Annotated in this window: 103 protein-coding genes and 1 riboswitch (2 of these 104 cut by a window edge); of the genes, 21 read left to right on the forward strand and 82 right to left on the reverse strand. The window is 49.7% G+C overall.

Features of this window, described 5'->3' with window-relative positions; all coding sequences use genetic code 11:
* The 9 genes from JOD01_RS09095 to JOD01_RS09135 form a co-directional block, all read right to left on the reverse strand.
* Positions 1-281, reverse strand: the 5' portion of a protein-coding gene (locus tag JOD01_RS09095; protein WP_204518008.1) for a tripartite tricarboxylate transporter TctB family protein. The gene continues 223 nt to the left of window position 1, outside the view; the window shows 281 of its 504 coding nt (coding positions 1-281); the start codon lies at positions 279-281; its stop codon lies beyond the left edge, outside the window.
* 8 nt (positions 282-289) lie between these two features.
* Complete coding sequence (locus JOD01_RS09100; RefSeq protein WP_204518009.1) at positions 290-1348, reverse strand: Bug family tripartite tricarboxylate transporter substrate binding protein; 1059 nt, start codon at positions 1346-1348, stop codon at positions 290-292.
* A 122-nt stretch (positions 1349-1470) separates the two neighbouring features.
* Positions 1471-1911 carry a type II 3-dehydroquinate dehydratase gene (aroQ, locus tag JOD01_RS09105; RefSeq protein ID WP_204518010.1) on the reverse strand — a complete coding sequence of 147 codons (441 nt, stop codon included), beginning with the start codon at positions 1909-1911 and terminating at the stop codon, positions 1471-1473.
* A gap of 24 nt (positions 1912-1935) precedes the next feature.
* Positions 1936-2787 carry a TIM barrel protein gene (locus tag JOD01_RS09110; protein ID WP_204518011.1) on the reverse strand — a complete coding sequence of 284 codons (852 nt, stop codon included), beginning with the start codon at positions 2785-2787 and terminating at the stop codon, positions 1936-1938.
* A 39-nt stretch (positions 2788-2826) separates the two neighbouring features.
* Entirely contained in the window at positions 2827-4257 is a 1431-nt protein-coding gene (locus tag JOD01_RS09115) for an aldehyde dehydrogenase family protein (protein ID WP_204518012.1), read from the reverse strand.
* Between the two features lie 19 nt (positions 4258-4276).
* Positions 4277-6040, reverse strand: coding sequence for a thiamine pyrophosphate-binding protein (locus JOD01_RS09120; RefSeq protein ID WP_204518013.1), 1764 nt, complete (start codon positions 6038-6040; stop codon positions 4277-4279).
* 1 nt (position 6041) lies between these two features.
* Positions 6042-7091, reverse strand: a complete 1050-nt coding sequence (locus JOD01_RS09125; protein ID WP_239565340.1) for a zinc-dependent alcohol dehydrogenase — start codon at positions 7089-7091, stop codon at positions 6042-6044.
* The gene (locus JOD01_RS09130; protein ID WP_204518014.1) at positions 7088-7924 is read right to left on the reverse strand and encodes a citryl-CoA lyase; all 837 of its coding nucleotides are present in this window, start codon (positions 7922-7924) and stop codon (positions 7088-7090) included. Before JOD01_RS09130 ends, JOD01_RS09125 begins: the two co-directional genes overlap by 4 nt.
* Before the next feature lie 103 nt (positions 7925-8027).
* Complete coding sequence (locus JOD01_RS09135) at positions 8028-8918, reverse strand: LysR family transcriptional regulator (protein WP_204518015.1); 891 nt, start codon at positions 8916-8918, stop codon at positions 8028-8030.
* Positions 8919-9046: 128 nt separating this feature from the next.
* On the opposite strand from JOD01_RS09135, the gene JOD01_RS09140 reads away from it, so the two are divergent.
* On the forward strand, positions 9047-9613 hold the full coding sequence (locus tag JOD01_RS09140) for a shikimate kinase (protein ID WP_204518016.1): 567 nt from the start codon (positions 9047-9049) through the stop codon (positions 9611-9613).
* A 167-nt stretch (positions 9614-9780) separates the two neighbouring features.
* Here the strand turns inward: JOD01_RS09140 and JOD01_RS09145 are convergent, their stop codons facing one another.
* From JOD01_RS09145 to JOD01_RS09160, 4 genes are all read right to left on the reverse strand, one after another.
* Complete coding sequence (locus JOD01_RS09145; RefSeq protein ID WP_204518017.1) at positions 9781-11058, reverse strand: TRAP transporter large permease; 1278 nt, start codon at positions 11056-11058, stop codon at positions 9781-9783.
* Positions 11049-11630 carry a TRAP transporter small permease gene (locus JOD01_RS09150; RefSeq protein ID WP_239565341.1) on the reverse strand — a complete coding sequence of 194 codons (582 nt, stop codon included), beginning with the start codon at positions 11628-11630 and terminating at the stop codon, positions 11049-11051. Before JOD01_RS09150 ends, JOD01_RS09145 begins: the two co-directional genes overlap by 10 nt.
* 112 nt (positions 11631-11742) lie before the next feature.
* On the reverse strand, positions 11743-12825 hold the full coding sequence (locus JOD01_RS09155) for a TRAP transporter substrate-binding protein (RefSeq protein WP_239565342.1): 1083 nt from the start codon (positions 12823-12825) through the stop codon (positions 11743-11745).
* Positions 12826-12830: 5 nt separating this feature from the next.
* The gene (locus tag JOD01_RS09160; RefSeq protein ID WP_204518018.1) at positions 12831-13823 is read right to left on the reverse strand and encodes an alcohol dehydrogenase catalytic domain-containing protein; all 993 of its coding nucleotides are present in this window, start codon (positions 13821-13823) and stop codon (positions 12831-12833) included.
* A gap of 236 nt (positions 13824-14059) precedes the next feature.
* Here JOD01_RS09160 and JOD01_RS09165 point away from each other — a divergent pair, with 236 nt between their 5' ends.
* Positions 14060-15412, forward strand: a complete 1353-nt coding sequence (locus JOD01_RS09165) for a hypothetical protein (RefSeq protein WP_204518019.1) — start codon at positions 14060-14062, stop codon at positions 15410-15412.
* Between the two features lie 74 nt (positions 15413-15486).
* Here JOD01_RS09165 and JOD01_RS09170 read toward each other — a convergent pair whose 3' ends face one another.
* The 22 genes from JOD01_RS09170 to galT form a co-directional block, all read right to left on the reverse strand.
* Positions 15487-16209 (reverse strand): glycerophosphodiester phosphodiesterase, encoded by a 723-nt coding sequence (locus tag JOD01_RS09170; protein ID WP_204518020.1) that lies wholly within the window; start codon positions 16207-16209, stop codon positions 15487-15489.
* Positions 16210-16227: 18 nt separating this feature from the next.
* The gene (locus tag JOD01_RS09175) at positions 16228-17529 is read right to left on the reverse strand and encodes an ABC transporter substrate-binding protein (RefSeq protein WP_204518149.1); all 1302 of its coding nucleotides are present in this window, start codon (positions 17527-17529) and stop codon (positions 16228-16230) included.
* 75 nt (positions 17530-17604) lie between these two features.
* Positions 17605-18432: a carbohydrate ABC transporter permease gene (locus JOD01_RS09180; RefSeq protein ID WP_204518021.1), complete on the reverse strand. Its 828-nt coding sequence runs from the start codon at positions 18430-18432 to the stop codon at positions 17605-17607.
* 18 nt (positions 18433-18450) lie between these two features.
* A complete protein-coding gene (locus JOD01_RS09185) occupies positions 18451-19392 on the reverse strand; it encodes a carbohydrate ABC transporter permease (protein ID WP_204518022.1) in 942 nt (313 codons plus the stop codon).
* Positions 19392-20447 (reverse strand): ABC transporter ATP-binding protein, encoded by a 1056-nt coding sequence (locus JOD01_RS09190; RefSeq protein ID WP_204518023.1) that lies wholly within the window; start codon positions 20445-20447, stop codon positions 19392-19394. The genes JOD01_RS09185 and JOD01_RS09190 overlap by 1 nt, the downstream gene beginning before the upstream one ends.
* Positions 20448-20453: 6 nt before the next feature.
* Positions 20454-21125 carry an HAD family hydrolase gene (locus JOD01_RS09195; protein ID WP_204518024.1) on the reverse strand — a complete coding sequence of 224 codons (672 nt, stop codon included), beginning with the start codon at positions 21123-21125 and terminating at the stop codon, positions 20454-20456.
* Positions 21097-21702: a glycerol-3-phosphate responsive antiterminator gene (locus JOD01_RS09200; protein ID WP_204518025.1), complete on the reverse strand. Its 606-nt coding sequence runs from the start codon at positions 21700-21702 to the stop codon at positions 21097-21099. The genes JOD01_RS09195 and JOD01_RS09200 overlap by 29 nt, the downstream gene beginning before the upstream one ends.
* 303 nt (positions 21703-22005) lie before the next feature.
* A complete protein-coding gene (ptsP, locus tag JOD01_RS09205; protein ID WP_204518026.1) occupies positions 22006-23733 on the reverse strand; it encodes a phosphoenolpyruvate--protein phosphotransferase in 1728 nt (575 codons plus the stop codon).
* A gap of 17 nt (positions 23734-23750) precedes the next feature.
* Positions 23751-24011, reverse strand: a complete 261-nt coding sequence (locus tag JOD01_RS09210; protein WP_204518027.1) for an HPr family phosphocarrier protein — start codon at positions 24009-24011, stop codon at positions 23751-23753.
* A gap of 46 nt (positions 24012-24057) precedes the next feature.
* Positions 24058-25971, reverse strand: a complete 1914-nt coding sequence (locus tag JOD01_RS09215; protein ID WP_204518028.1) for a PTS fructose transporter subunit IIABC — start codon at positions 25969-25971, stop codon at positions 24058-24060.
* Between the two features lie 14 nt (positions 25972-25985).
* A complete protein-coding gene (gene pfkB, locus JOD01_RS09220) occupies positions 25986-26891 on the reverse strand; it encodes a 1-phosphofructokinase (protein ID WP_204518029.1) in 906 nt (301 codons plus the stop codon).
* The gene (locus tag JOD01_RS09225; protein ID WP_204518030.1) at positions 26888-27643 is read right to left on the reverse strand and encodes a DeoR/GlpR family DNA-binding transcription regulator; all 756 of its coding nucleotides are present in this window, start codon (positions 27641-27643) and stop codon (positions 26888-26890) included. Before JOD01_RS09225 ends, pfkB begins: the two co-directional genes overlap by 4 nt.
* 168 nt (positions 27644-27811) lie before the next feature.
* Positions 27812-28747 (reverse strand): ATP-grasp domain-containing protein, encoded by a 936-nt coding sequence (locus JOD01_RS09230; protein WP_204518031.1) that lies wholly within the window; start codon positions 28745-28747, stop codon positions 27812-27814.
* A gap of 51 nt (positions 28748-28798) precedes the next feature.
* Entirely contained in the window at positions 28799-29842 is a 1044-nt protein-coding gene (locus tag JOD01_RS09235) for an LLM class flavin-dependent oxidoreductase (RefSeq protein WP_204518032.1), read from the reverse strand.
* A gap of 105 nt (positions 29843-29947) precedes the next feature.
* A riboswitch (SAM riboswitch) is annotated at positions 29948-30056 on the reverse strand.
* Positions 30057-30179: 123 nt separating this feature from the next.
* Entirely contained in the window at positions 30180-31193 is a 1014-nt protein-coding gene (gene mglC / locus JOD01_RS09240) for a galactose/methyl galactoside ABC transporter permease MglC (RefSeq protein WP_204518033.1), read from the reverse strand.
* Between the two features lie 15 nt (positions 31194-31208).
* Positions 31209-32723 carry a sugar ABC transporter ATP-binding protein gene (locus JOD01_RS09245; RefSeq protein ID WP_204518034.1) on the reverse strand — a complete coding sequence of 505 codons (1515 nt, stop codon included), beginning with the start codon at positions 32721-32723 and terminating at the stop codon, positions 31209-31211.
* Between the two features lie 193 nt (positions 32724-32916).
* Positions 32917-33981 (reverse strand): galactose ABC transporter substrate-binding protein, encoded by a 1065-nt coding sequence (locus tag JOD01_RS09250; RefSeq protein ID WP_204518035.1) that lies wholly within the window; start codon positions 33979-33981, stop codon positions 32917-32919.
* A gap of 318 nt (positions 33982-34299) precedes the next feature.
* On the reverse strand, positions 34300-35517 hold the full coding sequence (locus JOD01_RS09255) for an ROK family transcriptional regulator (protein WP_204518036.1): 1218 nt from the start codon (positions 35515-35517) through the stop codon (positions 34300-34302).
* A gap of 31 nt (positions 35518-35548) precedes the next feature.
* On the reverse strand, positions 35549-36631 hold the full coding sequence (locus JOD01_RS09260) for a M24 family metallopeptidase (RefSeq protein WP_204518037.1): 1083 nt from the start codon (positions 36629-36631) through the stop codon (positions 35549-35551).
* A gap of 23 nt (positions 36632-36654) precedes the next feature.
* Positions 36655-37641: a UDP-glucose 4-epimerase GalE gene (gene galE / locus JOD01_RS09265; protein ID WP_204518038.1), complete on the reverse strand. Its 987-nt coding sequence runs from the start codon at positions 37639-37641 to the stop codon at positions 36655-36657.
* Complete coding sequence (locus JOD01_RS09270) at positions 37629-38828, reverse strand: galactokinase (RefSeq protein ID WP_204518039.1); 1200 nt, start codon at positions 38826-38828, stop codon at positions 37629-37631. The genes galE and JOD01_RS09270 overlap by 13 nt, the downstream gene beginning before the upstream one ends.
* Before the next feature lies 1 nt (position 38829).
* A complete protein-coding gene (gene galT / locus JOD01_RS09275) occupies positions 38830-39807 on the reverse strand; it encodes a galactose-1-phosphate uridylyltransferase (RefSeq protein WP_204518040.1) in 978 nt (325 codons plus the stop codon).
* A 252-nt stretch (positions 39808-40059) separates the two neighbouring features.
* Here galT and JOD01_RS09280 point away from each other — a divergent pair, with 252 nt between their 5' ends.
* Entirely contained in the window at positions 40060-41796 is a 1737-nt protein-coding gene (locus JOD01_RS09280; protein ID WP_204518041.1) for a methyl-accepting chemotaxis protein, read from the forward strand.
* A gap of 43 nt (positions 41797-41839) precedes the next feature.
* Here JOD01_RS09280 and JOD01_RS09285 read toward each other — a convergent pair whose 3' ends face one another.
* From JOD01_RS09285 to JOD01_RS09295, 3 genes are read right to left on the reverse strand one after another with little or no spacing between them, the layout of a single operon-like run.
* Positions 41840-42820, reverse strand: coding sequence for a phosphatidylglycerol lysyltransferase domain-containing protein (locus JOD01_RS09285; RefSeq protein WP_204518042.1), 981 nt, complete (start codon positions 42818-42820; stop codon positions 41840-41842).
* On the reverse strand, positions 42817-44211 hold the full coding sequence (locus tag JOD01_RS09290; protein WP_204518043.1) for a UDP-N-acetylmuramoyl-tripeptide--D-alanyl-D-alanine ligase: 1395 nt from the start codon (positions 44209-44211) through the stop codon (positions 42817-42819). Before JOD01_RS09290 ends, JOD01_RS09285 begins: the two co-directional genes overlap by 4 nt.
* Positions 44208-45557, reverse strand: a complete 1350-nt coding sequence (locus JOD01_RS09295; protein ID WP_204518044.1) for a YheC/YheD family endospore coat-associated protein — start codon at positions 45555-45557, stop codon at positions 44208-44210. The genes JOD01_RS09290 and JOD01_RS09295 overlap by 4 nt, the downstream gene beginning before the upstream one ends.
* 203 nt (positions 45558-45760) lie before the next feature.
* Between JOD01_RS09295 and JOD01_RS09300 the strand changes: the two genes are divergently transcribed.
* Positions 45761-47119 (forward strand): YheC/YheD family endospore coat-associated protein, encoded by a 1359-nt coding sequence (locus JOD01_RS09300; RefSeq protein ID WP_204518045.1) that lies wholly within the window; start codon positions 45761-45763, stop codon positions 47117-47119.
* A 155-nt stretch (positions 47120-47274) separates the two neighbouring features.
* Positions 47275-47964 carry a class I SAM-dependent methyltransferase gene (locus JOD01_RS09305; RefSeq protein ID WP_204518046.1) on the forward strand — a complete coding sequence of 230 codons (690 nt, stop codon included), beginning with the start codon at positions 47275-47277 and terminating at the stop codon, positions 47962-47964.
* Between the two features lie 46 nt (positions 47965-48010).
* On the opposite strand, the gene JOD01_RS09310 is transcribed toward JOD01_RS09305, so the two are convergent.
* From JOD01_RS09310 to JOD01_RS19985, 3 genes are read right to left on the reverse strand one after another with little or no spacing between them, the layout of a single operon-like run.
* Entirely contained in the window at positions 48011-49402 is a 1392-nt protein-coding gene (locus JOD01_RS09310) for a UDP-N-acetylmuramoyl-tripeptide--D-alanyl-D-alanine ligase (RefSeq protein WP_204518047.1), read from the reverse strand.
* A complete protein-coding gene (gene cuyB / locus JOD01_RS09315) occupies positions 49399-50127 on the reverse strand; it encodes a cysteate racemase (RefSeq protein ID WP_239565343.1) in 729 nt (242 codons plus the stop codon). Before cuyB ends, JOD01_RS09310 begins: the two co-directional genes overlap by 4 nt.
* Positions 50124-51476, reverse strand: coding sequence for a YheC/YheD family protein (locus JOD01_RS19985; protein WP_204518048.1), 1353 nt, complete (start codon positions 51474-51476; stop codon positions 50124-50126). The genes cuyB and JOD01_RS19985 overlap by 4 nt, the downstream gene beginning before the upstream one ends.
* Positions 51477-51722: 246 nt before the next feature.
* Between JOD01_RS19985 and JOD01_RS09325 the strand changes: the two genes are divergently transcribed.
* The 8 genes from JOD01_RS09325 to JOD01_RS09360 all read left to right on the forward strand — a co-directional run bounded on the left by JOD01_RS09325 (position 51723) and on the right by JOD01_RS09360 (position 61810).
* The gene (locus JOD01_RS09325) at positions 51723-53123 is read left to right on the forward strand and encodes a sensor histidine kinase (protein ID WP_204518049.1); all 1401 of its coding nucleotides are present in this window, start codon (positions 51723-51725) and stop codon (positions 53121-53123) included.
* Positions 53120-53758, forward strand: a complete 639-nt coding sequence (locus JOD01_RS09330) for a response regulator (RefSeq protein ID WP_204518050.1) — start codon at positions 53120-53122, stop codon at positions 53756-53758. The genes JOD01_RS09325 and JOD01_RS09330 overlap by 4 nt, the downstream gene beginning before the upstream one ends.
* A 128-nt stretch (positions 53759-53886) precedes the next feature.
* Positions 53887-55998 (forward strand): AMP-binding protein, encoded by a 2112-nt coding sequence (locus tag JOD01_RS09335; protein ID WP_204518051.1) that lies wholly within the window; start codon positions 53887-53889, stop codon positions 55996-55998.
* Positions 55998-57209 carry a lysophospholipid transporter LplT gene (gene lplT, locus JOD01_RS09340; RefSeq protein WP_204518052.1) on the forward strand — a complete coding sequence of 404 codons (1212 nt, stop codon included), beginning with the start codon at positions 55998-56000 and terminating at the stop codon, positions 57207-57209. Before JOD01_RS09335 ends, lplT begins: the two co-directional genes overlap by 1 nt.
* A 65-nt stretch (positions 57210-57274) precedes the next feature.
* On the forward strand, positions 57275-57463 hold the full coding sequence (locus JOD01_RS09345) for a hypothetical protein (protein WP_204518053.1): 189 nt from the start codon (positions 57275-57277) through the stop codon (positions 57461-57463).
* Between the two features lie 18 nt (positions 57464-57481).
* Entirely contained in the window at positions 57482-57784 is a 303-nt protein-coding gene (locus JOD01_RS09350; protein WP_204518054.1) for a spore coat protein, read from the forward strand.
* 213 nt (positions 57785-57997) lie between these two features.
* Entirely contained in the window at positions 57998-60343 is a 2346-nt protein-coding gene (helD, locus tag JOD01_RS09355; RefSeq protein WP_204518055.1) for an RNA polymerase recycling motor HelD, read from the forward strand.
* A 231-nt stretch (positions 60344-60574) separates the two neighbouring features.
* Positions 60575-61810 (forward strand): MFS transporter, encoded by a 1236-nt coding sequence (locus JOD01_RS09360; RefSeq protein ID WP_239565344.1) that lies wholly within the window; start codon positions 60575-60577, stop codon positions 61808-61810.
* Between the two features lie 94 nt (positions 61811-61904).
* On the opposite strand, the gene JOD01_RS09365 is transcribed toward JOD01_RS09360, so the two are convergent.
* Entirely contained in the window at positions 61905-63101 is a 1197-nt protein-coding gene (locus tag JOD01_RS09365; protein WP_204518056.1) for an MFS transporter, read from the reverse strand.
* Between the two features lie 184 nt (positions 63102-63285).
* Here JOD01_RS09365 and JOD01_RS09370 point away from each other — a divergent pair, with 184 nt between their 5' ends.
* On the forward strand, positions 63286-63834 hold the full coding sequence (locus tag JOD01_RS09370) for a PadR family transcriptional regulator (protein WP_204518057.1): 549 nt from the start codon (positions 63286-63288) through the stop codon (positions 63832-63834).
* A gap of 37 nt (positions 63835-63871) precedes the next feature.
* Here the strand turns inward: JOD01_RS09370 and tatA are convergent, their stop codons facing one another.
* The 13 genes from tatA to JOD01_RS09435 all read right to left on the reverse strand — a co-directional run bounded on the left by tatA (position 63872) and on the right by JOD01_RS09435 (position 78670).
* The gene (tatA, locus tag JOD01_RS09375) at positions 63872-64084 is read right to left on the reverse strand and encodes a twin-arginine translocase TatA/TatE family subunit (RefSeq protein ID WP_204518058.1); all 213 of its coding nucleotides are present in this window, start codon (positions 64082-64084) and stop codon (positions 63872-63874) included.
* A 24-nt stretch (positions 64085-64108) separates the two neighbouring features.
* A complete protein-coding gene (locus tag JOD01_RS09380) occupies positions 64109-65773 on the reverse strand; it encodes a PhoX family protein (protein WP_204518059.1) in 1665 nt (554 codons plus the stop codon).
* A gap of 206 nt (positions 65774-65979) precedes the next feature.
* Positions 65980-67245 carry a PTS ascorbate transporter subunit IIC gene (locus tag JOD01_RS09385; protein ID WP_204518060.1) on the reverse strand — a complete coding sequence of 422 codons (1266 nt, stop codon included), beginning with the start codon at positions 67243-67245 and terminating at the stop codon, positions 65980-65982.
* Between the two features lie 24 nt (positions 67246-67269).
* Entirely contained in the window at positions 67270-67536 is a 267-nt protein-coding gene (locus JOD01_RS09390) for a PTS sugar transporter subunit IIB (protein ID WP_204518061.1), read from the reverse strand.
* A 23-nt stretch (positions 67537-67559) separates the two neighbouring features.
* Positions 67560-69650, reverse strand: a complete 2091-nt coding sequence (locus JOD01_RS09395; protein WP_204518062.1) for a BglG family transcription antiterminator — start codon at positions 69648-69650, stop codon at positions 67560-67562.
* 260 nt (positions 69651-69910) lie between these two features.
* Entirely contained in the window at positions 69911-71266 is a 1356-nt protein-coding gene (locus JOD01_RS09400; protein ID WP_204518063.1) for an MATE family efflux transporter, read from the reverse strand.
* Positions 71267-71418: 152 nt separating this feature from the next.
* Positions 71419-73131 (reverse strand): adenine deaminase, encoded by a 1713-nt coding sequence (locus tag JOD01_RS09405; protein ID WP_204518064.1) that lies wholly within the window; start codon positions 73129-73131, stop codon positions 71419-71421.
* A gap of 15 nt (positions 73132-73146) precedes the next feature.
* Complete coding sequence (locus JOD01_RS09410; protein WP_204518065.1) at positions 73147-74208, reverse strand: ABC transporter ATP-binding protein; 1062 nt, start codon at positions 74206-74208, stop codon at positions 73147-73149.
* A gap of 15 nt (positions 74209-74223) precedes the next feature.
* The gene (locus JOD01_RS09415; RefSeq protein ID WP_204518066.1) at positions 74224-75012 is read right to left on the reverse strand and encodes an ABC transporter permease; all 789 of its coding nucleotides are present in this window, start codon (positions 75010-75012) and stop codon (positions 74224-74226) included.
* A gap of 4 nt (positions 75013-75016) precedes the next feature.
* Entirely contained in the window at positions 75017-75838 is an 822-nt protein-coding gene (locus JOD01_RS09420; RefSeq protein ID WP_204518067.1) for an ABC transporter permease, read from the reverse strand.
* A 24-nt stretch (positions 75839-75862) separates the two neighbouring features.
* Positions 75863-76792, reverse strand: coding sequence for a nucleoside hydrolase (locus JOD01_RS09425; protein WP_204518068.1), 930 nt, complete (start codon positions 76790-76792; stop codon positions 75863-75865).
* A 117-nt stretch (positions 76793-76909) separates the two neighbouring features.
* Positions 76910-77980 carry an ABC transporter substrate-binding protein gene (locus JOD01_RS09430; RefSeq protein ID WP_204518069.1) on the reverse strand — a complete coding sequence of 357 codons (1071 nt, stop codon included), beginning with the start codon at positions 77978-77980 and terminating at the stop codon, positions 76910-76912.
* A gap of 345 nt (positions 77981-78325) precedes the next feature.
* A complete protein-coding gene (locus JOD01_RS09435) occupies positions 78326-78670 on the reverse strand; it encodes a DUF2294 domain-containing protein (protein ID WP_204518152.1) in 345 nt (114 codons plus the stop codon).
* Between the two features lie 230 nt (positions 78671-78900).
* On the opposite strand from JOD01_RS09435, the gene ptsG reads away from it, so the two are divergent.
* Positions 78901-80850, forward strand: coding sequence for a glucose-specific PTS transporter subunit IIBC (gene ptsG, locus JOD01_RS09440; protein WP_204518070.1), 1950 nt, complete (start codon positions 78901-78903; stop codon positions 80848-80850).
* Between the two features lie 193 nt (positions 80851-81043).
* Here the strand turns inward: ptsG and cyoD are convergent, their stop codons facing one another.
* The 5 genes from cyoD to JOD01_RS09465 all read right to left on the reverse strand — a co-directional run bounded on the left by cyoD (position 81044) and on the right by JOD01_RS09465 (position 85510).
* A complete protein-coding gene (cyoD, locus tag JOD01_RS09445) occupies positions 81044-81340 on the reverse strand; it encodes a cytochrome o ubiquinol oxidase subunit IV (protein ID WP_204518071.1) in 297 nt (98 codons plus the stop codon).
* Position 81341: 1 nt separating this feature from the next.
* Complete coding sequence (gene cyoC / locus JOD01_RS09450; RefSeq protein WP_204518072.1) at positions 81342-81950, reverse strand: cytochrome o ubiquinol oxidase subunit III; 609 nt, start codon at positions 81948-81950, stop codon at positions 81342-81344.
* Entirely contained in the window at positions 81950-83917 is a 1968-nt protein-coding gene (locus JOD01_RS09455) for a cbb3-type cytochrome c oxidase subunit I (protein WP_204518073.1), read from the reverse strand. The genes cyoC and JOD01_RS09455 overlap by 1 nt, the downstream gene beginning before the upstream one ends.
* 26 nt (positions 83918-83943) lie before the next feature.
* Positions 83944-84918 (reverse strand): ubiquinol oxidase subunit II, encoded by a 975-nt coding sequence (locus tag JOD01_RS09460; RefSeq protein WP_204518074.1) that lies wholly within the window; start codon positions 84916-84918, stop codon positions 83944-83946.
* 328 nt (positions 84919-85246) lie between these two features.
* Positions 85247-85510: a hypothetical protein gene (locus JOD01_RS09465; RefSeq protein ID WP_204518075.1), complete on the reverse strand. Its 264-nt coding sequence runs from the start codon at positions 85508-85510 to the stop codon at positions 85247-85249.
* 257 nt (positions 85511-85767) lie between these two features.
* Between JOD01_RS09465 and JOD01_RS09470 the strand changes: the two genes are divergently transcribed.
* Positions 85768-86853: a PrsW family glutamic-type intramembrane protease gene (locus JOD01_RS09470; protein WP_204518076.1), complete on the forward strand. Its 1086-nt coding sequence runs from the start codon at positions 85768-85770 to the stop codon at positions 86851-86853.
* A 231-nt stretch (positions 86854-87084) separates the two neighbouring features.
* Positions 87085-88293, forward strand: a complete 1209-nt coding sequence (gene hmpA / locus JOD01_RS09475) for an NO-inducible flavohemoprotein (RefSeq protein WP_204518077.1) — start codon at positions 87085-87087, stop codon at positions 88291-88293.
* Between the two features lie 45 nt (positions 88294-88338).
* Here hmpA and JOD01_RS09480 read toward each other — a convergent pair whose 3' ends face one another.
* Positions 88339-89034 (reverse strand): Crp/Fnr family transcriptional regulator, encoded by a 696-nt coding sequence (locus JOD01_RS09480; protein WP_204518078.1) that lies wholly within the window; start codon positions 89032-89034, stop codon positions 88339-88341.
* A 221-nt stretch (positions 89035-89255) separates the two neighbouring features.
* Between JOD01_RS09480 and JOD01_RS09485 the strand changes: the two genes are divergently transcribed.
* Positions 89256-90218 (forward strand): S8 family peptidase, encoded by a 963-nt coding sequence (locus tag JOD01_RS09485; RefSeq protein ID WP_204518079.1) that lies wholly within the window; start codon positions 89256-89258, stop codon positions 90216-90218.
* A gap of 99 nt (positions 90219-90317) precedes the next feature.
* Here JOD01_RS09485 and ggt read toward each other — a convergent pair whose 3' ends face one another.
* The 9 genes from ggt to JOD01_RS09530 form a co-directional block, all read right to left on the reverse strand.
* Positions 90318-91928: a gamma-glutamyltransferase gene (gene ggt, locus JOD01_RS09490; protein ID WP_204518153.1), complete on the reverse strand. Its 1611-nt coding sequence runs from the start codon at positions 91926-91928 to the stop codon at positions 90318-90320.
* A gap of 28 nt (positions 91929-91956) precedes the next feature.
* Positions 91957-92487 carry a chromate transporter gene (locus JOD01_RS09495; RefSeq protein WP_204518080.1) on the reverse strand — a complete coding sequence of 177 codons (531 nt, stop codon included), beginning with the start codon at positions 92485-92487 and terminating at the stop codon, positions 91957-91959.
* The gene (locus JOD01_RS09500) at positions 92484-93071 is read right to left on the reverse strand and encodes a chromate transporter (RefSeq protein ID WP_204518081.1); all 588 of its coding nucleotides are present in this window, start codon (positions 93069-93071) and stop codon (positions 92484-92486) included. Before JOD01_RS09500 ends, JOD01_RS09495 begins: the two co-directional genes overlap by 4 nt.
* Positions 93072-93096: 25 nt before the next feature.
* On the reverse strand, positions 93097-94086 hold the full coding sequence (locus JOD01_RS09505; protein ID WP_338028547.1) for an ABC transporter ATP-binding protein: 990 nt from the start codon (positions 94084-94086) through the stop codon (positions 93097-93099).
* Positions 94083-95051 carry an ABC transporter ATP-binding protein gene (locus JOD01_RS09510; RefSeq protein ID WP_204518083.1) on the reverse strand — a complete coding sequence of 323 codons (969 nt, stop codon included), beginning with the start codon at positions 95049-95051 and terminating at the stop codon, positions 94083-94085. Before JOD01_RS09510 ends, JOD01_RS09505 begins: the two co-directional genes overlap by 4 nt.
* Before the next feature lie 20 nt (positions 95052-95071).
* Positions 95072-95902, reverse strand: a complete 831-nt coding sequence (locus JOD01_RS09515; RefSeq protein WP_204518084.1) for an ABC transporter permease — start codon at positions 95900-95902, stop codon at positions 95072-95074.
* 2 nt (positions 95903-95904) lie between these two features.
* Entirely contained in the window at positions 95905-96858 is a 954-nt protein-coding gene (locus JOD01_RS09520; RefSeq protein WP_204518085.1) for an ABC transporter permease, read from the reverse strand.
* 33 nt (positions 96859-96891) lie between these two features.
* The gene (locus JOD01_RS09525) at positions 96892-98466 is read right to left on the reverse strand and encodes an ABC transporter substrate-binding protein (protein WP_204518086.1); all 1575 of its coding nucleotides are present in this window, start codon (positions 98464-98466) and stop codon (positions 96892-96894) included.
* Positions 98467-98546: 80 nt separating this feature from the next.
* Positions 98547-99023 (reverse strand): Lrp/AsnC family transcriptional regulator, encoded by a 477-nt coding sequence (locus JOD01_RS09530; protein WP_204518087.1) that lies wholly within the window; start codon positions 99021-99023, stop codon positions 98547-98549.
* A 360-nt stretch (positions 99024-99383) separates the two neighbouring features.
* Here JOD01_RS09530 and JOD01_RS09535 point away from each other — a divergent pair, with 360 nt between their 5' ends.
* On the forward strand, positions 99384-100607 hold the full coding sequence (locus JOD01_RS09535; protein WP_204518088.1) for a multidrug effflux MFS transporter: 1224 nt from the start codon (positions 99384-99386) through the stop codon (positions 100605-100607).
* A 65-nt stretch (positions 100608-100672) separates the two neighbouring features.
* On the opposite strand, the gene fumC is transcribed toward JOD01_RS09535, so the two are convergent.
* Positions 100673-102061, reverse strand: a complete 1389-nt coding sequence (gene fumC, locus JOD01_RS09540) for a class II fumarate hydratase (RefSeq protein ID WP_204518089.1) — start codon at positions 102059-102061, stop codon at positions 100673-100675.
* Between the two features lie 87 nt (positions 102062-102148).
* Positions 102149-103132, reverse strand: coding sequence for a lipoate--protein ligase (locus tag JOD01_RS09545; RefSeq protein WP_204518154.1), 984 nt, complete (start codon positions 103130-103132; stop codon positions 102149-102151).
* 347 nt (positions 103133-103479) lie between these two features.
* On the opposite strand from JOD01_RS09545, the gene JOD01_RS09550 reads away from it, so the two are divergent.
* On the forward strand, positions 103480-104073 hold the full coding sequence (locus JOD01_RS09550; RefSeq protein ID WP_204518090.1) for an ANTAR domain-containing response regulator: 594 nt from the start codon (positions 103480-103482) through the stop codon (positions 104071-104073).
* Positions 104074-104130: 57 nt separating this feature from the next.
* Here the strand turns inward: JOD01_RS09550 and JOD01_RS09555 are convergent, their stop codons facing one another.
* From JOD01_RS09555 to JOD01_RS09595, 9 genes are all read right to left on the reverse strand, one after another.
* Positions 104131-105006, reverse strand: a complete 876-nt coding sequence (locus JOD01_RS09555) for a 5'-nucleotidase, lipoprotein e(P4) family (RefSeq protein ID WP_204518091.1) — start codon at positions 105004-105006, stop codon at positions 104131-104133.
* Positions 105007-105180: 174 nt separating this feature from the next.
* Positions 105181-106494, reverse strand: coding sequence for a 6-phospho-beta-glucosidase (locus JOD01_RS09560; protein ID WP_204518092.1), 1314 nt, complete (start codon positions 106492-106494; stop codon positions 105181-105183).
* On the reverse strand, positions 106482-106817 hold the full coding sequence (locus JOD01_RS09565) for a PTS lactose/cellobiose transporter subunit IIA (protein WP_204518093.1): 336 nt from the start codon (positions 106815-106817) through the stop codon (positions 106482-106484). The genes JOD01_RS09560 and JOD01_RS09565 overlap by 13 nt, the downstream gene beginning before the upstream one ends.
* Positions 106818-106847: 30 nt before the next feature.
* Entirely contained in the window at positions 106848-108149 is a 1302-nt protein-coding gene (celB, locus tag JOD01_RS09570; protein WP_239565361.1) for a PTS cellobiose transporter subunit IIC, read from the reverse strand.
* Between the two features lie 48 nt (positions 108150-108197).
* Positions 108198-108503, reverse strand: coding sequence for a PTS sugar transporter subunit IIB (locus tag JOD01_RS09575; RefSeq protein WP_204518095.1), 306 nt, complete (start codon positions 108501-108503; stop codon positions 108198-108200).
* Positions 108504-108706: 203 nt separating this feature from the next.
* Positions 108707-110647 carry a BglG family transcription antiterminator gene (locus tag JOD01_RS09580; RefSeq protein ID WP_204518096.1) on the reverse strand — a complete coding sequence of 647 codons (1941 nt, stop codon included), beginning with the start codon at positions 110645-110647 and terminating at the stop codon, positions 108707-108709.
* Positions 110648-110829: 182 nt separating this feature from the next.
* Positions 110830-111489: a nitroreductase gene (locus JOD01_RS09585; RefSeq protein ID WP_204518097.1), complete on the reverse strand. Its 660-nt coding sequence runs from the start codon at positions 111487-111489 to the stop codon at positions 110830-110832.
* A 43-nt stretch (positions 111490-111532) separates the two neighbouring features.
* The gene (locus JOD01_RS09590) at positions 111533-112207 is read right to left on the reverse strand and encodes an NAD(P)H-dependent oxidoreductase (protein WP_204518098.1); all 675 of its coding nucleotides are present in this window, start codon (positions 112205-112207) and stop codon (positions 111533-111535) included.
* A gap of 14 nt (positions 112208-112221) precedes the next feature.
* Positions 112222-112515 (reverse strand): antibiotic biosynthesis monooxygenase, encoded by a 294-nt coding sequence (locus JOD01_RS09595; RefSeq protein WP_204518099.1) that lies wholly within the window; start codon positions 112513-112515, stop codon positions 112222-112224.
* A 305-nt stretch (positions 112516-112820) separates the two neighbouring features.
* Between JOD01_RS09595 and JOD01_RS09600 the strand changes: the two genes are divergently transcribed.
* Positions 112821-114857: a methyl-accepting chemotaxis protein gene (locus tag JOD01_RS09600; protein WP_204518100.1), complete on the forward strand. Its 2037-nt coding sequence runs from the start codon at positions 112821-112823 to the stop codon at positions 114855-114857.
* Between the two features lie 94 nt (positions 114858-114951).
* Here JOD01_RS09600 and JOD01_RS09605 read toward each other — a convergent pair whose 3' ends face one another.
* Positions 114952-115343, reverse strand: partial view of an iron-containing alcohol dehydrogenase gene (locus tag JOD01_RS09605; RefSeq protein ID WP_204518101.1) — the 3' portion only. Its footprint extends 793 nt past the window's final position; 392 of the gene's 1185 nt are visible here — the last part of the coding sequence; the start codon falls outside the window, past its right edge; it ends in the stop codon at positions 114952-114954.

Here is a 115343-nt window from a genome sequence, read left to right on the forward strand (position 1 = left end):
TTTTGGGTGATCGCTTCTTTTTCATACAAATCTTCCACTTCTTCATCTGCTTTTTCCCCCGACCTCTCTGCTTTGGGCGCTTCAGGCACCGGAGAGGGCGACTGTCTCCCCCTCCAGGCAATCAGCAATGCGCTGATCAACATGATGGCACCAACTAGGCCAGGAAAAAAGGAAGCAGACGACGGGTCAAACATATTCTGATCTTCGATGTTGTAAGCCAGCACCACGACAGCAAGGCTAAGCGCGATTAGGAGAACGGAAACTGTTTTACCCGCTTTCATCTCATCACCTAGTTCTTTCTCTCAATTTTCAAATCGGCCGGATTTACTTTGGCCGCTCCCGCATCCTGCAACAGCCAGGCCGTAGTCGACTGCCAATCTTTCCAATACTTCACAGCCTCGTCTCCGGTCAGATTCACGGAAAGAGAGCTGGACAGTTTCAAAAACTCCTGGAAATCAGGATCTTGTTGGGCTTGGGCGAACTTCTCCGCCAACACTTTCTTGATTTCGTCAGGTGTGTCTTTTTTCACCCAAACGCCATAGAACGGTCCCCACGGCAGGAACTTTTCCATTTCCGGCAGCGATTCGGTTACAGCCGGAACGTCTTTCAATTCTTCTACTCTTTCCTTATTAATGACGGACAGGACACGGACCTTTCCAGCTTTGGCATTTTCAATCGCGGCCGGCAGACCTAAAACGGAAGCGTCGAGATGCCCGCCGAGCAACGCGGTCAAGGCTGGACCGTCACCGTCAAAAGGAACCATGTTGTACTTGGTGTTCGTCACAGTACCGAGCATGGTCGTTACCGTAAACGGAAGCCCCCCCGGTCCGGTTGAACCCATCTTTACTTTGCCAGGGTTGGCGGTGGCATCCTTGATCAAATCATCCAGTGTTTGATAGGGCGAATCTCCCGGCACGACGACGGTAGCTACCCCTCGCGCCATGATGTTGATCGGGTAAAAATCTTGAAAACCGATGTCAGAAATATCGAGGACGCCGTAAAGAGCGGGATTCTCTGCGGCAAACAGCAACGTATATCCATCGGACTTTTTATCGTTGACATACTGCATCGCAATCGCTCCGGTTGCCCCGGGCTTGTTGGTCAGAACAAGAGATTGGCCGAGATACTTTTCAACGAGCGGACCAATTTTGCGAGACATTGTGTCCAACGCTCCGCCGGCGCCCCACTGAATCACTCCGGTAATCGCACTTTCAGGGTAGCTGCCGCCTTCTGTTGCTGCCTGGCCCTGCGCATTGCCGGAGGGAGAAGCGCTCTGTGAACTGCAACCTGCCAGCAAGAGCATCACCACACTGAAAGCGGTTGCAAAATAAAATATCTTACGCCTCATGTAACATTCCCCTTCGGTTCATATTTTTTTAATTTTTAAAATTATTGAATAATAGTATAAACGATCACTAGCGGATTTTCACCCCATTTTTTGCGATTCCTTTGGGGAATCCCGAACTTTTTCTATGATTTCAGCGATGCCACAGCAGCCCTCAGCCCCAAGAGATAACTATCGATACCAAATCCGCAAATTTGTCCCTTGGCGATCTCGGCAAACACAGAATGGTGGCGGAAGGCTTCTCGGGCGTGAATGTTGGACATGTGAATTTCAATGATCGGCACGGTTAAAATCGCGAGGGCGTCCCGCAGGCCGTAGCTGTAATGCGTCCAAGCCCCCGCGTTAATCATTACGGCCGCCACTTCCTCCTGAAAAGCCCGATGGATGCGTTCGCACATCTCTCCCTCATGGTTAGTTTGGAAGCATTCCACTTCAACGCCCAACTCTGCTGCCAGCTCGGCCAAACGCCCGTTGATCTCTTCCAAGGTGACGGTCCCGTATTGTTGGGGGTCCCTTTTTCCAAACATATTGTGATTGATTCCGTGCAGCATCAATATCTTTTTCATCTGCCTTCTTCTCCTCTGCCAAATTTATTTCGGAGTCGCCGAGTGTAAAAACACTTGTTCAACGCGCGGCTGTTTTGCAAAATACGCCTTGGCCGATTCCAAACAGCGGCGGGCAAACTCCGCATAGCCCAATTCTTGTGAACGTTTCGTATTCGGCAGCTCAATCGAACAAGGGATCTCCGGAAGCCGATTTACAATCCCAGCGATATCAATGCCGCCTTCTCCGATGTATAATCGAGCCTCGCGAAGAATCCGTGTCATCTCTTCTGCGGATGCGGGGATTTCCGCCGGCGCGTCGCAAAGATGGAGAAACCGGAACCAATCGCGAGGTACTTGATCCAGATCCTCGACCTTGTCGCCAGAGCGGTGGAAATGATGCATATCAAGCATCACACCGGCGTTTTCCCGCTTGACGGCGTTCAGGATGTCAAGCACGCCGTGAAGGTTGCGGACACTGGCAATCGGGACGAACTCCAGCTCTACAGTCAGTCCAAGCGGTTTGGCCAAGTCGCACAATTCTGCAAAGCGCTCAATGGCAAGATTGCGATCGTCCGTCCAGATACTGCTCAGAACATGTCGCCCGCCGAGTTCGGCTGCCGCTTCCAGCGAGGGCAGGTACCGCTTCGGCTCTACGCCGTCATAAATACGTGCCAATTCGATATCAAGCAGCTTGACTCCCGTTTCGGCCAGCGCCCGTTTTGTCTTTTTCATCAAATCGCGGTTATCGGCCAAAGAGTAATTCGGTTCGCCAGGCAGCCCCATATAAATGGGGCGCAAGCTGACGAAATCATACCCGGCTCGCGCGGCGATCTCAATCATTTCATCCGGGGGACAGCCCAACACAGTGAGATAGGCAAGCGAATATTGTTTGGCCACTTCTGATCTCCTCCTATCGTCTGGATGCAGCGAGTCGGCTCATTGTTCCAACGCTGGATCGTAAAATGGGCCGAATAACTCCTCATCGGAAGGTCTGTCTTCCGGGATCGGGCGAGAAACCCAAGTCGTATTCATATAATGTTTGAGATGCACATTTTCCGAGATGATGTTTCCGCCCCAAGTTCCGCAGCCGAGACTGGATGTCATCGGCATTCCGTTGTTGAATGCACCGGCATTCGCTTTCGATTGCGGCTGGCGCACCATAATCCGGCTGACCGGTGCCGCCAGGGCAAGGCGATGAATATGGTCATCGTTAAACGAATAAATCCCGCAGGAATGGCCCTTTCCGCCGACTTCATAAATCGCGCGCATCATGTCGAGCGCATTCTCAAACTCCCCCTCGTACTTGTACACAGCCAACAGAGTGGTCAGTTTTTCGCCGGAAAAGGGATACTGCTTGCCGATGCCATCGCCACGGACGATGATGAACTTGCGGTCCTTAGGAATGGAAAACCCGGCGATTTCCGCCAGCTTTTGCGGTGCGAGGGCGACAGTCGTCGGCAGGCGGCGCCCCTGATCATCCCACATGACAGCGCGCAGCTTGGCTTTCTCTTCCTCGCTCGCCAAATATCCGCCTACTTTGACCAGTTGTTCCAGCATTTCATCAAAAATCTGTGCGCTAATGATCAAGTTGCCGTCAGCCGAACAGCCCGAACCAAAATCGGACGTTTTGCTCAACATGGTGTTATAAGCGGCTTCCGCCGTGTCCGCCGTCTCGTCAATAATCATCGTGGCGTTGCCCGCCCCTACGCCATACGCCGGCGTACCCGAACTGTAGGCGCTTTTCACCATGTCTTTCCCGCCGGTGGCAAGAACGAGATCGGCCCGTTCCATCAAAGCTTTGGTCATCGGAATGTTCACATTGGTCAGGCATTGCAAAATATCTGCCGGCGCGCCTTCCCGCTCCAGCGCTTCTCTCATCAGGCGGACGGTCTCAAATGATGTTTTCCTGGAACGCGGATGCGGGGAGTAGATCACGACATCGCGCGCCTTGATCGCATAAATCGCCGTGCCGGCTGGTGTCAGATCAGGGTTGGTCGTCGGGACGATCGAGGCGATAATACCGACCGGTTTGGCGTATTTGACAATTCCCTTTTCAGGATTTTCCTCAATGATCCCCACGCTCTTTTGCCGCAGCGCATCGCGCAAGACACCGCGAATTTTAAACCGTTTGCCCATCCTGCTGACCGGATCGCCCAGTCCGCTTTCTTCAATACCCATCTCGACCAGACGGGAAAAAGTTTTTTTGTTGGCGACAGCCCAGGCCACAGCCTGACATAAGCGATCGACGCGCGCCTGATCATAAGTCTCGATGATGGCCAATGCTTTTCTGGCGCGCTCAAACGCCTGATCCAGCTCAAGCTTTTGCTCCTCCGTCAACTCGGTTGCTCTCACTTTTACTTCTCCCATACGGCATTGCCTCCTTGATTTACGCGTCTACCGCGACGTGATGAACTTTATGGCCAGGTGAATAAATATCGACGATGTTCCAATGCCCTTCGGTCGGAGTCGGAATATTCTGCATATGAACATCGATAACGAACGGTTTGTTGGCGGCAATCGCTTGTGTCAACACTTCCTTGAACGCTGCTGCTGACTCTACCTTCACGCCATCAATGCCGTAAGCGCGGGCAATTGCGGCGTAATCAGGCGAATACGGTTGCCCGTTCCGCTTGAACAACGTGCCCAGTGTTGTGCCAAAATGCGCCTTTTGCAGCCCGGCGATTGTTCCGTAAGCGCAATTGTTCATGATTACCCAGACAACGGGGATGTTTTCCTCTGCCGCTGTCGCCAGCACCGCCGGATTTTGCCCGAAACCGCCGTCCCCGACCAATGACAATACGACACGCTCCGGTCTGGCCAATTTTGCTCCAAGTGCGGCCGGTGCGCCAAACCCCATCGTTGCCAGACCGCCCGGCGTGAGTACAGTACCCGGTTCATAAATCGGAAATTGCTGTCCGACGCCGTTTTTGTTCCAGCCGACATCAGTGGTGATGATGGCATCGCGCGGCAGCACTTCGCGAACCTCCTGCAAAATTCGCTGCGGTGTCATCGGGAAGGCGTCCGATTGGATATGCACTTGGTTCTTTGCCTGAAACTCCGCGCGATTGGCCGCGATTTTCTGTTTCAGTTCCTCGTTTTTCTTGCCCTGCGGCAGCAGTTCTTTGGCTACGCGATTCAAGACAGTCAAGGCTTGCTTCAAGTCGGCAACCGCGCCGATTTCCGCCGGATAGTTACGGCCAATTTCGCTCGGATCGATGTCAATATGGATGAGCCTGGTCTTGGGAATGTCGAAGGTGTAGTCATTTTCCCATGAGCTTGCGTCGGCTTCCGCAAAACGGGTGCCCAGCGCCAGAATCAAGTCGGCGTTGCGGGTAGTGTCATTGATAAATTTCGTTCCCCAAAAACCGGTCATGCCCAATGTCAAAGGATGGTCATCCGGAAGCGCTCCTTTGCCCATCAAACTGTGGGCCACCGGGATACTCAAATGGTCGACCAATTCCCGTAATTCTGCAGCAGCATCGGCAATCAAAATTCCTCCCCCTGCGTACAGCACCGGGTTACGGGCTTCAATCAGTTGCTGCACGATCCGTTTGGCAACTTCCTCATCGAGCGACGGTTTGTGCAATTTGCGGGTATGCTTCTTTACCTTCTCAAACAGCTCAACATCGATTTCCATTGAGAAAATATCCATCGGGACAGATACAAGGACAGGACCTGGCCGCCCGCTTTCCGCCAGTTGAAATGCCTTTTCCAGTATTTGCGGGAACAAGTCGGGACGATCAACCCGCCAGGCGCGTTTGACAAAGGGCCGGTAAATCTCGTATTGCGAGGCATCGGCGTGCAGGTTTACCTCCTGGTGGGGATGTTTCCCGTAATAGTGACTCGGCACGTCGCCGGCGATTACAACCATCGGAATTGAATCAAGGGCGGCGTTGGCTACGCCGGTCGTCGCATTGGTCAGGCCTGGCCCCAGGTGGCTCAGCAATACTGCCGTCTGTTTTTTCGCCCGGGCATAGCCGTCAGCGATATGGGCAGCAACTTGCTCGTGCCGGGTGCTGACAAATTTGATCCGGCTATTCTCCAGTGCGGTAAGAACGGCAATGTTGGTATGACCGCACAGACCAAACAAATATTCGACTCCCCGTTGTTCCAAATATTTAACCAACTGATGTGAGATCAGTTCTTTCATCCTAAGCCCCCCTAAAATCAAGAATAATTTTCCCAAAACTTCCAGAGGAAGCGTTTTCAAAAGCTTGCCTGAATTCAGAAACTGGCATAACCTTGGAGACTACCGGTTCAACCTGAAATTGGTCGTTGCTTAAATACTGCATCGTTTCCAAAAAGTCATCGGGAAACGTGTAAATGATCGAGCCATAGAGGGTAAGCTCGTTACGCACGACATGCGCTACCGGGAAACGGGTTTCCTGCGTAATCCCGATCAGCACCATGGAACCGCCGGGTGTAACCAGCTTCATGCCCGTTTCAATCGAGTCCTTCGCTCCCGCTGCCTCGATCACGACGTCAAACGATTGTCCAGCGCACTGCTCAGTGTGAAGCGTACGCACATGTGGAGCCATCCCTTTGACCATGTCCAGTTTGGCTGGATTGATGTCAATTGCGGTCACTTCCGCTCCCAGATGACTAGCCAGCAGAACAGCCAATGTTCCTTCCGTGCCGCACCCGATAACGGCGACGGATGTGTCTTTGTTCACGTTTACTTTTTGAAAAGCGTGTACGACCACCGCAAACGGTTCAATCAGGATCGCTTTTTCGTCCGGCAGTTCAGCCGGAACTGGCAGCACAAAACGGGAGGAGATGACAAATTCTTGAGAAAAACCGCCGTCTGTATTGATCCCGAGCGATTTTTTGTGGCGGCATATATTGGTTTTGCCTATTCGGCACTTGTCGCATTGTCCGCAAAAGGTGTTGGGCAGAACAACCACCCGTGTGCCAACCGGATACCGCGCTTTTTCTCCCGCTTCCACGATCGTGCCCAGCAATTCATGGCCCGGCCGTACCGGATACGTGGCATAATGGATCGTCCCTTTGAACACGCTTAAGTCGGTACCGCAGATACCGCCGTAAATCAGTCTGATTTTTACCTCGTCACCGCTTGGCCGAGGCAAAACGGTTGACTCCCGCAGCTCCATTTCATATGGTTTTTTTAAAATCAGTTCCAACACGCGGTTTCGTTCACCTCCCGGCTGTTCTTTGTCTTTTCTCTCCTTCGTTCCTTTCATGTTTCGAGATGCCGCAGCGCTGGTCCGGAGTAGCGAACCAGGTCTTCCCGGTTGGGGCAAGGCCCTTTGATCAACACTCGATTTTGCAATTCCTCATAAGCGTGAGCGACGATCCCCATCCCCCGCGACAAGGCGAAGATTCCTTTTGCCGCTTCAGCCGGAATGCCCAGTTCACACTGGATGGCGGCGGCCGCTCCATCCACATTCATCGTCATTTTCCGCTTTTTGCGCAGCTCCAGTTGGTGACGGAATTGTTCTGCCATCTGCAAATAAATGCCGGAGATTTCTCCCTCTTCGACAAGCGGCCGGGCCAATGCGTACAATCTGCTAATCCGCGGGTCAGCGTCGTGGAGCTGATGTCCGAGTCCGGGCAGCTTTTCCCCCTGCTTCTCCATCTGATCCAGCTGTTCCGCCACCACTTGGGCAAGATCGCGGGACGGGTCAGCGTCGGCCAACAGCTTTGTCTGATAGAACAGTTGCATCGCCTTTTCGGCAGCGCCCCCGTGAATGTCGCCCAACACGTTAATGCCGGTTGCCACGCAGGAATTAAAAGAGATCCCGCAAGTCGCCGCCATTCTTGCCGCCGCAATTGATGGCGCTCGCGGACCGTGATCGGCGCCGGCAACTAAAACGCTTTCAAGCAGACGCGCTTTTTTCACACTAGGCACTTCCCCGCAAAGCAGCAAATAGAGCATCTGACCGTAAGAGAGCGTTCCAATCAACTCTTCGATCGGATAGCCTCTGATGATAATTTCGTTTTTCTTGATGTCGCTGATGGCCGTATCCCACCAGGCGGCCCCGTTGGCGTAAGCATCTAAGGCGCTCCTGCTCATCGTGCATCTCCACCTCTCTTTGCCTTTTGCTCACAGTATAGCGGGAGATTATGTATTTATAAAATGAATAAAACTCATGTTTTCCATGAGTTTTAGGAATTGGCTATTCTGTTTCGGACAAGTTTTGCTGAATGAATCGTTGAAATCGTTCCACAGCTGGCGACTTGTAGCGGTCGGACCGCCAGACCATCTGAATTACCCTTCTGCAACGCGGTTTGCTGACAGGCAAAACGGCTATTTTCTCCAGATCAAGCCCCGGGATGAACGGAATTAAAGCTACGCCAAAATTGGCTGCCACAAAGCCGGCAATCGTCGCATCGCCTACTCCCTCAAAGGAAACTTTCGGCTGGAACCCCGCCTCCTGGCACAGCTTGTCAATCACTTCGCGGATTCCGCTCTCATGCTTGTACAGAACAAACGGTTCTTCCGCGACCTCACGCAGTTCCACTTGCTGCTGATCGGCCAGTCGGTGATGTTTGGGAACGATCAAATACAACGGCTCATCGATTGCCGGCAAAGATTCGATATTTTTATGTTTCATCTGCTCGTTCGGGGTGCAAAAACCGAGGTCGATTTGCCCCGTTTCCAGCAGATTCATAATCGTCCGTGTTGTATCTTGCGTCAACTGAAACTGGATGCCGGGGTACTGCTCCCGAAATTTGCTGATAAAGTCCGGCACAAAGCTGGAGCCAAGCGTATGAATGAAGGCAAGCGAAATGGTCCCGTTGAAAGGATCATCCAGTTCCTTAATCTCCTGAATAGCCATGTTGATCTCCTGAATCGCCCGGTTCACATACGGCAAAAGAATTTGCCCATACTGATTCAAGGTCACCCCCCGTACTTTGCGGTCAAACAAAGGAACGCCCAATTCTTCCTCCAGCTTGGCGATCGAACGGCTCAACGCCGACTGGGTAAGCGCCAGTTCATCTGCCGCTTTTGTAAAGTTTTGATACTTGGCCAAAGATTGAAAATACTCAAGCTGTTGCCATTCCATCGCAAAAATCTCCCCTTTCACCCGAGACAAATAGCATTGACACAAGCTAATTGCGCCAATCATAATATACGCATACAGGAAGTGGAAACGGCGCAACAAAACATAAATCGATAGGAAGAGAGTTAAAGATGACTGAACATACGGAAATACCGATTCGCGAACGGAATATTGTTTTCATCGGTTTCATGGGGGCGGGCAAAACGACAATTGGAAAGCTCGTTGCCAAAAAGCTCTACCGCGATTTTATCGATATTGACCAGGAACTGGAGAAACGCCACAATAGGCCGGTACCGCAAATATTCCAAGAGTTGGGGGAGCCGGTATTTCGCCAGATGGAACGGGACCTGATCGTCTCGCTTTGCACAAATACGCGCCTGAAGATCATTTCTCTGGGCGGCGGGGCTTATTTGAACGAGGATGTGCGCAAAGTGTGTCTGTCGCACTGCATCGTCTACTTTATTGATTTGTCCTGGGAGTCGTGGAAGGAACGCATTCCCCTGATCATTGACAGCAGGCCCATCTTGCAGAACAAAACACTCGATCAAATCGAGGAATTGTTCTTGAGCAGAAAATCGGCCTATGCCATTCATCATTCCAAAATCTCCACCAACCAAATCGATGCTGAAACGGCCGCCGAGCAAATCGTCGAATCGATCAAATTGGCCTGGGATTTATACCAGCCCAATCGCGACTAGATTCGGTTGACACCGTCTCCCTCTTCAAAACGGATCGAAATACGTTCCGCCTTTGCCAGAGGGAGATTTTCTTTTTACTGCCGCGAACGATTAAGGAAGCCGTCGCATCCTGCCATTATTCCCGACGAGTCTTTGTTTATGGCACACCGCGCTCCGTTCCGTTCATCTTACGTCAACCATTCAAGCGGTACCAAAACAAGCGAGGGGAATAGTGTAAGCAGGAGCAGGATAATGACTTCCAGCAATAAAAACGGCCAGATCCCTTTCATGATCTCTTCCAGACCGATCTTGCCAACTCCGCAGGCGACGTTCAGGACGGTTCCGACAGGCGGTGTGAGCAAACCGATACAGTTGTTCAACACAAACAGCACACCGAAATACACCGGATCAATTCCAGCCATTTTGATAATCGGCATCAATACCGGGGTAAGAATGAGAATAGTCGGAGTCGAATCCATTGCCGTTCCTACCAATAGCACCAGCGCATTGATGACAAGCAGGAGAAGCAACGGGTTGTCAATCAGCGGTTCAAGCAATTCTCCCATCGCTGCCGGAACATTCGCGACGGTTATCAGCCAGGCGGTTACCATTGCAGCAGCGACGAGAAACATCACGACACTGGAGGTTTTTGCCGCTGCCACCAACACGTTGTACAAACTTCTCCAGTTCAATTCCCGATAGATCAGCAATCCGACCAACAGCGCATAAAAAGCGGCGACGACAGCAGCTTCCGTAGGCGTGAAGATTCCGCCGCGCAGCCCAGCGATAATAATGACAGGCAGAAGCAGCGCCCAGATGGCTTGACGAGCCGCTTGCCAAATATCCCTCCACGATTTGCGCGGATACACTTCCACCTTGTCTTTGCGCATGAGCAACCACCAGATCAACATAAGCCCAAGCCCAATCATCAGCCCGGGCACGATTCCGGCGATAAACAATTTTGTGATCGAGACACCGCTCGAGACGCCAAAAATGATGAACGGAATACTGGGCGGAATCAACGGCGCGATGATGCCGCCAGCGGCAAGCAGGCCGGTGGAACGATTGCGGTTGTACCCCGCCTTGACCATCATCGGGATCAGAATCGCGCCAAGCGCCGCCGTATCCGCGACAGCCGAGCCGGATAAACCTGCGAACAGCACGCTGGCAACGATCGCTACATAGCCGAGACCGCCGCGGATATGGCCAAAGATAGACATCGCAAAATTGATGATTCGCTTGGAGATTCCGCCTTCGTTCATCAGCTCGCCGGCCAAAATGAAAAAGGGCACGGCCAACATCGGAAAGCTGTTTGCGCCATTGATCAAATTTTGCGCAATGATCTGACTGTCGAAAATGTCCAGGTAAATCATTAAGGCCACGCCGCTGACCAGCAAGGCCATGGCAATCGGAATGCCCAGCGCCATCACGCCAACCAGAGAACTGACAAACACAACTAATGACATGAGCCGCTCCCCCCAACTGATGCCTGTTTTTGCTGCGTTTCCCAGTCCAACTGACTGGACTGCAGCAATTCCTCTTCCGATCCGTTTACGGTTTGAAACGGAACAAATTCTCTTTGAAATAACACGCGGTACAGGTTTAGCAAAATAATAAGAGCCATGGCAACGCTCATTACAATTCCGATGCCATAAATGTACGACATCGGCAGTCCGGTCGCGGGAGAGAGGGCATTCGTACTGACCAGTGCCGTTTTCCAACTGCCGTCGAACACAAGCCAGAGCACGTAAAGAATAATCAAGTTACCGATGAAAAAGATGATCCGTTTTGCCGGCAGCGGCAATTTTCTCACAAACATGTCCACCCCGAGATGCTGATTATCTTTTAATGCGCCAATCGCTCCGAGAAACGTAAGCCACACGAACAAAATGCGGGACATTTCCTCTGACCAGGCGATCCCCGAATGGAAAGCGTAGCGCAGCACCACATTGAAAAATACGAGAATCGCCATGGCGGCCAAGCAGACCGCCATCAACAAGTCCGCCAGCTTGGATATAAGGCCAAAAACTTTTCCCAAGGATGCTCCCTCCCAACCGATCGGTCTGCCGCCACGGACGACAGCCTTGTGCAAATATCGTAAGGAGGGCCCTCCTGCTGACACCTCCTTACGTTTTTTCTCCCTTGCCGCCTTACTGATTGGCTTGCTTCAACTTCTTGACAAAATCTTCGCCCAGTTCGCTGGCGTATTTGTCGTAGACAGGTTGAACCTTCTCAACGAACCGCTTCCTTTCTTCGTCGCTCAGTTCCGTAACCACCATGCCGTTTTTGGCGAGAAACTCCTCGGCTTGTCGTGTCTCTTCCTGATTTAATTGGCGCTGATACACTTTCGCCTCTTCGGCCGCCTTGGTTACCCATTCTTTTTCTTGATCCGACAGGGAATCCCAAAACTTCTTGCTGATCAAGAACGGGCTGGCATTGTATACGTGCCCTGTCTTCGTATAGTATTTTTGCACCTCGTAAAATTTGGAGGTTGTGACGTTGCCCGCCGGATTTTCCTGACCGTCAACGACGCCTTGTTCCAGCGCGGTAAACAGCTCGGTAAACGCCATCGGCGTCGGAATCGCCCCCAGTTGCTTCCACATGTCAAGATGCAAATCGTTTTCCAGCGTCCTGATTTTCAGGCCTGCAATATCTTCCACCCTCTTTACTTCTCTCTTGCCGTTGGTCAAATTGCGGAATCCGTTTTCCCAGTAGTTCAAACCGATTACGCCCACCGCCGGAAGATCGTCAAGCAGTTCCTTGCCGATGGGTCCATCCAAAATTTCATAGGCAGTTTGCTCATCCTTGAACAGGAAAGGCAAATCCAATGCGTTGAAACGTTTGGCATCGACGGCGATCGGCCCGCTTGACATGGTAGAGCCTTGGATCGTGCCCACTTTCATCGCGTCAAACACGGCACGGTCACCACCCAGTTGTCCGTCCGGGTACACCTCAACCTTGATAGAGCCGCCTGACTCTTTCTCCAAAATCTCGCCGAACTTTTCCAGCCCCTTGGTCAGCGACCTGTCTTTTGCGGTAACGACAGCCAGCTTCATCACTCTTGCTTCCGTCGGGCTGGCCGTGTTTTGGCCGGCGGTGTTCTGTGCCCCGCTTTGAACGGACGGATTGGCCGTTTGCGTAGAACAGCCCGTTAAGGCAAGCATGGAAGATAACAAAGAGACAATTATAATTTTTGGCATCCGGTTCCAGTTCATTTTCATTACTCGTTTCATTTTGTTCAAACCCCCTTAAAGTCCAGTATAATTTTTCCATGATCGCCAGTTAAAGCGCTTTCAAATGCTTGCCGATAAGCAGTAATCGGCAGCGTCAAAGATATGATGGCATCAGCGCGAAAGGAGGGGTCGAGCAGATAGTCGATCGCCCGTAAATAATCGTCGGGAAAATTGTAAATAATCGTTCCGAACAAAGTTAATTCATTGCGAACCATATGTGCCACCGGCAAAATCGCTTCCTGCGCAAGTCCGATCACAACCATCTCCCCACCCGGACGAACAAGCTGAATTCCCTGCTCAACGGCGCCTTTGGTTCCCCCCGCCTCAATGACCACATCAAAAGTTGCCTGTTGTACCGCCTGTGGCAAAACTGCCTGAATACCCTCGCCGAGTTTGCTTACCAAATCCAGTTTCCGCGGGTTAATGTCAATTGCCGTCACCTTTGCCCCCAAATGGCTGGCCAGCGCCGCCGCCAACATCCCCTCGTTGCCGCAACCAACGACGCAAACCGTACAGTCTTTGCCAAGGCGGACTTTTTGCAGAGCATGCACAACCACAGCGAAAGGCTCGATCAATACCGCTTTTTGATCGGACAGGTCATCAGGAATCGGCAAAACATAACGGGAAGAAATAAGAAACTCCTGGGCAAACCCGCCGTCTGCATTGACACCAAGCGACTGTTTATTCTCACAAATATTGGTTTTGCCGCGGCGACAGTAACTGCACTTGCCGCAAAACGTATTCGGCAAGACGACAACCCGCGTTCCAACCGGAATGGAAGCCGCGCTGCCCGCCTTGATCACTCTTCCCACCAGTTCATGGCCTGGCCTTAGCGGATAGATGGCATGCCGCAGTTTTCCTTGAAACACCCCCAAATCAGATCCACAGATACCTCCATAGATCACTTTGATTTTCACTTCATCGCCCGTTGGAGACGGTGCAGGCCCCGCTTCTCTCAATTGCAGCTCGTATGGCTTCTGTAAAAATAACTCCAACACCTTTATCCCACCACCATGTTGTCTTAGTTAATTTCCCCATTTCACTTGCCCCGTTTCCTGACAAAATATATTGTTGCGAAATTGATGGATCGATCTACTTTAAACAAACAAAAATATTGCAAAAAGATTTTTTACAGTAGATCGATCTACATGGATTATAGTATCCTTATGAAAATGTTGTCAATCCAATTTTCCGAATAGTGGCAATGTTCAGCTTGCAGAAGGGGTGTTTTCACATGCGACTTGTCCTGTATACGCTTCTGATCCTCTTGTATATCATCAATCAATTTTTGTTTCAGCCCACGCTTGATTATGCCACAGGGGTGATAGCGGTGTTGGCGCTTGGCATATCCGCTGTTTATGCCAGAGGGTTGTACCGGGTTTCCGGCTTCGTCTTTCTTCTCCTTGGCCTGCTTCTGTTTTTCTGGAACGGGCTCGTTTGGCACTCGATTTTCCTGCACTTTCAAACCATGTTGGGGCTGCTCTCCTTTTTTCTCGTGCTGCCTTTTATTCATTCGCTGATCCGGGTGGGGCGTTACGACAAGAATCTCAGCCAGTTTTTGCAAGATCGCGTGACTGCAATGCCTGCGTTATATAAGCGCAGTTCGCTCGTTTGCCACTTTCTCGGCATCTTTTTGAACATCGCCGCAATTCCGTTGTTGACCCGCTCCCTGGAGCCTTCGCTGCAGATGTTGCCCAAGCGGGATACTGACAAGTTTTTCAGCAATAGTTTGCTTCGTTCCTATGCTTTGTGTCTGATGTGGAGTCCAATGGAGGTTCTCGTCAGCTTGACGGTTGACTTTACGCAAACTCCTTATTACTGGCTGCTTCCGATCATCGTCTTCAACGTCCTGGCCGTCCTGCTGATCGATTGGGCGCTCTCGGGGTTCCGTTACAAAAATATCTCCATTCCGTTGGCCAAAGAAAGCCGGAGCAAGTCCGCGCATGTGTCCAAAAAAATGCTGCATTTGCTCGGCATGCTGCTGGTCTTTGTCCTGCTCGTCAGTCTTGTTCAGCATATTGTCGAGCGCGGTTTCCTGTTTTCCGTCGTTCTGCTGCTTATTCCCTTTTCCTTTCTGTGGGCAGCGGCAAGCAGAAAAGCAAAAAGTTATCTGGCGCTGGCCGCTCCTTACTGGAAACAGCGAACAAACGGGTTGGCCGATTTCTTTTTCATGTTTTTGAGCGCTGGGCTGTTTGTTGATATGCTCTCCCTGTCCGGTCTGCTGTCTTTTCTGGAACCAGTGTTTCTCGCAGCAGCCCAAACGCCTTTTGTCTTGTACTTGCTGATCGCAGGATACTTTCTGCTGACTTCATTCATCGGGCTCCATTCGTTGGTGTCGCTGACCTTCTTGCTGCAGTTTTTGCTCCCGGTTTTGCCCGAGGTTGCCGGTATGCCGCTTGCGATTGTGATCATTACCTGTGCGCTGTCCCCGGTCATGTACAGTCCGTTCAATCTGTCGGTTTCAATGCTGACGAGTGAGTTGCGGATCAGTCCATACCGAATCGCGGGCTGGAATGTCGGGTTTGCCATCCTGTGCATGCTCTTTGGCATCCTTGTTTCCGCCCTGCTTGAGCAAACCATCTACTAATACGGTGAAAAACCTCCCGTTCGGCTCCATCTGCCGACAAGGAGGTTTTTCGTTTTTCGTTTCCCGTCTTGCCCTTATGCCAATAAAGAAATCATTCGATCCGGATGGTTGGTACAAATCAGCAGTTCAGGATGCCAGCTCATCAGTTTGGCTATCTCCTGCTGGTCATCAACCGTCCAGGCGATCACCGTTTGTCCTTTGGCGATGCTTTGCTGAACGAACTCTTTGGTCAGATACGGATAGCCCATCGACAGGATCGTTGCGCCTGTCGCCCGCAGCTGTTCATCGAGCAGCACCGGTTGCCCCAAAATAATCAGTCCGGTTGTCAAGGATGGGTCCAATTCCCCGACTTGCTTGATCGTTTCGTGGTCAAAAGACGTGATCATGACCTGTTCCTTCATTTCATATTTCTCTACCAGTTGCACCACTTTTGGCGCAATGTCGGGGTACAAACCGCCTGCTGTCTTTAGCTCGATATTGAGGCGGCATTTCCCTTTGACGGCTTGCAGTACTTGTTCCAATGCGGGAATGCGTTCTCCGCTGTACGCTTCGCCAAACCAGCTTCCTGCATCGAGGGCAGACAATTGCTCATACGTAAAATCTTTCAGCAAGCCTTGGCCATTGGTCGTCCGCTCCAGCGTAAAATCGTGCATCAAAACCGGAATGCCGTCTTTTGTAATCTGCACGTCGATCTCGATCGCGCCGATTGCCGGTTCGGACAAAGCCAGGTTGATCGCTGCCAACGTATTTTCCGGGGCTTTGCCCGACCAGCCGCGATGGGCCATGCATCTGTTCATGCTTCTCACCTCATCCGTTTATTTCAGCAGTTTGTTGCTCTTGTCCACAGCATTTTGCAAAGCCTCATCCGCAGTTGCCTGGTTCAGCACAGCGCGTTGCAGCTCGGTCATGATGATTTCCTGCACTTCTTTGTAAGCGGGCACCATCGGACGCGCTTTGGCGTATTCCAATTGTTTTACTGCCACTTCAAAGTTTGGCGCCGTTTCGTAGTATTTTTTCATTTCCTCGGACTCGACGGCTTCTTTGGTCACAGGCATATAGCCGGTTTGCGTCGACCATTTGATCGATTGCGGCGTGTCGGTCATCCATTTGACAAACTCCCAGGCAGCTTTTTTCTCTGCATCCGGAGACTTGGCCAAAATGACCAGGTTGGCTCCGCCGGTAGGCGCGCCATATTCTTTGTTCGCCGGCATGAAGGCTGCCCCTACGTCAAATTTGGCGCTTTCGCTCAACCCTTTCAAATCACCCGTGGAGGTAAAGATCATCCCCACCTTTTGGTTGACGAAATCTTGTTTGGCCACATCCCAGGCGTTGTACTTCTCCCCTGGCGGAGCCTTCATGACTCCTTCTTTGATCATATTGGTCCAGAATTCAAGCGGCGCTTTGCCTGCTTCACTGTTGATCGCCAATTGTTTGCCGTCTTCGCTCAGAATCGATCCGCCGCTTTCAATCACCAAAGCTTCATAGAACCAGATGTCGATCGGAGTGGAGAAACCGTATACGGATGTTTTGCCGCCTTCCGACTTGGTTAATTTTTGCGCATATTCGTGCAGCTCCTCCCAAGATTTCGGACCGTTTGGATCAAGTCCTGCCGCCTTGAGCATGTCACGGTTCAAATACAGCAATGGAGTGGAACGGTTAAATGGAATCGCGTACAGTTTGTCTTTCCAATAAGAGTTCCCCAACAGGCCTGGAATATATCGATCAATGGTGTCGGCCGCGTAGGGCTGCAGGTCTTCCAGCGCTTTGGCCTCGGCGAACGCCCCGATCGAACCGACCTCGACCATTGTCACATCAGGCTGGTTGCCGGCGGAGATTGCCGCCAGCACTTTGGCATGGTTTTGATAGTAATCGCCTTGGTAAGCCGGTTTTACAACAATATCCTTATGCGTATCGTTAAACTCTTTGACCATACTCTCGATCAATTCGCCATTTTTTCCTCCCAGCGCATACCAGAAATCAATCTGCACAGGCTGCGCCTGTTCGGTTCCGCTCTGTTGCCCGCTTCCCGCCGCTGCATTACCGCCTGTTGCTGCTTTGTCTGAACCGCATCCGGTTAGCAGGGCAGTCAAGCCCACTACACAAGCTAGTGCCGACATATTCCACTTTTTCACCAAAAAAACCTCCCAATATTACTCTCAGTTTTTTATGATCATGGAAAACTCCATAAACACCTATTTGGATTGATAGACAAATGCTTTCATGATATGGCGCTGGGCAAAGAAGAAGATCGCCAGGATCGGCAGAACGAGCATCATGTTGCCGGCCATAATCACATTCCACTGCTTTCCGCCTTCCGCTGCCTTCAGCATCGTAATGCCTACCGGCAAAGTTCGCACTTCGTCGCTGTTGGTCATAATCAGCGGCCAAAAGTAATCGTTCCAGTGATAAATAAAGCTGAACAACCCAAAGGTAACCAACACCGGTTTTGCCATCGGCACCATGACGCGCCACATGATTTTCCATTCCGAAGCGCTATCCAGCCGGGCTGCTTCAATCACTTCGTCCGGCACCTGCATAAAGGCTTGACGCAACAAGAAGATCCCGAACGCACTGGCGCCATAAGGCAAAACCAGCGACCACAGCGTATTGATCAGCCCCATATGGCTTAATTCCACATAGATAGGCAAAAAGATCACTTGCGGCGGGATCATCAAAGCGATCAATGCCAGGCCAAACAGGAAGTTGCGACCGCGAAACCGGTAGCGGGCAAAGGCGTATGCCGCCGGGACAGCCGTCAGCAATTGAATAATCAATACGCCGATCGCGACGAGAACGCTGTTGATGACATAGCGTAAAAACGGTCCCGAGCTCCATGCCGTCTCAAAGTTGGCAAATTGCCACGTTTCCGGCAACCAGGTAGGCGGAAACTGATACACCTCAGGCATTGTCTTAAATGCAGTTAAAAACATCCAAAGAAACGGAAAGACAAAGACAAGCGCGACAGCGACCAACAAGACCGCTTCGATCCATCTCGCTGCAACTCGTGTCGATTGGTGCATGGTGATCCTCCTTCCTGTTCATCGATAGTGAACCCGTTTGCGCATCGTCCAGAAATGGAATACAGTCAATAGCCCGACCAGCCCGAGCAGGATGACAGATGCCGCCGAGGCCAGACCGCCGTTGTAATAGTCCATTCCTTGTTCGTAAATGTAGTAGACCAGCATGTTTGTACTGTTGACAGGACCCCCTTGCGTCATAATCGAGATCGTGTCAAACACTTGAAAGGAGGAGATGGTATTGGTAATCAACAAGAAAAACAAAGTCGGCGAAAGCATCGGGATGGTGATGCGTCTTAGCGTTTGCCACCGTGTAGATCGGTCAAGCGCCGCCGCTTCGTACAAATCCTTGGGGATGCTTTGCAATCCGGCGATAAACACGATGGTATTGTAGCCGACGACCTTCCAAACGCTGACCAAAACCAATGAAAGCAGCGCGCTTTTCGTATCAGCCAGCCACGTGTAAGCCGGCAGTCCGATAAACTCAAGCAGGGCGTTGAGCAATCCGTATTGCGGGTCCATCAGCCACATCCACAGCATCGATACCGAAACAAGCGAGATGATGTGCGGGCTAAACACAGAAGCCTGCACGACTGCGACCAGCTTTCGCTTCTGATTGAGCCAAAGCGCCAGCAAGAAGGAAAGGCCAATCCCCAATACCACTGTAGCGACCGTGAATAGCATCGTATTCAGCAAAACCTGATGAAAGTCGGCGTCGCTGAGCAGGTCGGCATAATTTTGCCAGCCGACCCATTCCATTTCCTCCAAATTGAGCAATGACCAGTCGAACACGCTCAAGTAAATGATGTAAAGAATCGGTATGAAGAAAAAGGCGGAGAAAAACAGCAGAGCGGGCAGCACGTACAGATACGGCCGCACTTTCGTAAGCCGTCCCGCTTTCACTGCTACTTCTTGCTGAAGCAGCGGTGCATTTGCCGAGTTGGCCACAACTGCTTTTTGCATCAGCCCAACCCTCCCGACGGCAAACTTTCCTGCTTGATCGCGGCGACAGACAGTGCCCGTCCTGTCTCCTGATCAAAGCGGTACAAATGCTCGGCGGCAACGGAAACAGTCACTTCCGTCCCTTCCGCCAGCAATTCATCGGCCGCTTTTCGAGCAATGATTTTGCCTGCTCTTCCACTGACATAATAAAGTACATCGGAACCGAGAATTTCGCGGGCGACGATTCGTCCATGGTCGACAAACCCTGCGGCCGGCTGGATTGTTCTGGCCGAACCGGCGGTCAGCATTGCTTTTTCCGGACGGAATCCGATTGATTCTTTGTCTGTCGGGAGAATATTCATTGCTGGTGAACCGATGAACTGGGCGACAAACAAATTCGCTGGTTGCTGATACAGTTCAAACGGTGAGGCCTTCTGCATGATTTCGCCCTCATTCATTACGACGATCTGGTCGCCCATCGTCATCGCCTCCACTTGATCGTGGGTGACATAAATGAAAGTCGTTCCCAACTGCTTATGCAGCGAGGTCAGTTCCACACGCATCTGATTGCGCAGTTTGGCATCCAGATTCGACAGCGGTTCATCCATCAAAAAGACGCGCGGTTTTTTGACCATGGCGCGGGCCAAGGCAACGCGTTGTCGCTGACCGCCGGACAATTCGGCGGGCTTTCGCTGCAAATAGGAAGAAAGCCCGACGATTTCGGCAATTTCCTCAACCATTCGTTTGCAATCCTTCTTGGAAAATCCGCGGTTAAGCAAACCAAACGCGATATTGTCAAACACGTTCATCGTTGGATACAACGCATAGTTCTGGAACACCATGGCGACATCGCGTTTGCCTGGAGCAAGATCATTGACCCGCTGGCCATCGATCAGCAGATCTCCTGCGGTTATCTCCTCCAAGCCCGCGATCATGCGCAATGTCGTTGACTTTCCGCAACCGGACGGTCCGACCAGCACGGTAAACGACCCGTCTGGAATGACCAAATCCAATCCTTTTACAACCGTTTGATTATTGTATTTTTTTACTACCTGCTGCAATCTCACCTCAGCCAAATCCGCTCACGCCCTTTCGTTCATTATTGGTGTCAACAGCCTGTCAACAAACTTTCGGAAATTCGGAAAACAATCATCAGCATCGGGCACTTTTTGCCTCGCATCGCCATACCAGTCCAGCAGGACACTTTCCACTCCTGCCGCTTTGGCTGCTTGCCAATCATAAATGCTGTCGCCGACCATCAAGCTCGCCTGCGGCTCGGCTTGCAGCAAATAGAGCGCTTTTCGCAGCGGTTCGGGCGATGGTTTGCCCTCCGCGACATCATCCAACGTGACGACCGCTTCAAACAGATGTAACAGACCAGCCAGCTCCAATCCTTTCAGCGCAAACTCCCGTTGTTTATTGGTAACGACAGCCATGCGGAATCCTTGGGATTTTAGTGAGTATAAACCTTCTTCAACATAAGGAAACAACTTGACTTGTTGATCGTGGTGCTCCCGCAAAAATTGCACATAGTCTTCATAGACCCGCACGCGATCGACCGGCGCCGCCGCTCGCTGCTCGAGATCATTCAGAAAATCATCAAACGTCTCGCCAAAGCGTCCTCGCAATTCCTCTTCCAGATAACAGCCAGGTGCGTATTTGCAAGCGGCATACATAACCGCCTCCACGATTGCCTCGCGGTTGTCCAGCAAAGTCCCATCCAGGTCAAATAGCAGATATTTGTGTCGATTCATCGGTGAGGCACTCCTTCCAAAGCTGATGGGTTCCGACTGAAACCGCGACCGCTCCCTTATCCAGCGCCGCGAGCATTTGTGCCCGCTCGCGAATCAAACCCCCGGCAATAATCGGCTGATTCAACTCAGAAGAGAACCGGCCAATATATTCCGGCAGCAATGCCGGCATGATCTCCACGGCATCGGGCTGCGTTTCCTGAACTGATTGCAAGCCGGAGACGATCGAATCGCTGTCGATCAAAAACAATCGCTGAATTGTCAGCATTCCTTCTTTTTTGGCCAGTTTGATCAAAGTATTGCGTGTGGTCACGATTCCTGTCGGCTTTACATATTGGGCCAGAAACGCGATCCCCTCACGGTCGAAGCTGATCCCGCCGATGCGCTCCAAATGGACAAAAACTGGCATCTGGCAATTTTTGAACAAATTGACATAATGCTTGATCACACCGATATTGCCAATCGACAATACGGCCGCGCTTACGTTAGCGGCAAGCGCCCTTTCCAGCGTATTTGGTTTTTTGACGGAAGCAATCATCCGGTAATGTTGCAATCGTTCGTAAAAGGCTGCTTGATCCATTGCGATGACCTCCTCCTCTTTACGAGAAAAACCTAAACAGAATTGCCATAAATTCATAGGAAGAATCATGGAATTTCTACTTAGGTTTCTCCAAGGGCTCCAACCGAGTGATTTGCCGTATGTACTTGTTACTTCTAAATTAGTCTTGTTTTTTTAAGCTTGTTTATCATTCATGTAAATGATTTGCTTGCTTATTGTTAAGTCCGCTTTTTGGCGCACATAAAAAAGTCCGATGAGCATCATGCTCATCGGACTCACCATTACAAACGATGCCCGATGAACAAATGCTCATCAGGCAAGCGGTTACGCAAGGCGGTTCAACACTTCTTGCTGAATATAGTCGCGGATTTCCTCTGCAGTCCCCAACGTTAATACATATTTGGAAACCGCTTCCATTTTGTTGTATTCAAGTTGTTTTAACAAGCTTCTCGCACGGAGAATAGAGGAAGCGCTCATACTGAATTCATCCAGTCCCAACCCCAGCAATATCGGGATCGCCAGTTCTTCACCAGCCATTTCGCCGCACATTCCGACCCATTTTCCTTCTTTATGCGCTGCCTCGATCACTTGGTGAATCAGTCGCAGCACAGCCGGATTAAAAGGCTGATACAGATACGATACCTGTTCATTCATTCGGTCCGCAGCCATCGTATATTGGATCAGGTCGTTTGTACCGATACTGAAAAAGTCCACTTCCTTGGCCAACAGGTCTGCCACCATAGCCGCAGCGGGAATCTCGATCATAATTCCCACTTCCAGCTTTTCATTGAACGCGATATTTTGATCGCGCAGCTCTGCCTTGACCTCTTCGAGTATACTGTTGGCTTTTCGCAATTCGGCAAGCGTGGCAATCATCGGATACATAATCTTAATGTTGCCAAACGCACTGGCCCTGAGCAAAGCACGAAGCTGTGTTTTGAACAAGTCCGTTTGATCAAGGCACAAGCGGATGGCACGATAGCCGAGGAACGGATTCAACTCCTTGGGCAGTTCCAAATAAGGCAGCTCTTTGTCCCCGCCGATGTCAAGCGTCCGGATGACGACACCGCGTTCTCCCATGGTGACGGCAACCGCCTTATACGCTTCAAACTGTTCTTCTTCACTCGGGAAGTTGTTTCTCCCCATGTAAAGAAACTCGGTACGAAACAACCCGATGCCTTCTGCTCCGCTTTCCAGCGCCTGAACCGCGTCCTGTGGATTGCCGATATTGGCAGCCAATTCAACTTGCCGACCATCAGCGGTAACCGACGGCTCATGCAGCAGTTTGGCCCATTCCGCCTTTTGTTTTTGATAGGCTTTCTGTTTTTCCTCGTATTCGGCGATCAATGCGTCATCAGGGCGAATATGCACCACTCCGCTTAGTCCGTCCACAATGACCAAATCGCCGGTTTGCACATGTTCGGTAATATCGGAAAGACCGACGACCGCCGGAATCTCCATGCTGCGGGCCATGATCGCCGAGTGGGAGGTGCGTCCGCCGATGTTGGTGGCAAACCCTTTCACCTTGTCTCGATCCAACGACGCCGTGTCCGATGGCGTCAAATCATGCACAACGAGAACTACCGGTCCTTCTACACCTGTATCGAGCTCATCGCTGATGCCCAGCAATTTTTTCATGATTCTTTGGCTCACATCGCGCAAGTCCGCAGCCCGCTCACGCATATATTCGTTGTCCATGCTTTCAAAAATGCTGACGAAGCTGTCGCGCACTTCTTCCAGTGCTGCTTCCGCATTGATTTGTTCCGACTCAATTTTTTGCTCGATCGCGCCGACAAATTCCGGGTCCTGCAAAAACATCTGATGAGCTTCGAAGATTTGCGCTTCTTCAGCTCCCATCTCCAGCTTCGCCTTTTGCTTGATCGCATCCAGCTCGGCATTTGCCGTCTGAATGCTGTCCCGGAAGCGTTGCAGTTCTGATGCTACTTCATCGGGAGCAATCGTTTTTCGGATATAACTGATCGTTTCTGCTTTTTTAACTACTGCACGCCCCAAGACAATCCCAGGAGCTGCCGCTATCCCTTTTTGCAGCATAACTATCGCTCCTTGCTTTATTCGTATACGGTTTCCAGCATGGCGGCCAATTCTGCCAAAGCTTCATTCTCTTGCTGCCCGTCTACTTCGAGCAACACTTCATCACCTTTGGCCAAGCCGAGAGTCATTAAGCCCATAATGCTTTTTCCGTTTGCCCGTTTTGTGCCTTTGGTCAAAAATACTTCCGCCGGAAAAGAGGTTGCTTTTTGCACAAACAAAGTCGCTGGACGTGCGTGCAACCCGGTTGGATTTTGAATGACGCATGTTTTGGATACCATGAAAATTCAACTCCTTACTAATTTTAAGAGAGGAAAGTTCCCCAGTTTATTCCACTGTTTCTTTCTTTAATAAGTTTAACATAAAAGCGGTAACAGCGGTTCCAACTAAAATAGAAACAATGTACAATCCTGCACTTCCGACAACGGGGAGTACGAATATTCCTCCGTGCGGCGCGGGCAGCGTGCAGCCAAAAAACATCGACAGACCGCCGGCTACCGCTGAACCAACCATCGTAGAAGGGATCACCCGGGCCGGATCGGCAGCGGCAAACGGGATGGCCGCTTCGGTAATAAAGGTGGCACCGAGGATGTAGGCCGTTTTGCCGGCTTGACGTTCTTCCGCCGTAAATTTTTTGCGAAACAGCGTCGTGGCCAAGGCCAGCCCCAACGGCGGAGTCATTCCGGCAGCCATAATGGCCGCATGCGGCAAATAGTTGCCATTGGAGATCATCATAATTCCGAAGGTGAACGCCGCTTTGTTGACGGGTCCTCCCATGTCGAAAGCCATCATCGCCCCTAGGATAATACCCAGAATCACAGCGTTTCCTTGTCCCATATTCTCCAGCCAATTGCCCAGCGCCGTATTTGCCAGCGCCACCGGTTCCGCGACGACGTAAAGCATGATAAAGCCGGTGATAAAAATTCCCAACAACGGGTAAAGCAAGGTTGGCTTAATTCCTTCCAAGGACGTCGGCAAACCCGCAAACAATTTTTTCAATCCAACTACAGTATAACCTGCCAGAAAGCCGGCAATGAGTCCACCCAAAAATCCGGCGCCCGATTGAGCAGCGATCAAGCCGCCGACCATTCCCGGAGCAAATCCCGGCCGATCCGCGATACTGCTGGCGATAAACCCGGCCAAAACCGGTATCATCAGGGCAAACGCCGCCCCGCTGCCAATATCTGAGAGCAGCTTGGCGATTGGGTTAAACGTCGGATCGTTGGGATCGGAAGCGTGGATTCCAAACATAAAACTGATCGCAATAATGATTCCGCCGCCCACGACAAACGGAAGCATGTTGGATACGCCGTTCATCAAATGCTTGTAAAAGGCGGGTTGCTTGCTTTTGTTCTCCGATTTGGCCGAATGCAGCTTGTCTTGAGAAGAGGTTCCTCCGCCTTGGTAAACAGGGGCATTTTGACTCGCCGCTTGCTGCAGCAAACCTTCCGCATTGCGAATCCCTTCCGCAACCGGCACCTCGATCAATATTTTTCCGGCAAATCGCTCCATCTCCACCTGCTTGTCGGCGGCTACAATTACCGCGGTCGCTTCCGCAATCTCTTCCGGTGTCAACTTGTTCTTGACACCGCCTGATCCGTTTGTTTCTACCTTAATCTGAAAACCTAACTCCGCTGCCTTCTTTTTAAGGGAATCGGCTGCCATGTATGTGTGCGCGATCCCGGTTGGGCAAGCGGTCACCGCCACGATCTTGACTGCTTGAGTTCCGGTTTTCTCAGATGTACCGGAAACGCTTTCATCTCCGCCATGAATTTCTTGTTCCTTTTTCGCTATCAGTTCCAAAAACTCTTCCTTGCTCTTGACCTCGGTCAAACTGCGGCGAAAATCATCATCCATCAACATTTGGGATAACAAAGCCAGCGTTTCCAGATGGGCCTGATTCGCATCTTCTGTCGCGGCAATCATAAAGAACAAGTGCGCTTTCTGCTTATCCAAAGAATCAAAATCAATACCTTCCGGCGAATACCCAAAAGCAATGCTCGGAGTAATCACTGCCGCTGTTTTGGCATGAGGGATCGCTATCCCTTCGCCAATACCGGTCGAACCGAGCGCTTCCCGGGCAAGAATCTGTTTTTTCATCTCCGCTTTGTCACGCAGACGGCCAGCTTCAGCCAGCTTCTCAATCAACTCATCCAGCACTTCCTCCTTGCTGGTTGCCGACAAGCGCATAATGATGGTATCTGCTTTCAACAGATCGATGACACGAATCTCCTGACCCATACTGAACATCCCCCTTATAAAATGGTTATCTGAGGCAATAACTCCGCGATTTTTTCGGGAGTGCAAAAACCTTCCGATAAAGCTGTTGCGCTGCCGGCAGCCACCGCAAACGAAAACGCGTCCTTCACGACCGAGCCAGTATTGTAGGCGTACAAGAAACCGGCCACCACGGAATCGCCAGCGCCAATGGAGTTGACCAACTTGCCGGTCGGAATCCGGGCAATGTACGTTTCTTGTCGATTAACAAACACTGCTCCTTGTTCCGCTAATGAAACAATGACATTTTGCGCCCCCAGTTCCACTGCTTTTCGTCCGTATGCAACCGCTTCCTGCGGCGTTCTGATCTCCACTTCAAACAGTTCACCCAATTCATGATGATTCGGCTTGATCAGAAACGGACGCTCGGACAATCCGCTGCGCAACGCTTTCCCCTTGGCGTCGAGCACGAGGTGTACTCCTTTTGGACCCAGTTTATTCATAATCGTTTGATAAATATCGCTTGGCAGACTTTCCGGCACACTGCCGGCCAGCACCAGATAATCGCCGGCTTGCAAACGGTCAAGCTGTGCCCAAAGTTGTTCAACGGCCTCAGCAGGAATGGCTGGCGACACACCGCTAATATCGGTTTCCCGCTCCGCTTTAATCTTGACGTTGATTCGAGATTCCCCGGAAATTGGGATCAATTGGTGGACAACCCCGGTTTGCTCCAATTCCTGCTGTATAAATTCACCTGTAAAACCGCCGACATACCCGAGAACCGTACTGTCCATCCCCAATATTTGCAACACTTTGGAGACGTTGATTCCTTTCCCTCCGGCAGCTTTCCATTCTTTTTGGGCGCGATTGATCTGACCTTCCTGAAAGGGCGCGACCCAAATATGGTAATCAATCGATGGATTCAACGTTAGTGTGTAGATCATGGTTTCACCACTTTTAATGTTGTTAGTCGTGCGTACTCTTGCTGTTCAGTCTGATCCAAACCATCATCTGTTATCACGGTTACTTGGTCCAAGTCTCCTACCTTTGCAAAAGTGACGCGTGAAAACTTGCGGGAATCGCCAAGTACATAGGCTTGATCGGAATATTGCAAAGCAAGCTGCTTCACATAAGCTTCTTCAGGGTCCGGGGTGGTCAAGCCGTGAAGCTTGTCGATGCCGTTCATCCCGAGAAAGCACTTGTCAAAGCGGAATTGGCTCAATGTCTTGATCGCTTCCCGTCCAACCATCGATAATGTAGCCGCTTTCAATTCGCCGCCAATCAGATAAGTCTTGGTGAAGCGTCGAACCAACTGCAAAGCAATGTCGACCCCGTTTGTCACGACAACGATATTGCCGTCAGGCAGATAGGGCAGCATTTGAAAAGTCGTCGTTCCGGCATCGATAAAGATCGAGTCTTTCTCTTTGACCAGACTGGCCGCATAACGGGCAATCGCTATCTTTTCCGCCTTATGCTTGACCGCCTTTTCCGTAATCGTCGGCTCCTCAATCTTGTTTTGCACGGAGGCCGCACCGCCATGCACCCGCCTTAACTGCATCTGTTCCTCTAATTCGCTTAAATCGCGACGAATCGTAGACTCGGAAGCACCGGTAGCTTCGACAAGCTCCTGAATGTGGACAACCTCTTTCTCTTTCAAAAGCGATAAAATCAGTTGATGACGTTCCGGTGTCAACATGCTGTTCAGGTCTCCTCCCCAAAATAGTGAGTGTGACTTGCCTTCATTATATGACGACAATCCACCAAAAACAATCACAATTATTCAAAATCGACCAATAACAGTCACAATCCATCAATTTACTACAAAAAAAACCGGCTCCCGACGGAACCGGCTCTCCAGCAAACTTTACAGTTTTTCCAATTCTCTGCCCAAAAACTTGGCCACTTCCAGCATCCCGTACTTTCCGGCTGCTGCTTCTGCTTCTGAATTATAGTTTGTGTTCGTGTTAATATCGTATGTGTATATTTCTCCCGCTTCGTTGCGAATAAATTCAATGCCGGCCACTTTGATCTGATGATCGGCCAAAAACCGCTCGTATTTTTCGATAATCGGATCAGCGAACCCGTCGACGATCTGGAATTTCGGTTTGGTTGGCACCTCTTCCCCAACCGGGCAGAACAGATCGCCGATTTGACAAGCATCGGCCGGGCAAAGTTCAAACCCTTCCGAGGTATCGACCTGCACAGCATAGAAGAAACGGCCGCCAATAAATTCACAACGGGTGATGTACGGCTCCGGTGCTTTGATATATTCCTGAATCAAAGTGACCCCGTCAACCGGTTCTTCAAAAGCCGGACTGTTGACGTATTGACGCAAGCCTTCAACCGAGTGGAACAACTGGACCCCCAGTCCCTTGCCAGCCCGATTGTGCTTGGTGATGAAAGATTCGCCGCCCATCTTTTCTGCCGCTTGAATAATCTGTTCTTTTCCCACCGCCGCGATCGTTTTCGGCGTCCGGATGCCATGGCTATTCAGCGCCAAATATTGCGCGACTTTGCTTACTTCCAATTGAAGCGCTCGGCTCCCGTTGAATACCGTACGGCCATTCCGCTCCAGCCAGGCGATCACCGCTGCTGTATATTCCGGTGCAAACCGGTGATCCCGCGTATGCGAAGAAGCGCTCATTCGGCTGTAGAAAATCCCTTCCGGCGGCACAGCGGTCAAATCAACATGTCCCTGATCCAAAAACCACTCTTCATAGGGAAGTCCCAATTCTTCCAATCTTCTCGTTAAATGAACCGTCCACTCGCTATTTTCATGGATTACATAGATTTTTTTCAATTGCTCCCTCTCCATTCGCTTGATGGTTGCTCTCATTCTTACAAAACCGGGTTATACCTTTGCGCGCAGCCTGTCAACGAGCGGCATCACTTGCTGGGAAAACCGCTCCATCTCTTCCAGCTGTGGCGAAAATTGCAGCAAGAGCAAGTCGAGACCTGCCTCTTCATATTGCACAATCCGTTCGGCGATTTGCTCCGGAGTACCGATCAGATTGGGGCGCAATCCGCGATTGGAAACCGAGTAATCACGCAGCTGAATCTGTTGTTCCAATTGGGATTTGCTGGTGAAATCTTTAAATCCGGCATAACCGTCATTTTCTTTGACATCGGTTATCCGCTCCAATTCGGCGAACGCTTCAGCCTCTGTATCCCGACAGATGACATAAGCCGCCATGCCAAAAGAAGCGAACGGCGGTTTACCCGCAGTTTCCCTGCGCTGTTTCATGTCGGCGATTTTGGCTTGCACTTCCTCCACTGTACCGCCATGCATCACATAAGCATCACAGGAAGAGACAATCGTCTGTTTTCCCCGCTCGCTCTCTCCGCCGGCGTACAGGATTGGATTGGGCCGCTGCACCGGCTTTGGCTCCAGCTTCGCTTCCTGAATCTCGTAATATTTTCCTTTATATGTGAATGTTTCTTCTGTCCACATTCCTTTTAAGACATCAACAAATTCTTTCGTCCGTTCATATCGTTCATCATGTTCCGTAAAAATGCCGCCATACTGTCTTGCTTCCTCTTCCCACCAGGCCGAAACAACATTGAGGGTGAACCGTCCCTTGCTGATCTGGTCAATATTGGCTGCCATTTTCGCTGTGACTGCCGGATTGTGAAAACCCGGACGAACCGCAGTCATAATCTCGATTTTTTCTGTTACTGCCGCCAGAGCCGCCGCTGTCGACCACGCTTCCAGCGAATCGGCATCCGGTCCTTTAATATCATTCAGATACAACTCTGCGATCAAGGTCGTATCATATCCCCATGTTTCCGCTGACTGAATCACTTTTTTGGCGTAATCAAAAGTTGGCGGCATTTGCTCGTCTTCCACATTCCGCAACCAGCCGCCAAAAATCGGCAACCAAAAGCCAAATCTCATCCTGTCTCTCCCCCAACCTGTCAAAAATAGGTGTTTTCATCGCCCTGACCAGGCAGATGATAATAAAAAAACTTCTTCGACAAGAAGAAGTGTGCACATGCTTCTGTCTTATCTCTCAGAACCCGCGGCTCTGCTGGAATTGGCACCATCTACTAGACAAGCTAGCGGTTGCCGGGCTTCATCGGGCCAGTCCCTCCACCTCTCTTGATAAGGTCTGTTCAATTGTATAGTAATCCTACTACATAAGTATGTTTTAGTCAATCGTTTATTCCAAAAATTCAAAAGGCTCAATCATGCGGCCATCATCGCCGGTCTGATTGAGCCCATGTTTGGTCAATTATTTTTTTGCCAGGTACTTTCTAATATCGAATGCAACCGCAGCAACGATAATCAACCCTTTAATAATCAATTGCCAGTATGGATTTACCCCGATAAAAGTTAGACCGTAGTTGATGACACCAAAAATCAACACGCCAGCAAGCACCCCTGGCACGGTACCAATTCCCCCGGAAGTAGACACGCCACCAACGACGCAGGCGGCAATCGCATCCAGCTCATACATATTTCCATAGTTGTTTGTGGCACCGCCGGTTCTCGCTGATTCCAACACGCCAGCCAATCCGTACAAGGCTCCCGCGATGGCATAGATGTAGATCAGGTTGCGCGCCACGTTGATCCCTGACACGGTGGCAGCTTGAATGTTACCCCCGATGGCGTACATATTTTTCCCAATGCGGGTCTTGTTAAAGATGACCCAGACGATCAAGGCGATAACAATCGCAATGATGACGATATAAGGTATCGAATAAGGACCTGAACCAATTGAACCGGAACCTAAAGTCGTAAAATCAGAACGCAGACCGCCGATTGGCTGGGATTCGTTCGGCTTCATATCGAAATAGATCGAGTTGGCCCCTAATACCGCAACCATCGTACCCAAAGTCGCAATAAACGGCGGTACACTAAACTTCGCCACAATAATTCCGTTGATCAGGCCGACGATCAAACCTGCCAAAATGGCCAAAACAATTGGCACCCACAGCGGAAGTTCCGGGAGGTCCGGGAAGAATCGGCGTGGATAGTCTTGTACTTGCAGCATGGAAGCCGAAATAACAGCGGTCAAACCGACCACACGACCGGCTGAAAGGTCTGTCCCCCCGGTAATGAGGACGAACGCTGCGCCCAGTGCGATGATTGCCCGGGTAGAAGATTGCAGCAAAATGTCCCGAATGGTCGTGACGGACAAGAAGCGTGGATCATAAATGGCGATGATAACGATTAAGGCAATCAACACGATATAAATGGCATTGCGGGAAAAAAAACTTTGTACTTTTTTCGCTTGTGTATCCATATTTACCCTCCTTCATTAGGCCATTTGAGCGGCTAAGCGCATGACTTTTTCTTCTGTGGCACTTTTTCCATCCAAAATTCCGGTTAGCCTTCCCTCCGACATAACCATGATCCGGTCGGACATCCCTAACAGCTCGGGCATCTCCGAAGAGATCATGATAATGCTTTTCCCTTGTTTGGCCAGGTCGGCAATGATGGTATAGATTTCGTATTTGGCGCCAACATCGATTCCGCGCGTAGGCTCATCCAGCATCAATATATCCGGCTCTGTCAGAAGCCATCTGGCCAGCAACACTTTTTGCTGATTACCGCCGGACAAGTTTCGGATCAAAGCCTTGTAAGAAGGAGTTTTCACCCGGAACATTTCAATGCTTTTGATCGCATCTTCTCTGCGTTTCTTCTCATCAAGGAGAAGATATGGTTTTTCATAGTTGGAGATATTGGCGATCGCCGTATTTTCCAACACAGACAATACCGGAAAAATCCCCGTGACCCGACGTTCCTCTGTAAGCAGCGCCATCTTGTGCTTCTTCGCATCTTCCGGCGACTTGATCTTTACCGGTTTTCCATTGATCGAGATCGTGCCGGATTGAATCGCCCGCAATCCAAACAACGCTTCAATCAATTCGGTGCGCTGCGCCCCAACCAAACCGCCGATGCCAAGTATTTCACCTTTGCGCAATTCAAAGGAGATGTCTTTAAACGACTTGGAGATGGGAGAGGTGAGTCCCTCCACTTTCAAAATGACATCACCAGGAACATTGGTCCGTTCCGGATATCTTTGGGTCAGATCGCGGCCAACCATTCGCGAAATGATCAAATCGGTTGTCAATTCCGACGCAGGCCACGTACCGATGTATTTGCCGTCCCTCATAATGGTTACATCATCGGAAATCCGCAAAATTTCTTCCATCTTGTGGGAGATATAAATAATCGAAACCCCTTGTTTTTTCAAACTGTCGATAATTTTGAACAAATGCTCTACTTCATTTCCGGTCAAAGATGATGTTGGCTCATCCATGACGATAATCTTGGAATTGTAGGAAACCGCTTTGGCAATCTCAATCGACTGAATTTTCGATACCGACAGACTGCCGACGATGGTATCCGGTTTACAGTCGATCTCCAGACGTTTTAACAGCGCTTCCGTGTCCCGATACATCTTTTTGTGATCGACAAAACGGAATGGCCCAATCCCTTTCAGCGGAAATCTCCCTAACCAGACGTTTTCCATTACACTGCGGTGCGGAACCGGATGCAACTCCTGGTGGATCATCGAGATTCCATGGCCAAGGGCTGCTTTCGAATTGTTGATCTCGACTTTTTGCCCGTTAATAAAAATTTCCCCGGCGTCCGGCTTATAGATTCCGAACAGGCATTTCATCAGCGTCGACTTTCCGGCGCCATTTTCGCCCATCAACGCATGGACAGTGCCCGGGCGAACTTTCAAGGTAACATCGTCCAGCGCTTTGACTCCCGGAAACTCCTTGGAAATGTTGTTCATTTCAAGCAAATATGGATGCTCAGCCATGGTACTCCCTCCCATGATTTGAATGCTGAACTGCTTCAGTGTTTCCATACCAATACAGTTAATGAGTCAGCTTCTACTCGTCGGTTGTTCACTCCGGGCTGCTGACTGCAAGCGAAGGAGCAAGGTCGCAACGAAAGTTCTCTCATCACTCCCCTGCTCCCGCTCTTATATCTGTGTGAAACCGTTGTAATGATTATTGCGCGTCGGCAATGTTGTCTTTGGTGATCTTTTTGTAGGCGATCCAGACATATTTGCCGTCAGTGAGCTCGTAACCAATGTTGTCTTTGCTTGGAGTTTGTCCTTGAGCCAGTACGTTTGCCAGATTAAAGGTAGCGATCCCTTGGTTTTTGGCATCGTTCAGCACGGTTCCCAGCATCGTACCTTCTTGCAACGCTTGCAATGCTGGCGCGGTGGCATCAACCCCAACTACCGGCATGTATTTTCCATCTTTGAAATAGCCTTTTGCTTTCAAAGCTTCAATTGCTCCCAACGCCATATCGTCATTGTTGGCGAGCACCGCTTCAATGTTATCCCCATGGGAAGCAAGGAAAGCAGCCATTTTCTCCTGACCTTTTACCCGATCCCACATTGCGGTATCTTCAGCCAGTTTTTCCACTTTGATTCCTGCTTTTTCAATCGCTTCGACCGAATATTTGGTACGAAGCTCAGCGTCTTGGTGGCCCGGTTCACCTTTCAGCATGACATATTGCAGTACGCCGTCCTTGTTTTTGTCCGCTTCCGGATGGGACTTGAAGTAATCGGCAATCAATTCGCCGGACATGGTGCCGGATTCTTCCGCTTTCGCTCCTACATAGTAAACTTTATCCCATTTTTGCATATCTTCCGGCAAAGGTTCGCGATTCAGGAACACAACCGGAATGTTTGCGTTTTTCGCCTTGTCGATGATCACGCCGGCCGCTGTGCGGTCAACCGGGTTGATTGCCATTGCATTAACCTGCTTGGTAATGAACAAGTCAACCTTGTCATTTTGCGTCGGTTGGGAGTTCTGGCTGTCAACGATCTCAACATCAGCCTTGTCTCCAGCGGCATCGGAAATCGCGTTTCTCACACCGGTCATAAACGTATCGTCGAATTTGTAGATCGCGACACCGATCGATGGTTTCGCCGGAGCCGCCGCACTGCCGCCACCGCCGCCATTGTTGGAACCGCTTTCATTTGTGCTGGCAGTATTTGCCCCCGAGCAGCCTGCGAGCGCTACCATTGCACTGGCAATCACAATTGGAATCAACTTTTTCATAAAAAGACCCCCTGGTTTATTTATTGAAATTCTGTAAAACAATGGGTTGTAAACGTTTTCTAAAAAGGAGAAAAAATCAATCGACTTTTTTGTCTCTCAAACATCCCCCTTATCAGACTTAATTAAATTAATTTACTATATCGTACAACTAGACCCAACTTTCTGTCAACTGCTTTTTTCCTAGGCATGCACACTCGGGAAAAGCGGAAAAGACCCGCTTTTTTCCCAACTTCCCCAGTTCTTTTGGCTTAATTGCAGGACTTTATTTTAGCCGATTTGGCAGCGCTTGCCCACGCTCAAATCTTGGCTAAAAATACGTCAGCTGAATTCAGGCGCAAACAAATTCCTGAGAATCAGCGTGGCCGCCCCGATTGCAGTAGCGTGCCCGCCCAGCTTCGCCGTTTCGATCGTGACCGCCTGGCACGGCGTTTCCAGTGACCGACGCTGAACCTGCTCCCGCAGCGCTTCGAGAATAAACTCGCCGGATTTGGATACGCCACCGCCGATAATGACTTTTTGCGGATTCAAGGTATTGATAATGTTGGCAATGCCAATCCCTAAATACCGTCCCGTGTCGCGCAAAATTTCCAAAGCGAGCGGATCTGCCTGAAGCGCAGCCTGATAGACGATTTCACCGCTGATTTTGTCAAAATCTCCTTCTGCCAGCTGCAAAATGATGCTCTCCCGTCCCTCCCGCAAAGCTGTTTGCGTTCGGGCGACAATCGCCGGTCCTGCCACCAACGCTTCCAGACAGCCATAATTGCCGCAGCTGCACTTCGGTCCATTGGCATCTACCGTTGTATGTCCCATCTCTCCAGCGGTATGACTGGCTCCGCGATACAGCTTGTGGTTCAAAATAATCCCGGCGCCAACCCCCATTCCGACATAGATGGACACGGAATTTTCCACACCTTGCCCATTGCCAAACCAGCTTTCCCCCAAAGCCATCGCTCTCGCGTCGTTCTCCACTTCCACAGGAATTTGAAACGCTTCCTCAAGCGCCTGCCGGATCGGGATTTGCCGCAAATGCAAGTTAGGGGCGTATATGGAAACACCTTCATCAGGATTGACCAGACCGTGCATTCCGACGCCGATCCCGATAATGTTTTGCTGCTGCAAATCAGCCTTTTGGATAATCTGGTTCACGGCATCAATCAAAAGATCGAGCAATATTTCATTGGTCAGGTTTGACGGCAATTTGATCTTCAACGATTGGATAATTTGGGCATCCAACGTAATAGCGATCACTCGAATATGGCTGATGGCCACATCGATACCGATTACTTGAAAGGCCGTTGAGTTAATCCGCAGCATAATCGGCTTGCGGCCGCCTGTGGAATTGCCCAAATCGCTTTCCACCACGAGATTGGATTCTAACAGCTCGCCTACTATGTTGGTAACAGTGGGAGGGGTCAGGTTTGTTTTCTTGGCAATCTCCGCTCGCGAAATAGGGCCTTCAGTGCGAATCACGTTCAAAATTAACGATTTGTTGAGTGATTTCATCAACTGAAAGCTGCCTACCATCCCGTTTACCATATTTCCCCTCCTCTCTCTTGTTGTAGTGGACTTAACGTACCAAAATATCCGGACGTCGATATCTCGCACCGTTTTGTTCTACTTCAATATAAACCCATTCACCAGTCTCGGTCAAAAATTGGTTCCCCTCTTCGCCTACCAACAAAGTATCTTCCGACTTCACGCCGCGAATCGCCGGATTCCAGGCAAACGCCTGATGAAGCTGCACGACGCCTTCCACATCCGGCACGGCCAAAAACTCGCGGGAAGCATAACCGGTTGGCCCTCCCTGGTGAAGAAAACGCCAATCTTCCGGATAACCGACTTCAGCGTACATTTCCAGTCCGCGAGCGAATACGTCCTTAATCAACACGCCCGGCCTTGTCGCCGCATTCATCGCGGCGTCAATTTGCGCCAGTTTGAGGCGGTTTTGCGCCAATTCGGCAGGCAGCGGTCCAAAATGGACAAAGCGCGTCACATTGGCCACCAGCCCCCCTTTTTCACCGCACAAGACGAGCATCGCATACTTCTCCAGCTTTTTCTCTGTCGGAATCGGATGCCTGTATTTGAAGACGCGGTCGTCCGTCGATACGAGAATCACTTGTGGCTGAATGCCTTGTTTCAGCACCTTGGCCGCCATGTGCGCGGCGATCTCGTGCTCGCTCCAGCCCGGTTCGATTTCCCGGCAGGTCGATTCCACCGCCCTTGCCGTCGCCTGACATAACCATTGATAATTGACCTGTTCCTCACGGGTCAATGTATATCGTAACTGTGCCAGTGCTTGCCCCATTTCCCGCAGTCCGTCAAACGGCACATCGCTGGCAATTCTTTTTCCGTTGCATAACCGCCGGATTGCCTCATCTTGCCCTTCGTACCATTCCGGCGTCACAAACTCGTAGCCCAGACCGGCCAATTCCTCTTCCTGTATTCGCGCTGCCTCCATTTTGGTGGCAATACATATCTTTTTTTCCTGCAAAATCAGCAAATCGACAGCACCCAGTTCGGTGGAAAGCACAATATGGTTATCCTTGCCGCCTGTCACCCAGGAAAAATTGCTGCGTTTGCGAAACAACACGCCGTCAAGATTGTGTTCGGACAAAAATACGCGTAACTTCTCAAGCGGTTGACTGACCATTGTCTAACCTAACCTCCTTCTCCTTAGCTTTGAAACCCGTTTGGATGAGCCTGATGCCAACTCCAGGCCGATTTGATAATCGTCTCGAGATCGGAATACTGCGGCGTCCAGCCTAACTCTCTCCGCGCCTTTTCCGCTGAGGCGATCAGCACGGCCGGGTCCCCTGCTCGTCTCGGATGAATTTGCGCCGGGATCGGATGGCCGGTTATGCGTCTGGCCTCTTCGATCACCTGCTTGACGGAAAAGCCTTTGCCGTTGCCAAGATTGAAAATGTTGCTCTGGTTTTGCTTGCGCAGATGTTCCAGTGCCAGCCAATGCGCTTTGGCCAAGTCCATCACATGAATATAATCGCGGACACAAGTGCCGTCTTCTGTCGGGTAATCATCCCCGAAGATGGCGATATGTTCCCGCTGGCCCAGCGCCACTTGCAAAATAATCGGAATCAAATGGCTTTCCGGTTGGTGGTCCTCACCGATCTTGCCGGACAGATGAGCACCGGCGGCATTGAAATAGCGCAGGGAGATCGATTTCAGTCCATAAGCCTGATCGCACCAATGAAACATTCTTTCCATCGCCAATTTCGTCTCGCCGTACGGACTGGTGGGAGCGGTCGGATCATCTTCATAAATAGGCACGCGGTTTGGTTCCCCGTAAGTGGCGGCCGTAGAAGAGAAGACTATTTTCTTCACACCATGCTCCAGCATTACCGACACCAGCGTATGGGAACCGATCAGGTTATTCTCATAATAATCCAGCGGAATCTGCACGCTTTCGCCCACCAGCGAGTTCGCCGCAAAGTGAATAACCGCTTCAATCTGGTGCTGTTTGAAAACTTGCTGCAAAAAGGCGCGGTCGCGCAAATCGCCGTGGTAAAAAGTCCCGCCGGCAACAGCGGCCTGGTGACCTGTCCGCAGGTTGTCTGCGACAATCACTTCCTCGCCTTGTTCCAGCAATTCCATTACCGTATGGCTGCCAATATATCCGCTGCCGCCGGTCACTAAAATAGCCATCCTTCTGCCTCCTCCGTGATCTCCTTCGCTCCATCGCTGCTGTCGCACACGTAAAATGTCGGAACCAACCCTGTCTTCGCAGTGTATTGGCCGGCCACCACCTCTTGAAAATGCGACACTTCTTTCTCTTCGACCAGGCTTACGCTGCATCCGCCAAAACCGGCTCCTGTCATCCTTGTGCCGATGCAGCCCGGTGCATCGACGGCGGCGTCAAAGAGAGCATCCAGCTCAGCTCCCGTAACCTCATACAGCTCCCGCAAAGACATATGAGACTGTTTCATCAGCTGGCCAAACAGCTCCAGATCGCCTTGTTCCAATGCTTGACCGGCGCGGACGACCCGCTCGTTTTCGCTGATCACGTGCTCGACCCGTCGCCGGACGATTTCATCCGGAACGGTATCCCGCTGCTGCTCCCACTGGGCCATGCTCACCTCGCCGAGCGAGCGAATCTCTGGCCAAATTGCCTGCAAATAACCAAGCCCCTGCTCGCACTCTTGTCTGCGTTCATTATATTTGGAGTCAGCCAAGCCCCGCGGTTTGTTCGTATTGGTGATCACCAGTTTGTACCCGTCAATTTTCAATGGATAGTAGTTATAGTCGAGGGTGTCGCATTTCAGCATAACGGCATGCCCTCGTTTGCCCATGCCAATCGCAAACTGGTCCATAATGCCGCAATTGACGCCGACAAAGCGATTTTCGGCACGCTGCGTCAGTTTCACCAGCTCCAGCATCGGCAAGTCGCTGTCTGCCAGTCGAGCCAAAGCCAATGCGGTAGCCAATTCAATCGATGCCGACGAAGAAAGACCGGTTCCGATCGGAATGTTGCCGTGGAACAAAAAATCCGCCCCGGTCAAACGCTGGGCGAGTTCGCTGTCCAGTTCCAGCAATTCCTTTAAAACGCCCTTTGGATAATTGGTCCAGCCGTCTTCCTTTTTATATCGCAAATCGCTCAACAAACAATCTGCCTTCTGCGGAAAATTGGTGGAACGAAACCGATACACTCCATCCTGTCGCGGTCTGACCAATGCCCACGTCCCGTAGGTCAATGCGGCCGGAAACACATATCCACCGTTATAGTCAGTATGTTCGCCGATCAAGTTGACGCGGCCCGGAGCGAAAAACACGCGGATGCCTTCCGTCTGCGTAAACTCATCGGCAAACTGTTTGCGCATTTGTGCATAATCCATTTCATTTCACCTGCTTTTGTAGGTAACGTTGATAAGCCGCCCGGAGTTTGGGGGCTGTTTCCTCTACCGCTGACGGATTGGCGGCGGCCCAAGCTCCCATTTCGGAGGAAGCGTAATATTTTAACCGGTCCTTTTCGCGAAGCGGTGTGTAAAACTCGATATGGAAATGGTAGTACGGTTCCACGTCTTCCCCGTTTACCGGCCGTTGGTGAATAACCATCATGTATGGGAAGAGACGTTCAAACAGCTCATCCATCGCACCTGTCGTATGTTTGAGGATTTCGGCCAAACTGACCCGTTCCTCGACAGTAAAATCGGTAATGGCCGTTTTATGGCCTTTGCTGACGATAAAAACACCGTACGGATAGTCGGTAAAGTACGGAATATAAGCGATAAAATGCTCGTTTTCCATAATGACCCGCTGCCCAAACTCCTGCTCATCACGGTTCATATCGCACAGCAGACAGGTGCCCGCTGTCTCATGGTGAATTTTGCAGCTCTCCAATTCACGCTGGATCTTCAACGGCATTTGCGAGTAGGCGTAAATTTGCCCATGCGGATGCGGCATGGTCACGCCGCACTCTTCTCCGCGATTCTCAAAAATCAGGATATACTGATGCCGCGGGTCTTTCGACAGTTCTTGAAAGCGCTCACACCAAAGGTCAACAAGTTCCCCGATGTGCTCAACGGAAAGCTCCGGCAATGTTTTATGATGATCCGGCGAATACAGAATGACTTCGCATTTCCCATAAGACTTCGCCGCCTTGTACAAGGATGTCTCAACCGGGTCGGGTTCAGGCGGGTCGGGCCGGAGAACCGGGAAATCGTTATCATATTTGTAAACCGTATAGTCATCCGGCACTTTGCCCGAGCCGGGACAAAACGGACAAAAATCTTTTGGCATATGCGGCCGATGCTGTCTGTTCGATGCCACCATTGTCCAATCCCGAAGCAAGGGGTTAAAGCGTAACTCTGCCATATCGAACGGCCTCCTTTAGCTGCTGAGGATGAAAAAGCAAAATATATACTTTATTAAATTAATTAATTATATTATAACAATAATAGAACGATTCGCAGAAATTTTCAATATTTTTTTACCAGAGAACGCTTGGAACCGCAACTTTTTAAGCGCTTACAAAATTTATGGAATTGTTTTATGTATTTGGTATTATAAGGGAAAAGGTTAGACTGAATGGACTACTACTTTCACCGGATGAAGGGGGCATTAACGATGAAACCTTTTAAACAGAAGCAAACCCAAATCAAGGAAAACTCGCTTGCCTTTTCGCTTAGCCGCAAAATCATCGGCACATTTTTGATCGTCTCCCTGCTGGTCGGCTTTACCTGTAGTCTTTCTTACACCTTTCTGAAAAAAATCGATTCCTCTTACAGCGGGCTTTTGCAATCCAATTCGGCCGTTTTGCAACAGGCTTCCAGCATCCAATATTATACGCAATTGCAAAGCAGCCTGCTGTTCCGCTATCTGGTCGACCCTTCTGCGGAAAGGGAAACCCAGCTGAAAACAACCAATCAGGAATTGTCCCGCCTGATCAGCGAGATGGACAAGCTGACCGAGAATAGCGAGACGCAGAAGCTGATTAGCCAAATGGCAGATTCCAATGAGACGTTCGCCCGGCTTGTGGCCAAAGTCGCCGATTATTTGCAGCGGAACGAAGCGGAACTGGCCAAATCGGAAGCGCTCCTCTGGGCGATTCCTTCGACAGATACGTTGTCGCAGGCGGCTGCCAAGATGCAGCAGTTGGAAAAAGACGTGATGGCGGCTGAGACTGCCCGCAATCAACTGCTGGTTGCGACAACTACCCAAACATTGGCCGGCGTTGGCGTAATTGCCCTTTTGCTCGCCCTGACGATCGGAGCGATCCTGTCCAGAATGATCGTCAAACCGATCCGCTTGATGGTGGACACCGCGAAGAAAATTGCCGCCGGCGACCTGTCCATCGCTGACATCTCATTGAAAAACCGCGACGAGTTTCGCCATTTGGCGATTGCTTTTAATCAAATGAAAGAAAATCTGCATCACATTATCAGTCAGGTCGGCGACAATGCCGCACAGGTGGCCGGAGCTGCTGAACAGCTCAATCGCAACGCCAACCAGGTCAATGCATCCTCGGAACAAATTACCCAAATTGTGCAGTTGATTTCTGCCGGGAGCCAGACGCAACTGTCCAGTGTTCAGCAAGGCTTGGCCATGATTGAAGAAATGGCGCGATCGGTTGAGCAGATTGGCGAATTGACTGAAACCGCCACTGATCAATCAACGGTTGCGCTCCAGGCTGCTGGTGACGGAAAGCAAAGCATCGAAGTAGCCAGCCGGCAAATGGGTTTTATTCAGCAAAAAATGAAAGGGCTTTCAGAATCTGTTCACCAGCTTGGCTCTCGTTCCGAGGAAATCGGTTCTGTCGCAGCTGCCATTACAACCATTGCCAAACAGACCAACCTGTTGGCGCTGAACGCTTCCATCGAGGCTGCCAGAGCCGGGGACGCCGGAAAAGGATTTGCTGTGGTAGCCGAAGAAGTCCGCAAACTGTCGCTGCTAACTTCCGGGGCAGCGGACGAGATTACGGCATTGATCGCCAGCATTCGCAAGGAAACGTCCGATGTCGCAGAATCGGCAGAAGCCGGCAGCAGAGAGGTGCAGACCGGGATAGAGGTTGTTTCGCAAGCTGGAGAAGCTTTTCGGCGCATTCAAACTTCCGTTGAAGAATTGGCGCAACAAATCGCCGAGGTGTCGGCCAAGACAAAACAGATTGTCAGACAGACCCAAGACAGCGTTGCCGCCATTCGTTCTATCGATCAAGTTGCGCAACAGGCTGCCGCCGCTACCCAGGATGTCTCCGAGAATGTCAGCGGGCAGCACGTCAGCCTCGAGCAGATCGTCGCTGCCACCAGCCATTTGCAACGGATGGCCTATGATTTGCAAACTGTCCTCAGCCGTTTCCAGGTCTGATGATAAGCCCCACTCGCATGTGGGGCTTTTTTCTGTGGCACTGTTATTTCAACCGTACCCGGTAACGCTCCAGGCTTAAAACCGGACGGAATTTTTCCTTAAAGGCAACCAATCCCGGCACGCCCAAATCGCTGCCAACGTTTAACAGCTCGGCGGACGGATCAACCCGGTTAATCTCTCTCGCAAATTCCACCATCATGAATTCATTGATGCCGTTATAACCTTCCAACCTTTTGGTCAGGCAACCCCAAGCATTGCCCGCAGGCGTCAGCCCTCCTGTCACCATCCCGACGATCTTTTCGTCTATTTCCACAACCAGAATGATATGCTCCAATTCTTTGTGCCTTTTTAAAATTTGCTCAAAATAGACGCCGTCAAAAATCAGGGAGTATTTTTTTCCGGCGGTTTTGCGCCAGTTTTCATTGACCCGCAGCAATTTGCGAAAATCTTCATCGGTATAGCGCCGCACAGTCAACGTCGGATGTTCCCGTTTAAACTTATTGATCGCCTCGCGAATGCGGGCAAAATCTTTGCCCGCCAACTTGACCAGATTTTGAATGCCAAAATGTCTTTCCTTGCCGCGAATTTGCATCACGTCAAAATATTTGCCCATCTTGTCGGATTGCTGCAAAAATTCCAGCTGTGCAGCGTTTACGGTGCGAATCGTTGCCATCGAGAATCCGTTGCCGCGGTTCCAACGATTGCAAAATCTCAAACAGCGGTAAACGGTCTGCAACACTTGTTCAGCCGTGCCTTTTCCAAATGGCAGACAAACCAGGTGCAACCCGCCTTTTCTCATCAAGACGAAGGGGACCAGCATACCGTCGACGATTCTCCACATGACCTTCTTTTCTCGCGATTGCGAGTCGGCCCATAAATAATCGAAGTTGGCCGACCACAAATTAAGCGGATAATCGCACTGTTTTTGAAACTCGATAAACATCTCCCGATCCCGCAATCTGATCTTCCGAAAGGCCCAATCGCGCAAAACAACCCGTCTCGGCTGGTTTTGAAGCAGTTTCATCTCCTTTTTCGCTCCTTTAACAAAACTCGTTTAATCAGCTTGGTACGACTATCCAGCATCGAGGTTTTGATCAGGACGATGGTCTGCTGATTTAGCTGTTGTTTTAAAATGTTGAAAATTTTCCGCGGAGATTTGCAGCGATAAATTCTCTCCAGCGGCATGCCCAATTCAAAGGCGCGCTTGCCGATATGAGCGGCTGTTTCGTCAATGGTAATGAGCGTGTCGATCCCGTAACGCGCCACCTTTTCCCCTACCAGCGCATGCTGCTGCTCCGTCTGCTCTCCCAACAGCTCCATCCGTCCGAAAACAGCCACGGTTTTTTTGCCATCGGCTATTTCCTTCAGCACTTTGAGAGCCGCTCCGGCTGAGGTAGGATTGGAACTCCACGTGTCATCAATAACCGTGCATCCGTTTAATCCTATATGCAATTCGAGATGGCTCTCCACATGATGGAACGATTTTAACCGATCAATCGCCTCCTCCAGATCCATCCCGACTTCCTGCACGGCGGCCAAAGAAGCCATTGCATTGTAGACATTGTGCTCGCCATATCCGGGAACGAACGCGGTATACTTTTCCTCATAGGCGATCAAAATAAAGGTCATTCCGCCCTCGGTATAACGGATATCCATCGCTCGATAGTCTGCGTCCTCGCTTTGGCCAAACCGAATGATCTCCCCCTCAAACTTGCTTAAGTCAATTTTTTTGATGTTTTCATCATCGCCATTGATAATCAGCGTTCCTTTGTTATCCAGTCCTTTGAGGAGTTTGGCCTTTTCCAGGATATAATTCTCCTGTGTCTTGCAATGTTCCAGATGGTCGGTGCCAATAGTGGTGATAATGCCAATCTGCGGTTTGAAATACCGGCAACTTTTTAACAAATCGTTTGGCCGGGCTACTCCCATTTCCATTACCGCTGCGTCCGTGCGCTCGTCAAATCCGAGCAAATATTGCAGATTGCGGTCAAGGGCGTTTTTGCTCTTGTAGGTGGATTGGACGCGATACGATTTGGACAGGATATGGGCGATCATTTCTTTGACGGTCGTTTTGCCGCAGGTTCCCGTTACACCGATCACCGGTATCTCCCAGAGAGAGCGGTAATAATCGATGAATTTCCAATAAGCCCGGTGGCTGTGCTCCACCTCGATGATCGACCAAGAGGGGTTTTTGCCCAGAAAGTAGGCTGGCCGATCCGTAACGATGACCAAATCGCTCAACTGCTTCCATTTGCTTTCATTGATCTTGCTTCTTCGCGCCATATCAAAATACAAACTTCGCCTGCGCAAAAGATGCGGATAGACCACAACGTGGCGAATCGGCTGCTCCTCGCGATTCGTAAGCAAAGTCCCGCCGATGTTCTCCACAATCTCCTTTACATACAAAGTCTTCAACAAGGCTTCCCTCCTTCAGAAAAACCAGAAAGTCTTTTCATGTAGAGCATATTGTTCAGCAGAATTCGGCGGTACATCTCCTGCTGGTTGGCATCCAGGGCAATGCTATGTGCAGGGCTGTAATGTTGAATTTCAATAATCCAGATTCGCCCGTTCGGTTCGACCCCCAGATCGATGCCCATATTTCCGCAATGCAAACCGGTCGCGTCCAAATAGTCCGCGATGCGAATCGCCAGATCAGCCATTTTTTCGGCCTGTGCTTTGGTTTCTTCTTCTGTCAGGAAAAGTGCTTTTTGCAGGGCATCTTCGCCTTTTTCCGCATATCCGCCCGCAGAAATATTGCTGACAACGCTGTTTTGCGCGCCGTATCGGGCAATCATCCCCATATACTCCCACTTGCCTGAGCCGTTTTTGACGACAATCAAGCGAAAGTCAATCAATTTTTTGTGGTAGGTAATCAGCGGAATCGCTTGCTGGATGATATATTTTTGTGACTGCAAAGAGCGCTGCAAAAATTTGGTCGCCATCGGAAATCTGACGAAAACATGCTTTTTGTTCTGATCATCCTTCCGGTAGCGGATCGTAAAGCCACTCTTGGTTAAGGCCCCTTTCATCACGGAAATTCCCATCGTTCCGTCAACCGGCTTCAAGTAGGCTTCTGTGTGCTTTTTCAGAAAGCGGCGTATGCTGGCGGGGGTTTTGTAAATTGCGGTCGTCGGCAAATAAGAACGCAGTTCCTCGTTGTGGGACAACAGGTTGTACATCTCCCACTTATCCAGGTAAAAATCATTGAAGATGGCCCGTTTCCCCAACATTCTCTTGAAGTAGTCAATCCATTTTTGGCTGGATACGTAACCCCGGATAAAGATGACGCTGGGAAACGGATACGTGCCGTGCTGCCATTCTTGCGTTTGCGGATTGTACAAATACCCGTCGATGGTCATTGTTCGTTGATTAACGCCCTCAAGCGCAAAGGCAAGAACAGCTCCCCCAATCTGGTCATAGTGGGACAAATAATCTCGCAGCTGATGAATGTAACGTTGGTTTGTTTTGTTTTTAGGGGAGGTCAAAAAGCTGATAAACGGGCCGATCGCCAGGACATCGTTGAGCATTTTCAACTGATAGCGGCAGCAAAGCGGAATCCGCAGCAGGTTGACGATATCCTCGGACAGTACAATCGCACGTTCATTCACCTCCTTGTCAGCCTCTATTTGCACAAGGGCTGATCGCAGGCCGAAACGCACTTCCTTGTGGGCACCGGACCGCAACCCCAATTCCTCCAGTTGCTTCGGATGTAAGGTTACATGCCTGATCCGCTCGGTGTTGACCAACAGTTTAAGGTACATAGATGAGCCATCCTTTCCGAATCGGATAACCTGCCTCTCCTCAAACTATTCTATAAGCCAAACAGGAAATCTGATTGGGGCATATGCTTTGGGTCAAACATCTATTTTCACAGATTCCACAGGTGTCCAAGCGACTCCACCATTCGCTCATATATTAAGTAGTGGGTTATCAACGAGAGGTAATTGTTGAGAGGAGATTTACCATGGGGATGCGCTATGCAGTTCGTCTTGACTCAAACAGCACGGGCCGTTTCACGATCCATCCGAGCCATGCGATTGAACTGGGGATACATGGCCAAGAACAAGTTGCACTTCGGTTTGGGACGAAAGTTGAGCATGTACGACTTTGCACGAACGATGATGTCAACCCCTTCGACATTTGGTTATCCAAAGATACCTGCAGTTTTCTGCGTCTTCCGCGCTTTCCGGCATATGAACTGCGCTGGCAGGAACCGGAATTGATCATTGGTCCATATATGGGCATTCTGGCTGCTACCACGCACCGCCAGCTTTATCAACGGGTTCGAAAACTGCACAGTTTTGTCAGCAAGTACAAACAGATCGGCGGGGCTGTCCTTGTCTTTTCGCTGGAGGGAGTAAACCGTCAGCATCAAACGATTCGCGGCTTTCTCTATCATCCCTATCAGAAAAGGTGGGTCGAAGGCGTATACGGGTATCCTTCAGCCATGTTTTCCATTTTGGAAGCGAGCATGACGAAAGATTGGGAGAAATTTACGGAGATCGTCAACCATTTGCATCAAGAACTAGGCGATCGGCTGTTCAACTTTCCCGTCTTTGACAAGTGGGAAATGCACAGTTGGCTGTCAAAATACCCGCAAATCGCCAAACATTTGCCAATGACGATTCTTTATCAGCATCCGCAACAAATCTACGATGCGCTGCTCCGCTATAATCGGGTCTATATCAAGCCGATTCTTGGGCGGCTCGGTATGGGCGTGCTGAAAGCGGAGTGGGAAAATGGCGGGGTGCGTGTCAAACTGCGCAACCGGCAACGAAACCGCAAGTTTTTCTTGCGCAACTACGAAGAGTTTGTCACTTTTTTTCGCGACCGCCTGACAGTTGGCCAATATATTATTCAAAATGCGGTAAGGTTGACCGTTCGCGACGGGCGAATCATTGATTTTCGGCTCATCCTCGTCAAAGACCAGGCAGGTGAATGGCAAAATGCAGGTTTGTTTGGCCGCTATGGAGCCAAACAAAGCATTGTCAGCAATATCACCGCCGGCGGCTTTGCCGAAAATGGCGTAAAAACCTTGAGAAAAACGCTTCGTCTTAGCAACGACGAGGCGAATGACTGCCTGCAATCGATGACCGATCTGGCCATTGATGCGGCAAAGGCAATGGAGGACTATGGCATTCACTGCGGAAATTTAGGTTTGGATTTGGCTCTCGATCGATCCGACAAACTATGGATTCTGGAAATCAACAACCAAAATCCCGACCATTATATTGCTTTGCTCGCCGGCGACAAGGCCACCTACCACCAAGCGCGTTTATACAATATGCAATATTGCAAACGTTTGGCCGGCTTTCCGCTGTAACCGTGAAGAAGCCCGGGGCAAGATCCAAGACGCCCACGGGCTTTTTGGCATAGGCAAAATCTATATCAATGATAATTACTATATATTTGAGTAATAGAAAAACTGAATTACAATGAAAGAGAAGGAATCGATTTCCCAATAGGAGCGTGCGGACCATGACGACAGAACAAAATATAATCAAATCGTTTGATCGAGTCGCCGATCAGTACGACAAGCAGCGCAGAAAATTAATCCCCTGTTTCGATGATTTTTACCAAATCGCCGTCTCGTTGGCTGATACCCCGAAACAACAGCCGCGGATACTCGATCTGGGAGCCGGAACCGGCTTATTGTCCGCGTTCTTGTTGGAACGGTATCCTCAGGCTGCTGTCACCCTCGTCGATTTATCGGAAAAAATGCTGGATGTCGCCCGCGAACGCTTCCGTCAGCGCCCTCAAATCACTTTTCTGCACGCCGATTATCTGACCTATGAATTTTCATCGTCCTATGACTTGATCGTCTCCGGTCTGTCGATTCACCATCTGCCCGATCCAGATAAGCAACGGCTCTATCAAAAGGTTTTTGCCTTGCTTGATCCTGGCGGTATTTTTATCAACGCTGATCAAGTCCTGGGGCATACCGCGTACTTGGAATTCCTGTACAAAAATGATTGGCGGCACAAAGTGGAGAGCAGCGGCTTGTCCCAGGAAGAGATCGCTGCTGCATACGAACGAACCAAGCTGGATCAAATGGCCACGCTTGAGGAGCAATTGCGCTGGTTGAATCATTGCGGTTTTTCCGACGTTGATTGCGTTTACAAGTATTACAATTTCGCGGTCATGTTTGCACGAAAAAACAAAGGATAGATGACCGATATGTTCGGTCTCTATCCTTTTGCGCGGACAACCTTGATTATCCGATCAGCCACTTTCTCAGCTTGCGGAAAGAGGGATATTTATAAAGGCGATACTTGTAAGGGAATTTGCAGAGAACAAGCGAATGGCGGCCCAACACCGGCTGCAGCGCCCGATACACATCATCCCCGGTTTTGCAATATCGAATGCGGCGGGGGTTCATCCCTAACTGGATAGCCTTCCGACCAATCCGCTCCGCTTCGCCGATGACGATCAGATGATCTACGCCAGTCTCCATGACCACTTTTGCCATTCGGTCATATTCGCCTTTCGCTTGCTCACCCAACTGCGGCATGTAGCCCAGGATGGCCACCTTGCGCTTCTCGCCCGCTTTTGCCTTCAGCACCTGTAAAGCCGCTGTCATGGAAAGAGGCGTGCAATTCCATGTGTCGTCGATTACAGTCGTATTTTTCGGCCCTCTCACAAATTCCATGTGCTGGCGCACTTGTTTGAAAGTAGCGAGGGATTCAGCCGCATCTTTCAGATCAACGCCTATTGCATGCACGGACGCCAATGCCGCCATCGCATTGTAGACATTGTGCTCACCGAAACCGTTGACCTGTACCTCCAGACTTTGGTCCTCATGGCGCAGGACAAAGCTCATCCCCTTTTTCGTAAACTGAATCGCCTCTGCCTGATAATCAGCCTCATTTTTGATGCCGAAGCGTACGAGCCGTCCGGTAAAATGACTGACATCGATTTTGGCGATATTCTCGTCATCGGCATTTAAAATCAGCGTCCCGTCCGGAGCGACACCGTCAACCATCTCTGCCTTGGCCCGCAAATAGTTGTCAAACGTTTTGCAGCCCAACAAATGGTAAACCCCGATATTCAAAATGACGCCAACCTGCGGCCGAAAATGGCGGCAGCTGTTCGTGATACAGCCCGGATGGGAAACGCCCATCTCGAAAACCGCAGCTTCCGTCCGTTCATCGATTCCGAGCAAATACGGCAAGTTGTTGTTCAAATTGTTCTTCCCGTCATAAGTTGCCTGTACGCGTCCGTGACGTGACAAAATATGTTTCACCATTTCGGTTGTTGTGGTCTTCCCGCTTGTTCCCGTAATCCCGATGATCGGAATATCAAACAGGCTGCGGTAATACCGGACGAAATCCCAGTAGGCCCGGTCCACATCTTTTACCCGGACGATCGTAATTTTCTTCCCAACCGCTTTCAAGATACGCAGCGGGTCAGTTGTGATAACGATCAGCGACGAAGGCACGGCAATCTTCCGCCAATTGACGGGACTGCTCGGATATTCAAAAAACAGCGTATTTTTGCGAATTTCATCCACATTGAGCGTGGCATGGGTTATCGGTTCTTCTCCGGTTCCGCGGGTGAGCGTACCATTAATGCGACGCAGAACATTTCGTAAGGTTAAACGGATCATAAGCACCCTCCTGTAGGCAAATCTTCCTGTCGTGCGAGCTGGACCGCTTTTTGCGCCAACATTAGCGTTGGATCAAGCTTTTGCAGCTGTTCAGGCAAATACGGGAAAAGCAGCGGGATTTCCGTGCAGCCGCCAAGAACAGCCGTCACTCCTGAAGAATAATACTGGTTCAATCGTTGTTTCAGTGCTGGCAAGTAGGGGTTGTCGGCGATGCGTGATGCTTTGACTTCTTCAATCACGGCAGTAACCAGATCTTGCTCCGTTTCCGATGGTACTTGCAGTCGCCAGCCGCTTCTTGCAAAAGCATCCTGATACAAACGCTGCTGCAGCGTTGCCTTTGTGCCGAGCAGCAAAATCCGGTGATTGAGTGTCGGATAATTTTTTATGACCGCATCAACGGTGATCTCCACCATACTGTAAAAGGGAATGGCGATCGCTTTTTGCACCGGTTCAAACCAAACATGCGCGGTATGGCAAGGCATGATCAGGAAATCGGCACCAGCCTGCTCCAAGCATCTGGCCGTGCGAATCAATTCCCTTTCCGGACTTTCCGTTCCGTGCAAAATGGAACTGACACGCGAGGGGATTTGCGGATTATTATAAATAAGGATGGGGATGTGTTCCTGGTCGACGGACGCGGAGGTATTCTGTACGATTTTGGCGAACAGGTCGACCGTGGCCATCGGTCCCATTCCACCCAAAATACCGACCGTTTTTGGCATCATTCATCCTCTCCCTCTTTTGTTTCAAAACCGGCCAGATACTTCAAATAGAGCAGGTGGTTTAATAGGATTTTGATGTAAACACCGGTTTCCTGCGCATCGAGCGCCAGCGTCGGATCGGGATTGTTATGCTGGATCTCCAAAATCCACAGATGGCCATTGGCATCAACGCCGATATCGACGCCCATATTTCCACAGTTGACGCCGACTTCGTCCAGACAGCGGGCCACTCGGAACGACAAGCGCGAGATACGCTCGCGGAAATGCTGCAATTCGTCCGGCGTCAGGCGAAACATCCGGCGGAGCGTATCCTCTCCCCTTTCCGCCGAACCTCCGGCGGAAATGTTGCTGACGACACTGTTCGGAGCGCCGAACCTTGCGATTAAGGCGACTTCTTCCCACTGCCGCCGACCGTTTTTGACCATGATGTTGCGAAAATCGATGATCCGTTTCCGGTAGGAAAGCAAGGGAATGGCTTTTTGAATGATGTATTGGCTAGGCGTAAGCAACCTCCCCAGAAAATCGCCCAATTTCCGGTAACTGGTGAAAAGAACTGTTTGATTCTGGTTATTTTTGCGATATTTGACCAAAAGCTGCCGCGATCTGCGGCTCACCCTGATCACCGATCTTCCTCTCGATCCCCATATCGGTTTGATGTACAAACTGCCATATCGGCGCAGCAAAACGCCAACTTGCTCGGGATTTCTGTAAAGTTGACTCGGCGGCAGATTCCTGCGCAAACCGCCGGTCAGCAAAATCTGCTGCATCCTCCATTTGTCAAACGTAAAGTTGTTAAAAAACGCCTTGCCTAATACCCGTTGGAAGTGAATCTTGTAATCTCTCGGGATCATTTTGCTGCGAATGAAAAAGGAGGAGGGATAACCGTATACACCTCTTACCCAGCGCTTGGTCCGCGGGTTATAGACGGCTCCCCTGATTGTGCGTCGTTTGCGGTTGACATTTTCCAGACAAAACGCCATAATCGTTCCGCCGATCTGGTCGTACAGTCTGACGTAATCATTGAGTATCCGCAAATTTTTGCTGAAATCACGGGCGGAATGCGTGATCAAAAAACCGATCACCGGGCCGATGCGAATCTTGCCGTTTTTGTAGATCACATCAAACTGGTTGCTCAATGGGATGCGCAGACGATTGACCATTTCCGCGGAGAGCAGGATTTCATTTCTCTCCACCTTCGACGAAAAGCCTACCTTGACGGGCAAAGAGGCCAGCCCATACCTCAGCGTCATTCGTCCGGCAGCTTCGATGCCCCAATTCGCCGCTGTTTCCGGGTGCACCACCATTGCGTTCGACCTTCGTCTTGACGGAATAATCTTATATCTTGTTTCCACCTCATTCACTCCTAATTCGTTAGCCATCTTCCGGGAAGACTTCAACCTCACACACTCAATCTTCTCTATGTATCATATGGTTTGGCTGCTGGCTTGTTTGGACGAATAGCTCGGAAGGATGCATTTGGGTACTCAACCTTGGGAAAGGCTGATAGGTTTTTGCATCAACCGGGTGTTTGGCAAGCTGGCAACCCCCCATTCTGCGGTATAATAGACTTACAATAAAAAGGGAGAAAATACGGAAAAATGATGCTAGTTGTCTTGCTCATTATCTGGGCATTGGGAACGCTGGTTTTCTTTATCGATCCGAAAAAGACGTTTATTCGCTGGGCCAGCGTAACCGCATTTGTCGGCAGCGGCGGTTTTTTGGCAACGGTGATTGAAGAAACGCTGCTGCCTTTCCTTTGGCAGCACCAGCTGGTACTACCGGGGACGGAACAGCTCCTTTACAGAATCAGCACAGGCTCTTCGTTTCTTTGTCAGGTTGGCCTTCCCTATGCCTTTCTCATGTTTGCTGTCCATTCCGGAGAACTGTTCCGCGCGAAAACGAAAACTTTCTTGAGCTGCCTCACCCTGCTTCCGCCACTGCTCATGCTGCTTGTTACCCCGATCTATCCGGTCTTGCAGTTGAACTATTGGCTGCTGGCCGCATGGGTATTTCCCTATTTTTTTGCCGCCAGCTGGATTTTGCTGACTTTGTATCGCAGAGAAAAAGAGCCGCACCTCCGCAAGAGCCGTTTCTATACCAACATTTTGATTATTGTGCCGCTTCTGCTTATGTTTATCCTGTTGTATGCAATGCGAATCCAGCACAATTATGAAGCTTGGCGCTATAATGCCATCGTGGTGGGAATCCAATTTGTGTTCATTTTGTTGATCAGTGTGAAGTACGGCTTTTTGGGCGTTCGCTTTCGCATCGAGCGGCGGCGGTTGGACAGCACCCTGCGGGCGATCACGTCCGGCACGCAAATTCTGAACCATACGATTAAAAATGAAGCGGGCAAGCTGTCGCTCTACGCCGAACGGATTCACAGCTATGCCCGGAAAACCAATCAGCCGGACTTGCAAAAAGACGCGCTCATCTTGGCAGAGTCATCCCGCCAGATTTTGGAGATGATGAACCGGATTCAAGGACAGCTGCAGGATATTGTACTGCGGGAACAATGGATCGACCCCGGAAGCCTGATCGAACAGGTGGCCGACCATTTGCAGCCGGATGCCGCCGCTCATCAAGTGGAAATCAAGGCGGCGCTGCAGGCCAATCCGCTGCTGAACTGCGATCCCATTCAACTGCGGGAGATATTGACCAATCTTTGCCGAAACGCCCTGGAGGCGATGCCATCCGGTGGCACGCTGTCGCTTAAAGCCACCCTGCTGAAAAGACATTATCTGGTGACGGTTTCCGATACCGGAACGGGGATTGACAAAGACAATTTGCGACATGTCTTCGATCCGTTTTTCTCCACGAAAAAAGGCGGCAATAACTTTGGACTCGGGTTGTCCTACTGTTACAGCGCGATGCAAAAACATCAAGGCAAACTGGAAATATACAGTGTTTTAAACGAAGGGACAACCGTATCGCTCTACTTTCCGCGCAAGCGAGTGCTGTTGCCAAAAGAGGAATTGAACAAGGAGGTCAACGCGTGAACGAGATTACCGTAATTCTGGTGGAGGATGATATCGACTGGCGGAACGGCTTGGCTGATTTCCTCAACGCCGAAGAAGATTTGACTGTGATCGGAACGGCCGGAACCAAACAGGAGGCACTTGCCGTATGCCGGCAAATGACGGCAGATATCATCCTGCTGGATATTAATCTGACCGCAAATCAACTGGACGGAATTGAGGTTGCCATGACGTTGCAAGAGCAGGGGACAACCAGCCAGATCATTATGTTAACCTCCCTGCAAGCCTCCGAGATCATTGTCGATTCCTTCTCTGCCGGCGCCATCAATTACATCAGCAAGAGCAACTTTCGCGAGATCCCGGAAGCCATCCGCTCGGCCCATCGCCAGCAATCGGCGATCCATCCCACAGCCGCAGCCGCATTGCGCGAGGAGCTGCAGCGACTGAAAAACCAGGAGGCTAAGCGCCTGCTCTCACCGGCGGAAAAGGAAATTTTGAAACTGGTCCATCAGGGACAGACCCAGTCGCAAATCGAACAAACCTTGCATATTACCCAACGCACGATCAAAAACCACATAAACCGGATTCTTAAAAAGCTGGGGGTCAAGTCCAGCAAGGAAGCAGCGGCAAAAGCAAAGCAAAAAAGGCTGTTTTAGCAGGTTCAGCTTTGACGGTTTTGCGCCAAATCAGACAGGTACCAAGAAAAGTTGGTACTTTTTTTATCGCGATCGCACTCTACAATGAAAAGCAAGCAATCATTTTTTTACAAAGGTGTGGATCGAAGATGACCTTTATGCGCATCATCCTGAAGTGGCTGTTCACCTTGTGCTTTCGCCTGCGAATCGAAGGTTTGCGCAAACTTGATTTCTCCCGGCCGCATATTTTGATTCCCAATCATGTCTCCTTGCTGGATGCGGTTCTGCTTGCTCTGTATCTGCCCAAAAACGTGACATTTGTCGTCAACACGGAAATTGCCCAACGGTTCTCCTTCGTCATCCGCTTGTGCAAACATATTACCGTTGACCCCTTCAATCCTTACTCCGTCCGGCAGATGATCCGGGTCATCAACAAAGGCGAATCGCTGGTCATTTTCCCCGAGGGACGCATCACGACAACCGGCGGCCTGATGAAAATTTACAGCGGTGTTGCCTACCTGGCGATGCGGACAGGGGTTGTCCTCTATCCCGTCATCCTGCAAGGACTGGAACGGTCGAAACTCTCCTATTTGCGAGGCAAAATCAGAACGGTCTGGTTTCCGCAAGTGACGATTACGGTCGGTGATCCCTTTCCTTTGCCCAAACAGCCAGGCATCTCCATGAAAGTTCAAAAAGCGGCGGCCAGCGACTTCATTTTGCGCACCTTGCAGAAAGAATGGTTTGCCAGCCGGGCGAAAAACGAGGTCAATCTGTTTAATGAGGTACTGCACGCTGCCGCCATCCATGGCAGCCGGGTCGCAATCGCCAAAGATCCAACCGGCTCACTGACCTATCGCCGTTTGTTGCTTGGCAGTTATTTGCTCGCCGATTTGTTGAACAGAAAATGTCCGGACCAACAGACAGTCGGGCTGTTTCTTCCCAGCTCCAACGGCCATCTTGTCGCTTTGCTGGCGCTGTTTCGCCTCAACGTGACACCGGCAATCCTCAATTTTTCCCTGGGCGTCCAAACGCTGCTCGATTGCTGCAAAACTGCCGGAATCAAGACGATCTTGACTTCGCGGACGTTTATTGCCAAAGGGAAGCTGGAGCCGATGTTGGCGGCCTTTATTGAACAGAAAATTCAGATCATTTATTTGGAAGATGTGAAGGCATCCGCTGGATTCGGGGACGCGGTGCGGGCTTATTTCCGCTATCTGCGCAAACAGCGCGCTTCCGTCAGCGATAAAGAGCTGGTTTTGTTCACATCCGGCAGCGAAAGCAAACCGAAAGGCGTTGTCCTGAGCCACGCCAACTTATTTTGTAATGTGCAGCAAGCGCGCAGTGTGATCGACCTGACCGCCAAGGATAAAATATTGAATGCTCTTCCGCTGTTTCACAGCTTTGGCTTGACCGCAGGGACGTTCCTGCCCGTCATCCTGGGCGTTCCGGTCTATTTTTATCCGAGTCCGCTGCATTATAAAGTGATCGCTGAACTTTGTTATGACCGAAATGCGACGATCATTTTCGGGACTTCCACCTTTCTCGCCGGTTACGGGAAGGCGGCACATCCATTCAGTTTTTATTCGATGCGCTATGTGTTTGCCGGCGCCGAAAAGCTGCGCCCCGAGGTTCGGCAACTCTGGATGGAGAAATTCGGCATCCGGATTCTGGAGGGATATGGAACAACGGAAACCGCGCCTATCTTATCCCTTAATACACCGCTGCAAAATAAAGCAGGCAGTGTCGGACGCCTGTTGCCGGGCATTGATTATCGCTTGAAACCGGTTGAGGGCATCGCCGAAGGGGGCGAACTGCTGGTAAAGGGGCCAAATGTGATGAAAGGATATTTGCTGCATAACCAAGACTTTCAGCCAGTTGGCGAATGGTATGCCACAGGCGATCTGGTGGAAGTCGATCAAGACGGGTTTATCACGATCAAATCCCGCCTGAAGCGCTTTGCCAAAATCGGCGGGGAGATGGTCTCCCTGAATCTCGTCGAAGAATTGGCCAGCCAATGTTTTGATCACCCCGGCTTCGCGGCGGTCAGCATTGCGCACGCGCGAAAAGGAGAACAAATCCTGCTGTTTACGAACGACGCAACCGTCAGCCTCGGGGCGATACGCGACCGATTCCGCGAGAAGCAAGTTTCTCCGCTGCTCATCCCGTCGGCCCTACACTTTATGCCCGAGTTTCCTCTGTTGGGCACAGGGAAAACAGACTATGTTACACTACAGCAAATCGCGGAAAGGCGGGAAGGTTAATGAAATTACGGATGAAACCGTTGCCCTCCCTCTATCTGGCGCAATTTCTCTCTGCCTTTGCCGATAATATGATCTTGTTTGTGATCGCCAATTTGTTGAGCAAAAATGGCTTTTCTCAGGCAGCGCTCGCGCTCGTCTCGATTTTTTTCTTCCTTCCTTATCTTGTTCTTGCTCCGCTTGTCGGCGCTTTGGCCGACAAGCATCCCAAGACGCTCGTCCTCATCGTCGGCAATCTGGTGAAAGCTTTGGGGCTGCTGCTATTGATCGCGCTCGATCACAGCCAGATTGTTGTGCTCATACTCAGCTATTTTACCGTGGGAGTAGGAGCCGTCATCTATTCTCCGGCAAAATACGGAATTTTGCCGGAGCTGACTGCTACGGAAGACGAACTGTTTCGGGCAAACGCCAAAATGGAAGCATACACGATTGTAGCCATCTTGGCCGGAATTGGCCTCGGTGGGGCGATCGCCGCGACCGCGCCTGTGAACCACTCAACTTTGCTCTGCCTGCTGCTCTATCTTTTGTCCCCCGCACTGACGATGTTCATCCCCCGTCAAGGCGGAGATGCGTCGATTCGGTATCGGACAGAGGCACGGCAGTTTGTTGCCACCGTCCGCTTGCTTTTCCACAAACGGCAAACCCGCTTTTCCCTGGTGGGAACAGGGGCTTTCTGGATGAGCTCGGCTGTCTTGCGCATCGCAGTATTGGCCTGGATTCCGGCTGCCTTGCATATTGATCCGGACAGTATTGCGGTTTCCTTGATCCTGGCAACAACCTCAATCGGAATCGTAGCAGGCGCATTTCTCGCCCCGCGGCTGGTGCCGCTGCGCAAGTTGGAACGCGTGCTGCGGTTTGGCTTTTTGCTGTTCGCGCTGATCCTGCTGTTTCCCTGGTTCCCGCTTGCCCCTTTGACCATTGCCTTACTGCTCCTTGTCGGATTTATGGGTGGATTGTTCATCGTCCCGATGAACACCATCCTGCAAGAAGAAGGAAAAACACTTGTGGGAACGGGAAAGACGATCGCCGTACAAAATTTTGTGGAAAATCTGCTGATGATGATTGGTTCCGCCGTTTATTACCTTTTTGTTTACACAGGCGGAGCCGTTTCGGGAGCCATTGTCCTGCAAGCCTGTTTGCTGTTGTTGTTCCTGCTCTACTTGTCCAGACATAAACCGCGCGCTGCGGTCAGTACCAAGTCCAAACAATTGTAACGGCCGCCCCTCCTGATTGGATATTTGTCTTCATTCAGGACAATCTAAAACGGGAGGTGAACAGGATGGCCAAACAACTCGCTTTTCACGAGACGATGGAACTGACGGAAATCATGAATTTCAAAAGCGTATGCTTAACCAAATCGACGGTTTCCCAGGCTTTGGTGACCGATGAAGCATTGCGAAGCCTGTTACAGCAAGATGTGCAAACAACGCAACGGCAGATTGGAGAATTGCAAGGTTTCTTATCCTGACAGCTGGAGGTGAACGCGATGAATAGCGTAATGGAAAACATGACCGGTATGAATGTGATGACCGACCAAGTCGTCGCCGGCGATTTGTTAAACGCAGCGAAGACGGGGATCAAGAACTACGCAGTGGCGATTTCCGAAGCGGCCACCCCTGAACTGCGCGCCGTGTTGCGCAAACAGATGGACGAGGAGATAGCCTTTCACGAAAAAATCAGCAGCTATATGATGCAAAAAGGCTGGTATAAGCCTTACGATATGAACGAGCAAATCAACGTTGTGTTACAAGCAGGCAAAGCCGCCGTCAATGCGGCGCAAAACAAGTAAGTAACAGGAAGCATGAAAAAACCCTCTATATTTATAGAGGGTTTTTTATCCATTTCCGCAAAAAAGTTTTGAATTTCAAGCGTACGGCATGTTATAATGAAGAAGTCGTCTCTTCTAATTAATTTTGGTTATAACTCTCTAATAATAATCTTACCACAAAATCGACGGCGTGTCAAAGGCTATTTGCACTAAATTTTTTTAGGGGTGGTCATCATGGAAAATTCCAACCAGGAATGGCACAGCGAACAATTGCGAGTCAACCGAGTGGTTGCAGAAATTGACCGACAACTGACTGCCTTGCAGCAGCAGGTCGGCAATCTGCGCGGTGAGATCATCGATATCCGCAAAAATTTTTGGGAAGATGTCACCGTGAACTTCGATGATCCCCACGAAGCGGCGGAGACGTATGCCAGCTTGAAGCAACAGGCCGAAGTCTTGTCTGAGCGCGAACGCAGTCACCGCCATGCGTTGCTTCGCCATCAAGCGCTGCTTCGCTTGCGGCAATCCCCGTATTTCGGCAGAATTGATTTCCGCGAAGAAGGAAGCAACCATTCCGAGCAAATTTATCTCGGCATTTCTTCGCTGCTCGATCAGGACGAACTCAATTTTCTCGTTTACGACTGGCGGGCGCCGGTTTCCAGCCTGTATTATGATTATCCGCCCGGCCCTGCACAATATGAGACACCCGGCGGTACCATTTACGGAACATTGGATCTGAAACGTCAATTCATCATTCGCGATGGGAAGATCCAAAGTATGTTCGACACCGGCATAACGATTGGCGACGAGCTTCTTCAGGCCGTATTGGGCAAACAGGCTGACACCCAGATGAAAAGCATCGTGGCGACCATCCAGAAAGAGCAGAATCAGATTATCCGCAACGAACGCAGTCAGCTGCTGATTGTCCAGGGAGCGGCCGGCAGCGGCAAGACATCGGCTGCCCTTCAGCGGGTTGCCTATTTGTTATACCGTTATCGCCAGACATTGCAGGCTGAGCAGATCGTCCTGTTTTCACCCAATCCCATGTTCAACAGCTACATATCGACTGTGCTGCCGGAACTGGGGGAAGAAAACATGCAACAGACCACTTTCCAGGACTATCTGGAGCGGCGTTTGGGCGATCATTTCCATGTGGAAGATCCCTACACCCTATTGGAATTCGCACTAACCGCGGCAGACAAACCGGGCTATGCGGCGCGGATGGAAAGCGCTCGTTTTAAAGCAAGTCCCGACTTTATGCAACTGATTGAGCAATATGCCGCTTCCTTGGGGAATACGGGAATGGTCTTTCACGATCTGCGTCATCGCGATGAAGTGTTGATTTCCGCCTCGGAAATCAGCGAGCTGTTTTATCGGCAAGATCCCGCTCTCAATCTGCCCAATCGGATGAGACTACTCGCCGAACAATTGCTCCGGCGTTTGCAAGAACGGGAACAGGCGGAACAAGAAAAAAGCTGGGTTGAGGATGAAATCGAGCTGCTCGACAAGGATGCCTACACCAGAGCTTATCAGCAGCTCCGTCGGGAAAGACGGGGGACACAGGACAGCTTTGACGATTACGCACGGGAACAGGAAATTTTGTCACGCTATGTCGTGCGCCAGACGTTCAAGCCGATTCAACAACAAATCAAACAGCTCGCTTTTATTAACATGCCAGCGATCTACCGCAAGTTGTTTGCCGATCCGTCAGCAATTCGGCACCATGCCGGTTTAATCGAACAGCTTCACTATTGGCCGGACATCTGCGCGCAAACGATAGCCAGGCTGGACAATGGCGAACTGCCGTATGAAGATGCAACGCCTTACTTGTACTTGCAGGAGTTGATCGAAGGCTTCCGGCGAAATACGACTGTCCGGCACGTCTTTATTGACGAAGCTCAGGATTATTCCGCCTTTCAGTTTGCCTTTTTGCGGCATCTGTTCCCCCGCAGCCGTTTCACCGTCTTGGGCGATCTCAACCAGGCGATTCAACCGTTTGTCCCTGGGGAATTTGCCCCGCTTATGGAACGGTTCAAACCGGAGCAAATCGAGATGCTGCGTTTGTCCCGCAGTTACCGGTCCACTCGCCCGATCGTGGAATTTACCAAGGGATTGATTCCCGGCGGAGAAGCGATTGAGCCGTTCAATCGCGACGGAAACAAACCGACGCTCATTTCCTGTCGCAACCAGAGCGACTTAATCCAGAAAATTTGTCAACTGATCACTCGCCTGCAAACAGAGCCGTACCAGACGATCGCTGTCATTTGCAAGACAGCCGATGAAAGCAAGCTGGCGTATGAAGCTTTGCGGGAGCAGCTTCCTGTGCAGCTGGTGGAAAAAAACGCGACTACATTTAAACCGGGAGTATTGATTATCCCTTCTTATTTGGCCAAAGGGATTGAGTTTGATGTCGTCATTTTGTTCAATGCATCTGCTGAGCAATACGGGGATGAGATGGTGCGAAAACTGTTTTACACCGCTTGTACGCGCGCGATGCACGAGCTGTATCTTTGTTACCGCGGGGAATTGAGCCCTTTCGTCAAAGCGTTGCCCCCCGACACATATGTGCGGATGCCATAACCAGACGTACCGCAAACTGTATCTTTTTACAGTTTTTTAAAACAAAAAAATAACAGCTGCGTTTATAATGGGTTTACCGTTCTGTTCTTCCCGAACCCCACATATGCTCAGATCCATGAAGCTGTCACAAAACCGCACACCCGATAACCGTTAACCACAAATGAAGGGTTCAGCCGATTCCGGCAAAAGTTTCATCCGCAACCACTAAGTCCAGATTGAAGGAGATGTCAGATGTCAGTTAAAAGCAATAGCAATGTACCGTTGTATATTTTGATGGTTAACATGTTTATCGCCATGCTGGGGATCGGCTTGATTATTCCCGTCTTGCCGCAATACATGCTTGAGTTTGGCGCAAGCGGAAGTACGCTGGGCTATCTCGTGGCAGCCTTTGGATTGACCCAGTTTATCTTCTCGCCGCTTGCCGGCGAACTATCCGACAAATACGGACGAAAAATCATGATCGTAAGCGGACTGGTTTTGTTCACCGTCTCGCAATGGATCTTCGGGATCGCAGATGAAATTGGCATGCTCTACTTGTCGCGGCTGCTGGGGGGAATCGGCGCTTCCTTGATGATCCCGTCGATGATGGCCTATGTTGCCGATATTACGAACGAGCAAAATCGCGGAAAAGGAATGGGCTGGTTAGGGGCGGCAATGTCGTTGGGCTTTGTGATCGGCCCCGGCCTCGGCGGATTCCTGGCGGGTTACGGCCTGCGGGTACCTTTTTATACGTCAGCCGGCGTCGCGGCATTAGCGACGATCGCTTCGCTGCTGATCTTGCCGGAAACCCTCTCCAAGCAAAGCCAGCTGGAAGCACGGCAATCGAAAAATAAGCGGGAAAGTATGTTTCGCCAGCTCGTCCAGTCCGTCAAGGCTCCTTATTTTATCTTGCTGATTCTCGTTTTTTCTTTAACGTTTGGTCTGGCCAACTTTGAGGCTATTTTCGGACTGTATGTCGATATCAAGTATCAATATACCGCACAGGATATTTCCATTTTGATCACAGTTGGTGCCTTGATGGGGGTCATTATCCAGGCATTGGTGATCAACCGGCTGCTTCAGCGCTACGGGGAAAAATTGCTGATCAACCTTTGCTTTTTGTTGTCAGCCCTTTGCCTGATTTTGATGTTGTTCTCCGGCAACTTCTGGTACGTCATGATCATAACGTTGATCTTCTTTGCCGTTACCTCGATCCTGCGGCCGGCCATCAACACAATGCTGTCGAAAATGGCCGGAGACGAGCAAGGATTTGTCGCCGGGATGAACAATGCCTATATGAGTCTGGGGAATATTATTGGTCCTTCCCTGGCCGGCATCCTGTTTGACGTTCATATCAATCTGCCGTACACATTTGGCGCACTGATCCTTCTGTTCAGTCTGTTCCTCTCACTCGCCTGGGAGCGCAGCAGCCAAAAGCGCAAACTGCAAAGTACCGTGCAAAAAAACAGGCCGCTGGGCGAAGGCTAAGCGCCGCATGCAAAAACAGAAAAGACGCTTCTCGGACAGATCAGCCGGTTTGCTGATCGCCGAGGCGTCTTTTTTGCATGAATGCCGACAATTTTTAGTTCGAGGCAACAGGAGCGGACCCTTTCCCCGCTTTCCGGCCATGCAGGAAGTAATACAGGAACAAGGAAAGAAATACGAGCACCGCCATTGCAATATAGAGACCGCGATAGCCGAGCACAGGAATGAGCAATCCAAGCACAAACGGCCCAATCCCAATGCCGCCGTCCAAGAAAATAAAGAAGGTCGACGTAGCCAGCCCCATGCGATCTTTCGGCGAGACTTTAATGGAAATCGCCTGCGCACTGGAAGAAAATGTCCCGTAGCCAAGTCCGACCAAAGCGCCGGCAGCCAAAATCGCGAATCCTTGATGTGCCTGACTCAGCACAACCAAAGCGATCGCAAACAAGATAAAGGACGGGTACATGACCAGGTTCTCGCCTTTTTGGTCAAACCAGCGGCCCGTAAACGGTCTGGAGACCAAAATAAACAGCGCGTAAACAATAAAGAAAAAGCTGCTGACATCGACCAGGTCAATTTCTTTGGCATAAGACGTCAGGAAAGTCAAAATACTGGAGTAGCCAAGAGCAATCAAGGCAGCGATGATAGAAATCGGGATCGCTTTAACCTCAAAGAAGCTGCGAATGGAGAGACCTTTCATCTTTGCGAAGTGGTCTTTGCTAAACTCCATTTTTGGCACGTTGACAAAAAAGACAGCAAAGAAGCTAAGTACCAACAAGATATTGCAGACGGTAAAATTCATCGAAAACCCGGCATGTTGACTCAAATACATCCCCAAAAACGGCCCGATTGCCGCCGCCAGCGTAACACTCAGCGCATAATATCCCGTGCCTTCCCCCCGCCGTTCATTCGGAATGATTCGCGCGACGATGGTCCCTGTCGCCGTAGAAGCAACCCCCAGGGCGGCGCCGTTCAAGAACCGGTTAATGAACAGGAAAGTTAAGCTGTTGACGAAATAATACAGACAGGTCGTCAGCAAAAACAAAATAAAGCCAATGTACAAAGTCTTTTTCCACCCGATGCGATCGATCGTTCTCCCGATGATCAGACGAGCCAGCAGTGTACCGATTACAAAAATACCGGAAGCCAGCCCAGCCTCACTCGGCGTGGCCTGAAATTGTTCTGTGGCAAACACGGTGATCGTTACCATCAGCAAATAAAAAGTAAAGTACAGAAAAAAGTTGGCAAGCGAAACAATCAAAAAATCTTTGGTCCATAACTTTGCTTTACCCATATGACACTCCTTCTATAATTCCGGATGACCCAATCGGCAGGTCCGTCCTTTTGTTATGTCAAAATTTATATATCAACCTGATCAAGTATAGTACCACTCAATGTTATATGTCAATATTTATATATATAAATTTTTACACAACTTGTCTCCTATGCTATACTACTAGGTAGTTGGGAGGTTGGACATGAATTCTCTTGCCTATGCACTCTTAAGCATGCTGGTCCGGAAACCGTGTTCCGGATACGAGTTGAAACAACTGCTGGAAGTCTTCTGGCAAGCCAAACACAGTCAGATTTATCCCCTGCTGCAGAAGCTTGAACAGGACGGTTTGCTGACTTACGAACTGGTAGGGCAATCCGGAAAACCGGATAAAAAAATATACACATTGACTGATAAGGGCTTGTCCATCTTGAAGGAGTGGATTGCCCAATCTCCTGCGGTACCCGTTATCCGTGACGAATTCTTGGTGAAGGTGTATGCGATTTGGTTGACGGACATCGCCACAGCGAAAAAGCTGTTTGATGAACGCATGAGAGCGATCAATGAGAAAATCGCCTATCGCGAGGAAGAATTACGCAAAATGCGCGATACATTTGGCGACAGCATTGAAGATATTGCTTGCACCCATTTTGGCCGCTACATTCTGTACCAGCGCCGGCTTCGGCAAGAGCGCGAAGAAATCGAATGGTGCAAATGGGTGATGAACCTGCTGGAGAAAAGCGCTTTCTCATAAATAAAGAGGCCGCGCATACGCATGGCCTCTTTGTTTTTTAATTGGCTGGTTTGGTTGTTCCTTCCGCCTTGGCTGCCGACTCTTTTGGCGCTTCCTCATCATCTGCTGTCAAATCGCAAGCCGCGGCCTTAAATTCGGTTAGCGTCCGACCGAACGCCCGGCCAATTTCCGGCAATTTGCTCGGTCCAAAAATGACCAAGGCGATGATCAAAATGAGAATGAGCCCGGGAATCCCGATACTGGATAACATAGTCACACTCCCTTTGCTGTTCGTTTAAAATCCTCTGATGGCCACCACCCCTGGCAGAGGCATTTGCTTGCCGCCTTTTGGCCAATGACTGGTCGGCTGGTCGTAAACGGTCAAATTTTCTCCTGGATGCTGAACGGACAGAAACAGCGTCTTTTCATCCGGAGTAAACCAAGGCCCGGTCATTTCCGCCCCGACCGGCGCGGAAGCAAATTGAGCGACATGGCCTTTATCCTGACCGCTGGTAGGCAAAAAGAAAACGCCGTTGTTGCCAAACGATTCGTAGATCCCGCTGTTCATGCTGCCGGAGGAAATATCGGTCACAACCCAAAGATTCCCGGCGCTGTCAAAAGCCAAATTGTCGGGAGCGGCAAAACCGCTTTGCGGCCCGCCGGTTGCAAAGATTTCAAAGGTGAACTCCTCCCCGGCATGATCGTTGCCCTTTTCCAACAGCCGGACAATCTGCCCATAAAAATTGCCGTGTTTTGCGTTGTTGGTCATCGAAATGAAAATGGTTCGGTCGATTGGATGGACCTCCACATCTTCCGGCCGATCCATCGGCGTTCCGCCCAGCGCTTTCGACGCTTCACGGCAGTTGACCAGCACATCTGCCTGGGACGTGAACAACGGTTGGCCATTCTCGTCTTTTGCCGTCTGCAGTTTTTCGCTGCGCTCATAATCCAGCGCAAGCCATTTGCCTTTGCTAAAGTCAGCTACATATAAAGTACCGTCCTCCAGCAAGCGCGAATTATTCTTTCCTGCATTTGGATTATATTTCCCTTTTGACACGTATTTATACACATATTGGTCGTTGGCGTCATCCCCCATGTAAATGACCAGCTGCCCGGAATCGGCCAACACCATGGCGGTATTCTCATGGGAGAAGCGTCCCAAAGCGGTATGTTTTTTCGGCGTCGACTTTGGATCAAACGGGTCGACTTCCACGATCCAGCCATAGTGACTGGCATCGGGCAATTTGCAATCATCGACGACATCCTGGTAGTTCTCTTCACAGGAAAGAATCGTATTCCACAGCGTAATGCCGCCGGAACAGTTGGCAAATGTACCAACCACCTGTTTCGCGCCGCTCATCGCCGAACTGCCAGCCGCCGGTCCGGTCAAGGAGATGCGGGTCAATCCGGTTACGCGACGGCCATACTGAGAATCGGCAACCAATGTCCATTTTCCGTTTACTTTTTTGATTTCCGTGACGGAGCCGCCCAGCGCATATAAATATTTCTCAATCTGTGCCGGTGTGCGTCGGTTGTTCGCCGGATCTGCGTTTAGTGTATCGTAACCGTTCACATAATATTCCAGTTCGCCGCAGTATTCGTGATTGGTCCAGAGCAAGCCATGCTCACTGCTGCCGTCAATGGGCAAAAAAGCGTTGAAGTCGGCATTGAAACCAAACGTATCGCCATTTTCGTTGATTTTGTCTCCATAGACAGCAATCACATCATATGTGAATCCTTCCGGCAGAACGATATCATCTTTGGTGCTGGGTTGTATCGGTTTAAAGACAGGCTTGAATGTTCGCGGAGAATTTTCCAAACCAAACAGGTGATCGGCCGTTTTTCCGCTCAGCGACTCTCCAGCGGCAAGTGCCGGAATACCGGTAGCCAACGAAGCCAGCGCAGCGGTCCCCGCCCCCAAATACCTTAAAAACTGCCGACGATTCATCTCTTCCATCATACGATCGCTCCTTCTTCCCATTTTTTCTTGAACAAGCAGGATACGGTCATTGTACTATCGTTCTTTGTAGGCCAAATCAGCGGCAGTTTAAAATAATGTTAATTTTCTGTATAAGGACTTCGCAAAAAAAAAAAATCGCCCTGCTCCTTGCAGACAAACCACAAGGGACAAGACGATTTTTAGGCACATCGGCGTGCTTGTTCGACTCAACCGATAAACAGTTTTACGATGTTGCCGAGCAAAATTCCGACGATACCAAAGTCGGCATCTCCGAAAGTCGTTCCTTCAAAGCCGAGCCCGCCGAGAACCGGCAGCAGCATCGCCGGCAGGAAACTGATCAACAAACCGTTGGCAAAAGAACCAAGCATTGCACCGCGTCGGCCGCCGGTTGCATTTCCGAACACCCCGGCTGCTGCACCTGTGAAGAAGTGCGGTACCAGCCCCGGCACAATAATTTTCAAGCCGACCAGCGGCAGAAGAAACATGCTGATTACTCCTGCGATGAAGCTAAAGAGAAACCCGACAATAACGGCGTTGGCCGCGAATGGAAATACCGCTGGGCAATCCAGAGCCGGAATGGCATTCGGCACAATTTTGTCGGCAATCCCTTTGAACGCAGGAACGATTTCCGCCAACAGCATCCGCACCCCGGCCAAGACGATATAGACACCTGCTGCAAAAGTAATCGCTTGCGTCAACGAGAAGATCAAGAAGTTGGAACCGCCGCTCAGTTCTTGCTCAATGTACTCCTTGCCGGCAAAGAACGCAACGATAAAATACATGATTGCCATTGTCAATGAGACCGACACGGATGTGTCGCGCAAAAAGCCGAGCGATTTCGGTACTTTAATATCTTCCGTCGATTTGCTCTTGTCACCCAGCCATTTCCCGATCAAAGCCGAAACGAGATAGCCGATCGAGCCAAAGTGTCCGACCGCGATTGTGTCCGAACCGGTTACTTTTCTCGTAAACGGTTGGAGCAAGGCTGGCATGAGGACCATCAAAATACCCAAAATAATCGAACCAATAATGACCGTAGAAACACCGGATAATCCGCCTGTGGACAAAATCACGCCAATCATGCAAGCCATGAACATCGTGTGGTGACCCGTCAAGAAAATGTACTTGAAGCGAGTGAATCTGGCGAGGATGATATTGACAATCATCCCGAACAGCATAATCATTGCTGTTTCCATCCCAAACGTCTTTTGCGCTACGGCGACAATCGCTTCGTTGTTGGGAATGACGCCTTGAATTTGAAAGCCTTTTTCAAACATCTGTCCGAAATAGCCCAAAGCTTTTGTGATCACATCGGCCCCGGCAGACAGGATCATAAAGCCCATGATCGTTTTCAAAGTTCCAGAGACGACGTCGGCAGCGCTCTTGCGTTGTAACAGCAGTCCCAGCAGGGCAAACAGCCCTACCAGTATCGCCGGCGTACCAAGAATATCCTTCATTATCAGCGTAAGCATCACGATTCCCCCAAGCTTGAGTTATTAAGATAGATTTGCTTGCAATGCTTCTTTTAGTTCATTCATATCAAACAAATTCAGCAATGAGATCGTTTTTCTTGTACCGTCGTTCAACTGATCCATGATTTCCCGCGATCCGATATAATAATCGGCTGGTTCTGTCTTGCTTGTTGCCAGATCGGTGTGGGAAACATCCGCTTCGATTCCCAGCTCCTGCAACGCTTTTTTCACATTCATTTCCACGATAAAGCTGCTGCCCAAACCATTTCCGCATACAACCAAAATTTTCATCTTTATTTCCTCCAGTTCGTTTGTTATTCAGATTGTGAATACCGTTGAATCAATTCGACAATCGGTTCCGTTGTTGTTGCACCCAAGATCGTCTCGAGATTTTCGCCTTCCGAGAGCATCGAAGACAATTGGGCGAGTGCACGGAGATGTGTTTCATTATCGACCGCAGCCAGAACGATCAGCACATTGACATCACGACTGCCATCTTCGGCAAAGCTGACACCTCGCTCCAGACGAAGCATGCTCATCCCCAATCGCTTCACGCCTTGTTCCGGTCTGGCGTGCGGGATGGCGATTTTCGGTGCGATGACGATATACGGCCCCATCTCTTGCACGCTTTCAATCATGGCCTCGATATAGGACTGTTCGATAAACTGCTGCTGGAGTAAAGGAGCAGCCGCCAACCGAATGGCTTCCCGCCAATCCGATACTTCCGATTTCAGTTGAATCATCTCTTCCGTTAATAGCTCTGCTAACATCGGTTTCCTAATCTCCTTTATCAATTGAGGTCCGCCCTGAAAATACTGGGTAAGTTCCTCTTGTAAGCTTTTTTCGTCCAGAATCTGGGCATGCCGCTTGATAATGTCCAATATGGTTTTCACTGAGTGATTGCTTTTGTTCTGTTCGGAAAACAGCGCGTTGACCTGACTCAACAATTTTTCTTTTTCCGAATCGCTTAAAATCGGGCTAACGACAAATACAGGCAGCCCCCGTTTGGGCAAAGGTGTCGTGGATACGACAAAGTCGACTTCATATGAATGGGTTTCATACTCCCGCAAGGAAATCGCGGCTACGACATCTACGGCAGAAAAGAGCGACTCAAGCTGAGACTGCAGGATGCGCGACGTGGAAATACCGTTGCCGCAGACAACCAGCGCCCGTTTTCGCTGAATTGGTTTTGAGCCTTGCTCTTTCATCCAACCGCCAAAGTAAATGGCCAGATAAGCAATCTCATGTTCGCTGGCCTTCCTGCCAGTGTAGCTCTCCAGGTGGGCTGCGACCTTCCGGGTGATCTTGAAAATCTCGGGATAGGTTTGTTTGATCGTCTCCGTCAGCGGATTTTCAATCTCCAGTCCATACTTGATCCGATAGTAGGCCGGCTTGATGTGGATCAGCATCTGCTCCTCAATGGCCGTCCGATTTTGAAAAAAAACATAGGCCTGTTTCTCAAAATCGCTGACCATCAGCCGGATGATCCTTCTTAGATGATGAATCTCAATCGAGCTGTTCCCTTCATCATTGACATCGTTCCGCTTGGCGCCCAACAAGTTGATCGTAAGATAACAACATTCATCGTCCGTCAGGCGAATCGCAAACATATCGCTTAACGCTTCGCCAATCGCCCGGGCAGCTTCATATTCCGCCGCGTTTCGCAGCACTGCCTTCTTGTCTTCATCCACTTTGACGCAGCAATCATGCCGTAACCGGTTGCAGATAATGACCAGACTAAGCGCAAAATGGTCAATCATCTCATCGGTAAACTGAATCCCCAGCTGCTGTTCACAACTTTCGATTTGTTCGTAAATCTTTGTTGCTTGTTCGACGGTGATCTGCAGAAAATCGCTCCGCTCCATCAGACGGCAGAGAACGGACACTTTTTGCGCAGAATCGGCTGCTTTCCATTCCATCGACAAGATGCGCGACCAGTACTGGAGCAGCATTTTCCGTTTATCCAACTCATTGCCGACGACCGTGTAGCCCTGCTTGTTGTTGAATTGGACGATCAATTGAGCTGAACGCAATTCTTGTTTGACCACATTTAGCTCCGTGTTTGTGGTCCCCCGGCTGACGCCGATTTTGTCCATCAGATCCTGCAGAAACAAGGGCTGAGTTGCGCTTAACAGGCAGATGCCGAGCCAGGCTCTTCTCTCTTTGGCGGAAAAATAATACTGCCCCTTGTCGACCTCGCTGAGCATCGCCGGCAGAGCTCTTTTGGTTTTATCGGTTACATAGAAACCGACCGTTCTGACATACTGGACGGGGTCCAGCTGATTTTGCGTCAGCCAATAATTGATTTTTTCCAGATCGTAGTAAACGGTTCGCCTGGAAATTTGCAGCTTCTCGGTCAAGTCTCGCAAGCGTACATAACCGTCCGTCTGCACCAACTGAGACAAGATTAGGGTACATCTTTCGTCTAAAACCAAGCGAATCCCCTTCCGTTAAAAAAATGTGCAATTATTATACGTGATTGGCGGGCGCTTGATTCGCAATTCGGGAGAAACGGGATAAATTCGCTTTTGCTTATGTTTATTATATCGTTTACATAGAACAAGTGGCGTTCAAATCCCGAACGAGAGTTTGTGCAATTATTGTACGGATTCACAAACAACAAGCGCCCGACCCCAGAGGATCGAGCGCACATCTGAAAGGGATGCTATTGTTCCGCCATGATGCTTCTCCGTTGAATCAACCATAAGCGGCCAAACAGGAAAACGGCTCCCGCGGCCAGCCCGGCAATCAGTCCGATCCAATAGCCAAACGCCTGAAAAGAGGTATAGTTCGCCAGCAAGAAACCAAGCGGCAAACCGATGACCCAATAGGAAAACAAGGCGACCACAAAGGTCACGGTCACATCTTTATAGCCGCGGAGAATGCCTTGTACGGGAGCTGCCACGGCATCAGATACCATAAACAGAATCGAATACAACAGGAAATGCTGGGTCAAGGCGAGCACATCCGGATCGGTTGTATACAAAGAAGCGACTTGGCGCGTGAACAGAAACAACAATACCGCAAAGATCAAGGCGAGCGACACGGCAATGCCGATGCCGAGATAGCTGTACTGCCGGGCATCGCGGTATCTTTTCGCTCCCACCTCAAAGCCAACGACGATCGTCAGGGCCATCGCTATGCTCAAGGGCACCGTATAGATGAAAGAAGCAAAATTGATCGCCGATTGATGGGCGGCAATGGTGATCGTTTCAAATTTGCTCATTAACAGCGTGACGGCAGCAAAGATGCTGACCTCAAAGAAAATGGAGAAGCCGATCGGCAGACCCAATTTCAGCAGTTCCTTCCACGTCTGCAAGGAAAAGCGATGCCACTTGGAGAAAATCCCATACTGGGCAAACGCTTCGCCGCGCAGTACGACGAAAATGCTGATCAAAGTAATGCACCAATAGGTGATGCCCGAAGCATACCCGGCGCCAACTCCCCCCAACCGCGGAAATCCCAGGTTGCCGAAAATCAGCCCGTAGTTCAGGACAATATTAATTGGCAAAGAGAGCAGCGTAATCAACATGGTGATCCGCGTCCAGCCCAACGCTTCGATAAAACAGCGAAGCACGGTATACATAAACATCGGAACGATGCCGATCGACAAACCGATCAGAAAATGACGGGCGATATACTGCACATCAGCTTCCAGATTCATCATACCGAGAATCGGGTCGAGCAGAAAAAAGCCGACGACAATGACCGCCAAACCAATTATCACGGCCAAATACAAAGCTTGCAAAACCGTAAAGGGCACCTGTTCCTTCTGCTTGGCTCCGACCATTTGCGCAACGATCGGCGTCACAGACAACAAAATTCCGCTCAAGCCTTGTTGTATCGGAACCCACAAGCTGGAGCCGATCGCTGCTCCCGCCAAATCGGTAGGGCTGGCGTGGCCAGACATGATCGTGTCAAAGAAGGTCATCGCAAACAAAGCCAGTTGAGAAACGAGAATGGGAAACAGGACAAGCAGAAACTGACGTACTTTCTCTTGAATGGTATATGTCTGATTCATATGATTCCTTTCCGTACATTTTGTTACAGAATTGCCGTATCCCGCCATGGCAGTCTACTTAAGTGAGTATAACAAAAAACATGTCGGCGAGGTGAAAAAACTCTCCTGCCGGCATGTTTCCGTTCGATTCTGCCCTTCTTTTTTCGCAGCGGTCAAGCCCGTGTTAAAAAAGGGACGACTTTCCCCTGATTGACATCGATCAAGCCCAAGTCGGTAATCTTCAGCGCGGGACTTACCGGCAGAGAAAGCGTGCTGACAGACATAATCGGGTTGTAATGACGATACCCCAAGTCCTCCATCGCCTGTCTCAGCGCTTCCACATCCTTGGCCGTCTCAGCCAACGGTTCCTCTGTCAAAATGCCTCCGACCGGCAATCGCAGATTGGCCAACACCTTGCCATTTTCCACGGCGCAAAAGCCGCCTTGCTGGGAAATGACTTGATTGGCTGCCAGCGCCATATCCTGCGGATTGTAGCCAATGACCAACAAATTGTGATTGTCGTGCGAATAAGTTGTGGCGATCGCCCCGCGTTTGAGGATGTCGCCGCCGATCAGTCCATAGGCGCGATTGCCGTTTTTTCCATACCGCTCAAATGTGGCGATCAGCGCATACGGGCTTTCCTGCCAGCGCACTTCCCCGTCTTGGACCATCACCTCTGTCCATGCTTCGCTAGTGAACGTGGACCCATCCTTGACCATCATCACACGCGCTTGATACGGTTGATCGTCTCCTTCGCTTTTTACCGTAAAATCTGCTTCCGCCAGCAACGGCAACTGAACGCTTTGGTAAAAATGAGCCGGAAATGTGCCGCGCTCAACGATCTGTTCGTCAACCGCCGTCTGTTCATAGACCAGCCGCCCCGCTTTATAAACCCGCTCAATGCTCAGATTCTCGAGGTCGGACAACAACAGGAAGTCGGCAATTTTGTTGGGAGCAATGGCCCCGCGGTCGTACAGACGCATTCTTCTGGCTGGAGCAAAAGTGGCCGCATAAATCGCCCTCTCCGGTGACATGCCCATCCCGATCGCCTTCGCCACCAAATAATTCAAATGCCCGCGGCGATAAAGCGAATCCGTCATCACATCATCGGTGACGAAGCAGAAATGTTCGGAAACATCGTGTTCCCGCAAAAATTGCATAACCTCATCGGTCATCGATTTTTCCTGAATCTCAATAAACATACCGGCGGCAATCCGCTGCTTCATTCCCTCTACAGTTTGATGGGTATGATCGGAGTCGACTCCGGCATAAATAAATTGCTGCAGTTCCAAATCCAACAGTTTGGGACAGTGTCCCTCGATGATCAGTTCGGGATATTGTTGGCGAATGTGCCGCAAGATCCGGTTTGTCTTGCAATCCGGATCGGTAATGACATCCACGTAATTCATGATTTCACCGAGGCAAATGATCCGTTCGCTCGCCAGCAGCTCGTCAATCTCCTCCAGATCGATCGCACCGCCGGTTGTTTCCATCCCCGTCGCAGGAACCGAACTGGGAATCGCATAAAACATATCGACCACACAATCCTGACTGGCGCGAATCATCTCCTTGATGCCGGATAAACCAAACACATTGGCCATTTCGTGCGGCTCCGGAACAATCGTTGTGACACCGTTTCGGATCAAACCGTACGAGAACGTTTGCGGGGTGACCATCGTGCTTTCAATATGCAGATGAATATCAATCAGCCCGGGAATCATATACCGCCCTTTTCCCTCGATAATTTCCCCCGCTTCGAAAGTCTCCGTTCCCCGTTGGCCGATATAGTAGAAACGTCCATCGAGAATCGCCGCGTTTCCGGGCACAAACTGTTTAAAATAACTGTTGTATACTTGCACATCGCGAATCAACAGATCAACTTGCATGAAGGTTCCTCCTAATCAATCGACGAGTACGAGTTTTTCGCGCGGGAATACAAGGCTGACCTGCTGACCATTTTGATAAGGCGTGTCCATTTCCTGATTCACCGTAAAATTCCCCAATGCCGTTTCTACCACATACTGATAACTTCTGCCCAAATACGTGCTGATTTTCACGATTCCATTCAAACGGTTCGGTTCCCCGGTCGAGCCGTGACCTGCTTCAACTTGCAAATCATCCGGGCGAATCGCGCATTTCTTGCCGGTGCGCCCTTCGTTCCCGGCCTGACTGGCGATCAGGAACGAATGTCCTGCTACCTTCAATTCCACTTGGCCGTCCCGCTCCTGCCGCTCGCTTCCGTTTAAAAAGTTGGTAAATCCAATAAACCTGGCGACAAATTCCGTTTTCGGATACTTAAAGATAGCGGCAGGGCTGCCTAGCTGTTCAATCACACCTTTGTTCATGATCGCCACTTTATCGGAAATCGAGAAACACTCCTCCTGATCGTGCGATACATACACCGTGGTAATCCCCAGTTCTTGCTGAATTCTGCGGATTTCGACCCGCATGTTTACCCGCAGGTTGGCATCGAGATTGCTCAACGGTTCATCAAACAACAACAGGTCGGGTTCAATCACGAGCGCCCGCGCGATTGCCACCCGTTGTCTTTGCCCGCCGGACAGCTCCTTCGGAAAGCGCTTCTCGAAGCCGGACAGATTGACGACCTCCAGCATCTGACCGACCCGCTTGACGATGTCCGCTTCCTTCACTTTGCGCAAGCGCAGTCCAAACGCAACGTTGTCAAATACGGACAAGTGCGGAAACAACGCGTAACTTTGGAACACAAAGCCAAAATTGCGTTTATTGACCGGCACGCGGGTATAATCTTTATCTTGAAACAAAAACGCACCTTGTTTCGCTTCCAAAAAACCGGCAATCAGCCGCAACGTCGTGGTCTTGCCACAGCCGCTGGGGCCAAGCAATGAAATCAACTCGCCTTTTTCCACCTGCAAGTTGAAATCTTTGAGAATCAGTTGGTTTTCGTAGGCAACCGATACGTTTTCGAGCGATAGCAATGCCATGGATAAATGCCTCCGTTATCGTTTTGTAAAATAAGAGAGCCCCAAGAGCCGCTCAATCAAAAACATCAGAACTGCCGTAATGATCATCAGCACAACCGATAATGCGGCAATCGTCGGATCAAAATTGTTTTCCACATAGGTCAGCATCTGAATCGGCAAAGTGCTGACCCCCGGTCCGGTCATAAAAACCGATATATCCACATTGTTGAACGATTCCAAAAACGCAATCAAAATGGCCGCGATAATCCCCGAGCGGATATTTGGCAAAACAACTTTGAAAAAGGTAGCCAGTTTTCCCGAACCAAGGCTATAAGCAGCTTCTTCAATGGCAAAATCAAAATTGGCCAAACTGGAGGCGATCACCCGGATAATAAACGGCAGCATAACTACCGTATGTCCGACCAGCAGTCCGGCGTAAATCGGCAGGTCGTAAATGACAATGACGTATTTCAACATGGCAAACCCGAGTACAATCCCCGGAATCAAAACCGGCGAGAGGAACACGGCATTGAAAAACCCTTTCCCTTTGAACTGGTAGCGGCTCAACGCGTAGGCGGCCGGAATGCCCAAAGCCAATGCCAGCAGGTTGCCAATCACCGAGACAAAAATGGACGTTTTGAACGTCTCCAGAAACATCTCAACATCGAGAATATTTTCGTACCAGCGCAAGGAAAACCCTTTGGGCGGAAAACGCAAGACGGTGCTTGGCTCAAACGATGTTAAGGAAATAATCACCAACGGGCCTAACAAAAAGAGAAAGACCAAAAATGTAAAAACAGCTAATCCGCGATTCTTTTCCTGCATACCCTTACCCCTTCGGATTTAGTTTCATCGCCAGCTTGTTCATGACGCCAATCACAATAAAGGTAATGGCAATCATAATCGTGGCAACCACTGACGCGTAATACCAGTCATTCAGGGTCATCGCATTCTGATAAAGGAAGGTTGAAATGACCCGCTGTTTGCCTCCCAGCAAGGCAGGGGTTGTGTACGCCGTCAAACTGCCGACAAAGACGAGAATGCTGCCGATAATCAATCCCGGCACACTCAGCGGCAGAATCACTTTGCGAAAAGCGGTAAAGCGGGATGCTCCCAGACTCTCCGCCGCCTTCAACAGATCGGGATCAATATTTTCCATGACTCCGACCAAGGTGATGATAATGAGCGGCAAAAACAGATGAACCAAGCCGATCATCATCGCTGTCGGGGTATACAAAATATCGAGCGGTTCATCGGTCAAGCCAATGGCGACCAAAAGAGTGTTGATCAACCCCTTTTTCCCGAGGATGACCATCCAGCTGAACGAACGCACAACCGAACTGGTCAGCAAAGGGAAAATCGCCAACGCCAACAAGATGCCTTTTTTCCGTGGTCCCAGCTTGGACAGATAATAGGCCGCAGGAAAGCCGATCAAAATGCAAACAAGCGTCGTTACCAGGCTGACGCGCAACGTGGTCCACAAAATTTTGAGAAAATAGCTGTCGGTCAAAAAATGCAAATAGCCGGCAAGCGTAAAGCTCCCCTGTTGAAAAAACGTGGACCCGATCGTCAACAGGATCGGGACAATCATGAACAGCAGCAGAAACAACATACCGGGCAATAGCAGCATATATACATATCGTTTTTTCATCGCTATACTCCTGTTCCTGTGAAACTAGGATTGCAGAACCTCCGTAAACATTTGCAAAAATTTACGGCTGTCAACTTCCAGGCAAACGTCGACATTCGCCGGATTGCCCAGCCGATTTTGGAAATCGCAAATCGTTTTGCCGTCACACAGCTCGCTCTTTGTCTCCACATCGACATAAAACTTTTTCGTAGACACCAACGAACTGTTCAGCGCAACTCCCACCGCCAGCGGATCATGCAGCGCGCACGCCTGAACACCGTTGCGCTCATAGTAGCGTCTCATATAAAGCGCCGTGCTTTCACGAACATAGCGGGCAATCGGCGTGTTGCCCAACATTTGGATATGTTTGTCGGTCAGTAAAGCCTGACGGGTTACGTCCAGGCCGACCATGGTCAAAGACGGGAATCCGGCATGTACGACGATTTTCATCGCTTCGGGATCGGCATAAGCATTGAACTCGGCAGTCGGCGTGACATTCCCCATATTGCGCACGACGCCGCCCATGAAGATGACCCGCTTGACTTCCGAGACCAGCCCGGGATGTTTCATCACGGCAAGCGCCAGATTGGTCAGCGGGCCCGTCATGACCAGCGTAACCTCGCCTTTGAACCTGGCTGCCTGTTCAATGATAAAATCGGGAGCGAACCCTTCCGCCGGTCTCGTTTGGGCCGTCACATCGCGCAATGCCCCGCCCAAGCCATCTTCGCCATGAACGCGGTGTTCATAATGTGGTCGGCGCATCAGCGGCTTGGATGCCCCCCGTACGACCGGGATGTGCTCCGTACCAAGCAAATCGAGAATCTTGCACGTATTTTCCGTTGCCGCTTCCAGCGACACATTTCCACAGACCGTTGTAATCCCCAGGATGTCAAAATGCCCGCTTTTTACGGCAAGCATAATGCCAAGAGCATCATCAATTCCGGTATCCACATCGAGGATCAATTTTTCTTGCATGGCTCATAACCTCCATTGCGGTTTTGGCAGTCTTATTGAACAAAAGAAACCCCGCTGGCAATGGCAACTGCCGGCGCCAATCGGGGCCTCTTCCCTCATTTCAATGAGCAGAATGGGTTACTGCGTCAACTCTTTGTTCCAACGGTCAACCCATTGCTTTTGTTGCTCGTTGACCATTTTCATATCCAGCTTTTTCAGATTGTTGATTTCGTCACCGAACGTTACGCCTTCCGCTTCTTCCGGTGTCAGTTGAACTTCCTTGTTTACAGGAGAATCAACTTTCGCTTTCGCTGTTTTTTCTTGTACTTCCTTGCTCAATTGATAGTTGATAAATTCCTCCGCTAACTCCTTATGCTTGCTGCCTTTGACAATATTAACGGTATTCATGACCGCGTAGCCGCCTTCTTCCGGTGTAACGAATTTCGCTTCCGGTACAGCTGCTTTAATATCTTTAAAGTACATCTCCATAATCGGACCAGCCGCAATCTCTTCCTGCCCAAACATATTCACATATTCGGAGGTTTTATCGTAATACTTCACAACATTGGGGGCAAGCTCTTTCAATTTGGCAAACGCTTGATCCTCGTTAAACTCGGCGCTGCCGGCTACTTGAGAAGCCGCATCCAAGATCATCGGTCCAGTGGTAGAAGTGATGTTCGGCAAAGTCAATTTACCGGCCAGTTCCGGACTCCAAAGATCTTTCCAGGACTTGATTTCTGTTTTAATGAGATTTGGATTGTAGGCGATGCCGAACTGACCAACCGTATAGGCCGGGCCATAATCTTCGCCCAACGGAGCTTTGGCAATATCATAAATTTGATCAAGATTAGGAATTTTGCTGCGGTCGATCTTTTCAAACAACCCGTCGTTAATGCCTTGTTGCGCGTAATAGTCGGACAAATAAACCAAATCGACCTCGGAGCTGCCTTGGCGGATTTTATTCAATCTCTCGCCGTTGTTGCCAATTTCCATCACGATCTCGACATTGTGTTCCTTTTCGAAAGGTTCATAGATTTCTTTACGGAAAAAATCTTCTGAAAAGCCCCAGGTGGAGATGACCAGTTTTTGTTTTTCTCCGCTGTTTGTGCTGCTATTCGCTTGGTCTTGCGCAGCATTTTGCGAACCACAGCCCGCCAATGCAAGACCTACGCATGAAATCGTCAGTAAAGTACCGATTATTTTTTTCATTGTTTCTCCCCCATCTTGGATCTCTTTCAATAATATCGAACATTGTATAGTATCATAACAATTATCATTCGTGTTTTTCAAGTTCTTCTTGTAAAAAAAAAGCGATTTCCTTCACTTTCCAACAGCTGTGCTCCATAATCGAATCTTGTTTAGCGCTTCTCCCCCCTTATCTCGTACATCCAGACCGCTTCAACTGCTTGTCCCGCGGCTGTTTGAATAAAAAAAGGCGCTCCTGCAGAATTCCTCCCAGCAAGAGCACCTTTCTTCGTAAACAAAGGAAAGTGACATCCAACTACAACAATGGCCTGGCTCCTAAGATAAATCAAAAGAGCTGTGCCCGTCTCGTTAGCGATCCATCAGAATGATATTGGTGTATGCCCATTGCGTCGGCGAATCAAAATCTCGCAGCACGGCTTCAATAGATAGACCCATATCCTCTTCCAATTTCTCTTTCAGTCTTTTTTTATACAACAGCGACATATGAAAATCTACTTCTTGTTTCAAAGCGGGAACTTGTCCTTCCAAGGCGCTTGAACGCGGAGATTTTCGATGTTTGGCGGAAAAAGTTATGACATTTTTGTCAATGGAAACTCTCAACAGAGTTGTGCCAAATCCGAATAGTTCCTTGGCAATCTCGTTATAGATATGACACAATTGCTTCCTCGTTTCATTAGAGTCGATCAGTGTCATCATATCACCTAAAGAATACTGAATCGTATTTATTTTGTTATAATACCATATGCTTTTTCAGTCTCGCAAGTAATCTATTGGTTTCGATACGCATTCGGGTAACATAACAGTGGCATGTCTTCCGGACCTGCTCAGGCATGAGTAGATTTTTGCAAATATGGTATAGTAAGCTTGTACCCGTTTACTTATTTGTGCTCTTTTCTGTTTCATCTTGAACAAGAGGTGGTTCGATGTTTAAAAAATTATTTCAGCTCTTGCAACAAATCGGGCGGGCCTTGATGACGCCGGTTGCCGTTTTGCCAGCAGCCGGGCTGTTGCTGCGCTTCGGCGACAAAGATTTGCTGAATATGCCGTTTATTAAAGATGCGGGCGGCATCATTTTTGATAACTTGCCTTTAATTTTCGCCGTTGGAGTAGCGATTGGACTAACCGGCGGAGATGGGGTAGCTGCGCTTGCAGCGGTCATCGGCTACTTTGTCTTGACCAAGACTCTCGATGACTTCGGTGCGTATCTCGGCTTGCAGCCTCCTTATCAGGGCGCGGAGCACCTGATCAACATGGGGGTGTTCGCCGGAATCCTGATCGGGATTGTTTCCGCAATTGCCTTCAACCGGTTTTACAACATCAAGCTTCATCCGGTTTTGGGCTTTTTTGCCGGAAAACGGTTTGTGCCGATTATCACAGCCTTGGCCTCGCTGTTGCTGGGAATTGTCTTTTCCTTTATCTGGCCGCCGATTCAACAAGTAATTGACGCTGCCAGCAACTGGGTGATGAATTCCGCTGCCGGTCCGTTTTTCTTTGGTTTGATCCAGCGTTTGCTGATTCCGTTCGGTCTGCATCATATTTTCCAAACGCCGTTTTACTTTACGATGGGCCAATACATCGATCCGGCAACCGGACAAGTGGTTACCGGCGACATGGCCCGCTTCTTCGCTGGCGACCCGACGGCAGGCCGCTTTATGGCAGGGCTGTTCCCGTATATGATCTTTGGCTTGCCGGCCGCTGCACTGGCGATGATCCATGAAGCCCGACCGGAAAAAAGAAAAGCGGTATCCGGCGTGCTGATTTCCGCAGGATTGACTTCAATGCTGACCGGTATTACCGAGCCGATTGAATTTTCCTTTCTGTTCGTCGCTCCTGCCCTGTTTTTCATTCATGCTCTCTTGGCTGGTCTCTCTTTTACGGCCATGGATTGGTTTGGCGTGAAGCATGGCTATACCTTTTCCGGCGGGGGCATCGATTATATTCTCAACTACGGGCTATCGACAAACGGTTGGATCGTCATTCCCGTCGGACTGGTGTTGGCGGTTATTTATTACGCGCTGTTCCGCTTTGCGATTCGCATCTGGGATCTGAAAACCCCTGGACGGGAAGCTGAAGATGAGGCGGTGGAAGGCAAGCAGACGCAGCCGGCGAGTACGGGCAGTCTTGCCGCCGACGTATTGCGGGCTTTTGGCGGAAAGGAAAACCTCGACGTTCTTGACGCTTGCATTACCCGTCTGCGCGTCACGGTCAACGATCCCAAGCAAGTCGATACGGGTGAGCTGAAACGGCTGGGAGCGGCTGGTGTACTGGAAATGGGCAACAATATCCAGGCTATTTTCGGCACGCAATCCGATTCGCTGAAAGAGCAAATGAAAGCAATCATGGCCGGCAAAGAACCGGCAGAAGCAGCCAGAGACGTCCATGCCGCCGAGGATAAGCCCGGGACTGTCTTCGTTGGACAGGAAGAGATTCTCGCTCCGCTTACGGGAGAAGTCGTCGACATCACGGAAGTACCCGATCAAGTATTTGCCGGGAAGATGATGGGAGACGGTTTTGCCGTCAAACCTGCTGACGGACTGGTCGTATCACCGGTCAACGGCAAAGTGACCACACTGTTCCCGACCAAACACGCCGTTGGCTTGCAATCGGACACCGGCCTGGAAGTCCTCGTTCATGTCGGAATCGATACGGTCAAATTGGAGGGGAAAGGTTTCGAGGTTCTCTGCAAGGACGGACAGCTGGTCGAGGCGGGCACTCCGCTGCTGAAAGTCGATCTGGCTTATTTGCAAGCGCAAGAAAAACCGACGATTACCCCGATTGTTTTCACCAATCTGCAAGCGAACCAAACGCTGAAAATCAATCACGGCTTGTGCGAGGCAGGGAAAACAACAGTCGCAGCCGTTACCTCCAAGTGATCCGGTTTCCGCCACAAATCCAACAAAAAGAACGCTCCGCGGCAAGCGAAGCGTTCTTTTTTTGCAGAGAAACTGTGTTGGAAAAGAGCCGTTTCTTCCAGCCGAGCCACTCGCGCAACCCAAACGTGCGAGCGGACAATTTTCTCGTCCTGGTGGCAAGAACGTTGCCGCGGCGGGGAGAACGGCTCAAGTTTTATCCGTTAAACGACATAATCCACATCGAACCAGCGACAATTGTAAAGACGATGACGATCCCCAAAATCAGGGCCATTACATTATATTTCGGGCCTTCGCCTTCCCGGATATGCATGAAGAAAACCAGCTGAATGATAAATTGCAACACAGCCATCAGCATAATCGCAAAGACCAGCCAGCCTTTGCTCAGCATATGGTTCAGCACGAGCAAAAGCGGAATAATCGTCAGCACAATCGACAGGAGAAAACCAATCACATAAGCCTTGACGGAACCGTGCGCCTCATGTTGCGACATCTTACATCACCCCCATCAAATATACGACGGTGAACAGGAAGATCCAGACAACGTCCAGGAAGTGCCAATACAAGCTGATCGTCGTGATTTTCCGCTTGGTCACCGTGGTGATCCCATAGCGTCCCAACTGAACCATCAAACCAATCATCCACAGCAAACCAACAGAGACGTGAAGTCCGTGAGTTCCTACCAAGGTAAAGAAGGCGGACAAAAAGGCACTGCGCGAGATTGTCGCACCTTCTTGCACCATATTGGCAAACTCGCTAATTTCCAAACCGATAAAACCTAAGCCCAAAGCAGCGGTCACAATCAACCAGCCGATTAAACCTTTGACATTGCCTTTATGCATGGCCAGCGTAGCCAACCCGCTAGTGAAACTGCTGGTCAACAAAATAAACGTCTCCGCGACAAATCCCGGTACTTCAAAAATCTCTTTGCCAATCGGGCCGCCATCGGTGTGCGTCCGCAATACGACATACGTGGCAAACAAAGTCGCAAACAAAATACAGTCCGTCACCAGAAAGATCCAAAAACCAAGCACCTTTAGCTGTTCATGCTCTTCGTGGTGATCGTGGTGATCATGTGCGTGGTGGGTTACCGCATGTTCCATTATACAACCCTCCCTAACGATGCTTCGGTTCGTTTCACTTCGTCAACGGGAATATAATAATCAGTGTCATACTGGAAGGAACGGGCAAACAGGCAGAGACCTACCCCAATCAGTCCGACTACACCCATCCACGTCCAGGTAAAGGTGAAGCCAAATCCGGCGATAAACCAGAAAACCGACATGATAAACGGAATTCCGGAATTCTTCGGCATATGGATCGGTTCCAGCTCCGCTTTCTTCGGCTCTTCACCGTTTTTCATTTCTTCTTTCATAATCCACCAAGCGTCTTGGCCTTTCACTTCCGGCACGATTGCAAAGTTATACAGCGGCGCAGGAGAAGGAATCGACCACTCCAACGTGCGTGCATTCCACGGATCGCCCGTCTTGTCTCTTTCCCCATGCTTGATGCTGTAGCTGATTTGCCATACCTGGAAGATAAAGCCGATCCCCATCAACAGCGCGCCGATCGAGGAAATAATGTTCAACGGCGCCCAACCCAAATCCCAGCCATAGGTGTAGACACGTCGGGTCATCCCCATGAAACCGAGCGCGTATTGCGGCATAAAGCAAACATAGAACCCAATATTCCAGAACCAAAACGCCCATTTGCCCAGTTTTTCATTCAGCGAGAAGCCAAACATTTTTGGCCACCAGTAATAAATCCCGGCCAAATATCCGAACACGACCCCACCAATGATGACCTGGTGGAAGTGGGCGATCAGGAAATAGCTGTTGTGATATTGATAGTCCGCCGGCGCTACCGCAAGCATAACCCCGGTCGCACCGCCGATGACAAAACAAGGAACGAAAGCGATCGTCCACAACATCGGCGTTTTCATCTGAATCCGTCCACGGAACATCGTAAAGAGCCAGTTGAAGATTTTGACCCCTGTCGGAATCCCGATCGCCATCGTGGAGACGGCAAAGAATGCGTTCACGTCGGCTCCGGCACCCATCGTAAAGAAGTGGTGAACCCAGGTGAAGAAAGACATCACGCTAATGATCATCATCGAGAATACCATCGATTTATAGCCGAATATTCGTTTTTTGGAGAACGTTGCCACAATCTCCGAGAACACCCCGAACGCCGGGATGACCAGAATATAAACCTCAGGGTGACCCCACATCCAGATCAGATTCACATACATCATCGGGTTGCCGCCCTGCGTCATCGTAAAGAAGTGAGCGCCAAAGTAGCGATCGATAAACAGCAAGGCCAGCGTAACCGTCAAAATCGGGAATGCGAAAATAATCATGATGCTGCTGGACAAGACAGACCAGCTAAACAAAGGCATTTTCATCAATTTCATGCCTGGCGCACGCATTTTGAGAATCGTCACCAGGAAGTTGATCCCTGTTGCCAAACTACCGATACCGGAGATCTGAATCCCCCAAATATAGAAGTTTTGTCCCGGACCGGGATTGTGCGACATCTCCGACAACGGCGGATAGCTCAACCATCCGGCATTGGGCGAACCGCCAATCACAAAGGAAATATTAAACAGCATAGCCCCCATCATGAACAGCCAAAAGCTGACGGCGTTCAGGAAAGGATAGGCAACATCGCGCGCTCCGATTTGCAACGGCACGACGATGTTAAACAAAGCAAACATCATCGGCATCGCCATGAAGAAAATCATAATCGTTCCGTGAGTCGTAAAAATCTCGTTATAGTGTTCGGCGTGCAAAAACTCTACGCCGGGCAAAGCCAGTTGCGCCCGCATCAGCAAGGCATCAACACCACCGCGGAACAACATGAGCAGCGATGCGATCAGGTACATAATCCCGATCTTTTTATGGTCAACGGTTGTCAACCACTCTCGCCACAGCCAACCCCATTTTTTGTAATAGGTTAAAACAAACAGAATGGCAAGGCTGGTCAGGGCAATGGAAACATCCGCACCATAAATCAATGGATCGCCAGTGACAAAAAAGGTTGACGCAAATTCCTTGATGCTTTCTAACATTTCATTTCCTCCTCTCTTCCGCCTTGTTATTCTGCCTTCTGTCCAGACATGTCGTGATTCATATGTTCATGATCCATCATCTCATGGTCCATCCCGTCGGAATCTGATTCAGTATCTTTCGAATCATCGCCCATTTGATGATGCTCCATATATTGTCCGCCGTTTTTATTGACAACTTCATCAAACAAATCGGCAGGGAAGGACGAGAACGTCATTTCTTCCGACTGACCGGGTTCGGCCAATTTGTCATAATCAGCTTTGCTCATCGAGGGCGCCGTCTGTTTCACTTGATCGACCCATTCGTTAAATTCGCTTTGCGGTTTCGCGACCACCTGGAATCTCATGTGTGCGAAGTCCCGTCCGGAGAAGTTGGCTCCCGTACCGTAATATTCGCCCGGCTGATCGGCCTGCAGCCATAATTGCATCGCCATCCCCGGCATGGTGTATTCTTGTCCACCCAACTGCGGAATCCAGAATGAGTTCATCGGCGCATCCGATGTCAGTTGGAAATTGATCGGTACGCCAGTCGGAATCTCTACATAGTTGACGGTGGCAATGTTTTGATCTGGATACTGGAAGAGCCATTTCCAATCCAGCGAAGTTACCTGAATCGTAATCGGTTTTGCATCTGATACCGGCGGTTTCGCCAGTGCATAGGTGTCTCTCACTGTAAAATAGCCCAAAATCCCGATAATTACGATCGGAATCCCCCACCAGACAATCTCCAACACCTTGCTGTCATCCCAATCGGGCATATAGGGAGCTTTATTGTCCGGTTTGTCTCGATATCGCCAAACAATATAGATCAAGATGGCCAATACCGGAATAATGACAATTGTACACAGGATAACCGACAAGATAATCAGTCGATACTGCGTCTCTGCAACCGGCCCCTTCGGATCGAGGACGAAATATTGCGCATCGCAGCCCGCCAACAAAATGGTCGAGATTACTGCCAAACAAAAAAATGTAAAGCGGTTGAACAGCCCTCTCTGTTTCATCTTTTCAACTCCCCACTCTCATTATCAACATAAAACCAGCGTGGTTTTTAACAAACTTTAAAAAATGCGTAATTAATTAAATTGTGATCGAACTTCTGTTGCTCATTTATAATAGCAAATCAACGCCATTTCGTATCGTGCTTTTACAGGATCGTCAATAATTTTTTGTTTTTCTGCCTCGATTTTGCCACCAATTAGACAAGAGTAAAATTTTACTGCAATTTTTACAGTATCTTTTAACCTAAACTTTGGCTAAAAACGCAAAAAACCAGCCGTTACAAACACGGCTGGCTCCTATACATTTTTCTTTGTAATCAATTCTTTTCGTCTATCCGTTCCGACGATCATTTTCTTCCTTGCTGTGCAACAAATGAACAAAAGTACCGACACCAAATATTTGCATTCCGGCGATCACCATTCCAATGCCCACCATCAACCCAAGATTTTGATCGCTGAAATCGCTTCCATGATAAAAGGAAACAAAAATTCCTGCAATCAATGAAATCCAGGCAAGCACTTGCATGATTGCCGCTACTCGATGGCCATCATTTCTCATCATGGCATTTTTTAAAGAGTGGATGTATTGACTCATCTTTACCACCACCATTTTGCTGTGTCGTTATTGCACATTATAACATAACTTTCGAAAATTGTTCAAAAAAAATTCATTTATTGATCATTTTTTTGCCACAAAGTCATGGAGGGTTTCTGCTTTTTTGGCCATTTCCAGAAAAGGCTGCGCCTGAATATTGGCTAAGTTTACAAGCAACCATAACTCAAATATAATATGGGCTGCATTTGTATGAAAAATTTCGGCTATTTGCAAAAAAATTATGTGGGGGTTCTTCTATGATTTGTGACAAATGTCAGCAGCAAAACTCCGCGGATGCGCGATTTTGCTCACAATGCGGACAGGAACTGGCGCCAGCAGCTCAACATCATCACGGCGAGACGATTCGCCATGTTTTTTCCGACGTTGCCGATAAAATCAATCGGGTCGCCGGAGTCGAGACGCCGAGCGAGCTCAAATTGCGCGAGGTGTTCTCCAATGTTTTTGTGAAACATTCGGAAGAGGATGCGGAAAAACTGTTTTTTGTCGGGACGAGCTACACGACCCCACAGATTCAAAATGTGGTAGACAGTTGGCCAAAACCTTGGTTATTTGCTCGCGTCTTTTTGCTTGCCGCACTTATTTATTTTGGCCTTTATCTGGGCGTCGACTATTTTGGCAATCTGAATTTCCTGCCCGGTCTGATAACATTGGGCTCGTTCCTCGTTCCATTTACGTTATTGATCTTTTTTTGGGAAATGAATGCCCCGCAAAACATCTCCATCTATAAAATTATCAAGATGCTGTTCGTCGGCGGGATTTTATCGCTGATCGCAGCCGTATTTATTTATGATCGCATCGGCGATACCCACAGCTCGATTATGATCGGCATCGTCGAAGAAGCGGCAAAAGTTTTGGTCGTCCTATGGTTTTTACGGGATCGCAAATATAAGTATATTTTGAACGGTTTGTTGATTGGCGCCGCCGTTGGAACTGGATTTGCCGCTTTTGAATCGGCGGGGTACGCGTTTCGGGTTGCCTTGTTTGCCGATTTGGACTCGATGTATTCGATTATTTTTTGGCGGGGAGTGCTTGCCCCGGGCGGGCACATCGTCTGGGCGGCATTGTCCGGAGCGGCGATTTGCATGGTTAAAGGAAGCAGAGAATTTAGCTGGTCCATGCTCAAGGATATGCGCTTTCTCCGCATTTTCGCGATCGTCGTCATTCTGCACGCGCTCTGGGACTTGCCTCTCTTTGCGGACGCGGATTTTCCCTTGGTGCAAATTATTTTGACGGTTATCTCCTGGGTCATTGCCTTTGCCGTAATGAACGCCGGTTTAAAAGAAATTTCGTATTTGAAACACCAGCAGGAAGTTCAGTTGTAGACGACATTGCCCCGTCACGGAAAAAGCTTTGGCAGCGTTCTGGTTGCCTGTCCGTCACAGAAAACAGCCTGCTGCCCTGCGGGATAGGTAGGCGGACCAGACTTTCCTTGTTCGAGTTGAAACAAGATCTGCAAAACTTTCACAGCGAAATGTGATCTTCGTCATATTTGCAAATGGACACCCTCCCTTACGATGAAGAAGGTAACAAACCATCGAAGGGAGTCTAACAAGATGCTCGATAAACAAACTATCGAAATTGTCAAAGCGACTGTACCTGTTTTGGAAAGCCACGGAACGGCCATTACGACGCGTTTTTATCAATTGTTGTTCCAGCGTCATCCTGAATTGCTGAATATATTTAATCACGCCAATCAAAAACAAGGCCGCCAACAAACCGCTCTGGCCAACACCGTTTATGCGGCTGCCGTCCATATTGACCGACTGGAGGCGATTTTGCCGGCTGTAATGCAAATCGCCCACAAGCACAGAAGTTTAGGAATCCAACCCGAGCACTATCCGATTGTGGGAGAAAATTTGCTGCAGGCGATCCAGGACGTTTTGGGAGAGGCGGCTACCGCAGAGATTATCAACGCCTGGGGCAAAGCATACGAGTATATCGCAGCCGCCTTTATTCAGACGGAACAAAGGTTGTATCAAGCGGCTGGTTGGGTTGACTTCAAAAACTTTATCGTCAAACGGAAAGTGAAAGAGAGCGAAGATGTCTGCTCCTTTTATTTGGAGCCGGAAGATGGGCAACCGGTTGCTCCCTTTGCCCCCGGCCAATATATCAGCATTAAGTGCACAGGAATCCCCGGCGAAACGCATGAACATATCCGCCAGTACAGTTTGTCGGATGAACCGGGGAAACCTTTCTACCGCATCAGTGTCAAACGGATCGACGCTCTTCAGGACAAACCGGAGGGCAAAGTATCGAACTATCTGCATCAACACATCAACGAAGGAGAACTGTTGGCGGTTAGCGCTCCCGCTGGCGATTTTACAGTCGATCTGGAATCGGATGAACCGGTTGTGCTGATCGCCGGCGGAATCGGGCAAACCCCACTGCTCAGCATGTTGAAAACATTGCGACGCCAGCAACCGAATCGCCCGGTCACTTTCCTGCACGGATTGCAAAACAGCCGTTTCCACGCACTGGCTGATGAAGTCAAAGCGCTGCGCTCCGCATCAGGACCATTCCCGTATTTTGTCGCTTACTCCAATCCGCTTGCGGAAGATCGGTTGGGCGAGCATTTTGACAAAGCTGGCTTTGTTGATCTGGAATGGCTGCAAGCCGTCGTTCCTGACAAAAACGCTGATTATTATATTTGCGGCCCGCAACCGATGATGCAAGCCGTATACCGGGCTTTGCGGACATGGGGCGTCGCTCCCGAACGAATTCATTACGAATTTTTCGGTCCGAAAGGCATGATTGAAAGCTAAACAGACAAAGACAAAACCGCCTCCGTTAATGAATTAACGGAGGCGTCAGTTTGCATCGCTCCATTGTTTGAGCCGATCGAAGTTCAAAATCGTAATATGCGTACGATTTTTGGCCGCAACCCCTTCTTTTTGCAATCGATTGAAAAAGCGGTTTATCGTCTCCCGGGTAGTCCCCACCAATGTGGCGATCTCCTGGTGCGTCATCGGAATATGTATTTTGATCACTCCATCCTTGTCCGGCACGTATTGTTCCGCCAATTTACACAAGAAGGCAATCACTCGTTGATCGACAGTATTAGCGGAAAATACTTGCAGTCTTTCCTGCAGCTCTTTGATCTTCTCGCCTAGAATTTTCATCACCTTGACAGCGATCGTCGGTTTCTGCAACATAAGCTGTTCAAACTTGTGTACGGGGATGATCAGCAGTTGCGTATCGATCAAGGCTTCTGCCGTTGCCGGATATGGATCGTCATGGAAAAAACCGACGTGCGGAAACATCTCCCCGGCCCGCAGCAAGGAAACGGTTTGTTCATTGCCGTTTTCAGTGACTTTATACGTCCTCACCAAGCCTTCGGCAATAAAAAAAACTTCCGTCTTCTCCGCACCCTCAGAAAATATCACCGATTTTTTCCGGAAAAACCGTTTCACGGTAATTTGGTTCAAATAGGCCAACTCTTCGGAGTCGAGATTGCGAAACAAAGGCACCGAGCGAAGAGCGGCAGCTGGTTCATTGCTGTACATGACGACACCTCTTTCTTATCATCCATTATATCGCACATTTCGTTTCGCTCCATGTTGGAATGGCGAAACCTCTCCCGCCTCCCTGATGACCAATCCAGCGATTTGTGCGATTGAGGAAATCAACTTCCTCCCATCAATAGCCGAGTCAAGCGACAGCTTGGCCCCATAAGATAAAGTAAAGTTGTAACTTTTTTGGTTCATCTGAAAAGGGAGGGGTCAAAATGGTTTACTCATTAGTCAATCATACCGTATTAAGGGGATCTGCTGTGCCCAATCAGGGGGTAACAGACTATATTCCCACCGGCATCCAGATGATGGGCACTCCTTACTTGTGGACAGATAATGAAGGCGAGGGAAGCGTCATCGCCATACTCGATACCGGGATCGATCGTAACCATCCCGATCTGCGTAGCAATATCATTGATGGACGCAATTTTACTACTGACTACAATAGCGATCCTGCCAATTATGAAGATAACCATTATCACGGCACCCATGTCGCTGGAATTATTGCCGCTGTCGCCAATCAGAGCGGTATCGTGGGAGTCGCTCCCCGAGCCAAACTGTTTATCGGGAAAGTTTTGACCGGTCAAGGCTATGGTGAGGATGAATGGATTACGAATGCCATTGAATACTGCATTGATTGGACTGGCCCAAATGGCGAAAAAATCAGTGTCATCAACATGTCGTTGGGCGGCCCTGATTATAACCCGAATTTGCACGCTGCGATTCAAAGAGCGACGGAAAACAACATTGCTGTCATTGTGGCCGCAGGAAACGAAGGTGACGGCAGTTCCGCGACCGAAGAAATTTCCTATCCGGCCTATCTGCCTGAAGTCATTGCGGTTGGGGCCGTCGATTATGCGCAAAAGGTCGCTTATTTTTCCAACACCAACCGGCAAATCGATGTGGCAGCGCCTGGAGTCAATATTTTGTCTTGTTATCCGCGCGGCACTTATGCCATTTTGAGCGGAACATCAATGGCCAGTCCCCATGTTGCCGGATTCGCCGCCTTGCTGCGAGGCAAATTTTTTGAAAGATTTGGCCGCTATCCTTCCGAACCGGAGCTGTACACTCTGATTAAATATCATACGGTTGATATCGCCGAAATCGGCATGGATACCGCAGCCGGAGCCGGTTTTGTCTCAGCGCTGCCTTATCTCCAAGCCGCTCCCTCCGCGTAGCAAAAGAAAGCATAACAAAAAGATCGCCGCTCGCTTTGTGGAGGGGCGATCTTTTTGTAGAGCAGAATACACCTGTTTCATACCGTGTTCATCGAGCAATTACCAAGCCGCGATTGTTCCGTCTGTCCGGAAATCGGTGCCGCCGATCAGGACGCCGTCTTCGTTGCGCACAATGATTTGTCCGCGGCCAAATCCACCCGTACTGAGAGCCACCTTGATATCGTGTCCTTTGCGCGCGAGGTTTCTGGCGATATGATTCGGGAATTGCGGCTCGACTTCGACCGTCTTTCCTTCCATCCATTGCCATCTGGGCGCATCCAAAGCAGCTTGCGGATTCAAGTGGAAGTCGACCATGTTCATCACGACCTGCACATGTCCCTGCGGCTGCATAAATCCGCCCATCACGCCAAATGGACCAACCGGTTTTCCGTCTTTGGTCAGGAAACCGGGGATAATGGTATGGTACGTCTGCTTGCCTGGCTCCAGACGGTTGTCATGAGTCGGATCAAGCGAGAAATTGTGTCCGCGGTTTTGCATGGCGATCCCGGTATCGGGAATGACGATCCCGGAACCAAAACCCATATAGTTGCTTTGGATGTAGGAAATCATGTTGCCCTCGCCATCAGCTGCCGCCAAGTAAACCGTACCGCTTCTTGCCGGTTCACCCGGTTCCGGTTGCAGGGCTTCTTCGCCAATCAGCGCGCGTCTTTCGACAGCATATGCTTCCGACAGCAGGTCTTCCACGGAAACGCTCATTTTGTCAGCCTGCGTGATATATTTGAGTCCGTCAGCGAAAGCCAGCTTCATCGCTTCCATCTGTTTATGGTAAGTCTCAACCGTATCTTTTTCGGCAAATTCGTAGCCCTTTAAAATATTGAGAGCCAGCAATGCTACGAGACCTTGGCCATTGGGGGGAATTTCCCAGACATCGTAGCCTTTGTAATTCACGCTGATCGGATTTACCCACTTCGGAGCGTAAGCCGCCAAGTCTTCTTTGCGCAAGAAACCGCCGTGTTCGCGGGAGAATTGGTCAATCTTCTCTGCCAGTTCACCGCGATAGAACGATTCGGCTTTCGTTTCGGCGATGCTTCGCAGCGTTTGGGCATGACCAGGCGATCTCCACATTTCGCCCACCTGCGGCGCTCTGCCGTTAGGCGCAAACGTTTTGAACCAGTTTTCGAACTCTGGGCCGGTCAATGTTTTCTTAAATTTGTTGTAAGCCAGGTTCCAGTAATGAGCCAATGTGGGCGACAGCGGAAACCCGTTTTCAGCATAGTTGATCGCCGGTTGCAATACTTCGCTCAACGGCAGTCTGCCAAACCGTTCCGACAAGGCTGCCCAGGCGGAAGGCGCACCCGGTACAGTCACCGGGAACCAGCCGTAGGTAGGCATTTTTTCATGGCCCGCCGCTTTCACGGCATCGATCGAAATGCTTTGCGGAGCAACGCCGCTTGCATTTAAGCCGTGCAATTCTCCTTTTGTCCAGACGATCGCGAAGGCATCGCCGCCGATTCCGTTGGAAGTTGGTTCGACAACCGTCAAACAAGCCGCAGTGGCGATGGCGGCATCAATCGCATTGCCGCCTTTTTTCAAAATATCCAAACCTGCTTGGGCAGCCAGCGGTTGTGAAGTAGCGACCATGCCGTTTCGAGCAACGGTAGCCATGCGTTGTGAAGAATACGGATAATGTAAAGCGTCAAATTCAATCATCATGTACGCCTCCTGTTAGGTTCAGGATTTATTTGATAAAGATAATTCCATATACCATAGCACCAGCTATGGCGATGGCCGGATGAATCTTCTTTCTTTCCAGGAAGAAGAAGGCAAGTGCCGCTAGCACGACAGTATGAATCAGTCCCATTTCCTCAATGGAGCCTTGAAAAAACTCAACAGCCAAGATCCCAGTCATAACTGCGACGATCGGGCGTACCGACTGGGTCATGGCTTTCACTTGCGGAGCTTTTTGGAACAAATTCAGAAAACCTAAAAGGAGCACCATGGCAATCGCCGTCGGAGCAATCGTGGCGATCAAGGCAACGATCGAGCCAGCGACTCCCGCTACTTCATAGCCGACATATCCGGCCAACTTCGTCGCGATCGGACTGGGCAGCGCATTCGCCACCGCCAGCATTTCGCCAAACTCCTGATTGGTCATCCAGTGGTAATGATTCACGACTTCATTCTGCACAAGCGGGATACTGGGCGGTCCGCCGCCGTAGCCCAAAATATTGGCAATAAAAAAACCCCAAAACAATTGCAAATAGATCATGCGCTCATCCCTCGATCTTTCTCCTGGCGTTTGGCCTGTTTCATTTTCCAGGTTGAATAGAGGAAGGCGCCCAATAAAAAGATGGCCACAAGCAGGCCCGGATGCAGATTAATAAACAGCAAGGCAATAAGAGCCAAAGCAATCAGTGCGATAAAACCAACTTTTTGTTTATCCGCCGCTTTCCAGCCTTTCGACACAAATTCCCATGTCATCGAAACCATCATCACGCCGATAACCGGTTGAATGGCGTCGATCATCCCGCGAACGATTCCGGCATCCTTTAATTGCGTTACAACTTGCAAAAGGGCGATCATCACGATGACGACCGGTAAGGAGACGGCGACGACTGCAATGAAGGAACCTAACCAGCCTTTTACCTTGTAGCCGACATACGCGGCCATTTTGGTGGCGATCGGTCCAGGCAACGCATTCCCCAACGCATAGTTATCGGCAAATTCTTCAGAACTTACCCATTGATATTTTTTGACGCATTCCGTGTGGACGAGGGGGATCATCGTCGGACCTCCCCCGTAGCCAAAGATGCCCACGCGGAAAAATGCGAGAAACAACTGCCAGTACACCATTTTTCCATTAACCTCCCAGCCACAATTAATGTTGCGAGCTGAACAATTCTTTGTACAAATGACAGGACACCAATTGTCCTCCGCCGATATCCTGCAGTTGAGGAGCTACCTTTTTGCACTCTTCTGTCGCATGCTGGCAACGAGGATGGAATGTACAACCCGAAGGCGGATTTGCCGGGCTGGGCAGATCGCCTGTCAAGATGATCCGTTCGCGTTTTGCCTTTGGATTGGCCTGTGGCACGGCCGAGAGCAGCGCCTTTGTGTAAGGGTGACTCGGATTTTCAAACAAGGTGCGCTTGTCAGCGATTTCCACCACTCGTCCCAAATACATTACGGCAACGCGATCACAAATATGCTTCACAACCGAAAGATCATGTGAAATAAAAATCAAGGTCAAGTTAAAATCACGTTTCAAGTCTTTCAACAAATTGAGAATTTGCGACTGAATCGACACGTCCAGCGCAGACACCGGTTCATCGGCGATAATCAGTTTTGGTTTCAGCACCAATGCGCGGGCAATCCCGATCCGCTGGCGCTGGCCTCCGGAGAAATTATGCGGGTGACGATTCAAATGTTCCTTTTGCAGACCGACAACCTGAATGATCTCTTCGATGATTTGCATACGTTCTTGCTTGGTGCCAATGTTGTGTACTTCCAGTGACTCCAGCAAAATTTGTTTGATCGTTTTGCGCGGATTCAGCGAAGCATATGGGTCCTGGAAAACCATCTGGATATCCTTGCGAACTTGGCGCATCTCTTCTTTTTTCAACTTGGCCAGATCCTGTCCGTTAAAGAGCACTTCGCCGCCTGTCGGCTCCAACAACCGAAGGATCGTTCGGCCTGTTGTTGATTTTCCGCAACCAGATTCCCCTACGATCCCCAGCGTTTCTCCCGGGTAAACCGTCAAGTCGATTCCGTCAACAGCACGAACATGACCGACTACCTTCCGAAAAGCACCGGAATGGATCGGAAAATGCTTTTGTAACCCTTTTACCTCCAATAATGGTTCCATTATTCATTCACCTCCGCATACAACCAACAACGGCATTTCTGTCCGCCCAAATCAAGCAAGTCCGGCTGTTTTTCCGAACAGATCGGCATCGCCTTGCTGCAGCGCGGTGCAAAACGGCAGCCGCTCGGCATTTGGTGGGCCAAAGGTACGGAGCCGGGAATGGTCTCCAGATACTCCCTTTCTTCATCCAGTTCCGGTACCGAGTTCATCAAGCCAATCGTATATGGATGTTTTGGACTTTCAAACAATTGATTGATTTCCGCCTCTTCCACCACCTGCCCGGCGTACATGACGATCACACGGTCACACATTTCTGCCACAACGCCAAGATCGTGGGTAATCAACATGATGGAAGTACCGGTCTGTTCTTTCAACTTTTGCATCAGTTCCAAAATTTGCGCTTGAATGGTTACGTCGAGCGCAGTGGTCGGTTCGTCGGCGATGATCAGTTTCGGATCACAAGCCATCGCCATCGCGATCATCACCCGTTGCCGCATCCCCCCGGACAACTGATGGGGGTATTCGCCGTAAATTTCTTCCGGCCGCGGCATCCCGACCGCTTTCAGCATGTCGATCGCCCGTTTTTTCGCTTCTTCTTTGGTAACTTTGCGGTGCAGCAACACAGCTTCTTCGATTTGCCGGCCGACGGTGTGCAATGGATTGAGCGAAGTCATCGGCTCCTGGAAAATCATCGCAATCTCATTGCCGCGAATCTTTTGCATATCTTTTTCTGACAAGGAGAGCAAATCTTTGCCCTCAAACGTAATTTTCCCTTCAGTAGAACCGTTTTGTGGAAGCAGTCGCATGATGGAGAGGCTGGTCATACTTTTCCCACAGCCCGATTCGCCTACAACTCCAAGAGTCTCCCCTTGCCGAATGGAAAAATCGACGCCATCAACAACGGAAACTTTCCCCTGGTCGGTTTTGAACCGAGTCCGCAACTGTTGAACTTGTAAGATGTCACTCATACTCCCACTCCTCCCTGAAATTATTTTCTCGCTTTCGGATCAAGGAATTGTTGCAATCCATCACCGAGTAAGTTAAAGCCAAGCACAACGACGAAAATCGCCAATCCTGGGTAGAAGGTTGCGTATGGGGCAACAGAGAGCAAGCTTTGCGCCTGGTTTAACATGCTTCCCCAGGAAGGTGTCGGCGGTTGCACCCCAAGACCCAAATAGGACAGCGAAGCTTCGGCAAGAATCCCGGTAGCCATCCCCAAGGTAGATTGAATGATAATTGGGCTCAATGCGTTCGGCAAAATATGCCCGAAGATGATACGCATATCTTTGACCCCCACAGACTTGGCCGCTTGTACATATTCCATATTGCGCAAGCTTAGAACCTGACCGCGTGTAATCCGGACAAACGATGGAGCAAAGCCGATCCCGATCGCCAGCATCGCGTTGCCAAACCCGCTGCCAAGCACGGCGGAAATCGCCAAAGCCAAAATGAGGAACGGGAAAGCCTGCATCGCATCAATAATTCGCATTACAACCCATTCGTCCCAAAAACCGCGATAGTAACCGGTGAACAAGCCAATCGGCACGCCGATAATCATCGCAATTCCGACCGAAACAATCGCCGCTTCAATCGAAACACGAGAGCCGTAGACGACGCGGGAAAAGATATCCCGTCCGAGGTCATCTGTTCCAAACAAGTGCTGAGCGTTTGGTTCTTGCAGAATCGCATTGTAATCTTGTGCATTCGGATCATGGGTAGCAATCGCTGGTGCAAAAATCGCCACAAGAATCAAGAGCAAGATAATCAGGGCACCAAGCAGACCTAATCCCGTCCGCAAGAAACGTTTCACTGTTTTCATGATTAATCAGCCCCCTTGCCTGATTTAATTCGCGGATCAATCACCGCATACAGCAAATCAACCAGCAAGTTAACGACGACGACTAACAGCGCGGATACGAGGATTGCCCCTTGAACCGTAACATAATCCCGTTTAAACACTGATTCAACAATCAACCGGCCAAAGCCTGGAATCGAAAAAATCGATTCGGTAATAACCAAACCGCCCAGCAGACCGGCAACCATGAGACCAGATGTGGTGACAACCGGAATCAAAGCGTTGCGCAGAACGTGACCAAGGATGGTTTTGACTTCGTTCAAGCCTTTTGCTTTGGCAGTACGAACAAAATCCATGTTCACCACTTCAAGCAAAGAAGATCGCAACATTCTCATCAAAACAGCGGATTCACGAAGTCCGGTTGCGATACAAGGAAGAACCATCGCCATCAAGTTTGCTTTTGGATCTTCAAAGAAGGGAACATAACCGGAGGATGGGAACCAGGTGTGTTCGACGGTAAAATAAATAATGACCATCATCGCCAACCAGAAGTTGGGGATACTCATTCCGCCCAACGCCAGAAATGAACTGGTGTAGTCAATCCAGGTATTGCGTCTGACTGCGGCCAAAATCCCGGTCGGTATCGCAATGATTAAGGCAAAAATAAATGTTCCGATGGTCAATTCAATCGTGGCGGGGAGCCGTTGCAAAATCAGATCGGAGACGGGGACGTGGTCGGTGATGGACATGCCCAGATCGCCACGCAACACCTTGCCTACCCAATTGAAGTATTGTTGGACGATCGGCTGATCCAATCCCAGTTCTGTCCGCAGTGCCTGATACGCTTCCGGTGTCGCCTCCTGTCCTAAAATGACCCGGGCAGGATCGCCCGGGATCATATGAATTAAGGAGAATGTCATAATCGACACCAGGAAGAGAATCGGAATGGTTAGCAGTAATCGTTTTACTACAAATAGCATAACTGATCCTCCCTTGGTGTATGGAATGGTAAATTATTGCTTGTCCACAGTTGCGACGCGGATAATACCATCAGGCACATAGGTAAAGCCAGTCACCTTTTTGGAGAGTCCGAATTTGTCGTAGTTGTGGTAAATATAGCTGTAGCCGGCATTCTCATGCAGCGCATCCATTGCTTGTTTGTACAGTTCGGCACGTTTGGCATCATCCAGCTCAGTTCTTGCTTGCTCCATCGCTTTATCCAGTTCAGGTGAAGAAATGCCCGCATAGTTGTTCGGCATATCGGTCACAACGAAGGAATAGAAGTTTTGGTCAGGGTCGATCCGTCCGGACCAGCCAAGCTGCAGCGCTTCAAAGTTGCCGTTATCGCCATTTTCCAGCAGCGTTCCATATTCCACTTTTTCCAGTTGAACATTAATCCCGTACGGTTTCAACATGTTTTGAATAACAGCACCGAATTGTTCGTTGGCAGGCGTGGTGGAAATTTGCAGTTTAAAGCTAAAGCCGTTTGGTTGTCCGCCTTTTGCCAGCAATTCTTTAATTTCTGCCGCATTTGGTTTCGGAGCGTTGTCTGTCGCTTCATTGTAAGCCATGCTTCCTGGCGGGAATGGAGACCAGGCAGGTGCGCCGTATCCATCAAACAATACTTTTACCACGGTTTCGCGGTCGATCGCGCGGTCAACGGCTTGCCGCAAATATTGGTTGGCCAAAGGTCCTTTTTTGGTATTGAGGAACATTCCTTGGTAACCCATGTTTGGCTTGGTGATCGCAGTCAAATTTGGATCTTTGGCAACGGTCGGAATTTCCTTGATCGGAATCTCGTCGATGATGTCAACCATGCCGGAACGCAGGTTTTGCACAGCGGCGGAAGTATTGGTGAATACTTTATAAGTCACTTCGTCGAGTTTCGGCGCGCCATTCCAATAGTTTTCATTTTTCTTCAAAGTGACGTGGTCGCCTTTGACGTGTTCAACGAAAACGAACGGACCGGTACCAACCGGGTGATTGATGTAATCATCCCCGTACTGTTTTACTGCGGCCGGAGAAACCATCATACCAGCACGGTCAGTCAACACGGAAATAAATGGAGCAAACGGGCTCTTCAACGTCACAACAACCGTTTTGGCGTCAGGGGTTTCAATTTTATCAACTAAGTTTAATTCCGCTTTACGTTTTGAATTGTCTGACAGATCGCGCTCCAGGTTGAATTTAACCGCTTCTGCGTTGAAATCCGTTCCGTCCTGGAACTTGATGCCCTCTTTTAATGTAAAAGTGTAGGTTTTCCCGTCTTCGGAAACTTCATAGGAATCAACCAGAGCAGGAACGATTTTTCCTTCTGGGCTGATATCGAACAACTTGTCATAAATACTGTTTTGAACTTGGCGATCATACAGTGAAGTGGAAGCCATCGGATCCATGCTTGGCGGATCTGCTTTCAACGCAATGTTCAAAACTTTTTTCCCAGCTGTTGCTGCGCTGCCTGCATCACTATTGGCTGCGCCAGAAGATGGTGTGGTTGGTGCAGAAGATTGTCCTCCGCACCCTGCCAGTGCTACCATACTGCCCAAAATCACTGTAGCCAATGTTGCGCTAAATTTTTTGGAAAACATTGTCGGTGAACCCCTTTCTGTCTCTTTTTTGATTTGAGATAATGTTCAGACTTTTTTATGAAGCAAACCCGAAGGTTAGTTCAACGAATGAATTTGAATTTCGATTTCAGCACTTTTAACTCCATGATCACATTGGATTTGATAATACCTTCAATCTTGTTCAACTTGTTCATGAAGAACTCTGAAAATTCTTGATTGTCACGGGTAAAAACTTGGATTAGCAACTGATACTCGCCCGATGTCAAGATAACCAATCTGACTTCAGGAGTCTCTTGCAGTGTGTTTATCACTGCATCCAGGTAATTGCCGGATACAGCAAGTTGGATGATCGTTTCGACACGGATTCCTGCTTTCACCGGGTTTACGACGCCGATTAAACTGAGAACACCTTCTTCTTGCATTTGCTGAACGCGCATTCTCACGGTTTTTTCGGTAACGCCAAGTTCTTTGGCGATTTGCGTAAACGGGGTCCGAGCGTTTTCTTCAAGGAAACAAACGATTTGGTAATCGAGATCATCCAATTCCGAGTAAAGACTTCGCTGGAAGGAATCGTCCAATTTTTTACCTCTTTTCGTATTAAATTTTCTCTTTGTATCCTAAATACGGTTTAAAAGATTAGATTTAGGACGAAATATAAAAACTATTGATCTATATAATAGGCGACTAAATTTAAATATTCAATATCTTTTTTTAATATTTTTTTATTTTCTTATGGAAATTAACTATTTTTCGACAATTTTTTCATTTCTGTTGTTTATCCGTTTCCGAGGTGGACTGCCAACAAAAAATTTTTTGCTTTTGTCCGTTACTTACTGCGCGGCAACTTCTTTACTTGTCGGTCAGTCAGCTCTAAAATGTGTTACATTAAGCAGACGAAACAGATTACAAAGAGTGGAGAGTGGAGAGTGGAGAAGCGAATGAACGACATGGAAGTTGCATCCGCAGCGCCGGTGAGGACGCGAAGACTATGGATGGCCGTAATTTTGGGGGCTTTGTCTGCATTTGGGCCGTTGTCACTCGACATGTACTTGCCTTCTTTGCCAAGGTTAGCCGAAGAACTGCATACAAGCGCATCTACGGCACAATTGAGTTTGACCGCCTGCTTGCTCGGGCTGTCGCTAGGGCAATTATTGGCCGGGCCAGTAAGCGACGTGCGCGGGCGCCGCAAACCGTTGCTGATCGGATTGGCGATCTATTGTGTCTCATCATTTTTATGCGCGATGACTCCGACGATTTGGGGTTTAATTTTGCTTCGCTTTATGCAAGGGGCTGCAGGGGCAGCCGGGATTGTGCTCTCGCGGGCGATGGCCAGAGACATGTACGCAGGCCCGGAATTAACTCGATTTTTTTCCTTACTGATGCTGGTTAACGGGGTTGCCCCGATTTTTGCGCCGATTGCCGGCGGACAGCTTTTGCAGATCACTTCCTGGCAAGGAGTGTTCGTCGTGTTGGGCTTGATCGGGTTGATCATGTTTTTGGTTGTGGCTTTTGGATTGCCGGAAACTTTGCCAGCGCAAAAACGTTCCAGCGGAGGGCTCAAAAACACCTTTGCCACATTCGGCGGATTGCTTACCGATCGTGTGTTCATGGGCTTTGCCTTGTCGCAAGGTCTGGTGATCGCAGCAATGTTTGCATATATATCCGGTTCTCCCTTCGTGCTGCAAGATATTTATGGCATGTCCCCGCAAATGTTCAGCCTCTGCTTTGCGGTCAATGGGGTTGGGATCATCATCGCGGGGCAGATGACCGGCAGATTGGCCGCCCGGCTCGGCGAGGTCAGACTGCTTGCCGCCGGACTCGCACTTGCCTCCATCAGCGGAATCCTCTTGCTGTTGATGATCTTGCTGAAAGCAGGCTTAATCGGCATCCTGCTCCCCTTGTTTATTGTCGTCTCCTGTGTCGGAATTGTCAGTACCAGTGCATTTTCGCTGGCCATGCAAAATCAGGCCAAATCGGCAGGAAGCGCTTCGGCCCTGCTCGGAGTTCTTTCTTTTATCTTTGGCGGTTTGGTGGCTCCGCTCGTCGGCCTCGGGGGCAGTCAGACGGCGATCCCCATGGGCGTCGTCATTGCGGCAGCGGAAGTCGGCTCCGTACTTTGTTACCTTGGACTTGCGGGGCGCCGCAGAACAAACGAAGAGTAAACAAAAAATCCGCCTTATCGGCAAAAGAACTGTCGCTTGCCGAACGAGGCGGATTGCTTTTTTGTCTATTCTCTCGGGTGAATCATCAACTCCGGCCGCACAATTTGGTCAAACTCCTCTTCTGTCAGCAACTTGCTCTGAATCGCTGCCTGCTTGAGAGTAAGTCCCTCTCTATGGGCCAATTTGGCTACTTCAGCCGCCTTTTCATAGCCGATATGCGGATTCAATGCCGTGACCAACATCAGCGAATTTTCCAAATGAGCTTTGATCACCGAGCGGTTTGGCTCAATTCCGATTGCCAGATTGTCGTGGAATGAGCGGATGGAATCAGCGAGCAGCCGTACCGATTGCAAGAAATTGTAAATAAGCACCGGTTTAAATACATTTAGCTCAAAATTTCCCTGGCTGGCAGCAAAACCGATCGTGGCATCATTGCCCATTACCTGGCAGGCAACCATCGTTAACGCTTCGCTTTGTGTCGGATTCACCTTGCCTGGCATGATCGAGCTGCCCGGCTCATTGGCGGGAATGGTGATCTCGCCAATGCCGCTGCGCGGTCCACTGGCCAGCCAGCGCACATCGTTGGCAATCTTCATCAAGTCTGCGGCTAACGCTTTTAACGCTCCGTGCGAATAAACCAACTCGTCATGGCTCGTCAACGCATGGAACTTGTTTTTGGCCGTTACAAATTTTTTGCCGGTCTGACGGCTGATCTCCTCCGCTACCATCTGTCCAAAGCGCGGGTGCGCATTGATGCCGGTACCGACCGCTGTTCCGCCGATTGCCAACTCCCGCAAAGGCTCCAGAGTCGCCTTTATCATTTCTTCCGTTTTTTCCAACATCCGCTGCCAACCACTGATTTCTTGCCCCAGCGTCAAGGGGGTGGCATCCTGCAGATGGGTTCGGCCGATTTTGATGATATCGGCAAACTGCTCGCTTTTTTTCCGCAATGTGTCTTTCAATGTTTCCAAGGCAGGCAACAGCTGATCTTCCAGCGCCATGACAGCAACGACATGCATCGCCGTCGGAAAAGTATCGTTGGAACTTTGCGATTTATTGACATCATCATTGGGGTGGATGCGCTGTTCGTACCCCCGCTCTGCCAAAAGTTGATTGGCGCGATTGGCAATGACCTCATTTACATTCATATTTGTCTGGGTTCCGCTTCCGGTTTGCCAAACGACCAACGGAAAATGATCGTCCCATTTTCCCTGGCGAATCTCCTCGGCGGCTTCAACAATGGCATCCGCCTTCGCTTGCTCCAGCTTGCCAAGTTGCAAATTGACGAGCGCGGCGCTTTTTTTCAATATGGCGAAAACGCGAATCAGTTCCAGCGGCATTTTTTCAGTGCCAATCTTGAAGTTTTGCAAACTGCGTTGCGTTTGGGCGGCCCAAAGCTTGTCGGCTGGTACCGCGATCTCCCCCAGCGTATCTTTTTCCGTCCTGTATTCCATGTTTGACCCTCCTTTTTCCGTATGGTGCCTGGTCTATTTTCCCCTTACTCGTATTTTAGCTAGTTCTCCTTCGATTCAGACAAGCTTCTATAACAATTCCAGCCATTCCGCCGAAGTGATTGGACCAAAATAGTGCGGCAAATCAATCTGCGCAGAAACAGCGGCAAGCGCTGTCCGATCATAGCGAACACCAATCAGTTTCTCCTCTACCTCGCGGACATCACCTTGGCCAAAAAAGTCGCCGTAAATGGCAGCGGTCCGAATGATCCCCCCCTCAACATAGAGCCGCACGTCAAAAGTGCCTGTGCCGAGCCGTTTGACGTGCTGAACGTTAAAGGCCGGCGACTTTCCATAGTTCCAATCCCAATTCCGATACCGTTCGTTCGTCAGTTTGTCAACCTGTTGCCAATCGCTCGCTGACAACTCGTACCTATGGATGTCCGAACCCTCGAAAATCGATTCGAGCAAATATTGTTTGAATTGCTCGATCGTCATCGGCTCCCGCAAAAACTCGGTAATATTGGCGACGCGGCTGCGCACCGACTTGACCCCTTTGGACTTGATTTTTTCCGGGTTGACCTTCAAGGCCGAAGCGACATGTTCCATCTGTGAATCAAACAGCAACGTGCCATGCGTAAACATCCTGCCTTTGGTTGCAAACTGGGCGTTGCCGGAAATTTTCCGCTCTCCGACCTGAATATCGTTTCGACCGGTCAATTCTGCCGCAACCCCCAGCTTATGCAGCGCTTTCACGACAGGTTCCGTAAACTTGCGATAATTGTGAAAGGACTGTCCATCGTCCTTGGTAATAAAGCTGAAATTGAGATTGCCCAAATCGTGATAGACGGCTCCGCCTCCCGATAACCGGCGTACTACCTGGATGCCGTTTTGTTCCACGTACTCTTGGTTGATTTCTTCCGCTGTGTTCTGATTTCGACCAATGATGATCGACGGTCCGTTTATGTAAAACAACAAATAGTCATTTTCGATCGGGAAGTTTTTCAGGGCGTATTCCTCCAACGCAAGATTGCGTGCAGGATCGGTAATATTTTGATTATCAATAAACAACAGCATCCATTTATTCCTCCTTGGCAAAATTCCAAGATATTAACTAGCGGCTTATGTTCTATTGTAACATTTTCCGCCTGCAAAACTGCAGTTGCGCAACACTTGACGTCGGCTGCAAACAAAACAGGAGAGCACGATTCTCCCGTGCCCTCCTCAGTTTGGATACGCCTTTGTATCCCCCTATTCGTTTTATCACGCCAGTGTGATACCTCTATTTTAGAAGCGGAGCGAACTTATGTCAAGTTATATGACATTAAATCAGCGATTTACACTTGATACTAGACTTAAATGCGACTTGATGTTATATTATTTAACATTAACTTGCAAACAGTCAAAGGGAGGCATTCAGGATGAGGGTGGCTGAATCTCTGCTTCTCATTTCCCATAGCGGAAAGAATGACCAAATCAAAACAAAGCTAAGTACAGCCGGTTTTTCGGTTTTGCAGGCGATGACAAATGAGGAGGTGCAGCGCGCCGTCCCCATGTTTGATGCGGTGATCCTCCATATGCCGCCACAATCGCTGTCCAGCTGGTGTCGTGACCTTCGTTCCTATGGAAATATCCCGTTGATCTGGTGGTGTGACGATCATCAACCACATCCGGACAAGTTGCTGGACGCCGATATTGACGGCGTACTTTTTCCTTCCATGTCATCCGAAGAACTGCACTGGGCTTATTTCGTGACGAAAAGTTTGCAAAGGCAACGAACGCAGTTGAAGCAGGAACATGAAATGGCATTGCTTCGTTTGGAAGAGCGCAAATGGATTGACCAGGCGAAACGAATTCTGTGCGAAATGAAAAAGATTCCGGAGGAAGAAGCTTTTGCGTTTTTACGCAAGTCGGCGATGAATGAACGGAAACGAATGGTCGATGTCGCTCGGTCCATGGTCAAGGTCTATCAGCTGATCCAGGAGCAAAAAATCAATGAAAGCATCCGGAAATAAACGAACAGCCCCACGGTCAAAACGGCTGACCAAGGGGCTGTTTTTTGTTGAACCGATTTATTTTTTCGCGCTCTCGTAAGAAGTAAGGGCAGCTTCACGAGCTTGCAGTTTTTGCTCTTGGGTCAATTTTTGCTCACCATACAGGGCAGTTTCCCAATCGCCATACATTGGGTTTGGCAAAATGATGAACGATTGGCCGAATTTTTCTTTCAGTTCATCTACCGCTTTGTTGCGGTCAGCTTGATTTTTCGTTTCAAATACTTGCGCAAAGTCAACGAGGTTGTCCCCTACGAGCAACACAATGTGGTGATCTTGCTCGATTTGTTGACGCCGCGGTTCTTTGGAACTTACATCATCTTTGAACAGCAGATGGCTTTCAACCGCTTGCGGGAAACCTGCTGCTTGCAAGTTTTTGATCGTTGCCGGAATTTGATCGACAGTGCGGTTGGACACGTAATAGACATCAACCCCGTTTTGATCAGCTTTGTTCAAAAACTCAACAGCGCCCGGAAGCGCTTTGGCTTGGGCCAAGCCAACCCATTCGTTCCAAGAATCCGGATTGAATTCTTTCCCTTCCATCATCATTCTCACATTGTTCGGGCTGTTGTCCAAAACAGTCTCGTCTACATCGACAATGACCGCTCTTTTCTTCGTTACGGTTTTATCAGCCAGGTCCTTGTCCAGCATCAAACTAGCCAGGTTATAACCTTGGTAGTAGAGCGCTTTGGCTTCGCCGGAATTTTGGAACCAGGCATCAGCCATCAAAAATTGTTTGGTCAATTCCAGGCCCAAGTCCTCGCTTTGCACAGCCGGTGCTGCTGCTGGCGCTGCTGGAGTTGCTGGAGTTGCCGGTGTTGCTGCAGTCGCCGCAAAAATCGTATTCGGCGCCAGTAAAGTTAATCCCAATGCAATTGCCGCACTACGTTTCAACATTTTTTCAAACCCCGCTTTTCATTTTTTTGTATTTTTCAATAAAAATATATTTACAGAAAAATAATAAATGGCGAAAGATTCCTTGTCAACCTTTTCTATCATTCGGTTTTTGTAAATAAAAACATCTCCGGACTGGCTGATCCGGAGATGCGGGCGAAGCCAAAAAGAAACATTTTAAAAAAACTGCGGCAAGTATGCCCGATGAGCTTGCAGCATTTCATCCAATATTTGTTTTGCAACTGTGTCGGAAGGAACCAGCGGGTTGATCGTCATTGCCAATAAAGCAGTCTGATAACTGCCGGTAACCGCCGCTTCTGCAGCGACCCGTTCAAACGATTTGATCTGTTGAACCAGTCCCCGCACAGGCACTGGCAAGTCGCCCACCGCAATCGGTTTGGGGCCATCCTTGGTAATGATACAGTTCACTTCAACTGCCGATTCCGCTGGAATACTGGCGATCGCGCCATTATTTCGGACATTGACCGGTTGAATGTCTTTGCGATCGTTATAGATCGATTGAATCAGATTGCAGGCGGCATCGCTGTAATAGGCGCCGCCGCGTTGTTCGAGCTGTGGCGGTTTAATCGCCAGCTCCGGGTCTTTGTAAAGCTCGAACAGCTCCGCTTCCACTTTTTTGACAACTTCTGCCCGTGTCCCGACGGTGTTGGCTTCCTCCAATTCATGTTGAAGCATTTTGCTCGTTTGATAATAATAGCGATGATAGGGGCACGGAAGGATGCCTAACGCACGGATAAACTCTTTTTCCCAGCCCATATCTATAATATTTTTCATGGTCACGCCTGAGCTGTCGCCGCTGGTCAGCAGATCAATGACACGATCTGTCACCTTTACGCCATCCAGGTACACATTCAAACCAAAGACCATATGGTTCAATCCCGCAAAATCAATGTGAACCCGCTGTGACTCTACCCCCAGCAGCTGGGCGATGCTCATCTTCATGCCAACCGGCACGTTGCAAAGGCCCACGACTTTTTCGATTCGGCTGTAACGCAAAACTGCCTCGGTTACCATTCCCGCCGGATTGGTAAAGTTGATCAGCCAGGCATTCGGGCATAGCTCCTCGATATCTTTGCATATGTCGAGAATCACCGGAATTGTCCGCAAGCCTTTGAACAGTCCGCCGGGACCGTTCGTCTCTTGGCCGATCACCCCGTATTTCAAAGGAATCCTCTCATCCAATACCCTGGCGTTCAGCAGGCCGACGCGCAACTGGGTCGTGACAAAATCGGCATCTTTCAACGCTTCCCGACGATCCAGCGTCAAATGGATTTTCATGGGAATCCCGGCCTTTTCCACCATTCTTTTTGCCAGGCTGCCGACAATCTCCAGCTTTTCTTTCCCTTCCGGAATATCGACCAGCCATAACTCGCGAATGGGCACATCCTCATATCTTTTAATAAATCCCTCCACCAGCTCCGGTGTATAGCTGGACCCGCCGCCAATCGTCACCACTTTCAATCCATCCATTGTTTCTCCCCCTGTTCCGCGGATAATCTCGTATATAGTTGAACAAACTCTTTTGCCAAGTCCCTGACTGTCAACGCATTCATCAAGTGGTCCTGAGCATGCACCATCAGCAGTGAAATTTCCGTTTTGTCTCCGGCTGCCTCCTTTTGGATCAGGCTTGTTTGAATCGAATGCGCTTCGTTCAGTTCATTTCCGGCATTGTCCAGTGCCTGCCAAGCCTCCTGGAAGTTTCCTTTTTTGGCGTAAGCGATCGCTTCCATCGCAAAACTTCTGGCATTCCCTCCCCGCAGTATGATTTGAAAGACATATTCCGAAAGTTCCATTTCTTCTCCCCACCCCTTATCCCATGCTCATTACACGTTAATGACAGTTTGTTCCGTTGCGGTTTGTGTTTCCTCCGCGCGTTTTTGTCGATCCCACATCTTGAAAAACGGATAGTAGACAGCACAGGAAATCAAGATGTTGACCAACTGCATGACCGCTCCGGAGATTTTTCCGCCAGTCGCCAAGTACCCCGATATGATCGGCGGCATTGTCCAGGGGACAGCGATTCCCGCAGGCTTCGCCACCAGTCCGGTTGACATGCCAATATAGGTAGCTATAACAGTCAGCAGCGGAGTGATAATAAACGGAATAATCAACAATGGATTTAAAACCACCGGCATCCCGAAAATAATCGGTTCATTTATATTGAAAATCGCTGGACCAATCGACAGTCGGCCCAATTGATTCATCTGCTGGCTTCTCGAACGCAGCAACATGCAGATGACGAGACCAAATGTTGTGCCGCTTCCGCCGATATGGATCCAGTTGTCAAAAAACTGTTTGGTAAACACATTAGGCAATACCTCGTGAGCTTGAAAGGCGATGCGGTTGGCATCCATCGCCGCATACCAGATCGGGGACATTACCCCGTCGACAATATTGGCGCCATGCAATCCGCAAGACCATAACAGCAACAGGACAAATTCGGCAACCAGGCTTCCGCCAAGACTGCCGCCCAAAATGCTTAGCGGCTCTCCCAACAAGTCGCCGACAATATTGTGCAAGCTGCCGAAGTGGGTTTGTTCGACGAGCAAACGGGCGATCCAGATCACCGCAATGACGACAAAACCGGGAATAAGTGCGATAAACGACCTGCTGACTGCTGGCGGTACGCCGTCAGGCAGCCTGATAACCAGCTTTTTTTGCACAATCCAACGGTAAATCTCGGTAGAGAGCATCGCGATCAGCATGGCAATAAACAAACCTTTGCTGCCCAACAGAGCGGTTGGGATTCCTCCGTCTACAAGAATCGGCTCCGTCGCTCCCTCCGCCAGAAACGAGACCTTGTACGGCGTAGCCAGCAAGAATGCGGCAACAGAGATGGCACCTGCTGACAAAGCATCGACCTGATACTTTTCCGCAAGCCGATAGGCAATGCCAAAAGCGGCGATTAACGCCATGATGTCAAAGGTCACGCCGACCGGATAGGAAAGTTTGACCGCCCATTGCTCGCCAAACAGTTGTGCCATCATTTCCGCATACCCCGGGATTGGCAGGTTGGCCAAAATCAGAAAGAGCGATCCGATAATAACCAGCGGCATGGTCAAAACCATCCCATCGCGCAGGGCAACCAGGTGGCGCTGCCCGGCAATGCGTCCAGCGATCGGCATCACTTTGTTTTCAAGAATCAGATTTACCTTGCTCACATCGTCCACCTCCTATTGAGTGATCAGCCTTTGCGCAAATTTGAATACTTCCTCACCGTTACACATGCCATAGTGAACCGGGTTGATCACATCGACAGGAATATTGCGAGCCTCCCCCAGTTTTTTCAAATGCGGCAGCAAATACCGGACTTGCGGTCCCAACAACAGGACGTCAGCTTCCTCAATATGCTTGTGCACAACATCGCCCGGGACCGCCCAAATTTTGCAAGCAACCCCCGTTAGTTCGGCATATTTTTCCATCTTCGTGACCAGGAGACTTGTCGACATCCCTGCGGAACAACACAGCAAAATATTCATTGCGCTTCTCCTCCTCTTATAATCGGATTCCCGCCAAACAACTGTCCTGAGGCCTCATTGCGGTTTGTTTGTATCCATTCTATTTTGGGAGCGCTTACATTTACACTCAACAAACTTCCGCTGCCCAACGGAAAAAAATTGTCAGTCCGCAAGATTTCTAACCGGTAACAAGATAAAGGAGAATGGGCAGGATGATCGGCAGGCTAGGGGGTACCTTGATGATAAAAGGCTTCCAAAAATGAAGCGTAGCTCTTGCACTTGAGCAATTGTTGAACGAGAGTGCTGTCGTCCACAAGCGTTGCCAACAGCTTATACATTTTTTGCAAGTCTTCGCTGCTGTTTTTTTGCACGCACAGCAGACAGACCAGCTGTACCCGTTTTTCTTCCCAAATGATCGGTTTTTGCAATGTGCAAATCGCCCAAAAAGTGCTGTCGGTCTGGGGGGTGATTGGGTGAGGTATGGCAACCAAATTTCCGAAGCAGGTCGGGGATACCCGCTCCCTCTCCCACACTTTTTGCAGGAAATGATCATCAACCAGTCCCAATCGCTGCAGTTGACCGGTTAGAAAGCGAAGCACTTCTTCTCTCGTCTCCAGCTTTTGCTGCAGGAACACCAACTCTGGTCGGAGGTAATCGCCGTTCGGCTCGCTTTTCTCCCCAATCGCGCTTTCTATCTTGGACAGATCGCTATCCCCGAGAATCGCGTTTACCTGAATGATCGGGATCGGCAATTGCATGGAAATAGGAATGGTACTGATTACAAAATCGAGATCATGCAACGCGACTTGCGCCAATTTGTAGTATTCGGTCGTACCGACAATATCCAGCGTACCGCCAAACTTTGCCTTTAATTTGTAGTAGAGGAGACGGGCGCTGCCGACCCCGGAGGCGCAGACGATTATACACCGTTTTGGCTGAAGATTGAGTTTTTTTCGTTCCATCGCCGCCCCGATATGCAACGCCAGATAACCAAGTTCGTTTTCATGGATGTCCATTTCCATCCGGCGTTTTAATACCACCCCAGCGAGAACGGCCGCTTCAAAAGCGACCGGATAGTTGCTCTTGATCGCATCCAACATGGGATTCCGCAAATTCATGCCAAAGCGATGCCGGTTTATCGCCGGTTTGAGGTGCAAACAGATGCCCAGCAGCAGTTCCCGGTCATGCTTGATTCCCAATCCCAAGTCCTGATCGATCACTTCCAGAATTTCCATCCCCAACTGGAGGATCTCCTGATCAACCAAAGATTGCAATTCGCCATCTTCCAGCGCCGGATGCGACAGGATTTTCGTCCCCAGTAAATGAATCGCGATATAGGCTGTTTCGACCGCCGGAAAAGCGATCTCCAACCGTTTTTCAATGTCGGCAACAATTTTTGCCGCTGCCTGGTATTCATTGCTTTTTGACAAATGCTTGACTTCATCGGCAATTAACGCTACATGATTGCCATTCTGAATGCGCTTGCAAGCAATGGCGATATGAACGATCAGATTTTGCAATTGCACATCGGACAATGAAATTTGCGAACTTTGCACGTGCTCCAGAATGACTTGCCGTATCACGTTGATTTGCTCGGAAGAGAGAATATCGGCAAAACTGTTGACTAAATCTTGCTCGCTGCTGGTCCGGTTTCCTAAATATTCGGCCATGCAAAAGCGCAGCTTCATTTCCTCGCCCTTGATTTTCAATCCGTAGTTGGGCCGTTTCTCCAAAGTAATCTCATAGCTTTGCAGTAGCTTTTTTACTGCTCGCAAATCATTTTGCAGAGTAGATTTGCTGATAAACAATTCATCGGCCAGCGCTTCCAACTTGATATAGCCATCTGCAAACAACAAGCGTTTGATTAAATATTGCACGCGTTCCTCTGGCAAATTGGGAGGTAAGCCTGGGAAGTGCTGATTTTCCATTGTTTCTTTCAGCAATTGCCGAAATTGCTGCTGATCATGGATAACGAGCTGGTACCCCGTTCCGCGTACGGATTTGATCGCTGCTCCATGCTTGGCGAGCAGTTGATCCAGATCTTTCAGCTCGTTGCGAACCGTACGGGAGGTTACTTGAATGACACGGGCCAGATACTCGCTCGTTACCGTAGTATCCGCTGCCAACAACTCCCGGACAATCATGCTCATTCGTGCGGTAAGCATCTCCCAACCCCCTTGCTCACGTTTTCAAAGTAACTTATATGAATTCGCTTTGTCGGCTGTGCCTGCTGAATCATCAGGGTATAACCAAGTTTGACAAAAGGGTTGAGAATTCCTGTAAGATTGTGGAAATTAATAAAAAAATAACCGACCCCTTGAGGTCGGCCAGTTTTGCTTACACGCTTTTATTCAATCCCGATCAGTCGGATATTTTCCGTCAAGGGTACCCGACTGGTTTTTACTTGATTGTATGGATGCTCATGGTCTCCGTAACCAAGCATAATTCCGACAATGATTTTATGCTGTTCCGGAATCCCCAAAATTCTCCGCAAGTGCTGCGGATAACTGATCGAGCTGGCCGCCGGTGCGCAATCGAGCCCATTGGCGACAGCTGCGAGCATCAGATTTTGCGCAAACAATCCCAGATCAAGAATTGACCATTCGTTCAATGACTGATCCAGGCACAAAAATACCGCCACGGGCGCTTCAAAAAAGCGGAAATTGTTGCGCCAGTTTGCCTCGCGCGCTTGTTTGTCATCACGCTCAATTCCCATTGCTTGAAATGTTTCCTGATAGGCCCGATTCATTCGCTCCTGTAAATAATCTGGCCAGCTTTGTGGATAAGCCAAATCGGGATTGCCCGGTTCTCCCTTGTCAAAGGAATCGGTATAGGCTGCTCGCAGTTGTTCCAGGACATCTCCTGCGGCAACGTAAACCTCCCATGGTTGGGAGTTGGCCCACGATGGAGCTGATACCGCTTCCGTCAAAACTTTTGTCAACAAATCCTTGTCCACAGGTTTTTGTGTATATTTGCGAACTGTGCGTCTTTGGGCAAAAATGGACATCAAAATTGAGCCTCCCCATCCCGATTAAATAATGCCAGCTGAATCACTGTATCCATTCAACGATCTGTTCCATCGCCCTTCTCGTCTTCGGACGCGGTTCCCTCACCCGGTATCCAAACGCAGCCATTACCGATACATCAAAACTCCCATCTTGCAGAAGCCCTTCCTGTTCCAGAACCTGATGCACCAAATCCCGGTCAAAGCCTTCGATCGGACAGGAATCAATGCCGATCAAAGCGGCTGCCGTCATCATATTGGCCAATGCGATATACGTCTGTTTGCATCCCCAGTCAAACATCGCCCGATCGCTGTCCAGCAGGTGGAAGTCATTTTCCTGGAAGTTTTTATATGTACCGCTTAGCCTTTCCACAATTTCAGGCGGCATCTGTTTAACGTTTTTCAACTGGTCCTGCACGTAATCGGAATCAAATTTTAAATCTTTCATCGTCCGGGATAAGATCACGACGAAATGGCTGGCTGTGGGCAACTGCCCTTGTGCTCCCCATGACACTTTGCGCAGCTTCTCTCTCAAGTCATGGTTTTGAATGATCAAGAACTTCCACGGTTCCAATCCAACTGAGCTCGGAGACAATCTGGCTGCTTCGAGAATATATTGAAAATCCTCGTCAGAAACCTTTCGATCGGGATCAAATTCCTTGGTCGCGTGTCTAAACCGAAAAGCCTCCAACACTTGCTGTTTCATGGCCTCATTGCTCATTATCAACACTCCTTTTACGATTGTGCGATTACTTCGTATTTGCGCGCCTGCAGCGGTTCGACAAGAAGCGGTTTTGCCTTGCGAATGAACTCCTGAAAATGGGCGGATTCACCATGCTGCTTCAGAGCGTGCTCATCCTGCCATTCCTCCAGCATGACAAACGTATTGGCCTGCCCGGTATGCTCAAAAAGCTGATAGCTGATATTCCCTGGTTCCGCTTGTGTATGCTTGACCACCTGTTCAGCCAGTTCAAGAAATGTTGTGCGATGTTCGGGAGTTACTTTGAGAAAAGCATGTATGATCAACACTTGTCATCCCCCCTTATAATCGTATTATCTTCCGGACGAAGCAAACTTATTTGGCAATCTCATTACCGTTTGCCGTTGCTATGATATATCTGGCTGGGTTTTTTTGTCAACATCGCTGAACACTTTCAATAAAACAAAACTTATTGATTTTTTTTTATTTAAATTAAAAAAGATTGCAACTCTAGCCGTTACTATTAATGCAGCAGTATAAATTTACGCCATCACAACAGATACTTCAAAGCGTCAATCACATCTTTGCCGATGTTGGATCAGGGGCAGCGAAGGAAGAGAGAGGAGCCAGCAAGTTGAAAGGAATATTACCCAAAAAGAAAAAAGCAAGGGGATCGCTAACCGGCCAAAAAGGCTATTTCTTTACGATCAAAAACAAATTGATCATCGCCTTTTGTTTGGTTTTGCTTGTCCCCAGCATTGTTATTTCAATGGAATCGTACTTTACCGCCAAAAACAAGATCGATCAAGAAATGATCGGCAGTGCCGAGCAAAACGTTGATTTGTTGAATGACACCATTAACCAGTTTTTTGCTGCGAAAAAAGGGGATGTGGAGTTGTTGTCCACACTAATTGATCCAACAGAGATTTCGGTTCCCGCCGGCTCTTTTGCCGGAACAAATCAATCCATCTCCGCTTTATTGGAACAATATCGCCAATCGCATCCCGATGTAGAAACAGCCTTTGTCGCCACTTCCCAAGGGGCTATCTTGCTGTCTCCAGAAGGAAAGGACGTTACTGATGTACGAACAAAAGGCTGGTACATAGCCGCAACGAAGGACAAAGGCAAAGTCATCATCACCTCGCCCTCGGAATCGTCAGCAACTCACAATCTGGTCGTGACGGTTGCCAAAGTCACAGAAAAAGGGGACGGCATTGTCGGGATCAATATCAATCTGGATCGCGTCTCCGATATCAGCAAACAGGTGAAAATCGGCCAGCAAGGCTATGTGTATATTATTGACAGTGAGCGGAAAATGGTTGTCCACCCAACGGTCAAACCGGGCGATCTGGCTCCGAAAAACGTGCAAAACGACAATCTGTTCAAGAGTGAATCCGGCTATTTTGAGTACTTGTTTAACGGAACCGATTGGAAAAAAATGTTCTTCACTACCAACCAGGAAACAGGCTGGAAATTGGCCGGCACCATGTATTCCAATGAAGTAGAGCAACAGGCCGCGCCCATCTTGCGCAGTACGTTGATCGTCCTGATTATCTCCTTCTTGCTCGGCGCCGTATTGGTCACCTATATTATCCTCTCCATCGTTCGTCCGCTGAAAACGATGACGGAAGCTTCACAGAAAATCAGTGAAGGAAATTTGACCGAACAGATCGACTTGAAGCGAAAAGACGAACTGGGCACACTTGCGGCGAGTTTCAATGAGATGGCTGCATCTCTGCGAACAGTATTGGTCAAAGTCGGGGAAAACGCCATGCAGCTTTCGGCATCGGCGGAAGAGCTGTTGGCCAGCGCCGAACAGAGCAGCAAGTCGAGTGAACTGGTTGCCCATTCTGTTCAGGAAGTCGCTGCGGGAACTGACAACCAGCTGACCCATGTTGAACAAACGAACCAGTCAATGCAAGCGATGGCTGAGCAGATCCAGGAGATTGCCAGCAATGCCGATCAAGTATCGGTTTCGGCCACAGAGGCAACCAGCAAATCTGCTGAAGGGAACAAATCGATCCAACAAGCTGTTTCGCAAATGAATTCGATCAGCAATCGCGTTGGACAATTGGGCAATGATGTCAAATCTTTGGGCGACCGCTCCGCGCAAATCGGCAACATCATTGATGTGATTACGGATATTTCCGCGCAAACCAACTTGTTGGCGCTTAATGCAGCGATCGAAGCGGCGCGCGCGGGTGAACATGGACGAGGTTTTGCCGTCGTTGCTGACGAAGTGCGCAAGCTGGCTGAACAGTCAGCGCAATCGGCTCAACAGATCGCCCAACTGATCTTGGGCATTCAGGAAGATACCAATGCGACGATTGAAACGATGCATTCGGTCACTCAGGAAGTAAATGACGGAAGATCGGCAGTGAACTTGGCCGGTACCTTATTTGAGCAAATTGAACAGGCGATCGAACGAGCTGCTACACAGATCAGACAAGTTTCGGCCGCTGCGCAGCAAATTGCTTCGCGGACTCAAGAAGTGGCAGAAGCGATGGACAACGTATCAGCCATTTCGGAGCAATCCGCCTCGGGGATTCAAAATGTCTCGGCCGTGACCGAAGAACAGCTTGCTTCCATGCAAGAAATTACCGCCTCCGCCTCTTCTCTTTCCAAAATGGCGGAAGAACTGCAAGCCATGCTTACCCGTTTCCGACTGTAGCAAATCATAAGCTCGCAGCAGCAAACGCAGATAAAAAGGAAGAAGCAACCAGAAGCAAACGACCGCTTCGGTTGCTCTTCCTTTTTTCTTTGATTTACCGGTTCGGCTCGGTTATTTTACCGTTATAAGCTGCGCGGTAAATCGTTCGGATATCGTCTTCGCCCAACGGCATCGGGCTGCGTGCCAACAGTCGCTTTTGCTTGATTCCGTCCTGGGTCAAGCTTTCCAATGCAGATTGTGGAATTTGGAAATCAGCCAGAGTCTGCGGAATGCCCACGTCCCGTACAATGCTTACCAACTGCTCCACACAGCGGTAAGAGGCTTCCTCCTCGGAAAGCAAATGCGACGCGCCCCCCAGATAATCGAGCAGATCAGCCAGACGTTTTTGACAGCTGTGGCGGATATAGCCCATAACGTACGGCAGCAAAACAGCATTTGACTCGCCATGGGACAGATGAAATTGACCGCCCAGCGGATAAGCCAACG

Origin of the sequence: Brevibacillus fulvus (assembly GCF_016908525.1) — a bacterium.
Classification (GTDB): Bacteria; Bacillota; Bacilli; order Brevibacillales; family Brevibacillaceae; genus Brevibacillus_G; species Brevibacillus_G fulvus.

Coding starts and splice junctions, on each gene's coding strand:
- JOD01_RS09170 (WP_204518020.1), bottom strand. CDS start 16,209: ATGAACAGATGCATGGCCCATCGCGGCTGGTCGGGCAAAGCCCCGGAA.
- JOD01_RS09305 (WP_204518046.1), top strand. CDS start 47,275: ATGACGACAGAACAAAATATAATCAAATCGTTTGATCGAGTCGCCGAT.
- hmpA (WP_204518077.1), top strand. CDS start 87,085: ATGCTCGATAAACAAACTATCGAAATTGTCAAAGCGACTGTACCTGTT.
- JOD01_RS09165 (WP_204518019.1), top strand. CDS start 14,060: ATGCGACTTGTCCTGTATACGCTTCTGATCCTCTTGTATATCATCAAT.
- JOD01_RS09130 (WP_204518014.1), bottom strand. CDS start 7,924: ATGAGCAGGAGCGCCTTAGATGCTTACGCCAACGGGGCCGCCTGGTGG.
- JOD01_RS09410 (WP_204518065.1), bottom strand. CDS start 74,208: ATGGCATTGCTATCGCTCGAAAACGTATCGGTTGCCTACGAAAACCAA.
- JOD01_RS09100 (WP_204518009.1), bottom strand. CDS start 1,348: ATGAGGCGTAAGATATTTTATTTTGCAACCGCTTTCAGTGTGGTGATG.
- JOD01_RS09390 (WP_204518061.1), bottom strand. CDS start 67,536: ATGAAAATTTTGGTTGTATGCGGAAATGGTTTGGGCAGCAGCTTTATC.
- JOD01_RS09400 (WP_204518063.1), bottom strand. CDS start 71,266: ATGAATCAGACATATACCATTCAAGAGAAAGTACGTCAGTTTCTGCTT.
- JOD01_RS09285 (WP_204518042.1), bottom strand. CDS start 42,820: ATGAAACTGCTTCAAAACCAGCCGAGACGGGTTGTTTTGCGCGATTGG.
- ptsP (WP_204518026.1), bottom strand. CDS start 23,733: ATGCTGCAAAAAGGGATAGCGGCAGCTCCTGGGATTGTCTTGGGGCGT.
- tatA (WP_204518058.1), bottom strand. CDS start 64,084: ATGTTATCCAGTATCGGGATTCCCGGGCTCATTCTCATTTTGATCATC.
- JOD01_RS09465 (WP_204518075.1), bottom strand. CDS start 85,510: ATGAGTCAATACATCCACTCTTTAAAAAATGCCATGATGAGAAATGAT.
- helD (WP_204518055.1), top strand. CDS start 57,998: ATGGAAAATTCCAACCAGGAATGGCACAGCGAACAATTGCGAGTCAAC.
- JOD01_RS09155 (WP_239565342.1), bottom strand. CDS start 12,825: ATGAAACGAGTAATGAAAATGAACTGGAACCGGATGCCAAAAATTATA.
- JOD01_RS09175 (WP_204518149.1), bottom strand. CDS start 17,529: ATGTCGGCACTAGCTTGTGTAGTGGGCTTGACTGCCCTGCTAACCGGA.
- JOD01_RS09300 (WP_204518045.1), top strand. CDS start 45,761: ATGGGGATGCGCTATGCAGTTCGTCTTGACTCAAACAGCACGGGCCGT.
- JOD01_RS09335 (WP_204518051.1), top strand. CDS start 53,887: ATGACCTTTATGCGCATCATCCTGAAGTGGCTGTTCACCTTGTGCTTT.
- JOD01_RS09125 (WP_239565340.1), bottom strand. CDS start 7,091: ATGAAAGGAACGAAGGAGAGAAAAGACAAAGAACAGCCGGGAGGTGAA.
- JOD01_RS09525 (WP_204518086.1), bottom strand. CDS start 98,466: ATGTTTTCCAAAAAATTTAGCGCAACATTGGCTACAGTGATTTTGGGC.
- JOD01_RS09270 (WP_204518039.1), bottom strand. CDS start 38,828: ATGGATTATGCACAAATGCGCAAACAGTTTGCCGATGAGTTTACGCAG.
- ggt (WP_204518153.1), bottom strand. CDS start 91,928: ATGATTGAATTTGACGCTTTACATTATCCGTATTCTTCACAACGCATG.
- JOD01_RS09535 (WP_204518088.1), top strand. CDS start 99,384: ATGAACGACATGGAAGTTGCATCCGCAGCGCCGGTGAGGACGCGAAGA.
- JOD01_RS09235 (WP_204518032.1), bottom strand. CDS start 29,842: ATGAGATTTGGCTTTTGGTTGCCGATTTTTGGCGGCTGGTTGCGGAAT.
- JOD01_RS09255 (WP_204518036.1), bottom strand. CDS start 35,517: ATGGTAAACGGGATGGTAGGCAGCTTTCAGTTGATGAAATCACTCAAC.
- cyoC (WP_204518072.1), bottom strand. CDS start 81,950: ATGGAACATGCGGTAACCCACCACGCACATGATCACCACGATCACCAC.
- JOD01_RS09380 (WP_204518059.1), bottom strand. CDS start 65,773: ATGATGGAAGAGATGAATCGTCGGCAGTTTTTAAGGTATTTGGGGGCG.
- JOD01_RS09470 (WP_204518076.1), top strand. CDS start 85,768: ATGATTTGTGACAAATGTCAGCAGCAAAACTCCGCGGATGCGCGATTT.
- JOD01_RS09565 (WP_204518093.1), bottom strand. CDS start 106,817: ATGGAACTTTCGGAATATGTCTTTCAAATCATACTGCGGGGAGGGAAT.
- JOD01_RS09500 (WP_204518081.1), bottom strand. CDS start 93,071: ATGGTGTACTGGCAGTTGTTTCTCGCATTTTTCCGCGTGGGCATCTTT.
- JOD01_RS09515 (WP_204518084.1), bottom strand. CDS start 95,902: ATGAAAACAGTGAAACGTTTCTTGCGGACGGGATTAGGTCTGCTTGGT.
- cuyB (WP_239565343.1), bottom strand. CDS start 50,127: ATGATGCCAAAAACGGTCGGTATTTTGGGTGGAATGGGACCGATGGCC.
- JOD01_RS09195 (WP_204518024.1), bottom strand. CDS start 21,125: ATGAATCGACACAAATATCTGCTATTTGACCTGGATGGGACTTTGCTG.
- JOD01_RS09225 (WP_204518030.1), bottom strand. CDS start 27,643: ATGTTGACACCGGAACGTCATCAACTGATTTTATCGCTTTTGAAAGAG.
- JOD01_RS09550 (WP_204518090.1), top strand. CDS start 103,480: ATGAGGGTGGCTGAATCTCTGCTTCTCATTTCCCATAGCGGAAAGAAT.
- JOD01_RS09210 (WP_204518027.1), bottom strand. CDS start 24,011: ATGGTATCCAAAACATGCGTCATTCAAAATCCAACCGGGTTGCACGCA.
- JOD01_RS09480 (WP_204518078.1), bottom strand. CDS start 89,034: ATGTACAGCAATGAACCAGCTGCCGCTCTTCGCTCGGTGCCTTTGTTT.
- ptsG (WP_204518070.1), top strand. CDS start 78,901: ATGTTTAAAAAATTATTTCAGCTCTTGCAACAAATCGGGCGGGCCTTG.
- pfkB (WP_204518029.1), bottom strand. CDS start 26,891: ATGATCTACACACTAACGTTGAATCCATCGATTGATTACCATATTTGG.
- cyoD (WP_204518071.1), bottom strand. CDS start 81,340: ATGTCGCAACATGAGGCGCACGGTTCCGTCAAGGCTTATGTGATTGGT.
- JOD01_RS09425 (WP_204518068.1), bottom strand. CDS start 76,792: ATGCAAGAAAAATTGATCCTCGATGTGGATACCGGAATTGATGATGCT.
- JOD01_RS09360 (WP_239565344.1), top strand. CDS start 60,575: ATGTCAGTTAAAAGCAATAGCAATGTACCGTTGTATATTTTGATGGTT.
- mglC (WP_204518033.1), bottom strand. CDS start 31,193: ATGGATACACAAGCGAAAAAAGTACAAAGTTTTTTTTCCCGCAATGCC.
- JOD01_RS09580 (WP_204518096.1), bottom strand. CDS start 110,647: ATGCTTACCGCACGAATGAGCATGATTGTCCGGGAGTTGTTGGCAGCG.
- JOD01_RS09370 (WP_204518057.1), top strand. CDS start 63,286: ATGAATTCTCTTGCCTATGCACTCTTAAGCATGCTGGTCCGGAAACCG.
- JOD01_RS09200 (WP_204518025.1), bottom strand. CDS start 21,702: ATGGATCAAGCAGCCTTTTACGAACGATTGCAACATTACCGGATGATT.
- JOD01_RS09585 (WP_204518097.1), bottom strand. CDS start 111,489: ATGTCCATTTTTGCCCAAAGACGCACAGTTCGCAAATATACACAAAAA.
- JOD01_RS09145 (WP_204518017.1), bottom strand. CDS start 11,058: ATGTCATTAGTTGTGTTTGTCAGTTCTCTGGTTGGCGTGATGGCGCTG.
- JOD01_RS09415 (WP_204518066.1), bottom strand. CDS start 75,012: ATGCAGGAAAAGAATCGCGGATTAGCTGTTTTTACATTTTTGGTCTTT.
- JOD01_RS09455 (WP_204518073.1), bottom strand. CDS start 83,917: ATGTTAGAAAGCATCAAGGAATTTGCGTCAACCTTTTTTGTCACTGGC.
- JOD01_RS09405 (WP_204518064.1), bottom strand. CDS start 73,131: ATGCAAGTTGATCTGTTGATTCGCGATGTGCAAGTATACAACAGTTAT.
- JOD01_RS09345 (WP_204518053.1), top strand. CDS start 57,275: ATGGCCAAACAACTCGCTTTTCACGAGACGATGGAACTGACGGAAATC.
- JOD01_RS09245 (WP_204518034.1), bottom strand. CDS start 32,723: ATGGCTGAGCATCCATATTTGCTTGAAATGAACAACATTTCCAAGGAG.
- JOD01_RS09120 (WP_204518013.1), bottom strand. CDS start 6,040: ATGAAAGAACTGATCTCACATCAGTTGGTTAAATATTTGGAACAACGG.
- JOD01_RS09560 (WP_204518092.1), bottom strand. CDS start 106,494: ATGGATGGATTGAAAGTGGTGACGATTGGCGGCGGGTCCAGCTATACA.
- JOD01_RS09295 (WP_204518044.1), bottom strand. CDS start 45,557: ATGTACCTTAAACTGTTGGTCAACACCGAGCGGATCAGGCATGTAACC.
- JOD01_RS09485 (WP_204518079.1), top strand. CDS start 89,256: ATGGTTTACTCATTAGTCAATCATACCGTATTAAGGGGATCTGCTGTG.
- JOD01_RS09115 (WP_204518012.1), bottom strand. CDS start 4,257: ATGGGAGAAGTAAAAGTGAGAGCAACCGAGTTGACGGAGGAGCAAAAG.
- JOD01_RS09140 (WP_204518016.1), top strand. CDS start 9,047: ATGACTGAACATACGGAAATACCGATTCGCGAACGGAATATTGTTTTC.
- galT (WP_204518040.1), bottom strand. CDS start 39,807: ATGGCAGAGTTACGCTTTAACCCCTTGCTTCGGGATTGGACAATGGTG.
- JOD01_RS09185 (WP_204518022.1), bottom strand. CDS start 19,392: ATGCAAAAAGCAGTTGTGGCCAACTCGGCAAATGCACCGCTGCTTCAG.
- JOD01_RS09495 (WP_204518080.1), bottom strand. CDS start 92,487: ATGATCTATTTGCAATTGTTTTGGGGTTTTTTTATTGCCAATATTTTG.
- JOD01_RS09365 (WP_204518056.1), bottom strand. CDS start 63,101: ATGGGTAAAGCAAAGTTATGGACCAAAGATTTTTTGATTGTTTCGCTT.
- lplT (WP_204518052.1), top strand. CDS start 55,998: ATGAAATTACGGATGAAACCGTTGCCCTCCCTCTATCTGGCGCAATTT.
- JOD01_RS09135 (WP_204518015.1), bottom strand. CDS start 8,918: ATGGAATGGCAACAGCTTGAGTATTTTCAATCTTTGGCCAAGTATCAA.
- JOD01_RS09430 (WP_204518069.1), bottom strand. CDS start 77,980: ATGAAAAAAATAATCGGTACTTTACTGACGATTTCATGCGTAGGTCTT.
- JOD01_RS09435 (WP_204518152.1), bottom strand. CDS start 78,670: ATGACACTGATCGACTCTAATGAAACGAGGAAGCAATTGTGTCATATC.
- fumC (WP_204518089.1), bottom strand. CDS start 102,061: ATGGAATACAGGACGGAAAAAGATACGCTGGGGGAGATCGCGGTACCA.
- JOD01_RS09250 (WP_204518035.1), bottom strand. CDS start 33,981: ATGAAAAAGTTGATTCCAATTGTGATTGCCAGTGCAATGGTAGCGCTC.
- aroQ (WP_204518010.1), bottom strand. CDS start 1,911: ATGAAAAAGATATTGATGCTGCACGGAATCAATCACAATATGTTTGGA.
- JOD01_RS09555 (WP_204518091.1), bottom strand. CDS start 105,006: ATGTTGAAACGTAGTGCGGCAATTGCATTGGGATTAACTTTACTGGCG.
- JOD01_RS09520 (WP_204518085.1), bottom strand. CDS start 96,858: ATGCTATTTGTAGTAAAACGATTACTGCTAACCATTCCGATTCTCTTC.
- JOD01_RS09590 (WP_204518098.1), bottom strand. CDS start 112,207: ATGAGCAATGAGGCCATGAAACAGCAAGTGTTGGAGGCTTTTCGGTTT.
- JOD01_RS09280 (WP_204518041.1), top strand. CDS start 40,060: ATGAAACCTTTTAAACAGAAGCAAACCCAAATCAAGGAAAACTCGCTT.
- JOD01_RS09510 (WP_204518083.1), bottom strand. CDS start 95,051: ATGAGTGACATCTTACAAGTTCAACAGTTGCGGACTCGGTTCAAAACC.
- JOD01_RS09180 (WP_204518021.1), bottom strand. CDS start 18,432: ATGCACCAATCGACACGAGTTGCAGCGAGATGGATCGAAGCGGTCTTG.
- galE (WP_204518038.1), bottom strand. CDS start 37,641: ATGGCTATTTTAGTGACCGGCGGCAGCGGATATATTGGCAGCCATACG.
- JOD01_RS09575 (WP_204518095.1), bottom strand. CDS start 108,503: ATGAATATTTTGCTGTGTTGTTCCGCAGGGATGTCGACAAGTCTCCTG.
- JOD01_RS09215 (WP_204518028.1), bottom strand. CDS start 25,971: ATGGGTCAGGAGATTCGTGTCATCGATCTGTTGAAAGCAGATACCATC.
- JOD01_RS09350 (WP_204518054.1), top strand. CDS start 57,482: ATGAATAGCGTAATGGAAAACATGACCGGTATGAATGTGATGACCGAC.
- JOD01_RS09385 (WP_204518060.1), bottom strand. CDS start 67,245: ATGCTTACGCTGATAATGAAGGATATTCTTGGTACGCCGGCGATACTG.
- celB (WP_239565361.1), bottom strand. CDS start 108,149: ATGCCGATCGCTGGACGCATTGCCGGGCAGCGCCACCTGGTTGCCCTG.
- JOD01_RS09460 (WP_204518074.1), bottom strand. CDS start 84,918: ATGAAACAGAGAGGGCTGTTCAACCGCTTTACATTTTTTTGTTTGGCA.
- JOD01_RS09310 (WP_204518047.1), bottom strand. CDS start 49,402: ATGATCCGTTTAACCTTACGAAATGTTCTGCGTCGCATTAATGGTACG.
- JOD01_RS09260 (WP_204518037.1), bottom strand. CDS start 36,631: ATGGTCAGTCAACCGCTTGAGAAGTTACGCGTATTTTTGTCCGAACAC.
- JOD01_RS09325 (WP_204518049.1), top strand. CDS start 51,723: ATGATGCTAGTTGTCTTGCTCATTATCTGGGCATTGGGAACGCTGGTT.
- JOD01_RS09420 (WP_204518067.1), bottom strand. CDS start 75,838: ATGAAAAAACGATATGTATATATGCTGCTATTGCCCGGTATGTTGTTT.